At 60.4% G+C, this 111291-nt stretch carries 111 protein-coding genes, 1 tRNA gene and 4 pseudogenes (1 of these 116 only partly in view); 58 read left to right on the top strand and 58 right to left on the bottom strand.

Going from position 1 to position 111291, the window contains the following annotated elements:
* Positions 1-252: 252 nt before the first annotated feature.
* Entirely contained in the window at positions 253-384 is a 132-nt protein-coding gene (locus EGJ09_RS26730; protein WP_256658419.1) for a hypothetical protein, read from the top strand.
* 45 nt (positions 385-429) lie between these two features.
* On the opposite strand, the gene EGJ09_RS07835 is transcribed toward EGJ09_RS26730, so the two are convergent.
* The 3 genes and pseudogenes from EGJ09_RS07835 to EGJ09_RS07845 all read right to left on the bottom strand — a co-directional run.
* Entirely contained in the window at positions 430-1737 is a 1308-nt protein-coding gene (locus EGJ09_RS07835) for an Nramp family divalent metal transporter (protein ID WP_012312181.1), read from the bottom strand.
* Between the two features lie 219 nt (positions 1738-1956).
* Positions 1957-2217 carry a DUF2790 domain-containing protein gene (locus tag EGJ09_RS07840; protein ID WP_012312182.1) on the bottom strand — a complete coding sequence of 87 codons (261 nt, stop codon included), beginning with the start codon at positions 2215-2217 and terminating at the stop codon, positions 1957-1959.
* Positions 2218-2356: 139 nt separating this feature from the next.
* Positions 2357-3490 (bottom strand): annotated as a pseudogene (locus EGJ09_RS07845) (YifB family Mg chelatase-like AAA ATPase); the annotation flags it as partial.
* A gap of 124 nt (positions 3491-3614) precedes the next feature.
* On the opposite strand from EGJ09_RS07845, the gene EGJ09_RS07850 reads away from it, so the two are divergent.
* Genes EGJ09_RS07850 through EGJ09_RS07865 form a run of 4 tightly spaced genes read left to right on the top strand, consistent with a single transcriptional unit; the run spans position 3615 to position 9023 of the window.
* Complete coding sequence (locus tag EGJ09_RS07850; protein WP_125923577.1) at positions 3615-4712, top strand: site-specific integrase; 1098 nt, start codon at positions 3615-3617, stop codon at positions 4710-4712.
* Positions 4713-4714: 2 nt separating this feature from the next.
* A complete protein-coding gene (locus tag EGJ09_RS26550) occupies positions 4715-6736 on the top strand; it encodes a hypothetical protein (RefSeq protein ID WP_172901774.1) in 2022 nt (673 codons plus the stop codon).
* On the top strand, positions 6733-8565 hold the full coding sequence (locus tag EGJ09_RS07860; protein ID WP_096426646.1) for a tyrosine-type recombinase/integrase: 1833 nt from the start codon (positions 6733-6735) through the stop codon (positions 8563-8565). Before EGJ09_RS26550 ends, EGJ09_RS07860 begins: the two co-directional genes overlap by 4 nt.
* Positions 8562-9023 (top strand): hypothetical protein, encoded by a 462-nt coding sequence (locus tag EGJ09_RS07865; protein WP_125923578.1) that lies wholly within the window; start codon positions 8562-8564, stop codon positions 9021-9023. The genes EGJ09_RS07860 and EGJ09_RS07865 overlap by 4 nt, the downstream gene beginning before the upstream one ends.
* Here the strand turns inward: EGJ09_RS07865 and EGJ09_RS07870 are convergent.
* Positions 9012-9281 (bottom strand): annotated as a pseudogene (locus tag EGJ09_RS07870) (Sir2 family NAD-dependent protein deacetylase); the annotation flags it as partial. The gene EGJ09_RS07865 and the pseudogene EGJ09_RS07870 overlap by 12 nt on opposite strands.
* Positions 9282-9459: 178 nt before the next feature.
* Here EGJ09_RS07870 and EGJ09_RS07880 point away from each other — a divergent pair.
* A pseudogene (locus EGJ09_RS07880) lies at positions 9460-9678 on the top strand (IS30 family transposase); the annotation flags it as partial.
* A 168-nt stretch (positions 9679-9846) separates the two neighbouring features.
* Here the strand turns inward: EGJ09_RS07880 and EGJ09_RS07885 are convergent.
* Complete coding sequence (locus tag EGJ09_RS07885) at positions 9847-10509, bottom strand: GntR family transcriptional regulator (protein WP_096426644.1); 663 nt, start codon at positions 10507-10509, stop codon at positions 9847-9849.
* A gap of 315 nt (positions 10510-10824) precedes the next feature.
* Between EGJ09_RS07885 and EGJ09_RS07890 the strand changes: the two genes are divergently transcribed.
* Both EGJ09_RS07890 and EGJ09_RS07895 read left to right on the top strand, forming a co-directional pair.
* Positions 10825-12168, top strand: coding sequence for a nucleobase:cation symporter-2 family protein (locus tag EGJ09_RS07890; RefSeq protein ID WP_096426990.1), 1344 nt, complete (start codon positions 10825-10827; stop codon positions 12166-12168).
* Between the two features lie 417 nt (positions 12169-12585).
* Positions 12586-13335: an outer membrane protein OmpK gene (locus tag EGJ09_RS07895; RefSeq protein ID WP_096426643.1), complete on the top strand. Its 750-nt coding sequence runs from the start codon at positions 12586-12588 to the stop codon at positions 13333-13335.
* Positions 13336-13430: 95 nt separating this feature from the next.
* Here EGJ09_RS07895 and EGJ09_RS07900 read toward each other — a convergent pair whose 3' ends face one another.
* The 5 genes from EGJ09_RS07900 to EGJ09_RS07920 form a co-directional block, all read right to left on the bottom strand.
* Positions 13431-14420: an isopenicillin N synthase family oxygenase gene (locus EGJ09_RS07900; protein WP_096426642.1), complete on the bottom strand. Its 990-nt coding sequence runs from the start codon at positions 14418-14420 to the stop codon at positions 13431-13433.
* A gap of 120 nt (positions 14421-14540) precedes the next feature.
* Positions 14541-15185, bottom strand: coding sequence for a glutathione S-transferase family protein (locus EGJ09_RS07905; RefSeq protein ID WP_096426641.1), 645 nt, complete (start codon positions 15183-15185; stop codon positions 14541-14543).
* A gap of 10 nt (positions 15186-15195) precedes the next feature.
* A complete protein-coding gene (locus tag EGJ09_RS07910; RefSeq protein ID WP_153336851.1) occupies positions 15196-16953 on the bottom strand; it encodes a Rieske 2Fe-2S domain-containing protein in 1758 nt (585 codons plus the stop codon).
* Positions 16954-16976: 23 nt separating this feature from the next.
* Positions 16977-17825, bottom strand: coding sequence for an aromatic ring-hydroxylating dioxygenase subunit alpha (locus EGJ09_RS07915; RefSeq protein ID WP_096426640.1), 849 nt, complete (start codon positions 17823-17825; stop codon positions 16977-16979).
* Between the two features lie 52 nt (positions 17826-17877).
* A complete protein-coding gene (locus tag EGJ09_RS07920) occupies positions 17878-18963 on the bottom strand; it encodes a TIM barrel protein (RefSeq protein ID WP_096426639.1) in 1086 nt (361 codons plus the stop codon).
* A gap of 370 nt (positions 18964-19333) precedes the next feature.
* On the opposite strand from EGJ09_RS07920, the gene EGJ09_RS07925 reads away from it, so the two are divergent.
* The 3 genes from EGJ09_RS07925 (at position 19334) to EGJ09_RS07935 (ending at position 22539) form a co-directional block, all read left to right on the top strand.
* Positions 19334-20281 (top strand): LysR family transcriptional regulator, encoded by a 948-nt coding sequence (locus EGJ09_RS07925; protein WP_096426638.1) that lies wholly within the window; start codon positions 19334-19336, stop codon positions 20279-20281.
* Positions 20282-20376: 95 nt separating this feature from the next.
* Positions 20377-21375: an isopenicillin N synthase family oxygenase gene (locus EGJ09_RS07930; RefSeq protein WP_096426637.1), complete on the top strand. Its 999-nt coding sequence runs from the start codon at positions 20377-20379 to the stop codon at positions 21373-21375.
* A gap of 81 nt (positions 21376-21456) precedes the next feature.
* Positions 21457-22539 (top strand): BMP family ABC transporter substrate-binding protein, encoded by a 1083-nt coding sequence (locus EGJ09_RS07935; RefSeq protein ID WP_096426636.1) that lies wholly within the window; start codon positions 21457-21459, stop codon positions 22537-22539.
* A 140-nt stretch (positions 22540-22679) separates the two neighbouring features.
* On the opposite strand, the gene hpxO is transcribed toward EGJ09_RS07935, so the two are convergent.
* On the bottom strand, positions 22680-23873 hold the full coding sequence (hpxO, locus tag EGJ09_RS07940) for an FAD-dependent urate hydroxylase HpxO (protein WP_096426635.1): 1194 nt from the start codon (positions 23871-23873) through the stop codon (positions 22680-22682).
* Positions 23874-24058: 185 nt separating this feature from the next.
* A complete protein-coding gene (locus EGJ09_RS07945; RefSeq protein WP_125923579.1) occupies positions 24059-25090 on the bottom strand; it encodes an aromatic ring-hydroxylating dioxygenase subunit alpha in 1032 nt (343 codons plus the stop codon).
* A 108-nt stretch (positions 25091-25198) separates the two neighbouring features.
* Between EGJ09_RS07945 and EGJ09_RS07950 the strand changes: the two genes are divergently transcribed.
* A complete protein-coding gene (locus tag EGJ09_RS07950) occupies positions 25199-26131 on the top strand; it encodes a LysR family transcriptional regulator (protein ID WP_231995286.1) in 933 nt (310 codons plus the stop codon).
* A gap of 465 nt (positions 26132-26596) precedes the next feature.
* Entirely contained in the window at positions 26597-26785 is a 189-nt protein-coding gene (locus tag EGJ09_RS07955; RefSeq protein ID WP_125923580.1) for a hypothetical protein, read from the top strand.
* A 410-nt stretch (positions 26786-27195) separates the two neighbouring features.
* Here EGJ09_RS07955 and EGJ09_RS07965 read toward each other — a convergent pair whose 3' ends face one another.
* The 4 genes and pseudogenes from EGJ09_RS07965 to EGJ09_RS07980 all read right to left on the bottom strand — a co-directional run bounded on the left by EGJ09_RS07965 (position 27196) and on the right by EGJ09_RS07980 (position 30345).
* Positions 27196-27963, bottom strand: a complete 768-nt coding sequence (locus EGJ09_RS07965) for a hypothetical protein (protein ID WP_125923581.1) — start codon at positions 27961-27963, stop codon at positions 27196-27198.
* Positions 27964-28163: 200 nt separating this feature from the next.
* Positions 28164-28529: pseudogene (locus EGJ09_RS07970) on the bottom strand (magnesium chelatase domain-containing protein); the annotation flags it as partial.
* A gap of 113 nt (positions 28530-28642) precedes the next feature.
* Positions 28643-29524 carry an OmpA family protein gene (locus EGJ09_RS07975; protein ID WP_046786909.1) on the bottom strand — a complete coding sequence of 294 codons (882 nt, stop codon included), beginning with the start codon at positions 29522-29524 and terminating at the stop codon, positions 28643-28645.
* Positions 29521-30345 (bottom strand): motility protein A, encoded by an 825-nt coding sequence (locus tag EGJ09_RS07980; protein WP_119688061.1) that lies wholly within the window; start codon positions 30343-30345, stop codon positions 29521-29523. Before EGJ09_RS07980 ends, EGJ09_RS07975 begins: the two co-directional genes overlap by 4 nt.
* Positions 30346-30627: 282 nt before the next feature.
* Here EGJ09_RS07980 and EGJ09_RS07985 point away from each other — a divergent pair, with 282 nt between their 5' ends.
* Positions 30628-31680, top strand: coding sequence for a flagellin (locus EGJ09_RS07985; RefSeq protein ID WP_046786911.1), 1053 nt, complete (start codon positions 30628-30630; stop codon positions 31678-31680).
* A 164-nt stretch (positions 31681-31844) separates the two neighbouring features.
* Positions 31845-35252: a tetratricopeptide repeat protein gene (locus EGJ09_RS07990; protein ID WP_125923582.1), complete on the top strand. Its 3408-nt coding sequence runs from the start codon at positions 31845-31847 to the stop codon at positions 35250-35252.
* 18 nt (positions 35253-35270) lie between these two features.
* On the opposite strand, the gene EGJ09_RS07995 is transcribed toward EGJ09_RS07990, so the two are convergent.
* From EGJ09_RS07995 to fliE, 12 genes are all read right to left on the bottom strand, one after another.
* A complete protein-coding gene (locus tag EGJ09_RS07995) occupies positions 35271-36593 on the bottom strand; it encodes a UDP-glucose/GDP-mannose dehydrogenase family protein (protein WP_125923583.1) in 1323 nt (440 codons plus the stop codon).
* Between the two features lie 25 nt (positions 36594-36618).
* Positions 36619-37311, bottom strand: a complete 693-nt coding sequence (locus EGJ09_RS08000; RefSeq protein WP_046786914.1) for an RNA polymerase sigma factor FliA — start codon at positions 37309-37311, stop codon at positions 36619-36621.
* Positions 37312-37472: 161 nt separating this feature from the next.
* A complete protein-coding gene (gene flhA / locus EGJ09_RS08005; RefSeq protein ID WP_046786915.1) occupies positions 37473-39566 on the bottom strand; it encodes a flagellar biosynthesis protein FlhA in 2094 nt (697 codons plus the stop codon).
* Positions 39563-40732, bottom strand: a complete 1170-nt coding sequence (gene flhB, locus EGJ09_RS08010; protein WP_046786916.1) for a flagellar biosynthesis protein FlhB — start codon at positions 40730-40732, stop codon at positions 39563-39565. The genes flhA and flhB overlap by 4 nt, the downstream gene beginning before the upstream one ends.
* 100 nt (positions 40733-40832) lie before the next feature.
* On the bottom strand, positions 40833-41708 hold the full coding sequence (motB, locus tag EGJ09_RS08015) for a flagellar motor protein MotB (protein ID WP_046786917.1): 876 nt from the start codon (positions 41706-41708) through the stop codon (positions 40833-40835).
* On the bottom strand, positions 41705-42583 hold the full coding sequence (gene motA / locus EGJ09_RS08020; protein ID WP_046786918.1) for a flagellar motor stator protein MotA: 879 nt from the start codon (positions 42581-42583) through the stop codon (positions 41705-41707). The genes motB and motA overlap by 4 nt, the downstream gene beginning before the upstream one ends.
* A gap of 95 nt (positions 42584-42678) precedes the next feature.
* Positions 42679-43245, bottom strand: a complete 567-nt coding sequence (flhC, locus tag EGJ09_RS08025; protein ID WP_046786919.1) for a flagellar transcriptional regulator FlhC — start codon at positions 43243-43245, stop codon at positions 42679-42681.
* A gap of 3 nt (positions 43246-43248) precedes the next feature.
* Positions 43249-43584, bottom strand: a complete 336-nt coding sequence (gene flhD / locus EGJ09_RS08030) for a flagellar transcriptional regulator FlhD (RefSeq protein ID WP_046786920.1) — start codon at positions 43582-43584, stop codon at positions 43249-43251.
* A 319-nt stretch (positions 43585-43903) separates the two neighbouring features.
* On the bottom strand, positions 43904-44269 hold the full coding sequence (locus tag EGJ09_RS08035; RefSeq protein WP_046786921.1) for a flagellar protein FliT: 366 nt from the start codon (positions 44267-44269) through the stop codon (positions 43904-43906).
* Positions 44270-44277: 8 nt separating this feature from the next.
* Positions 44278-44673, bottom strand: a complete 396-nt coding sequence (fliS, locus tag EGJ09_RS08040; protein WP_046786922.1) for a flagellar export chaperone FliS — start codon at positions 44671-44673, stop codon at positions 44278-44280.
* 24 nt (positions 44674-44697) lie between these two features.
* A complete protein-coding gene (fliD, locus tag EGJ09_RS08045) occupies positions 44698-46095 on the bottom strand; it encodes a flagellar filament capping protein FliD (protein WP_125923584.1) in 1398 nt (465 codons plus the stop codon).
* A gap of 95 nt (positions 46096-46190) precedes the next feature.
* Positions 46191-46508, bottom strand: coding sequence for a flagellar hook-basal body complex protein FliE (gene fliE, locus EGJ09_RS08050; protein WP_046786924.1), 318 nt, complete (start codon positions 46506-46508; stop codon positions 46191-46193).
* A 250-nt stretch (positions 46509-46758) separates the two neighbouring features.
* Here fliE and fliF point away from each other — a divergent pair, with 250 nt between their 5' ends.
* The 13 genes from fliF (at position 46759) to fliR (ending at position 57727) form a co-directional block, all read left to right on the top strand.
* Positions 46759-48480: a flagellar basal-body MS-ring/collar protein FliF gene (gene fliF, locus EGJ09_RS08055; protein ID WP_046787072.1), complete on the top strand. Its 1722-nt coding sequence runs from the start codon at positions 46759-46761 to the stop codon at positions 48478-48480.
* A complete protein-coding gene (fliG, locus tag EGJ09_RS08060) occupies positions 48473-49471 on the top strand; it encodes a flagellar motor switch protein FliG (RefSeq protein ID WP_046786925.1) in 999 nt (332 codons plus the stop codon). Before fliF ends, fliG begins: the two co-directional genes overlap by 8 nt.
* Positions 49464-50177 (top strand): flagellar assembly protein FliH, encoded by a 714-nt coding sequence (locus EGJ09_RS08065; RefSeq protein WP_046786926.1) that lies wholly within the window; start codon positions 49464-49466, stop codon positions 50175-50177. The genes fliG and EGJ09_RS08065 overlap by 8 nt, the downstream gene beginning before the upstream one ends.
* A complete protein-coding gene (fliI, locus tag EGJ09_RS08070; RefSeq protein WP_119688071.1) occupies positions 50132-51562 on the top strand; it encodes a flagellar protein export ATPase FliI in 1431 nt (476 codons plus the stop codon). Before EGJ09_RS08065 ends, fliI begins: the two co-directional genes overlap by 46 nt.
* Positions 51563-51592: 30 nt before the next feature.
* The gene (fliJ, locus tag EGJ09_RS08075) at positions 51593-52060 is read left to right on the top strand and encodes a flagellar export protein FliJ (protein ID WP_046786928.1); all 468 of its coding nucleotides are present in this window, start codon (positions 51593-51595) and stop codon (positions 52058-52060) included.
* Positions 52061-52067: 7 nt separating this feature from the next.
* The gene (locus EGJ09_RS08080; protein WP_158621130.1) at positions 52068-53378 is read left to right on the top strand and encodes a flagellar hook-length control protein FliK; all 1311 of its coding nucleotides are present in this window, start codon (positions 52068-52070) and stop codon (positions 53376-53378) included.
* Between the two features lie 122 nt (positions 53379-53500).
* Complete coding sequence (locus tag EGJ09_RS08085; protein WP_046786929.1) at positions 53501-53956, top strand: flagellar basal body-associated FliL family protein; 456 nt, start codon at positions 53501-53503, stop codon at positions 53954-53956.
* A 3-nt stretch (positions 53957-53959) separates the two neighbouring features.
* Positions 53960-55039, top strand: coding sequence for a flagellar motor switch protein FliM (fliM, locus tag EGJ09_RS08090; RefSeq protein WP_046786930.1), 1080 nt, complete (start codon positions 53960-53962; stop codon positions 55037-55039).
* Entirely contained in the window at positions 55032-55484 is a 453-nt protein-coding gene (gene fliN / locus EGJ09_RS08095; RefSeq protein ID WP_046786931.1) for a flagellar motor switch protein FliN, read from the top strand. The genes fliM and fliN overlap by 8 nt, the downstream gene beginning before the upstream one ends.
* A complete protein-coding gene (gene fliO / locus EGJ09_RS08100) occupies positions 55481-55897 on the top strand; it encodes a flagellar biosynthetic protein FliO (protein WP_046786932.1) in 417 nt (138 codons plus the stop codon). The genes fliN and fliO overlap by 4 nt, the downstream gene beginning before the upstream one ends.
* Positions 55894-56643, top strand: a complete 750-nt coding sequence (gene fliP / locus EGJ09_RS08105; RefSeq protein ID WP_046786933.1) for a flagellar type III secretion system pore protein FliP — start codon at positions 55894-55896, stop codon at positions 56641-56643. The genes fliO and fliP overlap by 4 nt, the downstream gene beginning before the upstream one ends.
* Positions 56644-56662: 19 nt before the next feature.
* Complete coding sequence (gene fliQ / locus EGJ09_RS08110; protein WP_046786934.1) at positions 56663-56932, top strand: flagellar biosynthesis protein FliQ; 270 nt, start codon at positions 56663-56665, stop codon at positions 56930-56932.
* A gap of 42 nt (positions 56933-56974) precedes the next feature.
* Positions 56975-57727: a flagellar biosynthetic protein FliR gene (gene fliR, locus EGJ09_RS08115; protein WP_223255144.1), complete on the top strand. Its 753-nt coding sequence runs from the start codon at positions 56975-56977 to the stop codon at positions 57725-57727.
* A gap of 53 nt (positions 57728-57780) precedes the next feature.
* Here fliR and flgL read toward each other — a convergent pair whose 3' ends face one another.
* The 11 genes from flgL to flgB all read right to left on the bottom strand — a co-directional run bounded on the left by flgL (position 57781) and on the right by flgB (position 67749).
* Positions 57781-58977, bottom strand: coding sequence for a flagellar hook-associated protein FlgL (flgL, locus tag EGJ09_RS08120; RefSeq protein WP_046786936.1), 1197 nt, complete (start codon positions 58975-58977; stop codon positions 57781-57783).
* A 23-nt stretch (positions 58978-59000) separates the two neighbouring features.
* Positions 59001-60611 carry a flagellar hook-associated protein FlgK gene (gene flgK / locus EGJ09_RS08125; RefSeq protein ID WP_125923586.1) on the bottom strand — a complete coding sequence of 537 codons (1611 nt, stop codon included), beginning with the start codon at positions 60609-60611 and terminating at the stop codon, positions 59001-59003.
* A 108-nt stretch (positions 60612-60719) separates the two neighbouring features.
* Positions 60720-61631, bottom strand: coding sequence for a flagellar assembly peptidoglycan hydrolase FlgJ (gene flgJ / locus EGJ09_RS08130; protein WP_223255140.1), 912 nt, complete (start codon positions 61629-61631; stop codon positions 60720-60722).
* On the bottom strand, positions 61631-62785 hold the full coding sequence (locus EGJ09_RS08135) for a flagellar basal body P-ring protein FlgI (RefSeq protein WP_080952146.1): 1155 nt from the start codon (positions 62783-62785) through the stop codon (positions 61631-61633). Before EGJ09_RS08135 ends, flgJ begins: the two co-directional genes overlap by 1 nt.
* A gap of 10 nt (positions 62786-62795) precedes the next feature.
* Complete coding sequence (locus EGJ09_RS08140; protein ID WP_177010140.1) at positions 62796-63494, bottom strand: flagellar basal body L-ring protein FlgH; 699 nt, start codon at positions 63492-63494, stop codon at positions 62796-62798.
* A gap of 5 nt (positions 63495-63499) precedes the next feature.
* Positions 63500-64282 carry a flagellar basal-body rod protein FlgG gene (gene flgG / locus EGJ09_RS08145; protein ID WP_046786939.1) on the bottom strand — a complete coding sequence of 261 codons (783 nt, stop codon included), beginning with the start codon at positions 64280-64282 and terminating at the stop codon, positions 63500-63502.
* 31 nt (positions 64283-64313) lie between these two features.
* Entirely contained in the window at positions 64314-65069 is a 756-nt protein-coding gene (locus tag EGJ09_RS08150; RefSeq protein WP_046786940.1) for a flagellar basal body rod protein FlgF, read from the bottom strand.
* A 4-nt stretch (positions 65070-65073) separates the two neighbouring features.
* Positions 65074-66222, bottom strand: a complete 1149-nt coding sequence (gene flgE / locus EGJ09_RS08155; RefSeq protein ID WP_119688080.1) for a flagellar hook protein FlgE — start codon at positions 66220-66222, stop codon at positions 65074-65076.
* 22 nt (positions 66223-66244) lie between these two features.
* Positions 66245-66913, bottom strand: a complete 669-nt coding sequence (locus EGJ09_RS08160) for a flagellar hook assembly protein FlgD (RefSeq protein WP_125923587.1) — start codon at positions 66911-66913, stop codon at positions 66245-66247.
* 2 nt (positions 66914-66915) lie between these two features.
* Positions 66916-67323 carry a flagellar basal body rod protein FlgC gene (gene flgC, locus EGJ09_RS08165; RefSeq protein WP_046786943.1) on the bottom strand — a complete coding sequence of 136 codons (408 nt, stop codon included), beginning with the start codon at positions 67321-67323 and terminating at the stop codon, positions 66916-66918.
* Positions 67324-67338: 15 nt separating this feature from the next.
* On the bottom strand, positions 67339-67749 hold the full coding sequence (flgB, locus tag EGJ09_RS08170; protein ID WP_046786944.1) for a flagellar basal body rod protein FlgB: 411 nt from the start codon (positions 67747-67749) through the stop codon (positions 67339-67341).
* 162 nt (positions 67750-67911) lie between these two features.
* Here flgB and flgA point away from each other — a divergent pair, with 162 nt between their 5' ends.
* From flgA to EGJ09_RS08190, 4 genes are all read left to right on the top strand, one after another.
* A complete protein-coding gene (gene flgA, locus EGJ09_RS08175; protein ID WP_223255141.1) occupies positions 67912-68622 on the top strand; it encodes a flagellar basal body P-ring formation chaperone FlgA in 711 nt (236 codons plus the stop codon).
* A gap of 85 nt (positions 68623-68707) precedes the next feature.
* Entirely contained in the window at positions 68708-69004 is a 297-nt protein-coding gene (flgM, locus tag EGJ09_RS08180; RefSeq protein ID WP_196997316.1) for a flagellar biosynthesis anti-sigma factor FlgM, read from the top strand.
* A gap of 39 nt (positions 69005-69043) precedes the next feature.
* On the top strand, positions 69044-69475 hold the full coding sequence (gene flgN, locus EGJ09_RS08185) for a flagellar export chaperone FlgN (RefSeq protein ID WP_046786945.1): 432 nt from the start codon (positions 69044-69046) through the stop codon (positions 69473-69475).
* 187 nt (positions 69476-69662) lie between these two features.
* Positions 69663-71690: a DUF4034 domain-containing protein gene (locus EGJ09_RS08190; protein WP_125923588.1), complete on the top strand. Its 2028-nt coding sequence runs from the start codon at positions 69663-69665 to the stop codon at positions 71688-71690.
* A 16-nt stretch (positions 71691-71706) separates the two neighbouring features.
* Here EGJ09_RS08190 and EGJ09_RS08195 read toward each other — a convergent pair whose 3' ends face one another.
* Positions 71707-71970: an accessory factor UbiK family protein gene (locus tag EGJ09_RS08195; RefSeq protein WP_012312185.1), complete on the bottom strand. Its 264-nt coding sequence runs from the start codon at positions 71968-71970 to the stop codon at positions 71707-71709.
* A 364-nt stretch (positions 71971-72334) separates the two neighbouring features.
* Between EGJ09_RS08195 and glnK the strand changes: the two genes are divergently transcribed.
* The 3 genes from glnK (at position 72335) to sutA (ending at position 74816) form a co-directional block, all read left to right on the top strand.
* Positions 72335-72673, top strand: coding sequence for a P-II family nitrogen regulator (gene glnK / locus EGJ09_RS08200; RefSeq protein WP_002555808.1), 339 nt, complete (start codon positions 72335-72337; stop codon positions 72671-72673).
* Between the two features lie 48 nt (positions 72674-72721).
* Positions 72722-74056 carry an ammonium transporter gene (locus EGJ09_RS08205; protein ID WP_046786947.1) on the top strand — a complete coding sequence of 445 codons (1335 nt, stop codon included), beginning with the start codon at positions 72722-72724 and terminating at the stop codon, positions 74054-74056.
* Positions 74057-74486: 430 nt separating this feature from the next.
* Positions 74487-74816, top strand: a complete 330-nt coding sequence (gene sutA / locus EGJ09_RS08210) for a transcriptional regulator SutA (RefSeq protein WP_046786948.1) — start codon at positions 74487-74489, stop codon at positions 74814-74816.
* A gap of 80 nt (positions 74817-74896) precedes the next feature.
* Here sutA and EGJ09_RS08215 read toward each other — a convergent pair whose 3' ends face one another.
* The 6 genes from EGJ09_RS08215 to EGJ09_RS08240 are packed head-to-tail and all read right to left on the bottom strand — an operon-like array spanning position 74897 to position 79507.
* The gene (locus EGJ09_RS08215; protein WP_125923589.1) at positions 74897-75592 is read right to left on the bottom strand and encodes an HAD family hydrolase; all 696 of its coding nucleotides are present in this window, start codon (positions 75590-75592) and stop codon (positions 74897-74899) included.
* Entirely contained in the window at positions 75589-76488 is a 900-nt protein-coding gene (gene xerC, locus EGJ09_RS08220; protein WP_012312189.1) for a tyrosine recombinase XerC, read from the bottom strand. Before xerC ends, EGJ09_RS08215 begins: the two co-directional genes overlap by 4 nt.
* On the bottom strand, positions 76488-77198 hold the full coding sequence (locus EGJ09_RS08225; protein WP_012312190.1) for a DUF484 family protein: 711 nt from the start codon (positions 77196-77198) through the stop codon (positions 76488-76490). The genes xerC and EGJ09_RS08225 overlap by 1 nt, the downstream gene beginning before the upstream one ends.
* A gap of 13 nt (positions 77199-77211) precedes the next feature.
* Positions 77212-78042 (bottom strand): diaminopimelate epimerase, encoded by an 831-nt coding sequence (gene dapF / locus EGJ09_RS08230; protein WP_125923590.1) that lies wholly within the window; start codon positions 78040-78042, stop codon positions 77212-77214.
* 4 nt (positions 78043-78046) lie between these two features.
* Complete coding sequence (lysA, locus tag EGJ09_RS08235; RefSeq protein WP_125923591.1) at positions 78047-79294, bottom strand: diaminopimelate decarboxylase; 1248 nt, start codon at positions 79292-79294, stop codon at positions 78047-78049.
* Between the two features lie 9 nt (positions 79295-79303).
* On the bottom strand, positions 79304-79507 hold the full coding sequence (locus EGJ09_RS08240; RefSeq protein WP_012312193.1) for a lipoprotein: 204 nt from the start codon (positions 79505-79507) through the stop codon (positions 79304-79306).
* Positions 79508-79759: 252 nt separating this feature from the next.
* Here EGJ09_RS08240 and cyaY point away from each other — a divergent pair, with 252 nt between their 5' ends.
* The 3 genes from cyaY (at position 79760) to rnk (ending at position 80851) form a co-directional block, all read left to right on the top strand.
* A complete protein-coding gene (gene cyaY / locus EGJ09_RS08245) occupies positions 79760-80092 on the top strand; it encodes an iron donor protein CyaY (RefSeq protein WP_012312194.1) in 333 nt (110 codons plus the stop codon).
* A gap of 1 nt (position 80093) precedes the next feature.
* A complete protein-coding gene (locus EGJ09_RS08250) occupies positions 80094-80306 on the top strand; it encodes a DUF1289 domain-containing protein (RefSeq protein ID WP_039601412.1) in 213 nt (70 codons plus the stop codon).
* Between the two features lie 134 nt (positions 80307-80440).
* Positions 80441-80851, top strand: a complete 411-nt coding sequence (gene rnk / locus EGJ09_RS08255) for a nucleoside diphosphate kinase regulator (RefSeq protein ID WP_012312196.1) — start codon at positions 80441-80443, stop codon at positions 80849-80851.
* Positions 80852-80855: 4 nt separating this feature from the next.
* On the opposite strand, the gene EGJ09_RS08260 is transcribed toward rnk, so the two are convergent.
* The 3 genes from EGJ09_RS08260 to EGJ09_RS08270 all read right to left on the bottom strand — a co-directional run bounded on the left by EGJ09_RS08260 (position 80856) and on the right by EGJ09_RS08270 (position 84481).
* Entirely contained in the window at positions 80856-83720 is a 2865-nt protein-coding gene (locus EGJ09_RS08260; protein WP_125923592.1) for a class I adenylate cyclase, read from the bottom strand.
* Between the two features lie 146 nt (positions 83721-83866).
* The gene (locus tag EGJ09_RS08265) at positions 83867-84112 is read right to left on the bottom strand and encodes a TIGR02647 family protein (RefSeq protein ID WP_012312198.1); all 246 of its coding nucleotides are present in this window, start codon (positions 84110-84112) and stop codon (positions 83867-83869) included.
* A gap of 69 nt (positions 84113-84181) precedes the next feature.
* Entirely contained in the window at positions 84182-84481 is a 300-nt protein-coding gene (locus EGJ09_RS08270) for a hypothetical protein (protein WP_125923593.1), read from the bottom strand.
* Positions 84482-84629: 148 nt separating this feature from the next.
* Here EGJ09_RS08270 and EGJ09_RS08275 point away from each other — a divergent pair, with 148 nt between their 5' ends.
* Entirely contained in the window at positions 84630-85292 is a 663-nt protein-coding gene (locus EGJ09_RS08275; RefSeq protein ID WP_046786955.1) for a glutathione S-transferase, read from the top strand.
* Positions 85293-85423: 131 nt separating this feature from the next.
* Here the strand turns inward: EGJ09_RS08275 and argH are convergent, their stop codons facing one another.
* Positions 85424-86818, bottom strand: a complete 1395-nt coding sequence (gene argH / locus EGJ09_RS08280; RefSeq protein ID WP_125923594.1) for an argininosuccinate lyase — start codon at positions 86816-86818, stop codon at positions 85424-85426.
* Between the two features lie 309 nt (positions 86819-87127).
* Between argH and EGJ09_RS08285 the strand changes: the two genes are divergently transcribed.
* From EGJ09_RS08285 to EGJ09_RS08315, 7 genes are all read left to right on the top strand, one after another.
* Positions 87128-87871 (top strand): LytTR family DNA-binding domain-containing protein, encoded by a 744-nt coding sequence (locus EGJ09_RS08285; protein ID WP_115273313.1) that lies wholly within the window; start codon positions 87128-87130, stop codon positions 87869-87871.
* A gap of 133 nt (positions 87872-88004) precedes the next feature.
* Positions 88005-88946 (top strand): hydroxymethylbilane synthase, encoded by a 942-nt coding sequence (hemC, locus tag EGJ09_RS08290; RefSeq protein WP_125923595.1) that lies wholly within the window; start codon positions 88005-88007, stop codon positions 88944-88946.
* Complete coding sequence (locus tag EGJ09_RS08295) at positions 88943-89710, top strand: uroporphyrinogen-III synthase (RefSeq protein ID WP_115273314.1); 768 nt, start codon at positions 88943-88945, stop codon at positions 89708-89710. The genes hemC and EGJ09_RS08295 overlap by 4 nt, the downstream gene beginning before the upstream one ends.
* A 45-nt stretch (positions 89711-89755) precedes the next feature.
* Positions 89756-90856, top strand: coding sequence for a uroporphyrinogen-III C-methyltransferase (locus EGJ09_RS08300; protein WP_046786959.1), 1101 nt, complete (start codon positions 89756-89758; stop codon positions 90854-90856).
* Positions 90853-92091, top strand: coding sequence for a heme biosynthesis protein HemY (locus tag EGJ09_RS08305; protein ID WP_046786960.1), 1239 nt, complete (start codon positions 90853-90855; stop codon positions 92089-92091). Before EGJ09_RS08300 ends, EGJ09_RS08305 begins: the two co-directional genes overlap by 4 nt.
* A 223-nt stretch (positions 92092-92314) precedes the next feature.
* Positions 92315-92821 (top strand): disulfide bond formation protein B, encoded by a 507-nt coding sequence (locus EGJ09_RS08310; RefSeq protein ID WP_046786961.1) that lies wholly within the window; start codon positions 92315-92317, stop codon positions 92819-92821.
* 230 nt (positions 92822-93051) lie between these two features.
* Entirely contained in the window at positions 93052-93522 is a 471-nt protein-coding gene (locus EGJ09_RS08315) for an Rsd/AlgQ family anti-sigma factor (protein WP_046786962.1), read from the top strand.
* 9 nt (positions 93523-93531) lie between these two features.
* Here the strand turns inward: EGJ09_RS08315 and EGJ09_RS08320 are convergent, their stop codons facing one another.
* Entirely contained in the window at positions 93532-94197 is a 666-nt protein-coding gene (locus EGJ09_RS08320; protein WP_119688087.1) for an FKBP-type peptidyl-prolyl cis-trans isomerase, read from the bottom strand.
* A 224-nt stretch (positions 94198-94421) separates the two neighbouring features.
* Between EGJ09_RS08320 and EGJ09_RS08325 the strand changes: the two genes are divergently transcribed.
* Positions 94422-95465 carry an AlgP family protein gene (locus tag EGJ09_RS08325; RefSeq protein ID WP_125923596.1) on the top strand — a complete coding sequence of 348 codons (1044 nt, stop codon included), beginning with the start codon at positions 94422-94424 and terminating at the stop codon, positions 95463-95465.
* Here the strand turns inward: EGJ09_RS08325 and EGJ09_RS08330 are convergent.
* A complete protein-coding gene (locus EGJ09_RS08330) occupies positions 95441-95923 on the bottom strand; it encodes a TIGR02444 family protein (protein WP_125923597.1) in 483 nt (160 codons plus the stop codon). The two genes, EGJ09_RS08325 and EGJ09_RS08330, sit on opposite strands and share 25 nt — an antisense overlap.
* A 50-nt stretch (positions 95924-95973) precedes the next feature.
* Here EGJ09_RS08330 and EGJ09_RS08335 point away from each other — a divergent pair, with 50 nt between their 5' ends.
* Positions 95974-97884 (top strand): ATP-binding cassette domain-containing protein, encoded by a 1911-nt coding sequence (locus EGJ09_RS08335; RefSeq protein ID WP_046786966.1) that lies wholly within the window; start codon positions 95974-95976, stop codon positions 97882-97884.
* 180 nt (positions 97885-98064) lie between these two features.
* Positions 98065-98697 (top strand): LysE family transporter, encoded by a 633-nt coding sequence (locus EGJ09_RS08340; RefSeq protein ID WP_012312213.1) that lies wholly within the window; start codon positions 98065-98067, stop codon positions 98695-98697.
* A gap of 28 nt (positions 98698-98725) precedes the next feature.
* Here EGJ09_RS08340 and EGJ09_RS08345 read toward each other — a convergent pair whose 3' ends face one another.
* Complete coding sequence (locus EGJ09_RS08345; protein WP_125923598.1) at positions 98726-99478, bottom strand: slipin family protein; 753 nt, start codon at positions 99476-99478, stop codon at positions 98726-98728.
* A gap of 2 nt (positions 99479-99480) precedes the next feature.
* Positions 99481-100830: a nodulation protein NfeD gene (locus EGJ09_RS08350; protein WP_125923599.1), complete on the bottom strand. Its 1350-nt coding sequence runs from the start codon at positions 100828-100830 to the stop codon at positions 99481-99483.
* A 96-nt stretch (positions 100831-100926) separates the two neighbouring features.
* Here EGJ09_RS08350 and EGJ09_RS08355 point away from each other — a divergent pair, with 96 nt between their 5' ends.
* The 3 genes from EGJ09_RS08355 (at position 100927) to EGJ09_RS08365 (ending at position 102398) form a co-directional block, all read left to right on the top strand.
* Positions 100927-101385: an aminoacyl-tRNA deacylase gene (locus EGJ09_RS08355; RefSeq protein ID WP_039601719.1), complete on the top strand. Its 459-nt coding sequence runs from the start codon at positions 100927-100929 to the stop codon at positions 101383-101385.
* Between the two features lie 61 nt (positions 101386-101446).
* Positions 101447-101689 carry a DUF2789 domain-containing protein gene (locus tag EGJ09_RS08360; protein WP_012312217.1) on the top strand — a complete coding sequence of 81 codons (243 nt, stop codon included), beginning with the start codon at positions 101447-101449 and terminating at the stop codon, positions 101687-101689.
* A 70-nt stretch (positions 101690-101759) separates the two neighbouring features.
* Positions 101760-102398, top strand: coding sequence for an NADH:ubiquinone oxidoreductase subunit N (locus EGJ09_RS08365; RefSeq protein ID WP_115273320.1), 639 nt, complete (start codon positions 101760-101762; stop codon positions 102396-102398).
* 6 nt (positions 102399-102404) lie between these two features.
* Here EGJ09_RS08365 and EGJ09_RS08370 read toward each other — a convergent pair whose 3' ends face one another.
* Positions 102405-102842 (bottom strand): CBS domain-containing protein, encoded by a 438-nt coding sequence (locus EGJ09_RS08370; RefSeq protein WP_012312219.1) that lies wholly within the window; start codon positions 102840-102842, stop codon positions 102405-102407.
* Between the two features lie 254 nt (positions 102843-103096).
* Here EGJ09_RS08370 and EGJ09_RS08375 point away from each other — a divergent pair, with 254 nt between their 5' ends.
* The 3 genes from EGJ09_RS08375 to EGJ09_RS08385 are packed head-to-tail and all read left to right on the top strand — an operon-like array spanning position 103097 to position 107093.
* On the top strand, positions 103097-104635 hold the full coding sequence (locus EGJ09_RS08375) for an OmpA family protein (RefSeq protein WP_125923600.1): 1539 nt from the start codon (positions 103097-103099) through the stop codon (positions 104633-104635).
* Positions 104636-104655: 20 nt separating this feature from the next.
* A complete protein-coding gene (locus EGJ09_RS08380) occupies positions 104656-106263 on the top strand; it encodes a hypothetical protein (protein WP_115273322.1) in 1608 nt (535 codons plus the stop codon).
* The gene (locus EGJ09_RS08385; RefSeq protein WP_125923601.1) at positions 106260-107093 is read left to right on the top strand and encodes a hypothetical protein; all 834 of its coding nucleotides are present in this window, start codon (positions 106260-106262) and stop codon (positions 107091-107093) included. The genes EGJ09_RS08380 and EGJ09_RS08385 overlap by 4 nt, the downstream gene beginning before the upstream one ends.
* Positions 107094-107167: 74 nt before the next feature.
* Here the strand turns inward: EGJ09_RS08385 and EGJ09_RS08390 are convergent.
* Positions 107168-107244: transfer RNA gene (locus tag EGJ09_RS08390), tRNA-Arg, on the bottom strand.
* Positions 107235-107597, bottom strand: a complete 363-nt coding sequence (locus tag EGJ09_RS08395) for a hypothetical protein (protein ID WP_125923602.1) — start codon at positions 107595-107597, stop codon at positions 107235-107237. Before EGJ09_RS08395 ends, EGJ09_RS08390 begins: the two co-directional genes overlap by 10 nt.
* Positions 107598-107723: 126 nt before the next feature.
* On the opposite strand from EGJ09_RS08395, the gene EGJ09_RS08400 reads away from it, so the two are divergent.
* Positions 107724-108194 (top strand): Lrp/AsnC family transcriptional regulator, encoded by a 471-nt coding sequence (locus EGJ09_RS08400; protein ID WP_119688092.1) that lies wholly within the window; start codon positions 107724-107726, stop codon positions 108192-108194.
* Positions 108195-108294: 100 nt separating this feature from the next.
* Here the strand turns inward: EGJ09_RS08400 and EGJ09_RS08405 are convergent, their stop codons facing one another.
* Complete coding sequence (locus EGJ09_RS08405; RefSeq protein WP_046786974.1) at positions 108295-109671, bottom strand: inorganic triphosphatase; 1377 nt, start codon at positions 109669-109671, stop codon at positions 108295-108297.
* 114 nt (positions 109672-109785) lie between these two features.
* Between EGJ09_RS08405 and argE the strand changes: the two genes are divergently transcribed.
* Together argE and argA are read left to right on the top strand one after the other, a co-directional pair.
* Positions 109786-110928, top strand: coding sequence for an acetylornithine deacetylase (gene argE, locus EGJ09_RS08410; RefSeq protein WP_125923603.1), 1143 nt, complete (start codon positions 109786-109788; stop codon positions 110926-110928).
* Positions 110929-111053: 125 nt separating this feature from the next.
* Positions 111054-111291, top strand: partial view of an amino-acid N-acetyltransferase gene (argA, locus tag EGJ09_RS08415; RefSeq protein WP_012312225.1) — the beginning only. It continues 1061 nt past the right edge of the window; the window shows 238 of its 1299 coding nt (coding positions 1-238); it begins with the start codon at positions 111054-111056; the stop codon falls past the right edge of the window.

Here is a 111291-nt window from a genome sequence, read left to right on the forward strand (position 1 = left end):
GCTGCTGAAGTATCGCTGTTGTCGGGGAAATGCCTCAGGGATAACGTTTTCGGGTCACTTCGGTGACCGGGTGTGAGAACCCGACTGATACAAGGCATCGTCGTTATGGCGGCCGTACGTGGGCGGGCTTTCGCCTGGCCGAGTCTTTGCCAATTTCTCCTCGGTTTTCTCACCCCACGTATGGCTGCCACCCTTAATCTGTGAGAAAGATTCAGGTGGCTGTTTCCTTAAGCCGAACAAAGGTTACAAGCCATGAAGAAGATCGTACCGGATCCACCTAGCCGTAAACCCGTCGCTACTCCATTCTTCACCGTCCAGTCCGACAGCCTGATGGCCAAAGCGCTGATGAACGATATCGAGATCGCCAAGAACAGGCAGCGTTAACCTTCAGTGCACCATCGCCGGCCCGCCGGCGATGGTGCAAGGGGCTCAGCCCAGGCCGAGCAGATCCACACCCAACTGGAAGGCCACCCACAACGCCAGCCCGGTCGCGAATGCCAGCGCGATGTTTTCGAACAGGTTGTTGCGGTATTCCTTGCTGAGCAGCGACTTTTGGTTGGACATGATCAGCAGGCCCAGCGAAATGACGGGCAAGCCGATGATGTTCAACGCACTGACGCCAATGGTCAGGGTCACGAAGTCGGGCATGCCCGGGATCGACCAGATCAGCGGCGTGACCAGAATGAACAGCATGAACCACTTGTGCATCGGGTCTTTGTGGAACTCTTTGCCGTAACGCTCGCGCCGCTGCGGCTGTACATGCTGGAAGGCATCGGTAATCAGCATCGGGAAGGCCGTGGTCTTGCCGGAAATGCTGGCAAACAGCGTGGCGAACACGCCGATGAAGAAGATGTACCAGCCGATCGGGCCGAAGAAGATTTCCAGCGCCTTGCCAAGGTCGCCGAGGGTTTTCACTTCGATGCCGTTTGGCCGCAGGATTTCCGCGCCGACGATCCAGATGGCCAGGTTGATGACGATACCGACGAACACCGCGAACAGCAGGTCGTTGCGCTGGATGCGCTTGTGTTGCGGGCCTACCCAGCCCTTCTGGCGCATCACGTACGGGTGCACGAAGTTGGCCACCGAGCCTGCCACCGCGCCGATCACCGAGACTGCCACCAGCAGCGCACCGTGCACGCCTTCGTCAGCCGGGATGCTGAAGCCGATCGTACCTTTGACGATACCGGCCACATCCGGGCCAGACATCACGGCCAGTGCCAGAAACGCCAGCGTCATCACGGCCAGCAGGACCTTCATCACGCCTTCGATCATTGCGTAGATGTTGCGCCCGACCAGCATCCACACAGCCAGCACCACAGCCATCGAGCACAGCAGCGGATAGTCGATGCGCAACAGCATCGCCAAGGCTTCGCCGGCGCCCTTGATCATGTAGGCGTTCATCAGGTGGCCCATCAGCAGTGCATAGGCCAGCATGAACCAGGCAAATACGGGGTGCAGTTGCGCATACCCCTGAAGGATGGTCATGCCTTGGTTATTGCACAGCTGGAAGCGGGCGATGATGTTGACGATCAGGTATCTGAGCAGCAGCGAAACGGCCAGTACCCACATCATGGCGTAACCGTAGTTGGCGCCGGCTACGGATGAGGTTATCAGATCACCTGCGCCAAGCCAGGACAACACTGCGATGATACCTGGGCCCAGCAGTTTGATCAGCCGTGTTACACGGCCTTGAGAGGGTGTGGCAGCACTGCCCTCGGCCGAATGAATGCTCGACATGGGGATGTCTCCGATTATTGTTCTTGTTAAACGAGCGCAGTCGAACACAATAGATAGGATGTCGTACAACTACATTTTGTTTTCAAATGTTTCTAAGTATTACAGATTTTAGGTGATGCCTTGTTACTACTGGTGTCGCGAGCAGATGCCTCGAAAGTGCCAGTATCCTGCAAATGAAAAAGGCCGTTTGCACGGCCTTCTTCGAACTCGCATGGGCATTTAGTTCTGGTTGCCTTGAGCGTCGTCTGGTTGGTAGTAGCGAATGCTCCGAACCTGGCCAGTGCTGTCCCGGTAGGTCATGGTCGCGGTGCTTGCCTGGCCTTGGCTTGTGGCCGAGGGGGCGAGGCTGATCACTTCGGCGATGTCCAGGTTCATGCCGTAGTGGTAGGGCGTCGCTTCGGTGGACTGGGCAAAGGCGCCGGCGCTGGTGCCCAGTGCAAGGGTAGCGAGGGTGAGTGCGAAAACGGTGCGAAGGGTCATGGTCGTTCTCCAGATTCAGTAAGGGGTGGCGACGATTGCTTGCTGTCTGGAACTAATATTGCGCGCAATTAGTTAGCGCGCAAAATATATTGCTGCTATGGGCAGCATTGAGTGCGCATATGAGGGGCAGGCCGCTGGGCTAATGACTTCCGGGCCGGTACTGCAGGGCTTCGGCCAGATGCGCCCTGGCAATCGTGCTGGCCCCCTCCAGGTCGGCCAGCGTGCGCGCTACCTTCAACAGCCTGTGTGCGGCGCGCAGGGAAAGCGTCAGGCGCTCGCAGGCACTCTCCAGCCAGGCCTGGTCGGCAGCGCACAATTCACAGTGCCGGCGCAGCCCCTCGAGGTCCAGAAACGCATTGGCACAGCCTTGCCGCCGGTGCTGCACCTTGCGCGCCTCGGCCACCCGGGCCGCCACATCGGCACTTGTCTCGCCGCAAGGTTGATTGTTGAGCGTGGTGGTTTCGCGCGCCACGGTCAGGTGCAGGTCGATGCGGTCCAGTAGCGGGCCGGAAAGCTTGTTGCGGTAGCGCTGGATCTGTTCGGTGCTGCAGCGGCAGCGGCCCGTGGGGTCGCCCAGGTAACCGCAAGGGCAGGGGTTCATGGCCGCCACCAATTGGAAGCGCGCCGGAAAGCGTACTTTGTCCCGTGCCCGGGCAATCACGATCTCGCCAGACTCCAGCGGCTCGCGAAGCACCTCAAGTACACGGCGCTCGAACTCCGGCAGCTCATCCAGAAACAGTACCCCATGGTGCGCCAGGGTGATTTCACCGGGTTGTGGCCGGCTGCTTCCGCCTACCAGCGCGGGCCCGGACGCTGAGTGGTGCGGATGGCGAAACGGCCGTTGCGGCCAGCTATCAAGCGGTTTGTGCCCGCTTACCGACTGGATGGCTGCCACTTCCAGCGCTTCATGCTCATCCAGCGGCGGCAGTAGGCCGGGCAGGCGGCTGGCCAGTAGTGTCTTGCCCGTGCCGGGCGGCCCCGTGAACAGCAGGTTATGCGCACCTGAAGCCGCCAGCAGCAAGGCACGCTTGGCGGCCACCTGGCCCTGCACCTCGCTGAGGTCGGGGTAAGGGCGGCTGTGCAGCAATAGACCGTTGGCGGCAAAGGGAGGCAACGGCACCTGGCCGTTGAGGTGCGCGACCAGTTCCAGCAGGTGCCCCACGGCGTACACCACCAGCCCACCCGCCAGGCTCGCCTCTTCGGCGTTTTCCCGCGGTACCACCAGTGCCCGGCCAGCCTCGCGCGCCGCCAGTGCGGCAGGCAGCACGCCTTGTTAGTGTGACTTGAGAAAGCGATCTACCCTATGAGCAGCGTGCTTAGCCATCGAGAGGGACCAGAGTGACTCCTATCGTATCTTTCATCATGATCGGAGAAATCTATCGATTAGGAGCGGGCGCATGGTGACTGTGGTTCGCGTGTCCTTCGAGAGGGCCGCTGATGCTGGACTTGCACGATTGAAGCATAGAGTTCCTCAGTTTTTTACTGAAAATGGATGGCCGTATGTTATTGAAAATCGATTCCTCCGATCTAAATGTAAACGACTTAGTCTTAAAAGTATTGCTACTGTCGCTGAGCAGCTTAAGGAGTATCTAGAATGGCGAGAGTTGAACAATATAGCCGTTGAAGACATTTCCGAGACGAATTTCGAGTATTACATCGATGCTCAGTGTTCGCATTTCACCAAGAATGGGAAGCCGTTAGCATGGAATACCGTAAACAGCAGAATTGGTGGGGCGCATCGATTTGTATATTGGTGTGTGAAGAATAATTATAATGCTCATGTTGAACTAGAATATGTCCCAAGCAGGCAATTTGGTGATCGTAGATATAAAACTAAAGGGCACCCTCGTAAGAAATTCAAAGAGCCGACCAAGTTTTTATTAATTGATGACGCGCTTGAATTTATACGTTGTTTAGGAGAGAGGTCGAGTGTTAGTGGCAGGACTGGCCAGAGGAATAGGTTGATAGCGAAACTAATGCTCCAATGCGGCCTCAGGATCTCTGAGGCGGTCAATTTTCCTCTCGCTGATCTGCCAGAAATAATAACTACCGGCCATTCAACTCCCGCTCGTATCATAGGGAAGGGAGAGAAGCCAAGAGTTATCCTGATTCCAAATCGTCTTCTTGCTGATCTTTGGGCGTATGCAGATATTACGCGTGCTAGGATAATAGAAGTGTCGACGCGCGAGATCTCGGATCAGCACTTATTTTTATCCGAGTATGGGCGGAAAATAACTATAAATTGGATTGAGAAACTATTTGCCAGGGCTGGCGCTTCCATGGGTCTGCACGTCGTTCCTCATGTGCTGAGGCATACCTATGGCTCTTATCATTATATTCATAACAAGGATCTAGTTTTCTTGGCTCGTTTGATGGGGCACGAGGATCCGTCTACGACTGAGAAGTTCTATGTCCATGTCGCAAAACTGATTTCCTACACTGGAAACTATGAACAGCTTCAGGTAGAAGTTGATAATATGTGCGCAGGAATGTGAGCATGGAAAAAGCGAAGCCAACAATTTCATCTTTGGGTGCGGACGAGGTTCGTGTGCTCAAAGAGTTGAAATGTACGATACAATGCAAAAACACTAAACAGACCCATCATTACAATTTTGGAGGTAGGCCCCAGTTTGAGTCGATGCGGCGGATTATTTCTATATTTGCCTGGGCCATTTATAAACGTCGCCATCATGCTGGACACCAAACTCGAGTTTCTGCTCGTGACTACTTTTGGAACTTTCTGAGATTTCTAGATGAACAGGGCATCCGAGAGCCAGAGGAGTTGGTTAAAGGCACCTTGCTTCTGTTTGTCCATTGGTTGAAGCAGCACCCAAGTCTTAGCTATTCCACTGCTAGCGCGCAGTTTAGAGGCCTAAGACCTTTCTTTATTCAGATGAGCAAGCATGAAAAAGTCTCTTGTGAATTTGTTCCACCTAAAAATGCCTTTCCTAAGGCTAGTAGTCTCCAGAGCGCAAGTTTGGGGTACGATAAAAAAGAGTTGAAGGACATTGTTCGAGCGGCGGTGGCAGGGATGCGAGAAACGATGGAGAAGTTTAATTCTGAGTATATACCACAGTGGTTGGGAAAACCACCGCCTATCGATGATGTGGCACCATTCGGACCAAATGGCGGAGGAACATATTGGAGCAGTTTGGAGTATAAAATCTGGTGGTGGGAGAACCATTGCAAGTGCGTCCGACTAAATTCTACGGACTTGTCGCGCATGCCGCAAGGGCAGGTGTTCATGAGTAGTTTCAAAACTGAGAACCAAACAGGGATGGTTGGCGTCGAACGGTTTTATGATGCCATAGGTGCGGGACCTAAATATGTCACTAAATATCTTGGCCAGTCATGCCCTATAACGTATCGAACGCCTTGGAAGAAGATCGACTACTTAGTTTGGTATTGGGAAAATAATCTAGGATGTAAGCCATTATGGGGAGAGGAACTCAAAGAAGTTTCACCCGAATTTTTTGGTGCCTTGAAAGAGTATTTTGGCGGCAGGGTTAATGAGTTTTATGGTGCGCTTGGAATCTATCGCTGGTTGAGTGGTTCTGATTTGGTTTCATTTTACATTCTGCTGTTAATTCGTACCCAGCTTAACCCTTCCGTGGTTCAGAGGTTAACGGTGGACTGCATAATTCCAGATCCACTTAATCCGGATAAAAAGCGATTGAGCTGGATTAAGTATCGTTCTTCTAAAGAGGGCTCGACCATTCCGTCTGATCAAGCATGCGAGGGTTGGCCCGTTATGATCGTTAACAAGATTCTGAAGATTACTGAATCAATTCGTGGTGATGAAACCGAACTTTGGATCACGAACTCAAACAGGTTCAAAACAACGCTACCATTAGGGAACTCTGGATTCAAGGATGCGATGAAAGAGTTTTCTCTGAAACACCACCTCAAGCATTCTTCCGGTGAGCCACTTATACTGCAAGCGAAACTTATCCGGCCTACCATGGCCTGGAGTGAATATTTAAGAACTGAGGATATGCGCTACCTGCAAACCTTGCTAGGTCAGGAGAAGTTAGAAACTACGGCGGACTACTTAAGGAGAATTTCAGATCCCCTCTTTATCATTAGGAGGGGAGTGCATCAAGAGGCTTGGTTCTTAGATCTAATTGCCACGGACGGCAGCGGTATTAGTAGTAGCGCTTCGCTGACGAGCGGTCTTTTGAGCTCATGTAAAGATCCGTTGCGATCACCTATCCCTGGGCAGTCGGACGGAAAGATGTGTGATGCCGGACACGAAGTCTGTTTAGGCTGCTCCAATTTGGTCATAACTCATGAAGATATTAAGAAATACTTTTGTTTTATGCGTTATCACGATGAATTATACGGTTCTGGCCTGATATCGTTTGAAGAGCACTGCAGTGCTACCGCCGAGAAGAAATTCGTATGGGAAAATCAAATACTAACTCGTTATCCAGTTTCTGTTATAAATGAGATAAGGCGCGATGCCGATCTTCGGCCGATCGGGATCTGGTCTCCGACCGTTGAAGGAATGTGGTTGTGAATGAGCATCAGCAAAAATTACTAAAAGATCTTTTGACTAAACCCACTATGTCGCCAGCTTTCGTAAACCTTATTGGTGTCCATGATGATATACGAAAATCAATACAGATTTCACCAAGCTTACTGTACTCGGAAAATATTTGGAATAGGTCTGGCGAGTATCCAGGTCTTCGGCCTGCTGATGTAACACTTAACTTCGCTCGCATTGTATTTGATGATGGGTCAAATGTTACTGATCCAGGCAAATCGATCTACTTCAGGTCTGTTAAAGAATTTATCTACTCAATGATATTTGATCCCCCTGCCTACCCGCCTAAATGGTCCACGGTCTGCGGACAATTTCATAAGGGAGTGTCTAGGTTGGTGCGGTATATGGAGTGCCACGGGTTTGCCCGGTTCTCGGATCTTGGCCCTTCGGATCTATCTGCCTTTCTGGAGGAGTTAGCTGCCACTCCGTCTGCCAGCGGAAAGCCACTTAATAATCGTGCTCTCCGCGCTAGAGCGACTGGGTTGAACTGGCTTTATGAACAGGCAGCTAAGCTTGAAGATGGCCTGCTATTTGATCCTTTCGCTGAGTACGGAAGTATTTCTCAATGGTCTAGCAAATGCTGCGAGGTTAATATGCCTCGCAAAGGTACTGTCACCGTAGAGATCCCAGATTCTGTAGCAAAAGAAATTTTTAATTGTGCGCTTGAAGACTTGGCAATTGCTGATACTCTGGACAAGATAGAGGCTTCTTATTCTGTGTATAAGCCTCAAAAAAGTGTTGTCAATAATCGCACAATCATTACAAATCCTTTTCCGTGGCATAAGTTCGGGCTGGAGTCAGGTCATCAAGTGAGAAGTTTGCAACTACAATTGGTAGCTGCTGCTTACATCGTTATTGCTATGCTCACTGGCATGAGATGGCACGAAATGTGTGATATCAAATGTGGTGAGTCTAGCAATTGGCTTGAGCTAACGATCGATTACGAAGGGGTCGAAAGAAAATTCTTCTTTGTTATCTCGCACACTCGAAAGTTGCAAGGGATACCTACTGCATATAGATGGCAAACCCTGCCAATCGTCAGAAAGGCGCTTGATGCCGTTGAGAGGGGGTTGGTCAGACGACGTAAAGCTGGTGTCTTTTTATTTCCGTCGGTCAAATCAGTGGGAGGTCGATTGTCTGAATCTAGTATCAGTTATGCGCTTAAGCGTTTTGTCGATATCCATGGCATCAAATATAATGGCGTCGAATGGCCATTGGCGACGCACCAATTTCGTAAAAAATTCGCCCGAATTATGACCAAAAAAGGACTCGGTATTAGAGCTCTACAAGATCAGCTAAAGCATTTTGACATTGAAATGACTCGGGGTTACGGTGAAATAAATCTGTACGTAGAGTTGCAGCGGGAAAAATTTATCGTTTCAGCGGAGCAGTACGAAGAACTACTGTCAGGTCAAACAGTTATTATCGGAGGCGGTGCCGATGAGATCAGGCAATACCAGAAGAGTTTTTTAGGGATGACTCGAGGGGAGCAGCAAGTGTTTTTACAAGAGCTTCCCAAGGCTGCCTTGATAGAACAACTGGATGATGGACTTTGTATGTATCGCTCGAGTAAGGCACTTTGTGGGGGCGACAGTGCAGCATGTCGACCAGCTGATTGCACCAATTCAATCATTCCGGCAGCCGGAAAGCGGAGGAGTTATCTCTGGCGCAATCATGAAAATAAGAGGCTTCTCGAGTATTTCAAAGATGATCCATTGAAGGTAGCCCATCTCCAACGTAGGGTTGTGGAGGTGGATAAGCTATTGGCGCAACTGGACAATGTTGAAAAGGTCTCTTCATGAAAGGCAAACCGCGTGGAAGCGTGACTGGACTTCTAAAACATCGTGACAATCAGAAGGACTTAAATACCGCAGCGATGCTGGAGGCACTTCGTCAACTCCAGAAGGAAAAGCCTACCTCCAAATGGAAATACAAAGATGTCTGGTCCCGAGCGGGACTTCAAAGCCCGGTCTCATTAAACAGCCCTTGGAACGCGCACGTCAGGGCGGAAATAGACTCTCATAACCAAAATTTGCACTCTTCCGGGTCGCAACATTCGTCTTTGGCTCTGTCCAAGGAGGAGCGAGACATAGTGATGCGATTGAGGGAGGAGTTGAAAGTTTGTCAGGCACAAAGAAGCGACGCTCTTATGCGAATTGCGCAATTTGCTGCAGATGCTGACTACTATAGAAATAAGTGTAGTGATTTGGAAAGGGCTAATGAACGGTTGAAAAACCGAGACATTGGTTCAGTCGATTAGTTTCGCTAATACCGCTGCTGCTTTCCCTATTAGCATTATTTCGTTGTCCGTCCCCATTGTGACATCGACGAGATTGACGTGTATGACTAGAGCTCCTGCTGCGATAGCAATGCCAGGTATGTCGGCTGCGGGAGTCACGATCCCTGAGGTGCCCACTGAAACAAGCACGTCACAGGCCCGGACTCTAGCCAGAGCAGTTTTCCACGTGCCTTGCTGCAAATTCTCTCTGAACCATATGACGTCAGGTCTCAATCGACCTCTGTAATGTAAGCGATCGTAACCGCTCCATGAACCCCACATTCAAAGCCCCTGCCTGAACCCGGATGCTGTGATCCCGATTTCTTTCTGGAGCCCGCCGCCATGATGCGACCCGACGCCAAAGTCGAAAAAGTCTACCTCTACCCCAAGCCCGTCGACTTTCGAAAATCAATCGATGGCGTACTTCTGCGACCCTCAAAACCCTTGGCAACGAGGGACCAATGAAAATACCAATGGCCTCCTGAGACAGTATTTTCCGAAAGGTATCGACATCTCAATCTACTCGCAGGAGCAGCTCAACGATGTAGCCAGGATGCTGAATCAACGTCCACGAAAGACACTAAACTATGAGACGCCAGCTCAGAGATTCAGCCAATGTGTTGCGTCCACCGGTTGAATCCACAGCCGATAGCGGACGTTCAAAATAGCTGCAGACGCGAGGCGAAGGTGGAGGTGCGGCACCGTTCCAAATCCTTGCGTCCCGCTGAAACCTGTGCTGCTTGAGGGGGGATTCCTTGTCCTATTCTTGCTACAAAAGGCTAGCCTGCTCTGAACCTCAAGGTCACTACAAACCGAGTGCCGCTTTGAGATCGATTTCTGGCGGTATCGCCGTGTTGAACTTGTACCCTTTGATCACCAGATTGTAGTGCGATGCTAAAAGGGCTTTAGCCGACTCTCCATCCTTGCGCTCGAGGCAGTCGACCAGACGGGAATGCTCATCTCGAAGCTGGCAGTAGTCGAACCCTGAACGGTACAAGGCATTGATAAGTGCTTCTTGGCGTCGAAGCTGGGTATGGATCTGGTTCAGGATGTCGTTCTGCATAAACGATATGAGTAGCGAGTGAAACTGCCGGCCGAGCTGATCACCAAGATCATGGTCGTGGGTTTCGAAGGCGACCCGCTCCTTAAGGGTATGAGCCCGTAAAGTTTCTAGGTCTTTTTCACTGATGGAGCGGGTCAACTGATCAATGACCCCGCTTTCCATGACCAGCAGCATTTGATAGAGCTGGTAGGCATCATCGAAGGTGGGGCAGGCAACTGTTGAAGAACGTTTAGGCGAGACCACGACTAGCCGATCTTGTGACAAGCGAATCAACGCTTGCCTTACAACGGTGCGGCTTACGTCGAACAGCTCTGCAATGTCCCGCTCGTTCAGCTTGGTCCCCGGAGGTAGTCGGCGATGATAGATGGCGTCTGAAATAGCGGAAACAATTTTATGAGTGAGCATGGCACCAGCTATCGATGGATATTCGCAGCCGGGTAGCCTAACACACCACGCTTTCCGTCGGCCCCGGCACTGTCTTGGGACCCTCCCGCAGCAAAATGGTCCGAAGAGGGGCACTTAGTTCCAAAAGCCCATCCTGGATCAGCTACGAAACCCTTAAAAATCTGATCAGCCAGACAGCTTTAATAGCTGGCACGAAAGATGCTAAAGCCTTATATGAACTGGTATACCAGATGCTAGATATGGCTTTTTAGAGCGCTCTTTGACTATGAGCTCCGGCTGCTTTCACAAGCTTGGAGCTCCACGGTGCAGGTCTATATGAAGAACTTTCCATCTCGAAATAATGTTCGCTTCATCCCGATGCTCCTGATGGCATGCCAGCACGTGATGGTGATGTACGCCGGTGCCGTGGCGATTCCATTGGTGCTGGGTGCGGCGCTTGGATTGTCGAAGTCCGATATCGCCTTTCTAATCAACGCCGACCTATTCGCGTGCGGGATCGTCACCATCATTCAGGCGCTCGGGGTAGGCCCGATAGGTATCCGCATGCCTGTAATGATGGGTGTGACGTTCACAGCGATTGGCCCCATGATTGCGATCGGTTCCGACCCTACAGTGGGTTTGTCGGGGATCTTTGGGGCTACCATCGCTGCTGGTTTGTTCGGCCTAGCTGTCGCACCATTGGTGGGTAAGCTGCTGCGTTTTTTCCCACCAGTGGTGACGGGAACAGAGATCGTCGCAGTTGGACTTTCGCTGATGTCCGTAGCTGCCGCATGGTCTGGCGGAGGCTTTGGTAATCCAGATTTTGGTAGGCCCCTTTACCTAGGAATCGCTGCAGCGGTGCTGGTCTGCATTCTGTTAATCGTGCGGTATGCCAAAGGCTTCCTGAATAACATCTCTGTACTATTAGGATTGGTATTCGGGTTCGCAGTGGCGGCGATGGCGGGTTTAGTAAGCTTGGAGGGGATCCAGGAAGCACCGGTCTTCGGGCTTATCAAACCGTTTCATTTCGGCATACCGACCTTCCATATCTGGCCAATCGCAGCCATGTGCATTGTGATGCTGGTTACCTTCATCGAGTCCACGGGAATGTTCATCGCCCTAGGCGAGATCGTTGAAAAACCAATGGACGAACGAACGCTGGTCCGGGGCTTTCGTGCTGATGCAGCAGGCACCATGATTGGCGGCATATTCAACACGTTTCCTTACACCTCCTATGCACAGAACATAGGGCTGGTCAGCATCACCGGGGTGCGCAGCCGTTGGGTTTGCGCATGTGCCGGGATGATACTGATCGTGCTTGGATTATTTCCGAAGGTCGCGTATTTCGTCGCCTCCATACCTCCCTTTGTGCTGGGTGGTGCGGGAATTGTAATGTTCGGCATGGTGACTGCCAGCGGGATGAAAGTACTCGCTCGGGTAGACTTCAAGAAGGTGGGTAACCTGTATATCGTTGCGATCAGCCTCGCGGTAGGTCTGCTGCCGGTAGTATCTCCGCACTTTTTCAGCAAGTTACCGTCTGCATTAGGGCCTATTCTTGAAAGTCCTATTTTACTAACCGCGATCGTCGCCACTATCCTCAATTTGTTCTTCAACGGAGTAGGTGCAATCCCATCATGCCAGAGTTCCGAGTCAACTCCGGCTCAATCGCAAACGCCCTAACCCGGAATTTGTACTAATTTCGTACGTTGTAAAAGTATTTAGGGAAATTTCCGAAGATATGAAGTGGTCCCTGTCTTAAATGCTCCCAAGTCAGGATTGCACTTAGCGACCGTTATCGGTCGCTTTTTTTGTCTTTAAAAAGTCGTTTATTATGGGGCGTGGTCGCACCAGCAAGTTGCAAAAGAAATAAAATATCTCGCACTGTAATACTTCGCTATCTAGCTATATGCTCTGGCACAGAGCAAAAAACACTTTTTAGGCATTGCTTTTGCCTTGAGACTCTGCGCAAAAGAGCATTTAGCTGGCCCCATACTTGCAGTGTATAAATGGCTGATCGCTCGGTCAGTTTTATATACTGGAGGTAGAGTGAAAGTTCATAAATTAGTCACTGCGGTAAGTACTGCCAGGCTGCTGGGAATGGCTTGTCTACCATCATCTGCATTTGCAGGTATGAATTGGCATAGCGACAGCTTTACTTACCAGTATGGTAAAGAATTCAAAGTGGATGCCCAGACTGTTCAGACCATAACCTATGAGCATTTCAGTGACTGGTCGTGGGGCGACATATATTTTTTCATGGATAACAACTGGTATCCAGGAGGTGGGACCTACAATGATGGACATCATTCTATTTACAGTGAAGCGGCACCGCGCCTGTCACTTGGAAAAATGCTCAACACCAACTTGGCCTTCGGCCCAATAAAGGATGTATTGATTGCTACGAGCATTGAATGGGATAAGAACGATCGCAATGGCGTTCACGATCAGTTCAATTATCTGCTAGGTCCGGGGTTTGATCTCGCGCTTCCAGGCTTCGACTATTTCCAGATAAATTTCTACTATCGCAAGCCAGATGGTGGCGATGCGCCAAGTGGTCAATGGCAGATTACTCCGAGCTGGGCTTATACCATTCCATTAGGACGATCCGACCTCGTTATTGATGGTTATTTGGACTGGGTAGTCAACAATAAGGGAACCTATCATCGTAACTTGCTCTTTAATCCACAGGTCAAGTATGACATTGGCAAATACCTAGGCTATGAAGCTAAGCACTTCTATGCAGGTATCGAGTACAACAACTGGTCTAACAAGTACGCCATCGAAAGCACCAAGGCATACAATACCAATCAGAATGTGACAAGCCTGATTGTGAAATACTATTTCTAACTATAAAGGGCAAACTAGCAATCCGCCCTTTACCGTTTACGGACACAGAAATAAAAAAGGCCACCCGAAGGTGGCCTTTCTTTTGCGGTGCGTGACTATACCGTGGGTTTGGTGACCCCGAATGTCTTGTCAAACATCGCAGCAATGTGCCCCCCAACCGTGATAGGTGCCGGGTAGGTTGTGTCAGGCTTGCGAAGTGACGGTACTACTTCGACTTCGTAGTAGTAATCCAGGTCGAAGAAAGTAGGAATCGAGTAACGAGCCGCGTCTTGTCGCGCGTTGAAGACCCGATGCATGGTGGAGTGATACAGACCATCCGTCAGCAACGGAACCATGTCGCCCAGATTCACCACGAAAGTACCATCAATGTACGGGGCTTTCAGCCATTCGCCGTCGGCATTACGTACCTCCAGACCACCCACTTCATCCTGTAGCAGCAGAGTGATTAGACCCCAGTCGGTGTGTGCACCGGCACCCAGCTGATTTTCACGAGCATCGGCCGGCTGACTTGGGTAGTGAAGCATCCGACTGATGATCATTGGTTCCTTGAGACCCTCGTCGAAAAAATCTTCAGGCAGTTGCAGTGATAGCGCCAGTAAGCGAACCAGCCTACGGCCGAGGAGATCCATGTACCGCATGTAATCTTCGGTATGCTGGCGAAATCTGGGACTCCCTTCTGGCCATTGGTTGGGCCCATGGTAGGGAGTCTTGCGCTGAACATGGGGATGCGCCTCGGTTAACTCTCGCCCCAAAAGGAACCCTTCCTTCAAATCGGGTGGTGAACCCTCGTCCAGGGTTTGTGCCGCGAGAGGCTCATAGCCACGCAGACAACTCGACTTCTTAGAGTTGATTCGCATCTTATCTTCAAGCGGAGTGCGGAAATAATCTTTGGCTACCGCAAATTGCGCCTGTTGCAGTTCTAACGGAACGCCGTGGTTCTTTATGTAAAAAAAACCAGTCTGTCGAGCAGCTTTATGAATTTCCCAAGCTACTGCCTTGCGTTTTTCGATGTCGTGAGAAAAGCTGTCGAGCAAATCGATAACAGGAATGTTCTTTGCCACTGATGGCGGGGTGTAAATGACCATTTCCAAGCCTCATTCAGCCAAAGGTTTTTAGTAGCAAGGCAGCATTAAAGCTTGATCGGTTCGGCACGAATTTTCGGGCGCCGATGCACGGCTCGGCGCTTCGCCCAGTGCCGATCCTGATTAGTGCGGTGCGTCTCCTGCGGGGAAAATCCCTGACATTACTGTAAATCCAGGAACACGTTTGACTGCATCCAGCCACAAACGTACAGATGGATAATTTTGCAGGCATAATCCCGCTTCATCGGCCATCGCTACATACGGAAAACAGGCAATGTCAGCAACAGTCGCATGTGCCAGCGGGCATAGATAAGTGAAGCCCCGTTGACGTTGCATCCAAAGATGCTTATCCATCACATCTAGCAGATCGTAGGCGCGAGAGCGGCAACTCTCGGCATCAAATTCGTACATGAATAACTCATGCAACCGCGCAGCTGAGATGGACCCTGTCAGACTATCGGCGAATGCTAGCCAGATCTGGATATCTCCAAGTACGTCGGGGCGATTGACCGGATACCATTGATGTGTCGAGTCATACATCGCGGCGAGGTAAACCAGTATCGCTTGGGAATCTCGAAGGGTTTTTTCGCCATCCTGTAAAACTGGCAACTGCCCCAGCGGATTGATTTTCAGAAACTCTGGAGTTTTATGTTCCCGCCCTGGATAAAATTCCACGACCTCGGTCTCATATATGAGACCGAGGATCGACATCATTAATCGGACTTTGAAGCAATTGCCAGACAACTCGAAATCGTAAAGTTTCAACATGGGGCACCGATTAAATATTCAACACCAGCTTCTTGGAATTACAGCCCGACACGCACGGCATGATCAATTTCCCACCTTCCTTCTCTTTGGCGGAAAGGTAGACATCTTCATGATTTAGATCGCCACTGATAACGGGGGTAACACAAACCCCGCAGACGCCTTGCTCGCAGGAATAATCTATTGTTATGCCGTGATCCAGACACGCCTTGAGGAGTGTTTGCCCAGGTTCGACGGTGAACTCTTGGCCTGTGGAATTGATTGCGACCTGGTACCCGGTCGTTGTGGTGGCGGGCACTGAGCCTGTGGAAGGCGTCAGACCAAAGTATTCGAAGTGAATATGCTCTGGGGTAAAACCTGCTTGCTGAGCAACCGCAGCCACCAACTCGATCATCTGTTGCGGGCCGCAAACGTACACATCGTGCTTGTCGCTATCAACCGACTCCAGCAGTTCGGTAATCCTGCGTTGGGTCCCCGGCACATCCAACCCTAGATAAGGTGGATGGCCGCTCGCCAAGGTGGCGATTCGATCTGGGAAGGAGACATGTTGCTCGCCTCGCGCCAGATAATGAAAGCTATAGGGGCGCCCAACGTGCTGCAAATGTAAAGCCATCGCCAAGATCGGTGTGACCCCAATGCCCCCCGCTATCAGCAATGCTGTACGGCCAGGTGGCTGAAGCATGAACTGGTTTCGCGGCAGTGAAACCTGGATTCGAGTACCTACTTGCACGTCGGCGTGCATGCTGCGTGAGCCGCCCCGTGAGTTCACTTCGTGCTTGACTCCGATCACCAATACGTCCCGTTCCTCGGGGGTATTCACTAATGAATACTGGCGCAGGTGTCGGGATGGCGTGAGTACGCTGATATGCATCCCCGGTTCGAGATCGAGCTCTTGCGGTTCGTCAGGCGTAAGCCAGTAAGAGTCAATGTCCGGGGTTTCAGTACGACGCGACGTAACGGTGCACCAGAACTGTTGGCTCGCCGTAGGCTTGCTTGTTTCCGCCTGCGGTGCGGCATCAGAAGCAATCAGTCGGACAGGGAGAGCAGCAACGTTGCTAGTGCTCTCCCTCGCGGGCAAGAACAAATTTCCCAGAATCTCAATGAAAGTCGACTTACGCTCCAAGGACACGGGATGGTTAGAGTAAAGTCGAGCATGTATTACTGCTCGTCCATCTGACTCCGGCTGCACGAACAGCCGCAGGCTGTCCAAAAGGCCTGCGCACTTCAGATCAATAATCAGGCCGGTGGCCAGCACCTGAACCTTATCGGTAGAACCGCCCAATACAGGGGCGAATAACGCCGCGGCTTCTTTGAGCAAGCCAGCGGCCGCGATGGCGCTCAGGGGAACGGTCTGACTGCGTAGGTTGCTCGTTACGCCCGCATCGATCGGCGCGGAGTTGTTCGGTTTGTGTCCAGATCCAGCGGCCTCAAGCCGAGCAAAAACCACACCGTCTACTTCCGCACACTGGAACGTGCGAACGCATGCAGTGCTAGGTTTTGCGCTGGGATGTGCCGGCACAAAGGAGCACTGACCCGAGCCGCTCTCGTATTTCCAGCCGTGGTATTGGCATTTGAGCTGGTCGCCGACATTGACGCCTAGGCTTAACCGCACACCACGGTGGGGGCAGCGATTCTCCCATACGTTCACTTCACCTGCGTCGTCACGCCAGACGGCAAGCTCCTGCCCAAGCAGACGTGTCTGGTACACATGCCTGAACGGCAAATCTTCGGAGCTGGCAATCACGTGCCATTGTTGATTCAACGAAACCATATCTCATCACCTGCTAATACAGCTCACCCACGGGTGGTGCCGAACGTCACGTTTCTGTCATTGAGCCAGCGTCGATAGGCACTGGAGAGTGCGTCCGCTCGCACGGGGGTTTCATGTCTTGGATTAAGGGGCAAGGCCTTGGGGACTTGGTTTATCAGGATCATGATGTCCTGCCCAAAAATGCGTTGCTGGAAGTCGCGCAGCTGTTTGTCCGTATTGATGTCGTCCAGGTAGCACATGATGGTGTGAGCGATGCAGCTCTCCTGATCCACCGGCTGCACGAAAAGTCCGAGCACATCCAAGCGGTTGGCATCGATCACACACGTTTTGTAGAGGATGGCTATGAAAGGGCGAGCTATACGGTAGACGTATTGCATCTCCACAGGCTCGCTTGCGGCGGCAGAGCCCTTGGGCTGCGGGAAGCGGCAATTGACCGCTAGAATTTCATCAGCTGCTTCATCTATTTCGACATCGTAAGCTGCAACCTCGGTCAGGGGCTCCGCGCCAAGAATGTCTGTATGGACAAACGGAAAATGTGCCATGTCGAGAAAGTTCTCGATTACCCTTAGCCCTGAAGTAGCGACTCGAATAGAGCCAGCGCTGACTACTCTGCGGTCCTCCTCCGCGTACTCCGGTATCGCAATCACGTCCCTGGGTTTGTCGCTCAGTGACACCCAAAGCAGACCATAAATACTCTTGGACGCTAGCTCAGCCGTTTGATCGGCCAGCCCGGCAGATACACCGTCATCAGTAAGCTGGTACCAGATTGCCGTACCCAATATTCGAGTGTGGTATTTCCGGCCGCTGACTGTCTCGGCCAGTGCCCCGACGGGATACCAGTCGTCGATTACAAAGCTGTTTTCTACGTGCATGGAAATGCCTTCTGCAGCCCGGCGCACCGCGGAGTGACCGGGCCAGTCACGGTTATTGGGCCCGGTACTGGGCAACGAATTCGGTAGGTGAAACAGCACTGCGGGCTTGATGGACAGCCGCACGCTCGGCATACAGCTCACGAACGAAGTTCGCGTAGGCGCAGCTGTCAGCGAACATGTTGTACTTCCAGCCTAGGCCGTAGGCGTTCAGATTGATGTTGTCGATGGTCATCAGTGACAGCGAGGTGTCGTCACTTTGCAGATACGCATCGATGACTTTGCGGGTCACTTCTTTGGTGCAAGCCAACTTGTGCGCATGCCACATATCGGTGTGCCATTCCCCCTTGGCCGGACGCTCGAATGGGTACTGAATAGATCGACCTGGGCGGTCAATGCCTTTCGCGTCCCAGGGGCCAGTCTCGAAGCCCCACCAATTCAATGGGCCATTGGGTGCCGCTGGCCGCATCTGCGCCCAGTGCACTAGGTTGCGGCTAAGCCATTGATCTGCGTAGCTGTCGGAATTGAACGGGTCAAGCATCGCAATGGACTCGTTGTCTCCGCGCATCTGTGAAACCGCGTGCTCGACCTCGTTTTCAATCTTGAAGATGCAGTGGCTGTAATCCATGGCCATGTTGAATGGCACACCGCGAGCCTCAACCAGATCGGCTACTTCCAGCACTCGCCGGTAGTCTTCTGACCACATGTCAACGTGGTTTTCGAAGGTGATGATGACCCCAGATTTGGCAGCGTATTCATAGGCGTCGAGGTAGCAGGCAACCACTTCCTCATTGGTGACGTAGTGCCCGTCCTTGTGTTTGGCCCAAACCATGAAGTTATGGTACTTGCCGCCGACTTCTACGGTGAGATCCAGGTTTTCCCTAATGACTGCCTCATCGAGCCCCAAGGTGTAGCAGCCACTGCCCGACAGTACCGGCAGATCGTAGAGTTGGCTGCCCTTGATGTACTCGTCCAGCTCCTGACGGTTGTTCGGGATACGGTCAATGAAGTCCCAGGCTTGGGCTTCCTTTACCAGCTTGAACTGTTCGAGGATAGGTAGTTCGACCAAGGAAACTGGCCGCTCCATGGACGACGCTTGAATACCGAGGCCGGCACATCCCAGCTTGAACATCTTTTTCATGTGTTGATCCCCTATCGCGCAAGCCAGAGTCAAAGGCCATTTGATGTCATCATCGGATTTTATGGCTTTCCAGACAGACAATCTGGTATACCAGCTATGCCGATGTCAAAGCACTTCCTGTGCCAATTCACTTGATTGATAGGATTAGCCCTTTATTTGACTGGTCGGAGAGGTTTTTGATGAAAGCGTCCAAAGATGCTTGGCGAGGTTCTTAGCGCCAAAGAGGTGCGCCAATCTCTCTTTGCGATTCATATTGGTGCGCCGGTAAGGGCGTATGTCTGCTTGCGCAAGCGTGCTACCTCCAGTCTTCGCCCTAGCATCGCTTAGGCTGAAGACCTTTTAGCCCGCATAATGATTTCAGGTATTAACAATGGCTCGCCGTTTAAAGTTTCACTCAATTGCGGTCACCTACTTCGACATGGTCCGCCGTTGCGAGTCCATTCGCGAAGCCGCGCGGCGGTTGAATGTCGCCTCATCAGCGGTAAACCGTCAGATACTTAAGCTCGAAGATGACATTGGTGCACCTCTGTTCGATCGACTCAATTCCGGACTTCGATTGACGCCCGCCGGCGAGTTATTCGCGCGTCACATCGGTGTGGTTTTGCATGACGTTGAAAGGCTGCGCGTAGAGTTTGACGCGATGGAGGGGCTACGTGCTGGGCATGTAGAACTGGCAACGGTTGAGACGCTGGCGGTCGACCTCTTGCCAACGGTGATGGAGATAATGCATCAGCGTTATCCGAGGGTGACTATTGGGGTTTCTCTCTGCCGTGCCGATGGTATTCCTGACGCGATCGTTACAGGAGACGCTGACCTTGGTTTGGCGTTTGCGCTGCCCAGGCACGAAGAACTTCAGCAGCTAGCCCTCGGGCATTTTCGACTCGGAGCAATAGTGCCCCCAGGGCATCCATTAAGTGCAAGGGTTCAAGTTAGTTTCGGTGCTTGCGCCGATTACGATCTCATCCTGGGCAAACCTGAGCTATCGACTCGCCATCGATTGGCGGCCCTGCTGAAGGCAGCGAGTATTCCAGGCAAAGCCCGAATTGAGTCTGGCTCACTCGAACTTGCTAAGCAGATGGTGCTCCGGGGCCGTGGCATCGCTTTCCAGACCAGATTTGGTATTGAGGCGCAAATTGAGGCAAAGCTGCTAAAAATGCTGCCGTTGACGGACGGCGGCGGGGTTTTTTGCGATCTTGGGTTGTATAAACGGGCAGGTCGTTATATCCCGACTGCCGTTGATGCCTTTGCCAGAATTCTCGCAGACGAGATCTTGCTCCGCGAGCGCCAAGAGGCCGCTGATTACGGGGCTTCTGGATAGCGCTGCCAAAAAGGCATCAGCTAGAGCGATATTCGATGCTTTTCGTATGCGGCTCAACCGATGACACTACAAGTCTTCAAGCAGGAGTTGCTCCCATGGCAAACGCTCAACTCGTACCAACAACCATTGAAATCTCCGATACGGCTGCATCGCTGCCGATCATCGATATGTCCGGACTGCGCTCATCGAACCTCGCTGTACGCGCCAAGGTTGGCCGGCAAATCGGTGAGGCTTGCCGCGATAAAGGGTTCTTTTATGTGACCGGTCACGAGATATCTTCGGCCCTCCAGCAGCGAGTCATCGACCAGGCAGCGAAGCTGTTTGCAATGGCACCCGAAGAAAAAGCCAAGGTTGATAAGTCGCTCTCTCAAGCAAATCGAGGCTACGAGCCGCTACGCAATCAGGTGCTTGAGGCCGGGGCGCCTGCCGACGTTAAAGAGGGATTTTATATCGGGCAGGATAAGCCACTGGACCACCCTGATGTGTTGGCCGGTAAGTTCAACCAAGGTCCAAACCTCTGGCCAGAAGCCTTGCCTGAGTTTCGTGCAACGATGGAGCAGTACCAATGGGAGCTCGAGGGTGTAGCGCAACTGCTGATGCAAGGTGTCGCGTTGTCCCTAGGTCTTCCTGAGCAGCACTTTGCCGGCTTCTGCCAGGACGCGATGACGACCTTGCGGTTGCTCCATTATCCGCCCCAGTCACCTTCGGCAGCACCTGGTGAAAAAGGTTGCGGAGCACACACCGATTGGGGCGGCCTGACGCTACTACTGCAGGACGATAATTCGGGCTTGCAGGTTTGGGATCAGGAAAGTAACGACTGGATTTGGGCGATGCCTGTGCCTGGTTCCTACGTGGTGAACATAGGCGACCTGATTTCGCGTTGGACCAACGATCTGTATCGCTCGACCTTGCATCGGGTGGTCAATCTGTCAGGGAATGAGCGGTACTCAGTGCCCTATTTTTATTCTGGAAATGTTGATCACAAGATCGAGTGTATTCCGCAATGCCTGATTCCAGGAGAGTCGCCTAAGTACCCGGTGATCACTGTCGAGGACCACTACAAAAACATGTTCCGCAAAACCTACGCCATGTAATGCGCTGTGCACGGCCAGCGCGACCGCGCTGGCCCCGATCCAAACCTTCCGACAATACCCCGCACGGAGCTTTTGGCGACGATGAAAACACTTGCGCTTAAAAAATGGCTACTGGGGATGGTCACTGGTATGGGCTTGACCGCGGCTTTTGCGAGCTACGCCGCGGATCCGCTGAAAGTGGGTTTCGTGTACACCGGCCCCGTGGGGGATCATGGTTGGACCTATCAGCATGAGCAGGCGAGGTTGCTACTCGAACAAACACTGGGAAACAAGATTCAGACAACGTTTGTGGAAAACGTTGCCGATGGAGCCGACTCAGAACGAGTCATCCGCAACATGGCGAAGAGTGGCTACGACCTGATATTCGGTACGTCCTTTGGGTACATGAATCCTATGGCGAGCGTTGCCAAGCAATTTCCAAAGGTTACGTTTGAGCATGCCACGGGATATAAGCGCGGCAAGAATCTCGGTACCTACCTCTCGACTTCGTATGAGGGACGCTACGTCGCAGGCTATCTTGCCGCGAAGATGACCAAGACGAAGACGATTGGTTATGTCGCATCGTTTCCAATCCCCGAAGTCCTACGCGATATAAACGCAGTTCAACTGGCCCTTAACAAGTACAACCCAGGGGCGCAGGTTAAGGTCATCTGGTTGAACGCATGGTTCGATCCTGGCAAGGAAGCAGATGCCACCAATGCACTGATCGATCAAGGCGCCGACGTGATCTTCCAGCACACCGCGAGCCCAGCACCGATTCAGACAGCAGAGCGAAGAGGTGTGTTTGCCGTGGGTTATGCCTCAGACATGGCCAAGTTTGGCCCGCATTCTGTGTTGACGTCGATTGTGTATGACTGGGCGCCATTCTATATACGTACCACCCAGTCGGTACTTGATGGCACCTGGAAGGAAGCGGACTACTGGGGCGGCCTCTCTGACGACGCACTGCATATGCCGGTCAGCGATCTGGTCCCTGCAGCCTACAAGGCTGAAGCTCAGGCGATTATCGCATCCATCAAGACTGGAGCCTTCCACCCCTTCGATGGACCACTGCTGGACCAGACGGGCCAAGTTCGAATTGCTCAAGGGGTCAAAGCCAGCAACGCCGATCTCGCCAGCATGAATTTTTACGTCCAAGGTATCACTTCAGATATGCCCAATTAATCTAGGGCGATTGGCGCTATGCACTTCTAGCCGTTAGCATCGTGAAACCATGAAAAGCCTCGTCCAACGATAGTCCGACGAGGCTTTTCATGGGAGATCCTGACCGCTCCAGATTGCGTAGACAGGTTCGGCCACTTAGATCAGCCGAGTAGCATTTCCCCGCCTCCTAGGGTAGTTTTGACGATTCCTGCAATCACTCGTTGCCCTGTTTCCTGCGCGAGCTCTTGATACCAAGCTTGTGTCTGCGCCGGGCTTCCTCCGTGGGTCACTTCTGACCGGCTACGGGCACGAAGCATGATCTGCGCGGTGCGATCGACACGAGCGTCGTTGTAGAGGTTGAGCGCGGCTGCGACATCAGAGCCTCTTAGCTCTAGGCACTTGGCGAGTACCCAGGCATCCTCCATAGCCTGACAGCCGCCTTGGCCCAGGTCCGGCGCCATGGGATGCGCCGCATCGCCTAGCAAGACTACACTCCCTTTTACGAAGCTGGTGATTGGCACTATGTCGTGGATTTCGACTCGGCTGACGATGGCAGTATCCATACGCTCGATCAGAGCTAGCACCGGAGGGGCCCAGCCTTCGAAATGGCCGTACAGCTCTTCGCGGTAGCTTTCCCGCACATTGGGGGTTCCAGCGGGAAGTGGTACATCGAAGAAGAAGTAGAACTCGCCATTTCCCATAGGCATCAGCGAGACGCGTTTGTGGTCACCGACGAACTGGGTCCACTCGGTACCGGAAGCCAGATCGTTGCTAGCGTCCACGCGACCATTCCAGTTGACATAGCCGCAGTAGTCACGCGCGACTTCGCAGCTTGCCACATAGTTGCGCAGCCGCGAGTGGGTGCCGTCAGCGGCCACCACAAGGTCGGCCTGGATACGCTGGCCATCGGAAAGCGCCACCAGCACACCGCTCTCCTGAGCCTCAACACTCTCGCAGCTCACACCAAGGGTGACGTTATCAGCGCCGCAGGCATTTAGTAGGACTTTCTGCAAGGCTGTACGGGCGATGGGGCAAGCGCGCTGCTCGACGGACTTATATAGCGGCTCGAGGCCAAAGCGGGTTAGCTGGACACCTTTATGCGTGCTGTAACTCATGGTGTCCATGCTACCGCTCACACTTTTGATCTGGTCTCCGAGACCAAGCTTTTCTAGGACATTGACGCCGTTGGGCCAGACGGAGATAGCTGCGCCTGCAGGTGTCAGCTCTGCAACCCGATCGAACAGCCGTACGCGATGCCCGTGACGTTGCAGGGCAATACCTGCTGTTAGCCCACCGATGCCTGCGCCGATGATGACGATATCCAAGGGCTTTGAGTGAGAAGGTGAAAGAGTCATTGCGAGCGTCTCAAAGGTGAAAAGATGAAAAAGATCGCTTGGGCTTGTTGCCCTAAGTCATTTGCCTGTGTGTGAATTGGGAGAGCACTCTCACGAGCACTGGCTAGTGGTGCGGGCCTCGCGACACGTGGGAGCATGCCACGCAAGCTCCCCACGGCTATTAGTTAGGTAAACCAATCGCGTACTTAGCTCAGGAAAAACTGACTTAGTCCTTGGCTTCGCAACCCTTTGCGGTAAGCAATCGAGCTCATGTCCGCCGGGATATGTACTTCTAGGGATGGATCGAGTGGCAGCCGCTCCGGTTTTTGAGCTTCGACAATAAGGCGATCCTCTTCGAATACCTGAAAGTTGAAGCTATGAACGTCCTCTACAGGAATATTTTTGTCAAAATTGCGCGCGATCGGGGCAAACATTCGCGTGTATTTCGCCGATACGGGGGAAGCAGCATTCATGATGACCAGCCGACCGTCGTTCGGAAAATGCACCGTCAAGGTAGCCGTGAACGGCAGGTGTACCTCGAAGTGTCTCAGCCAAGTGAAATCAGCCGGAACGTCAGCCTCCACGCCGATCGGGTAGTTTGCCACTGTGCTTAGATAGCGAACTTCAAAACCCTGAGGTGTTTCTGCGGGACGATAGGCAGGCACCTCAACGTTGTTCGGATTGCCAAAAGTGTCCGTGTGAACGAAGCCAAAGTGAGCCACGTCGAGGAAGCCCTCAAGCTGGCGCCCCGCAAATGCCTTAACGTCGAAAGCCGGGCAAACTATCTGCTGAAACCCCGCATCTTCCCAATGAGGCATGTTCGGAATGTCGGCTTGATCGTTCTGCGGATCAAGGCATGTCCAGATCAGTCCATAACGCTCGACCGCAGGATACGTGTAAAGCTGCATACGACTCGGGATAGATCCATTGGGACTTGCCGGAACCTTGTTGCATTTGCCTGCGTGACCAAAGCGCAAGCCGTGATAGGGGCAAACTACACCTTGGCCGTCGCTCTTCCCCATACTCAGCGGAACGCCACGATGCGGGCATACGTCTCGCGCCACGACCAACTCCTCGCCTATCCGATAAACCACCAGCGGCTCGTCTAGAAGCATCGCTTTGATCGGTTCGACGCCCACTGTGATTGACTCGGTGATTGGGTACCAATGCGAAGCGAGGATGCGCCAGTCACTTTCGACAAAGGTGCAATTGAGTGGAAGAGTACGGTCTTTGATCATGGGCATAAGCCTCGTCAGCTGCCGGAACGGTCTGAAAGTGCGCTCTGAGGCGCTTCGGTATGGACTTTAAGAGCCCGGCGTGATGAACTCAAACATCGATTTCTCATCATGGCGTTGCAAAAAACACAACACATGTTCCCGTTCTCTCGGTTCACCAGGTACTTTCTCGAGGTCACCCAGCACCGCAGCATCCGCCGAGCGGCGGAGGTTCTGCACGTCTCAGCCTCGGCTATTGATCGGCAGATTCTTAAGGTTGAGGAAGAGCTTGGAGTGCCCTTATTTGAGCGGCTCCCGAGCGGTTTGAGGCTTACGTCCGCAGGCGAATTAGTATTGGCCAATGCCCGTCAGTGGCAGAAAGAATATGCTCGCACCCGTGAGCAGATTGACGAGATGCAAGGGCTGCGCCGTGGTCATATTGATATTGGATTGATCGATGCGCTTAGCGAAGGAATGGTAGCTGAAGCCGTCTCGACCCTCATGCAGCAGAACCCGGGCTTCACATTTGGTATAAAGGTTGCAGACAGCCAGAATGTCGCAAAAATGATTGCCTCTGCTGATGTGGACTTCGGCTTCGTTCTGGATGCTGTTGCAGGGGCTGAGCTGTCGGTGACCGCAAGCACAGTGATCAAGATGGGTGTTGCCATGCCCACTTCCCATCCCTTGGCGGGTAGGAAGACCCTACGGCTGAGCGATACTCAGGATGAGACAGTGATCTTCCCTGCTGCTCCCCTGGTTGTACAAAAGCACGTGCATGCGCTTCACGATCATTTGAGGCTAGATGTTCGGCAGCGCGTAACTTGCAACGATTTGCGCATGATGCGTTCGTTAATTCGCGCCGGAGTGGGTGTCGGGATTCTGTCTTGGTTAGATGTCGCAAGCGAAGTGGAAGCGCAAACCATTGCCTTCGTCCCTCTTGACGGCATCCACGTCAGTCATCCAGTTCTTTCCATTTGTGTAGCTCCTCATCGCCAACTGTCCCGTGCGGCATTGATGGCATTATCGGATTTACAGAAACGGATGGCTGACCTGATGCGATCTTAATATCTTCATCCATCAACCAGTTGCTGCGGCTTGCGGGCTCGGTGCGACGGGCCTTTCAAGATATATCGCACATCAGAAATTACACCGTTGATTGGAGGCTACGGCTCTTCATAGCCCTGCCTATAACGAATGACCGCTTCTGGCCGGAAACGGACCTACGTCGATGGATAATCTCGTGATGCTAATTGCGAAATGCCATGACCTTTACGATGGCAGTGGGTCTCTCATGGTCGACCTTCCTTCCGACCTCTTAGAAATCATGAATCTTATTGTTGGTGACGCGCTGAGTACCGAACCGTTTAACAGAGGCGTAGCGCTCAAGCCAAATTATGATGAAGATACTGTGTGCTGAGTCAGCTGCCGTCGCAGAGAACGAAGGCTCGGTATCCAACGACGCCGGAATGAGTTGACATCCTGACAGCAAAGGCTAGCTTGAGTCCAAGCGAACAGATCCGGGATGCCGACATGAAAAACCAAGAAAATGAAGAAGTGAAGGCGGCGGCGTGTGCGAAGCTAAAAAAGATTCAACAATCGGCTGGCTATAAAAGCTTTTTTAATGAATCTGCAATTGAGGCGTTTGGTCGCGTTCAGGCCCTTGAGCGGAAAAGCTTAGGCTGCGCCAGCCCGAATTTCTCATGCGATTGTGTGATCTGAATTCGCGGGGATATGGGACGGCAGCTTTGACCAAAGCGGACATCCATGCACGGAGCGTTGTATTTTGCCTGAGCGCATATAGTGAGGATGGTGCTAGCGATATGGGTGATTCATTTCAAACGATTGTGATTTGTCAGGACCCAGGCGATGGCAGCAGAGACGTGATAATCAACCTTACGCCAGATGTTCTAGCAGCGATGAATGCTCGTCTTGGTGATACTTTCAGCATCGAATTGGTCAACGGATCGATCGTGCTGAAGCCAATACGTGACGCTGGGACTCGATCCTGAGGGTGCTATCGATCACGAGCCGGCCTACGCATAAGCCGCCAGTAGCCACAAGAATGCGGCTCTATGCCATCCGTTAGGTCTCCGGTGTCAAATTCGCAGCGCGCACGAGGCGCGTGCTCTTCAAGGTGGGCCGTCTGAGACGCTGGCATCATTTCTTTTACGAGAGGCTGATCTCTTGGTGGGAGGCTTTGTGAAGGCAGTGAATACGGCAGTAGAAGCCCCAAGAACTTTTTCTAGCCTTTCTTGCAAATCGGGGGAGAGCCAGGAGCCGCGGTTCAAGCATTTCATGACTTCATCAAGTTGGCCTGCGCTGAGCGATGTCAGTACATTTTCTTCAACTGCATGCAACAGCACTAATGTGCCATTTCGGAGACGGCTAGTTCCCTTGACAGCGCCATGAATCCGCCCCAGTTCCTCGCTAACGTCCTGCCCCTTCAAGTCTTGAAGCCATTCTAGGAGAGTCGGGTGTGCGAGCACGTTTGGCGTTTTATTAGGGAGCTTGCTTGGTAAACTACGCTTCACCTCCGCGAGCGTCAGTGCTGGCCAATCGTCTGGGCGCGGTCGGGCGTAGTATGAAAGTGGCCATATGGCGTTGTAGGCGTACCCAAGTGGCACACCCAGCCGCTCGAATTGTAGGTTGGCTTCATGTTGTTCCAGATCGTAAGCTGGAAATTTTCCCGAGCAGCAGTCTAGTTCCTTGATTTCCAAAAGGATTACCTGTGCATCATTCAGCCGGCCGACAAGATCTGCACAGAATTTTCGAAGGGTTGCCCCCTGTTGTACTGCATATGGCGGAAACAATTCTAACAATGGCCCCCCGGGCCGATCGCAATGAACCTCTAAAGCCCCCGTGATGGCGGCTTGCAGGACATTTTCTTTCTTACCCAATTCTAACCGCTCCAGGCTAGTTGATCCGCAGCATCCAGTGAGCTGATGGTTCCTCGTTTTGAGGTTTTGAGCATACAGGAGTCCAGGTTATGCTGAGCAAGCTCTCGGGGATCAACATAGATCAACCAACCAAAAGGAGATCTACGTTGCCAGTGCAGAAATTAAAGTGAGTTAACGTGGATTGCTGTTGACGATCCTCCTAAGCCCTGCACCGGGCGCAGCTTGCCCGAAAGCGCCAGCTCGCCCAGGCATTCGATGTCGGCCAATGTTGCCACCGGCACCTGGCCGTCAGCGGCAAGGATGCCCAGGGCGATGGCCAGGTCGTAACGCCCGCCATCCTTGGGCAGGTCTGCCGGTGCCAGGTTTTGAGTGATGCGCCTTTGCGGGTAGTTCAGCCCGGAGTTGACGATGGCGCTGCGCACCCGGTCTTTGCTTTCCTTGACGGTGGTTTCGGGTAGGCCGACCAGGGTGAGGTGGGGCAGGCCATTGGCCAGGTGGGTTTCGACGCTGACAGCAGGTGCCTGCACGCCAACCTGGGCGCGGCTGTGGACGAGGGCAAGGGACATGGACGCTCCGTTGTCGCGAATAGGGGGCCGCTTCCTGCGGCTGGCTCAAGCATAGTGAGTGGCCTGATGGCCCTGCAGAAAAAAGTGCTTCCATGTCTTTCTGCAGGGCTGCATCACGGTTGTGGTCGTTGCTCCAGTGTCAGCTCGACCCGGCGATTTTCCGCCCGTCCTTGTACCGTGGTGTTGTCGCCCAGCGGTTGGGTATCGGCCAGGCCCACGGCACTGAGCCGGTCACCGGCGATGCCTTGCTGCTGCAGGTAGCGGACCACGCTGCCGGCCCGGGCGCCGGAAAGCTCCCAGTTGGACGGGTAGCGCGCGCTGCGGATGGTGCGCGTGTCGGTATGGCCTGCGACGACAATCCGGTGCGGCACCGTGCTCAGCACCCGCGCCAGGCGTTGCAGGACCTGCATGCCCTTGGGGTCCAGGTCGGTCTGGCCGGAAGGGAACAGGATGCTGCTGTCGATGCGGAAACTGACGCTGCGCTCGTTGCGGATCACTTGCACATCGCTGCCCAGCTGGTCCACGGGCAACGCTGCCAGCGGGTCGGGTTCCGGTTCCGGGGCGGGGCTGGCAGGGGCTGTTTCTTCGGCAGCGACCGGCTCGTCGGCCACGGGTTCGTGTGGCGCGACTTCGCCGACGCTGGAGGGGACCAGTAACAGCGCACCCGGCGCATCGACGTGCGTCAGGCTGGCGATGTCGAACGGCAGGGCCAGCTTCGCAGGCGCTTTTGGCGAAGGGATGCGGTTGATCATCGCCTGGGCTAGCATGGCCAGGACCATGACCAGCAGCAGGGTCATCAGGTCCAGATAAGTCAGCATCCAGCCTTCGCTTTCAGCTTCGTGCGTGGGGTCATCCAGCCAGTGCGGGGCGGTTGCCGCACGCTTGAGATTGCACTGGCGCTGCCGGGCCTTGTTCAGCTCGGTTTCGAGGGCGCGCTGGTGCGCCAGCCAGTGGCGGTTGTCGGCCAGGCTGCTGGGCGAGGCATCGGGCATCATGGGCGTCGGCGCCAGGCGAGTGACAGCGGCTTGCGGGCGGGGCGGGGGCCTTCGTCCTGCAGTTCGTCATGATAATGGGCGACGAAAGCCTTGAGCGTTTCGCGCATCAACCCCGGGCTGCGTTTTCTGGCCATCATCGAAATGCCTTGCAGGATCATGTTCATGATCACCACGCGCCGCTCCGTACGGCGCTCCAGCTTGACCGCCACCGGCTTGAACAACAGGTTGGCCAGCAGCACGCCGTATAGGGTGGTGGTCAGGCTCAACGCCATCTGGCGTCCGACACTGCCCAGGTCGCCGTCGCCCAGCACAAACACCATGTTCACCAGGCCGACCAGCGTGCCCAGCATGCCAAAGGCTGGCGCGTAGCTGGCCATGGCGCGGAAGATCTGGGCTTGGGCGCGCTCCTTGGCGCGCAGCCGGGTAATGCGCCATTGCATGAGTTCAAGAATGTCCTCTTCGCCTACCTGGTCGACCAGCAGTTGCACACCGTGGCAAATGAACGGGTTGCGTACTTGCGCGAGGGCGTTTTCCACGGCGCGGCTGTCACCATCGATCCAGCGGCGGGCGAGGTTGACCAGGTCGTCGATATCGAGCTCGGTGCGCTCACGCTCGGTTCGCACAACGGCTGCGAACAGGCCCGGCACGCGCCGCACCTCTGCCATGGGGTAGCTGATGCAGGTGGCGGCGAAGGTGCCCAGCACCACGATGCCCAGGCCAGGCAGGTCGATGAGCAGCGACGGTTGCTGTGCGCTGAACAGCAGCAGGACGGTCAGCAGGAGCAGGCTGGCGAGCAGGCCGACCAGGGTCGATGGGTTCATGGGCACTCCCGTTGACGGCACCCGGCCGTAGACAATGATGTGCAGCGTTATAGCGCCGCCGGGGTGTGGGCAAAGGGGCTAATACAGGCACTTTTGCTGTTCAGCTTGAGCGACCGGGCAGCCGGTGGCGCGCCGTGGGTGGGGGAAATTTTTTTCAGTGTGGCGCTAAAGGTCGGTTTTCCGTGCGCCGATGTTCGCGCTGACAGCAAGACAACGGCGCTGAGCGCGTGGAGCGCCGCCCCGTGTTTGCCACAAGTGCCCACCCACGAAAGGAACTGCAAGATGTCTGTGATCAATACCAACATCACCTCGCTTATCGCCCAGCAAAACCTCAGTGCTTCGGAAAGCAGCCTGAGCACCTCGATCGAGCGCCTGTCCTCGGGCCTGAAAATCAACAGCGCCTCCGACGATGCCGCTGGCCAGGCCATCGCCAACCGCATGACCTCGCAGATCACCGGCCTTGAGCAGGCAAGCAGCAACGCCAGCGACGGCATCTCCCTGGCGCAGACCACTGAAGGTGCACTGGACCAGGTGAACGACAACCTGCAGCGCATCCGTGAGCTGGCGGTGCAGGCATCCAACGGCACCAACTCGCAGTCCGACCTGCAGTCGATCCAGGACGAAATCACCCAGCGTCTGGACGAGATCGACCGTATCTCCGAACAAACGTCGTTCAACGGCGTCGACGTGCTGGCCAAAGACCAGACCATCAGCATCCAGGTAGGTGCCAACGACGGCGAAACCATCGAGATTTCGCTCAGCGAAATCAATGCCGAGACCCTGGGCCTGGGCGACTTCAACGTCAACGGTTACGACACCACCCTGACCGCCACAACCCTGACCGACGACTCGGGTACCGCGATCACCTCCACCAACACCAGCTATGTCGACAGCTCCGGTACCACCGTCAGCGGTGGCACATTGTCGGAAGACGCCGATGGCAACTACTTCCTGACCGTTGGCGGCAAGACCTACGCGGCTGAAGTGGACACCACCACCAGCGGCTCCACCACCACCGCGACCATCACCATCGATACCGACAACGCGGTCACCAAGAAGTCCACCAACACCCTGACGTCGCTGGACAACGCGCTGAACACCATCGACTCCATGCGTTCGGACCTGGGTGCGATCCAGAACCGCTTCGATTCGGCGATCACCAACATTTCCACCACGGTGACCAACCTGACGTCTGCCCGCTCCGGCATTCAGGACGTGGACTACGCCACTGAGGTATCGGCCATGACCAGCGCGCAGATCCTGCAACAGGCAGGTACCTCGGTGCTGTCCCAGGCCAACTCGATGCCGCAACAGATGCTGTCGCTGCTGCAGTAATAAAGCCAGGAGCGCGGCGCACGCCGCGCTCTTCGCAGGCTTACCGGCGATTGGGGCGCAAAGCGCCCCCGACCCTCCAGATACAGCGCCTTATCCGGGCTTTGACCTGGCCAGCACAGGGATAGCATTCAAGCTAGAGTCCCTCTGCCACAAGGCCGTTCTTCATGCCCAAGCCCCAGCGCGCCCGCACGCCAAACCCCCGTCATACCCAGGCCCCCGTCGATCTCGCCCAAGCGCGACGCCACTGCCAGCGGCGCCCGGATGACGCAAGTGCGTGGCAAACGCTCGGCAACCTGCAATTGGCCATGGAGCCTGAGCAGGCCCTGGCCAGTTTCGAGCAGGCCCTGCAGTTGCTGCCGCACGACCCGCACACACTTGAACTGGTGGCCAAGGCCGCGCAGAAGCTGGGTGACAGCGAGCGCGCCGAAACTTTGGCCACACAAGCACTGGATCACGCGCCACACTTCCCCCCGGCCCATCACCGGCTGGCCACGCTGCATTTCGAGAAAGGCCGTTTCACCCAGGCGCTGCAGCACATCGAGCAAGCGCTGGCGGGGCAGCCTGACGACTGCCGCATGCTGGCCCGAAAGGGGTTGATCCTCGGCCGGCTCGACCGCCACGGTGAAGCCATCACAGTGTTCGAGGCACTGGTCGGGCGGGAGCCGAAGGACTACAGCCATTGGAACAACCTGGCCAACCTGTGCAAGGACATCGGCAAGCTGGCGCTGGCGGACGAGCATTACACCCGCGCCATCGAGTTGGCCGGGCGCCGGGACGTGCTGCCTTACTCCAACCGCCTGACCACGTTGCACTACGACCCGCGCAGAAGTCGCGAGTACATTTTCGAGGTGTGCAAGCAGTGGCAGTCCCGTTTCGGGCCTGCCGTGGTGCCGCCCCGCCCACAAATGATCGACCTTGCACCGGACCGGCTGCTGCGGGTCGGGCTGGTTTCCGATGGCCTGCGCCAGCATCCGGTAGGCAACATGATCGTCGGAGTGCTGGAGCGTTTGCCCAGCCATCAGTTCCACCTGTTCGCCTACAGCAGCAGCCAGGTCAGCGACCACCTCACCCGTCGCATCCGCACACGCATGCATGCCTGGCGATCGATCAAGCACATGGATGATCAGCGCCTGGCGCAGCAAATCCGCGACGATGGCATCGACATTCTTATCGACCTCAGTGGCCACAATGCTGGCAACCGCATGGGCAGCATGGCGTTGCAGCCCGCCCCGCTGTTGGTGAAGTGGGTTGGCGGGCTGATCAACACCACCGGGCTGGATGCCATCGACTACCTCCTCAGCGACGCCATCGAGTCGCCGCCAGGGGAGGATGCGTTCTACACCGAAAAGCTGATCCGCCTGCCCGACGACTACATCTGCTACGACCCACCGCCCTACGCGCCAGATGTCCTACCGCTGCCAGCCCTGGCCAATGGTTTCATCACCTTCGGCTGTTTCAACAACCCGACCAAGATCAACGATGAGCTGCTGGCGCACTGGGCTGCGCTGTTGCACGAGGTGCCCGATTCGCGCCTGTTGCTCAAGGGCAGCGCTTTTTCCAACCCCGAGCTGCGCCAGCATGTGCTCGAGGTGCTGGGCGCGCAGGGCATTGTGCCGGAGCGTTTGCAGGTGGAGGGGCCGGTGGGCCACAAGGCCCTGCTGGAAAGCTACAACCGGGTCGACATTGCGCTGGACCCATGGCCTTACTCCGGCGGCCTGACCACCTGCGAAGCGCTGTTGATGGGCGTGCCGGTGGTCACCCTGCCTGGCCCTACCTTCGCGGGGCGCCATAGCGCCACACACTTGGTCAATGCCGGCCTGCCCGAGCTGGTGGTGAGCAGTTGGGAGCAGTACAGGGCGCGTGCCGCCGGACTGGCCGGTGACCTGAGCAGCCTTGTAACCATTCGCAGCTTGCTGCGCGGGGTGTTGATGAACTCGCCGGTTTGCGACAACCAGCGTTTCGCCAGCCACTTGAGCAGTGCGTTACGGGCCATCTGGCAGCGTCATTGCGCCGGCCAGGCACCCGCCGCGTTGACGTTCGACAAACAGGGCCAAGCCTTCTTCGAAGGTGAGCACGACGCCGTTGCGCTCTGCCACCCTGCGGCGCCAACGGCAGACGGCGGCTTCAGCTTCCGATTTCAGGGGCGTATCGTCACCCTGGACCATGGCGCCACGTTGCTGGCATCGCCACGATTCGTTGGGTTGCAGCGGATGGGCGTGCTGTCGACCATCGCCTTCGACCCGGCCGGCCGCATCGGTAACGCCGAACAGCTGGCCCAGTTGGGGGAGTTGCACTACTACCCCAATACCGCGCTGGGCGACGGGCGTGCGGTGACGTTGCGCGCCTGCCTGGACCCTGCGCTGAGCGCCACGCTGGAGCCATTGCCTGTACCCGGACCGCTGCTGCCCTCGCAGGTTCTGGCTCGTCTGCCGCTGCCGTCGCTGCGGCTGGATGCCATCGAGGGCTTGGGCTCGGTGGATTGGCTGTTGCTCGACAACCTCAACGACAGCGTAGCGCTGCTCGAACATGGCGCGCGAACACTGGCCAACACGTTGCTGGTGCAGGCCCGTATCAACTTCTCTGCGAGCCATGAAGGCCAGCCGGACATCGCCGCTGTCTCGCAGCGCCTGGCATTGCTCGGCTTCAGCCTCTGTCGGCTGCACAACCAGCAGTACCGCAGGTTTGCTGCGCAGGATGAGGGCTGTGCCGACCTGGCCGCGTCACAACTGGTCTGTGCCGATGCATTGTTCTTGCCCAATGCCGAGCGCATGGCGGCGCTCTGCGAGAACCAGCGCCGCAAGCTGGCGTTCCTGCTGCACACGGTCTACGACGCAAAGGACGTGGCAGTGCACCTGTTGCGCGGGCTGGGCGACGAAGTCGCGCAGCAGTACCTGCGCCATTGCCAGCCCGGCCCGGGCAAGCCCCATGCCCCGTGTGATGCACCGCCGGCGGCGGTGCCAAGCGTGGCGCCAGCACCCTTCCAGGCGCCGCAGTTGACCTTCCCGGCCCAGGTTGCGCGCTACGTCGAGAAGCTTTACAGCAAGGCGAATGTGATTCTCGAGTATGGCAGTGGCGGGTCAACCGTCCTTGCCGGCCGAATGCCCGGAAAGACCGTGGTATCGGTCGAGAATGACCTGCACTGGGCGCAACAGATGCAGCGCTGGATCGAAGCTGCCGCACTGCCCTCGGTGCCGCGCATCTATCCGGTCGACGTGGGCGCCACAGGCGCCTGGGCCCGGCCGAAAAACGCCGAAGGCTGGAAGCGGTTCCACAGTTATCCGTTGCGGGTATGGGATGAGCCGTTCTTCCAGGCACCAGATGTGATCCTGATCGACGGGCGCTTTCGCGTGGCGTGCTTCGTCACCGCCTGCCTGCGGGTACGCAAGCCGACCATCGTGCTGTTCGATGACTACCTGGACCGCCCGCACTATCACGTCGTCGAGCGCTTACAGGCGCCAACCGAGTACATCGGCCGTATGGCGCGCTTCGATCTGCAGCCGATGGCAGATATCCCGCGCAATGAGCTGACCTGGCTGGTGGCAAGCTTCAACGAGGTGGCATACGCCAGCTGAATCGGCGGGCCTGGAAGGTCAGCCTCGGCCAACGGCCCGATAGGTCAGGCCGGCGCTGGCGGCGGCCTGGGGGTCGTAGAGGTTGCGCCCGTCGATGACCACGGCGGTGCGCAACTGCTGGCGTAACCAGTGAAAATCGACGCTGCGAAACGCCTTCCACTCGGTACAGATCACCAGCGCGTCGGCGCCTTCGATTGCCTGCTTTCGGTCGCCGGCCAGCAGCAGGTCCTCACGCTTGCCGTAAAGGCGTTGGCATTCGGCCATGGCCTCCGGGTCGTAGGCCTGCACCCGCGCACCGGCGGCCCACAATGCCTCCATCAGTTCGCGGCTGGGGGCTGCCCGCATGTCGTCGGTATCGGGTTTGAAGGCAAGGCCCCACACGGCGATGGTCTTGCCTGCGAGCTCGCCGTTCAAGGCCTGCGCCAGTTTCCTGAACAGTGAAGCCTTCTGCCGCTGGTTGATCGCCTCGACCGCGTTCAGCAACTGGGGTTCGTAGCCGACCTCGCGGGCACTGCGGCTCAACGCCTGGATATCCTTCGGAAAGCACGAACCGCCGTAGCCGCAGCCCGGGTAGATGAAGTCGTAACCGATGCGCGGGTCGCTGCCGATACCGTGACGAACCTCTTCGATATCGACCCGCATGTGCTCTGCCAGGTTGGCCATCTCGTTCATGAAGCTGATCTTGGTCGCCAGCATGGCGTTGGCGGCGTATTTGGTCAGCTCCGCAGCCCGCAGGCTCATGAACATCAGCTTGTCGTGGTGGCGGTTGTAGGGGGCGTAGCACTCACGCATCAGGCGCTTGACCTGCTCGGAGCCCGTCCCCACGACGATGCGGGCGCCACGGGTAAAGTCTTCGATGGCGGCCCCTTCCTTGAGAAACTCCGGGTTGGAGCACACATCGAAGGGTATCGCCAGGCCGCGAGCGGCCAGTTCGGCCTTGATGGTGGCTTGGACCTTCTCGCCTGTACCAACGGGCACGGTGGACTTGCCCACCACCACCTTGTAGCCCTCCATGTGGCGACCAATGTCCCTGGCAACAGCCAGGACATACTGAAGGTCGGCCGCACCGTCTTCATCGGGCGGCGTGCCCACGGCGATGAACAGCACCTGGGCGAAGGCGATGGCCTGGGCGGCATCGGTGCTGAAGTGCAGGCGCTGGGCGCGCAGGTTGGCTTCGATCAGCAGGCCCAGGCCGGGCTCATGGATGGGCACCTCGCCGGCATTGAGACGCGCGATGCGTTGCGGGTCGATGTCCATGCACGTTACGTCGTGGCCCACATCGGCCAGGCAAGCGCTTGCCACCAGCCCCACATACCCTGAACCAAACACACTGATCTTCATGGCGTTCCTACCGTGTGGGGCGGGCTCAGCCCACCAGCGTTGCTTGCAGCCGTGTGATGGCCAGGCTGTGCAGCTGGCAGACCCGCGACTCGCTGATATCCAGCACCAGGCCTATCTCGCGCATGTTCAGCTTCTGCTGGTAATACAGGACCATCAGCAGCCGTTCCCGCTCGGGCAGGTTGTCGATGGCGCGGATCAGGCCGGTGCGGTTGCTCTCTTCGAGCAATGCATTGAGGGGGTTGGAGCCCTGTGGCTCGTGGCTTGCCAGGTAGTCATCGCTGACCTGGTCGATGGGCAGCATGTGGCTGCCGTTGATGTCTGCCAGCAGCTGCTGGTACTCGGCCAAGGCCATGCCCATGGCCGATGCAATCTCGCGTTCAGTGGGGGCGCGGCCGAGGCTGTGCTCCAGCCGGTAGACGGTTTCTTCCATCAGGCGGGCCTGGCGCCTGACCCTGCGCGGTGCCCAGTCACGCGTGCGCAACTCGTCGATCATCGCCCCGCGAATGCGGTGGGCGGCAAAGGTGCCGAAAGGAATGCCCAGTTCCTGGTCGTAGCGGGTCAAGGCATCGAGCAAGCCGATACTGCCTGCCTGAATAAGGTCCTCCAGATCGAAGCCGGGCGGCAGCTTGGTCTTGAGGTTCAGTGCATGCCGTTTGACCAAGGGCAAGTACTGCTGAAGCAGCTCATGCTGGTGCATCTTGCCTTGTGCCGTATACATCGTGCGTGCCTGTGCAGAACAAGTGTGGCGGTCAGGCATCCGCGCCGTTCGCAGACTGCGCGCTGCCCAAGGGGTAGGTTCAGGATTATCGGTGCTGCGTCCGGGCAGCTAAGCCCGGAACAACCCCATGCATGCAGGGCTATTCGCCCCTTAGCGGTGGGTTATGTGGTAGGTGCGCCGATGATGCTGGTGATCCGCAGTGTGCGGTCATCGGGCACTTCGCTCAGGGCGATGACCGTCAGCTGGCGCAGGCGCCGGCGCAGGAAGCGCGACAACACCAGGCGCAAGCGGTTGGGCACCACCAGCACGGCAGGGTCATTGGCCAGCTCCTGGCGTTTGAGCGCCAGGGAGGTTTCTTTCATCAGGGTGTCTGCCAGGCTCGGCTCCAGTGAGCCGCCGTTGCCGACCGCCTGCATCACCACCTGCTCCAGGTTGAAGTCCAGGCCCATGACGCGCAGCTCGGGCTTGTTTGCGTAGTACTGGTTGACGATGGAGCGGCCGAGGGCGACGCGCACCAGCGCGGTCAGCTCCTGGATATCCGCTGGCTGCTGTGCACCTGCGTGCTCGGCGAGTGTGTCGAGGATGGTGCGCAGGTCACGGATGGGGACGTTCTCTTCCAAGAGGTTTTGCAATATCCGCTGCAGTTGGGTCAGGGTCAGCAGCTTGGGTACCACTTCCTCGACCAGCCCTTTGCCGTCGCCGCCCAGCTTGTCCAGCATCTTCTGCACCTCGCTGCGGCCAAGCATGTCCTTGGCGTGCTGATGCAGTAGGTGGTTGAGGTGGGTGGCTGCCACGGTGCTGGCATCGACCACGGTATAGCCGTAGATCTGCCCGTGTTCGCGCAGGTTCTGGTCGATCCAGATCGCCGGCAGGCCAAAGGCCGGGTCCACCCCCTCTTTGCCCTCAAGCTGGCCGGTAACCTTGCCGGGGTTGATCGCCAGCCATTTACCCGGGTAGATCTCGCCACGCCCGACTTCCACACCCTTGAGGCTGATGATGTAGGTGTTGGGCGAAAGCTCGAGGCTGTCGCGCACATGGACCACCGGTGGCAGAAAACCCACATCCTGAGCGAACTTCTTGCGCAGGCTCTTGATACGGGTGCTCAACTCACCCTGCTGGCGCACATCAACCAGCGTAATCAGGCGGTGGCCCACACGCAGGCTCAGGGTATCGACCAGCTTCACGTCATCCCAGCTCGCCTCGCTGTTCTGTGCCGCGGGCTTTGGCAAGGCGGCCTGCGCTGGCGTCTGCTCAGCCTGCTGCTCCTCCCGCGAGAGCCACCAGCCCAGGCCGCCCAGCAGTGCGGTCAGCAGCAGGAATACCAGGTTGGGCATGCCGGGCACCAGGCCCAGCAAGCCCATCACCCCGGCCGTCATCATCAGCATTTTCGGCCGGCTGAACAGCTGGCCGATCATCTGCCGGCTGACGTCTTCTTCGGTGTTCACCCGCGAGACCATTACACCGGCGGCGATGGAGATCACCAGGCCAGGAATCTGCGCTACCAGGCCGTCACCGATGGTGAGCATGGTGTAGGTGTGCGCCGCGTCGGCGAAGCTCATGTCGTGTTGCAGCAGGCCGATGGCCAGGCCACCGACGACGCACACGCCCATGATCACCAGGCCTGCCACGGCGTCGCCACGCACGAACTTGCTGGCACCGTCCATGGAGCCGAAGAAGTCCGCTTCCTGGGCTACTTCCCGGCGGCGCTTGCGGGCCTCCGGCTCGCCGATGAGCCCGGCGTTGAGGTCGGCGTCGATCGCCATCTGCTTGCCGGGCATCGAGTCCAGGGTGAAGCGCGCGCCGACTTCGGCAATACGTCCGGCACCCTTGGTGATCACCATGAAGTTGATGGTGACCAGAATCATGAACAGTGCCAGGCCCACGGCAAAGTTGCCGCCCACCAGAAACTCGCCGAAGGCCTCGATGACCTTGCCAGCGGCATCGGTGCCGGTATGCCCGTGCATCAGGATGATCCGGGTCGAGGCTACGTTCAGCGACAGGCGCAGCAAGGTGGTGAACAGCAGCACCGAGGGGAACGATGAGAAATCCAGTGGTTTCTCGGTGAGCATGCTGACGATGAGCACCATGATGGCCAGTGCGATGTTGAAGGTGAACAGCAGGTCGAGAATGAAGCTGGGCAGCGGCAGGATCATCATCGACAAGATGAGCACGATCAGTATCGGGCCGGTCATGATCTTCAGTTCGGCGCCGACGGGCCAGTTGTCGCGACGGAACAGGGCGGTCAGGCCTTTCATGGGGTCTGTAGGTCCTCGGGTGAGTGGGGGCGTCGTCCTGGCTTGTCCATGCCCTCGGGAACGTCGAGGTTGACCGGAACGGGTGGCGTGAGTCCGCCCTGTTCACTGACGCGTTTGAGGCGGATGGCCCAGGCCACCACCTCAGCGACAACGGTGTACAGTTCGGCAGGGATCTGCTTGTCCAGATCCACGTGGAAGTAAAGGGCGCGTGCCAGCGGCGGTGCCTCGAGGATGGGCAGGTCGTGATCCTGGGCGAGTTCGCGAATGCGCAATGCCACGGCATCTGCGCCTTTGGCGATTACCCGCGGGGCGGCGTCCTTATCCTTGCGGTAGCTCAGGGCCACCGCGAAATGGCTGGGGTTGGTGACGATTACATCGGCCTTGGGCACCTTGCTCATCATGCGCCTGCGCGCGCGGGCCTGTTGCAGGCGGCGTATCCGTGCCTTTACGTGGGGGTCGCCGTCGGCATTGCGGTGCTCCTGGCGCACCTCTTCCTTGGACATGCGCAGGTTCTTCGCGTACGTCCACAACTGATAAGGCGTGTCGATACCCACCACCAGGATCAGTGCGGCCACGCAGGTTGCACAGGCTTTGGCAGTCAATGCCATGAGCGTCACCAGCGCCTGCTGCGGTGGCAGTTTTGGCAGGCCCAGCAACTGGCCGATATGGGCATCGAGAAACAGGTACAGCACGGTCCCGATCAGTGCCGCCTTGGCAATGGCCTTGGCCAGCTCTACCAGCACCTGCACGGAAAACAGCCGTGCCAGGCCGCTCACGGGGTTGAGGCGAGAAAAGCGGGGGCGCGCCGCTGCCAGGGTGATGACCAGCCCGCCGAGCAGGGTAGGTGCCGCCACGGCGGCGATCAGCATCAGGGCGAAGAAGGGCACCAAGGCGAGCAGGGCGGCGCCACCAAGCGCAGTAAAGGTGCTGAGCATGCGCGCGGGGTCGAACAGTTGCGCGCGATCGAACAGCAGTGCCTGTTCGACGATGCCGCCAAGACGGTCGTACAGGTGCCCGCCCATGCTCCACAGCCCACCTATGCCCGCCAGCAGCATGATGAACGTGCTCAGCTCGCGGGAGCGGGCGATCTGCCCTTCTTCCCGGGCTTTTTCGATGCGGCGTGGCGTTGCCGCTTCCGTCCGGTCTTCTCTGCTGGTTTCGGCCATGGTTCTCCAGGCAGCTGCACGCACCCGGGCGGGGAAGGGGGCGCTATTGTGTGCAACTGCCAGGCACGCTCATCCCGCGAAAAGCCGCCTGAATGCCCCGCTATTGTGGCGTTTGTCCAGGCTGCTCGGGGGGCAGCGGCTGGGTGCCGAATTCGTCCTGGTTGAGGATGCGCTTCGCGACCTGGCTGTCGAGCACGATGATCTCGATTCGCCGGTTGGTCGCGTCGAACGGGCCCGCGCCGGGAAAGCGGATACGGTCGGACATGCCGGAAACCCGCAGCAGTTTGTCCGGGTCCAGGCCGCCGGCCACCAGCTCTTGGCGGGAGGCTTTGGCGCGGTCAGCAGACAGGTCCCAGTTGCTGTAGGTGGCCTCGCCCCCCGGATAGGGATGGCTGTCGGTGTGGCCACTGATCTGGATGCGGTTGCGCAACTCATTGAGCACCGGTGCGAACGTGCGCAGCAGCTGGCTCATGTAGGGCGCTACCCTTGCACTGCCCAGCTCGAACATGGGCCTCTTGTCGGTATCGAGCAGTTGCACGCGCAGGCCTTCCGGGCTTAGCTCGATGGCGATCTGCTGTTTCAGGTCGCGCAGCTTGGGGTCACGCTCCACGGCATCTTCCAGCCGCTGTTTGAGGGCCTGAAGGTGGCGCCGCTCCTCGCTCGACAGGCGGGTCGGGCGCCTCGCCTTGCGAGCCATTTCACCCTCGGACAGGCTGGCGTCGGTACCGCCGCCGGGTATGGCGCTGGTGCTGGCGGAATTCTTGTCTCCCTTGCTCAGGGCTACCAGCAAAGGCGTGCTGAAGTATTGGGCGATGGCGTCCTTGTCGCCTTTGCCGGCGTTGGAGAGCACCCAAAGCACCAGGAACAGCGCCATCAATGCGGTCATGAAGTCGGCGAAAGCGATCTTCCAGGCACCGCCATGGTGCCCCCTGGCCGCCTTTTTCCTGCGCCGGACGATGATCGGCTGGTCACTCATGCCGTTGCCGGGCTCGGCTGCCCGATCCCCCCTCGCACATGGTTCTCCAGCTCATCGGCACTGGGCCTTTCCTCGCTGTGCAAGGCCTTGCGCCCGAACTCCACCGACAGTTGCGGGGGAATGCCCTTCACATGGGCCAGCAAGGTCACGCGCAGGCAGTGCAGCATCTTGGTGGACTCGGCCGTTTGCCGTTCGATGCGGCTGGCCAGCGGCGCGACGACGCCGTAGGCCAGGTAGATGCCGAGGAAGGTGCCTACCAGGGCGTGGGCGATCATCTGCCCCATCATGTCGGGGCCCACGTTCACAGCGCTCAGGGCCTTGACCACCCCGAGCACGGCGGCAACGATGCCGAAGGCGGGCAAACCGTCACTGATCTTGTACAACGCATCGGCGGGCAGATGGGCCTCGTTCTCGAATTCCTCGATCTCGTGCTGCATCAGCTCATCGAGTTCGTGGGCCTGTAGTGACAGGCTGATGAGCAGGCGCAGGTAGTCGACGACGAAGTTCAGCAGCAACGGGTCATTCAGCAGTTGTGGATACTGGGAAAACACTGGGCTCTGCTGCGGGTCGTCGATGTCCCGCTCGATGGCCAGCAGGCTCTCTCTGCGCGCCTTGTTGAGCAGGTTGTACAGCATGCCCAGCAGGTCCAGGTAGAACGCCTTGTCGTAGCCGGTGCTGCGCTTGAATGTCGAGATCGCGCCGAAGGTGGCGCGGATGGCCTTGCCGTTGTTGGCGGCGATGAAGGCGCCCAGCGCGGCGCCGACGATCATCAGCAGCTCGGTGGGTTGGTACAGCGGCCCCAGGCTGCCACCGGATAGCACGAAGCCACCCAGTGACGAGGCCAGTGCCACGAATAGACCTAAAAAAATGAGCACGTCGCCGCTCCTCAGCTTCCAGTGAATGTTCGCTGAAGATCGGCAACGACGAGAGGTGACTTGAAAGAACTTGTCTGGGAAGGGGTAAAGCCCGGTCAGCGCTGGCTGGCCGGGCGCAGGTTATCGAGGGTATCGGGCTCGACCTCGCGGCGTTTCAAGGTCTTGCCTGCACGCGAGGGTGGTTGGCAGATGCCACAGACATAGTTCTGCGTTGGTGAATAGGAGTGGGTGATGAACGCCCCTGAGCAGCAGGAGCAACGAATCTGCTCAAGCATGCCGTTCTCGACGAAGCGCACCAGCGTCCAGGCGCGGGTCAGCCCCAGCACCCGCTCGCCGTCGGTATCGCTGGCATGTTCCATGTACAGCCGGTAGGCCTTGATGAAGGCATCGATCCGGTGGCCGCCTATCTCCAGCATGCTGCGGTAGATGTTGTAGAACAGCGAGGAATGGATGTTCGGCAGCCAGGTCACGAACCAGTCTGTTGAAAAAGGCAGCATGCCTTTGGGCGGCGGGGCTCCACGTACTTCCTTGTACAGCCGGATGAGCCGCCCGCGGGTGAGCGACGTTTCCGTCTCTACCACCTGCAGGCGAGCCCCCAGTTGGATCAGCTCGATGGCCAGCTGTACCTGCTGCATCTCGGTGACCAGACTTTTCTCCGACATGGCTCAGACGCCGCTGCTGTGCATGCCATCTGAACGGTCGGCAGCCGCCATCAGCAGGGAAGTGTGGATTTCAACCATGCCCAGTTCGCGTGAGTTTTCCAGTGCCTTCGAAATACGATCGGCTTCTTCGAAGATGGGCCGGCAGATCAGTTGGTTGATCCTTGACAGTTGGGTCATCTGTTTGCTGCTCAGCCCGGTCAGCAAGTCCGCCATGTTCTCGCTGAGTTTCAGGCGAAAGATCGCGACTTCACGATCTTTGCGCAACATGTTCTGCGCCAGCAGCAGATAGGAAAGGTTGAGTTCCTGAATGTCTGCAAGGTAGCTATTGGTGTGCGGCACCGTTCTCCCCTCCTTCAAAAGTTGCTACGCCCCGATACCCCGTAAAACCTTTTTGCCAACCACGCCTGGTGCGGGCCCGAACACGTTCGAAGCCGTTGGTGCGAGCGTTTGGGTGGCCTGGTTTTTTCGGCTTATCAATGTGTTGAGCAGTGGTGTGCTCCGTTTGGAGCATCGAGAAATATTTCCTAAACTATCAAGCGTGTCGACCGATAACAGAAAGGGGCAGACTTTTTCCCGGTTATTTTTCGTGCTCTTGAAGGCACTGATTTTTACACCAGAATGTTGCATTAGTTAGCTTGCTTATGATGGCGGAATGTACCTACTGGCACAAGCGATGGCTCAACGATAGCACCTTGCCGCCTGTGACGCGGTACGCATTATCAAGATCGTTCTTTTGCCGGCCCACTTGCATGAGTTCGCCAAGGTGGTTCTGCCGGGCTTGTAGAAAGCGGCTTACTTGGCTGTCCAGCGCCACTATTTCAGTGATTAGTTCAAGTTTGCGCAGTTGCCCGGCCTCATCGAGTTCGGCCTGACTTTCGGCGCGGCGCAGGCTGGCGGCATCGATAAGGCCCTGCGACTTTAGTGCGAAAATACCGTCCCAATCGGCATTTTCCGCGCACGTCAGCATGCGTCGCGATTGCTCAAGCAGCCCTTCGTAGGCAGCGATAACTTGTGCTTGCAGCATAACTACCGTTAATCCTCGGTTTGCGGGCCGATCGCGGTCCAGGCCGAGGCGATAGTGCCCAGCAAATTGGCGGCGGCATTGAGCGATTCTTCGTTGTTTTCAAGGTTGGCGCGTAACAGCAGGCGCACAACGAAGTCATAGAGTTCGTCCAGTTGCCGGGCGATGCTGCCGCCTTGCTCCAGGTCCAGCGAAGCGCGCAGGCCGCGGGTGACGATGTTGATCGCCCGGGTGATCGCCTTGCCCTTTTCGGGTGTGTTGCCCGCCTGCATGTGCAGTTTCGCCAGGCGCAGCGCCGCCTGGTACTGGTCGAACAGCAGGCTGATGCGCTGATGCGGCGAAGCGGCCAGGATGGCGCTTTCCAGGCCGACCCTGGCATAGGCGCTGGCATCGTGTGATGACATCATCCTGCATGCTCCGTCGTTGACACATTAATCACTGTTGAGAGCCTCGAATTGTTCGGTGAGGTAATCGGCGGTGGAGTTCAGCGTGGAGATCAGCGTATCCAGCTCGGTGAACTGTTCGCGCCAGCGCTCCATTTCGGAATCGATCAGCGCCTGCTTTTCGTCGTAGCGTTCTTCGAGTTGATCGAGCTTGTTGTCCAGGCTGTCTGTCTTGGCCGGGATCAGGCCGGTGTCTTCATCCAGGTAGTTGTCCAGGTCTTCGGTCATGCGGGTGATGAAGCCTGAGCTGCCATCGCTGCCGATGAAAAATTCGGACACCGCGTCGATGTTGTCCTCCAGGGCGCTTGCCAGCGTGTCTTCATCGATCGACAGCGTGCCGTCCGATTCCAGGGCAATACCCAGCTGCGAGAGGTAGCTGAACGTGCCGCTGCCAATCTGCGTGTAGATGTCGCTGGCCAGCTCCGTGCTGATGCGACGTGTGGTGGAGTCGCCCAGCAGCTCGCCACTGGTGCCGGCGTCGGCGTCATAGGCGGTAAGTTCGTCCACCGTGGTGACGAAGTCGTTGTAGGCATCGACGAATGCGGTGATGGCGCTTTCGATCGAGTCGGTATCGCGGGTGATGGTCAGTGTCTGTGAGCTGCCGGTGTCGCTCAGGGTCAGTGTGACGCCCTGCAGGGCTTCTTCCACCGTGTTGCTCTGGCTGGTGATGGCGATGCCGTTGATGGTGAGTTCGGCATCCTGTGCCGCCACCGTCTCGGTCATGTTGCCCGCGCCGTCGGCATAGCCGAAGAGGGAGGCGGCCAGGTCGCTGCTGTCGCTGCTGCTGTAGCTGACCGTCATGGCCGCTTCGGTGCCGGTGCTGTCGGACGTCAGCACCAGGCGGTAGGGGCTGTCGCTGCCGTCGCTGACGATGGTCGCGGTGATGCCGGCGTCGGCATCATTGATGGCATCGCGCAGGCCTTCCAGGGTGTTGTTGCTGCTGTCCAGGGTGATGGACACTGCATCATTGCTGCCCGCCTGCAATGTCAGCGTGCCAGTGCCCAGGGTCGTGGTCGTATCGCTGATGCCATCGGTTGCCAGGCTTTGGGCTTGGGCAAGCTGGGTCACCTCGATGCTGTAGGTGCCGGCCACAGCCTCGCTGCTGGTGGTCACCGCCACGCCGCTGCCCGAAATGCTGGTGCTCAGAGACTCGTACAGGCTGGCGTCGGCCAGTGCTTCGGCGGCTGACTGCAGCGTGTCGAGTGCGCTGGTCAAGGTGCCATAGGCCGAGATTTCGGCTTCGACAGACTCTTCCTGAGCGGTGATCGGGTCCAGCAGGCTTGTGGTCTTCGATTCCTCCAGGCTCTCCAGGATGCTTTCCAGATCAAGCCCCGACCCTACGCCGAGGCTGGTAATGCTTGCTGTGGAGCTGGTGGTGGTGGTCATGTGCTGGTCCGTCCTGATGTGCGCGTCTGGGCGCAACATCGGCAAGCGATGACTGCGTCTTTAAGGCATTACCCTAAAAATGTGTGACGCATGTCTCAAACCTGCATGGCCATCACATCCTTATAGGCAGTGAGCAGGCGATTGCGCACCTGGACGCCCATCTGGAAGGCGACGCTGGCCTTCTGCGAGTCGGCCATTACATCGACCAGTGACACTTCGCTGCTGCCCGCCTGAAACGCATTGGTCCGGCTGCTCGCGGTTTGTTGCAGCTGGTTGATGCGCTGCAGTGAGGCCTGCAGCTCGCCAGCAAAGCTCCCGGCGGCCTGGCTCAGCCTGTTGGCGCTACCGCCCTGCGCCTGTTCGGCGAGGCTGCTCAACTGTTGCAAGGCATCGGCAAGGGCTTGAGTGGTCATGGCGCAGTGGCTCGTGGCTGGCGAATACGCGGCAGGTTAGCAAGCCTGAGTCTGTAGGAATCGGCCCAATTGACCGTAAAACTACGGGCTTTTCTGCCCTTTGCCGGCGAGCAGCCTGGCGACAATGACGCTGAGCCAATCCCGCCTGGACCCCTTTGCCAACCGGCCGACGGACCGCGGGTCGATTACCACTGCCAGCGGACTCTGTAATGCCCCTCTTTCCGGCCAGAACCCCAGCTTCGAGGTGTTCGTGACAACTGCTGCCCAGGCCAAGGGCACGAAAAAAAACCTGCCGATCGCCACGCCGGTCCGTTCCCTGGATGCGTTGACCGCGGTGCTGCGTGGCCGGCCACTGCTGCCGCTGATGCTGGCCGGCGCCGCAGCTGTGACGCTACTGGTCGGGCTGCTGCTGTGGGCGCAGGAGCCGGAGTACCGGGTGCTGTTCTCCAACCTGGGTGAGGCTGATGGTGGCCAGGTCATTGGTGAGCTGGACAAGCGCGGCGTGCCTTACCGGCTGGGCGAGGGTGGGCATACCATCATGGTGCCCGCCGAGCGGATGAATGCACTGCGCCTGCAACTGGCCGAGCAAGGCCTGCCAAAAGCGGGCAGTGTTGGCTTCGAGCTGCTGGACAAGCAAGCTTTTGGCATCAGCCAGTTTGCCGAACACCTCAATTACCAGCGTGGGCTGGAAGGTGAGCTGGCGCGTACCATCGAATCCCTCGGGCCGGTGGCCCATGCTCGAGTACATTTGGTGATGGCCAAGGACTCGGTGTTCGCCCGTGACCGCGAAGCCGCCCGCGCATCGGTCGCACTGGCCCTGCAGCCTGGCCGTGAACTGGGCCAGGGGCAGGTCAGCGCAATCATTCACCTGGTGACTTCCAGCGTGCCCGAGCTGGCAGTGGATGGCGTGACGGTGGTCGACCAGAACGGCCGTTTGCTGTCGCGCAGCCATTCCAGTGACGGGCTTGACGATGCCAAACTGGACTATGTGGGCGAAGTAGAGCGCACCTACCAGCGCCGAATAGAGGAAATCCTTACACCTTTGCTCGGCAGCCGTAATGTCCATGCGCGGGTCGTCGCGCAAATGGACTTCTCGACCCGCGAGAGCACGGCCGAACGCTACGCGCCCAACCAGGAATCGAAAGCGGCTTCGGTACGCAGTCAGCAGACCTCCGAGCGCATGCTGCAAGGCAGCGACGCCGGCCGTGGCGTGCCTGGCGCACTGACCAATTCACCGCCCAATACACCCGCACCGACCCGCGCCACTGCACCGGCACCAGCGCAGCCGAATGCGACAGCCGGCAGCAGTACCGCCGCTACTGGTGGGGAGCCCGGCAAGTCGCTGCAAACCGAGCGCATGGTCAACTACGAGGTCGATCGTGATGTCGAGCACGTCAAGTCGAGCCTGGGCAACATCCAGCGCCTGGCGGCGGCGGTCGTGGTCAATTACCGCACCGTACTCAAAGATGGCGCCCCCACCAGTGAGCCGTTGAGCAAGGAGGAGCTGGCCGGCATCAACGACCTGGTGCGCCAGGCCATGGGCTTTACCGAAAGCCGTGGTGATACCGTGCAGGTGATCAACAGCCCCTTCGTCGACGAGGATGTACAAGCAGGGGAGCTGCCGTGGTGGCGTACCCCCGAGGCCTACAACCTGGCAATGAGCGCTCTGCGCTACTTGCTGGTGGCCGTCGTTGCCTTTGTGCTGTGGCAACGGGTGATCAAACCGATGCAGCAGCGCGCGCAAGCACAGCGCAAGCACCTGATGGACTTGTCCGAGGATGACTTGGACCTGATGCCGGCAAAATCCCCAGCTGACGCCTTGATCACCGGCAATGACGGCCTCGCGCGCCCGGCGCTGCCTCGCAAGTCGGCGCTTTATGAACAGAACATGGAGAGCCTGAAGCGGCTTGCCAGCGAAGATCCGCGCCTGGTCGCCATGATCGTGCGCGGTTGGATGAAGAACAATGACTAACAAGATCAGTGGGGCACGGCGCAGCGCCATCTTGCTGCTATCGCTGGATGCCGACAGTGCGGCCGAGGTGTTCAAGTTTCTTCCAGGGCTGGAGGTAGAGAACATCAGCCGCGAAATGGCGGGGCTGAGCCAGGTATCCCATGAGGAAATGCGCCAGGTGCTGGCGGATTTCATGGACGAGACCGAGCAGTACGCGGCCATCAATATCCAGAGCAGCGACCATATCCGCGCAGTGCTCACCAAGGCCTTGGGCAGCGAGCGTGCCGCCAGCCTGATCGACGATATCCTGGAAACCTCCAATACCGTCTCGGGTATCGACAAGCTCAACCTGATGGAGGCGCAGATGGTGGCGGAGATGATCCGCGACGAGCATCCGCAGATCGTCGCCACCATCCTTGTGCATCTGGAGCGCCACCAGGCCTCTGCGATTCTTCAACTGCTGACCGAGCGGCTGCGCAATGACATCATCCTGCGCATCGCCACCTTCAGTGGCGTACAGCCGGTGGCGCTGCACGAACTGACCGAGGTACTGGGTGGCATGCTCGATGGTCAGAGCCTCAAGCGCAGCAAGATGGGCGGGGTGAAGGCGGCGGCCGAGATCCTCAACCTGATGGCCTCCAGCCAGGAGTCCTCGGCCATCGACAACCTGCGCAACTACAGTGCCGACCTGGCGCAGAAGACCCTCGACGAGATGTTCCTGTTCGAGAACCTCGCCGATGTCGACGACCGCAGCATCCAGACATTGCTGCAGAACATCGACAGCAACTCGCTGGCCGTTGCGCTCAAAGGAGCGTCGGCGCCGCTGCTCGACCGTTTCATGCGCAACATGTCGCAACGTGCGTCAACATTGTTCCTTGAGGACATGGAGGCCCGTGGCCCGATTCGCATGTCGCAGATCGAAACAGAGCAGAAGTCGATCTTGCAGGTCGTACGGCGCCTTTCCGAAACCGGCGACATGGTGACCGCACGGGGTGACGACGCTTATGTCTGAGCCGATGCCACAAGGGCACTGGCAGCCATGGCAGATGGCGCCGCTGGGCAATGACGAGCCGCCCAGTGGCGAGCCCGCCGCCGCCCGCCGTGAGCAGGCGCGCAGGCGGGCTGTCGAGCAGCGGCTGGCGTTGCAGCAGTTGCGTGAGCGGACACTGGCCGACGCACAGCAGGCGGGCCATGCCGAGGGCAAGGAACTGGGTTATGCCCAGGGGCTGGCCGAGGGCAGGGCAGCGGCCGCCGAGGAGCTGCGCCAGCAGGCCAAAGACGTGCTCGAGCCTCTGCGGGCCTTGTGCCTGAGCTTCGACGAAGCGATGCGCGAAGTGGATGGCATGGTCGCCGCGCGCCTGGGGCAGGTGGCAATCGACCTTGCCGGGCGTCTGGCCGGCAAAGCGCTCGCGGTACAGCCCGAACAGGTGCAGGTGCTGGTGCGTGAAATGCTGGTCTGTGAACCCGCGCTTACCGGCAAGCCGGCACTCAGCCTCAGCCCCGATGACCTGCCCTGGGTGCAGCGCTGCCTGAGTGATGAGCTCGATGCCGCTGGCTGGAGTGTGCAGGAGGATCGTTCGGTGCTGCCGGGTGGTTGCCGTGTATCGAGCGCGACAGGAGAGCTGGATGCCACCTGCCAGACCCGCAGGGACCTGTTCGAGCGCAACGGCCAATGGCTGCTCGATTCGATCAGCGTGGCGCCGGGCGCATCATCGTGAAAACCGACAACCCCCACTTGCAGCGTTGGGGCCGAGGGCTCGAGGCCTTGGCCGGTGACGCGCTGCGGGTGCCAGATTACCGCCGCAGCGGTCGCATCGTTCGTGCCACCGGCATCGTCCTGGAAGCAGTTGGCTTGCGCCTGCCGCTGGGGGCTGGCTGTCGTATCGAACTGAGCCCGGCCAGGGGTGGGGTGGCTGCCGACTATGCCGAGGCCGAGGTGATCGGCTTTGCCGGGGAAGTGCTGTACTTGATGCCGCTTGAAGAAATTCACGGGTTGCAGTCGGGCGCCCGGTTCTTCGCCCTGGCCGACGAGCCGGGGGCCAGCGATGGCGTGCGCCCGGTGCCGTTGGGCATGGCGTTGCTCGGGCGAGTGCTCGATAGCAGCGGTAACCCACTGGACGGCAAAGGGGCGCTGCAAAGCACGCAGCGCGCCAGCCTGCATGGCCAGCCGATCAACCCACTGCAACGCGCGCCGATCGATCGGCAGATCGATGTCGGTATTCGCGCCATCAATGCCCTGCTAAGCGTCGGCAGGGGGCAGCGCCTGGGGCTGTTCGCCGGGTCCGGGGTAGGTAAATCGGTGTTGCTGGGCATGATGGCGCGCTACACCCAGGCCGATGTGGTGGTGGTCGGGCTGATCGGTGAGCGTGGCCGTGAAGTGCAGGATTTCATCGACAACATTCTCGGCGAAGACGGGCTGCGCCGCTCGGTGGTGGTGGCGGCGCCGGCCGATGCTTCGCCGCTGCAACGCTTGCAGGGGGCACTGTATGCGACCCGCCTGGCGGAAGATTTCCGCGACCAGGGCAAGGATGTACTGTTGATCATGGATTCGCTGACCCGCTACGCCATGGCCCAGCGCGAAATCGCCCTGGCGCTCGGTGAACCGCCGGCGACCAAAGGTTACCCGCCTTCGGTGTTCGCCAAACTGCCCAAACTGGTCGAGCGTGCCGGTAACGGGCCACGCGGTGGTGGCTCGATTACCGCGTTCTACACGGTGCTCAGCGAGGGCGACGACCAGCAGGACCCGATTGCCGATTCGGCGCGGGCGATTCTGGATGGTCACCTGGTGCTGTCGCGCCAGTTGGCCGAGAGCGGCCATTACCCTGCGATCGATATCGAAGCGTCGATCAGCCGTGCGATGAGCGCGATCGTCAGTGAATCTCAGCAGCGCAAGGCACAGAAGCTCAAGCAGGCCGTGTCGCGTTACCAGCGCAATCGCGACCTGATCAGCGTGGGCGCCTATGCGCCGGGCCACGATGCCCAGCTCGACCGCGCCGTGGCGTTGTATCCGCACATCGAACGCTTCCTGCAGCAGCAGACCCACGAGCGTACATCGATGCAAGACACGCTTGCCGGGCTCAACTTGCTGTTCCCCGGCAAATGACCGCAACCACGCTAAGGCAGGCATGCACCCATGGCCCATGAGTCACTCCAGCTGCTCATCGAACTCACCGAGCGCAGCCGCGAGACCGCGGCCAATGCGCTGGCCCAGAGCCGCCGCGCAGAGCAGCAGATGACCGAACAGCTGCGCCTGTTGGACCAGTATCAGCGCGAGTATCGCCAAGGCCTGCAGCAGGAGTTGGCCGGTGCCGGCATGAGCCCCTCTACGCTGGCCAACTACCGCGGCTTCCTCAAGTCGCTGGAAGGGGCCATCGAGCGGGCAGAAGGCAACTTGAACCGCCACCGCGCCCAACTGGCCCAACACCAGGACACCTGGCGGCAGGCCTGGCGCAAGGTCAATGCCCTGGAAACGCTGCTGGCCCGCCGTGTGGAGCATGGCCGGCTGCTTGCCGGGCGCGCCGAACAGAGGCGTACCGATGAACTGGCTGGCCGCTCGCGCCAGGCCGGGCAATTTGCCTCACCCCTCGACAGTGGATTCTGAAAACACCATGGACATCATCACCGCCATATCCCCTGCGCCTGCGGTATCACTGCAGGCCGCAGGCGGCGACAGTGTCGGCGACAGCGAACCTGGAGCTTTCGCTGTTGCTCTGCAGCAGGCCGAAATCAGCGAGGCCGGCACCGGAGCCGCTGCCCCAGGGCCTTTGGTGCCGGCACCGGGTGCCGCCCCTGCCCAGCCCCTGACTGCCGCCGGCAATGACGGCCTGACGTCGACGGTTGAGGGGGCGGCGCTTGAGCTGCAAGCGAGCGCTGCGCCCGCTAACGAGCAGGTCATCAGAGCGGCGGTGCAGGCTGAACCTGAGGCCACGCCGGCAGTAGCCGCGGTCGACGAAAGCGGGGCTGAGAGCGTCGCCGATGGCGAGGTGCAGCCTTTGGATATCAAGGCCCCGGCTGCAGCCCCGGGGGGCAGCAAGGAGCAGGGCGATGTCGCCGATGATGACACGCCACAATCGGCGGATTCGCTGGACGCGATCCGTCAGCGCCTGGACCTGATCGACAGCGCCGGCCAAATGGCCTCTGGCATGCTCGCCCTCACGCCTGCGGTGGCGTGGGTGCAGGCGCCTGCCGCAAGCGCAGAAGCGGCATCTGGCTTCGGTGTTGCGGATGACCCGGGGCAGGCCACCGAACTGCAATGGCTGCAGAGCGCTACGCAGCCCTTAGAGGCGCAGGCAAGTGAGGGTGTAGACAACCCGGCCGAGCTCGCGCCGGCGGCTGAAGCACCAAGCGAAGGTGTTGGCCGCGTCCAGGGTGACGGCTCCGTCTCTGCACCAGCCAATTGGGAGCAGCCTTCGCTATCAGGCATCCAGGCATCGAATTCCAGCGTGGTGGGAAGCATCGTCAGCCCAGCCAGCGATGGCGCTGCATCATCCATTACCACGACGCTGGGCACCGACGCCTGGCAGGACGACTTGGGCCAGCAGGTGATCGGCATGGTCCGGCGTGGGGAGCAGCAGGTTGACATGCAGTTGCATCCAGCCGATCTCGGGCCGCTGTCGATCAGCCTCAGTGTCAGCGAGGGTGGCATCCAGGCGCAGTTCCAGTCGGCCCACGCGTCGGTGCGCGCGGCTGTTGAGCAAGCGCTGCCGCAGTTGCAGGGTGCTTTGGCAGCCCAGGGCCTGAGCCTTGGCGAAACATCGGTCAACGATGGTGCGTCCCGTCAGGCTGCGGGTGAACAGCCGCGGCGGGAGCCGCCAGGCAGCGGTGGCGAGGCGCGCGCCCCGCGGGTAGCCCAGGCCAGCGCAACGGTACAGGCGCCTCAGACAACCCATTCCGGCGCAGGGGTCGACCTGTACCTGTGAAGCCCCCTGCAAAGCCGCAAGTTAACGCCCTAAACCCTCGCTAATCAGCCCATGGCACGGGGCGCCTGGTGGGCATACTTGCGCCCTTTCGAAACGCTTTCCCATTCCCAAGGCAGCTGTCCATGCCCACTACCACCAAGAAAATCTGGCTCTGGTTCATTCCATTGGCCCTGGTTGCCGCCGCTGCCAGTTCTGCGGGTGTGTACACCTACGTGATGCGTGAGCGGGCCCATACCCAAGCGACCCGCACGGCTCCTGCGGTACTGCTGCTGGTGAACGTCGCCCCCATGACCGTCAACCTGCACAGCGCCAATGATGAGCCGGCCATGCTCTACGTGGGCTTCAACCTGGAAGTGGGCAATGAAGCGACCCGCAAGTTGCTGGAGCTGTATATGCCGAAAATCCGCAGCCAGCTGCTGACCGTATTGAGTGGGCAGGACAGCACAGCGCTGTCTACGCCAGAGGGTAAAAAAGCGTTGGCGGCACGCATACTCGAGCTGCTGCGCCGTGCCCTGAGTACCGAGCAGCCAGATGCTGCATTGCTCGGCGTGCTCTACACCGACTTCATCGTGCAGTAAGCCATGTCTACCAACGACATGCTCTCTCAAGAAGAGATCGACATGCTGCTGCGCGGTGGTGACGATCTGGACACCTCCGGTATCGGCGATGACGACGGCCTGGATTTCCCGGACGGCTACCCGCACCCCGAGGAGCAGGTGCGCCGCTACGACCCGGCGACTCAGCACCGAGTGATCCAGGAACGCTTGCACACCCTGGACATCATCAACGGCCGTTTCGCCCGTTATTTCCGCATGAGCCTGTTCAACCTGATCCGGCGCAACGTGGATATCACCTTCAAAGGCATTGGCTACCAGAGCTTCAGCGAGTTCTCCCTGCACTTGCCAATGCCTTCCAACATCAATTTGCTGTCGATGAAGCCGCTGCGCGGTACCGCGCTGGTGGTATTCCCGCCAAGCGTAGTGTTCATGGTGGTGGACAACCTGTTCGGTGGCGATGGTCGCTTCGTGACCAAGTCTGAGGGGCGCGAGTTCACCAACACTGAGCTGCGCATCATTCGACGCTTGCTCGGGCTGACGGTGGATGCCTACAGCGATGCCTGGAAGTCGGTTTACCCCTTGGAGATCGACTACCTGCGTTCGGAAATGCAGGCCAAGTTCGCCAACATCACCGGCTCGCCCAACGAGATCGTGGTCAACGCCACGTTCCACCTGGAGGTCGGCAATCTTTCAAGCGATTTCAACATCGTCATCCCCTACCTGATGATCGAGCCGATGCGCCAACTGCTCAGTGGCCCGCTGACCGATGCCGACCCGGAGGAGGAGCGCCAATGGAACCGGCGCATGGCGGACGAGATAACCCATTCGCAGGTTGACCTGATAGCCGACTTCGTCGAGGTGCAGGCACGCCTGGGGCAGGTCATGGAACTGAAAGTGGGGGACGTGCTGCCCATCGACCTGCCCGAAAGCGTCAAGGTGCGCGTCGACGGCGTGCCGGTCATGACCTGTGAGTTCGGCAGTTACAACGGCTCCCGCGCCTTGCTGGTGAAGGAGTTGATCGATCACTCCATCGGCAAGTCGCCCAATTCCAGCCGATTCATCAAGGGCCACCTGCCCAAAGCCAAGGAACCCGATCATGAGTGACCCGAACAAGCCTGAAGCGCACGAAGACGACGAGTGGGCCAGTGCCCTGGCCGAGCAAGGCGCGGGTGATGATGCTCAAGACCCTTGGGCCACGGCATTGGCCGAGCAGCATGAGGCGAAGCCAGCCCCGGCGGACAACGTCATCTTCAAGCCGTTGGGCACAGCCCCTGGGCTGGCATCGCCGCGCGAGCTGGAAATGATCATGGACATCCCGGTGAAGCTGAGCGTCGAGTTGGGGCGCACGCGCATCACCATCAAGCAATTGCTGGAGCTGGCTCAGGGCTCGGTGTTGGCCCTCGATGGCCTGGCGGGTGAGCCCATGGACATTCTGATCAACAGTTACCTGGTCGCTCAGGGCGAAGTGGTGGTCGTGGATGACCGCTACGGCATTCGCATCACCGAAATCATCACGCCCTCCGAGCGCGTGCAGAAGCTCAATCGATGAGCACCGCGACCGCGCTTGCAGTGCCCGCCAGCCTTGGGGTGCCGGCTGACAACCTGGTCGGGCTGAGCCTGCTTGGCAAAACAGCCTTCGCGTTGGGGCTGGTGATGGCCTGTGTGCTGCTGTGTGGCTGGTTGGTATCGCGGCTTGGCACCCGTGTGTCGTCGCCGGAAAAGGTCGTGCACATCGTTGCCAGCACCCGCCTGGGGCAGCGCGAGAAAGTGGTGGTGGTCCAGGTGCGTGGGCGCTGGTTGGTGCTGGGTGTGACGGCTCAGCACGTCGCCTGCCTGTCAGAGCTGGAGGCGCCGGTGGCTGGCACCGAAGCGGCGGTGGAGCCCGCTGCACGTGGTTTTGCCCTGCGTCTGATGGACGCCTTGAAGCAGGGTGGGTTGCGCGACCCGCAGAACCGACCATGAGGACGGCGCGCCTGGTCTTGTTGCCGCTACTGTTGCTGGTGCTGCTGCCGGTCGCCGAGGCGGCACCGGCAATGCAGGGGTTGTCCGGATTCACCGGGCAGGCCGGTGGCGAGAAATGGTCGCTGAGCCTGCAAACCTTGATGCTGCTCAGTGCCATGGCCTTTTTGCCGGCGGTGCTGCTGATGATGACCGGCTTCACCCGTATCATCATTGTGCTTGGCTTGCTGCGCACCGCCATCGGCACCACCAGTGCTCCGCCCAATCAGGTGTTGCTGGGCCTGGCACTGTTCCTGACCTTTTTCGTCATGTCGCCCACGCTGGAGCAGGCTTATCAGAAAGCCTGGGTGCCTTTTTCCCAGGACCAGATGGGGGTTGAGCAGTTTCTCGATGAGGCCAGCCAGCCTTTCCGTACCTTCATGTTGGCGCAGACCCGCCAGGCTGACCTTGCGCTCTATGTCCGCCTGGCGCGCATCGATGATCTCAAGGGCCCGGAAGATGTGCCCATGCGGGTGCTGCTACCAGCGTTCGTCACCAGCGAACTGAAGACCGCCTTCCAGGCAGGCTTCACCATCTTCATCCCGTTTCTGATCATCGACCTGCTGGTGGCCAGTGTGCTGATGGCGCTGGGGATGATGATGGTGCCACCGTCGACCATTTCCTTGCCCTTCAAGTTGATGTTGTTCGTGCTGGTGGATGGCTGGCAATTGCTGCTGGGTTCCCTGGCCCAGAGTTTCTACCCGGTATGAGCCTGCGAGGAGTGCCTTGATGACCCCGGAAATGGTGATGGACCTTGCCTACAAGGGCATGCGCCTGAGCATGACGATAGCGGCGCCGCTGTTATTGGTTACCTTGTGCATCGGCCTGTTGGTGAGCCTGTTCCAGGCAGCGACACAGATCAACGAGTCCACCCTGTCTTTCATTCCCAAGATCGCTGGGGTATGCCTGGTGCTGATTCTCGCAGGGCCCATGCTGATGGAGCTGCTGGTCGATTACACGCGGGCGCTGTTCACCAGCCTGCCGACGCTGGTGGGTTGAGCGCAGTTGATCGAGGTCGGCTGGGATCAGTTGCAGCTTTGGGTGAGCGCGTTTTTCTGGCCGTTCTGCAGGCTGCTGGCGTTTTTCATGAGTGACCCTATCCTGGGCCACAAGAATGTCCCCAGCCAGGTGAAGGTCGGGTTGGCGTTGCTGCTGGCCTTCCTGCTGGCACCCAACCTGCCGCCGATGCCCGATATCGCCCTGTTTTCCTGGGCAGGGCTGGGGGTGATCGTCGAGCAGCTGCTGATCGGCATGTCGCTGGGCATGGTCATGCGCATCGCCTTGGCGGCGGTGGAAATGGCGGGCGACATTTGTGGCATGCAGATGGGGTTGGCCTTCGCGTCGTTCTTTTCCGCCGACACTGGCACCAACAGCCAGGTGCTGTCGCGCTTTCTCAGCCTGGTGACCATCCTGATGTTCCTCGCCCTGGGCGGCCACCTGATGGTGCTGGAACTGCTGGCCAATACGTTCAGCCAATTGCCGATCGGCCACTTCGGTTTCAACCCCCAGGGCTGGAACATGCTGGCACGCCATGGCGGCAGCATCTTCCTGACTGGCCTGCTGCTGGCGTTGCCCATGGTCGGGGCCTTGCTGATCATCAACCTGGCGATGGGTATCCTCAACCGCGTCGCCCCGCAGCTCACAGTGTTTTCAGTCGGCTTTCCGGCAACCTTGTTCGTCGGCATGCTGCTGCTGACGGTACTGGTCGGCGACCTGGGGCAGTTCCTTGCGGGCTTGTTGCAGCAGGCCCTGCAGTTCATGCAGGCCTTGATCGGCCAGCTCGGGCATGCCTGATACGCCGGGTTTTTCGTGCGAAGCAGGCCGCCACTGTGGTTTTACGCAAGCGCTCAGATGTACTCGAAGAGTGACAGCTGCTGCACGCTGGCGAATGTCTGCTGAGCCGCTTGCATCGATACCTGCAGCGTCACGTAGCGGGAGATGGACTCGGTGTAGTCGGCGTCCACCAGCCCGGAGAGCCGCTCGGTGTAACTGAGGGCCAGGTCGTCGCCAATGGTATCGAGCACTTCCACCTGGCCCAGGCGCGTGCCGACCGAGGTGAGGACGGTGAGCACATTGTCCTGGGCATTGCTCAGCTCTCGGCTGGCGGTGGACAGGGTGTTGCTCAGGGCCGCCTGGTCCGCCTCGTCCTCCACCGGCGTCTGCAAGGCGCTGATCAGGTTCTGCAGCGTGGCGAACACGTCGGGGTCGGCATCGGCAGCAGCACTGACCGTCAAGCTGTCACCTTCGGCGGGTGTGCCACTGAGTGTCAGGCTCAGGCCATTGACCTCCAGGGTTTCACCGTCGGTGTAGCTGATCGGGTCCTGGCCGTCGATGCTGTACTGGGTGCTGCCATCGTCGGCGACGCTGAAGGTCAGGGTGAATGCATCGCCATAGTTGGCCGCGCTGGTGTCGGCGACATCCGGGCCGTCGAAGGTCAATGTGCCGGTGTTGTCGCCTGCTTCGGCAATGAAACCGGCGGAGCTGCTAACCGAAAGGAAGATCGCCGCGCCATTGTCGCCGCTGGCCATGCTCTGGGTAGCACTGACCTGCTGCGAGACCACATTGTCATCACCCTGGTAAACCAGCTCGCCATCGGCGTTCTCGGCAAACGCCGGGCTTTGGCTCTGGTAGCCGGAAAACAGGTAGTTGCCATTACTGTCGGTGCTGTTGGCCAAGGTGACAAGTGTGTCGTAGACCCCTTGCAGGGAGGTGGCCAGCGATTCTCGGTCAGCGTCGCTGAGGGTCCCGTTGCCGGCCTCAACCACCAGGCTCATGGCGCTGGTGATGGCGTCATTGATGCTGTCCAGGGTGCTTTCTTCCTGGGACAGCGCCGTGGTGATGGCCGCCCGCGAATCGGCGTACTGCTCGTTTGCCGCAATCGACTGGCGCACGGTGACCGCTTGTGCCGCTGCCAGGGAGTCATCCGAGGGGTTTACCACGCGGGTACCGCTGGATACCTCCAGGGCCGCCTCCTGGTACTGGCTCTGCTGGGCGAGCATGGAGTTGAGGTTCTGGTTGTAGATGGTCGCACTGCTCAGGCGCATGCCGGGCTCTCCTTTGGGGGCAATCAGCTGATGTCGAGGATGGTGTTGAGGACTGTGGTGCCCACTTCGACGATCTTCGCGCAGGCCTGGTAGTACTGCTGGTAGACGATGAGGTTGGCCGCTTCCTCATCAAGGTTCACGCCCGACTCAGACTGCTGCAGGGTGGTCAGCTGTTCGGTCAGCGCCGATTGGGTTTCCAGCTGCGCGGCGACGCGCGTTGCGGTGCTGCCCACGTCGCTCACCAGCGATGCGTAGGTTTCGCTGAGCGTTGCACTGCCGCCGACGATATCGCTGGTTTGCAGGTCGAGCATCGCCAGTGCATTGGTGTTGTCACTGCTGCCGCTGGAGGTACCGGCGGCAATCTGCTCGCCCTCACTAACCAGCGTGGTGAAGCTGCTGGCTGCGTTGCGGGTAGGTTGCACCAGGAAGCTGTCGCCGTCCTCGGCGGTGCCGCTGACGGTAAGGTCCATGCCGGCGAAACTCAGGGTCGCGCTGCTGCTGTCGTAGCTTGCCTCGACGCTGGCGCCGGTGTCATTGCGGGTGACGGTGAAGCCGTCGCTGTCGGACCAGGTCACCGTGTAATCACTGGCCGTGAGGGCGCTGACATCATCGCCGAAGCTGGCGCTGAGGGTGGCGTCGCCGGTATTGCCGGTGTCGCCGTATACCAGCGGGTCGGCCACCGAGAAGAATGCCGTGCCGGTATCGCCGTTGAGGTCAACGCCCTGCGCCTGCAGGGTATTGAAGGCCTGGGTCAGCGACACGGCCATCAGGCCCAACTGGTTCTGGGTGTCGGCCAGGGTGGTATCGCGAAATGACAGCAGGCCGCCGAGCGAGCCACTGTCGAGCACGCTGTCGTCCAGCGTCACGCTGTTGCCGGCGGCATCGACATAGCTGATGGACGCTTCGCTCGGGTCGCTGGCGGAGGCACCGGTGGTCAGTTCGAAGCTGTCGCCCGCAGAGACCAGCGCCAGGCCATTGCTGAGCGATACCGTGTAGCTGCCGTTGTCCTGCACGGTGACGTCTACCGCCACCAGTTCGCTGAGCTGGCTGACCAGCAGGTCGCGCTGGTCGAGCAGGTCGTTCGAGGTGCTGCCGAGCGACCCGGACAGGCTGATCTGTTCGTTGAGGGTCGCGATCTGCGCGCTCAGGTCGTTGATCTGAGTGACCTGATCGTCGATCTGCTCGTTCACGTCGTCCGACATCGCTGAAAGGTAGCTACCCAGCTGGTTGAACTGGCTGGCCAGTGTTTCTGCCGCACCCACCACTTCTTCCCGTGCGGCCGTGTCACTGGCATCTGAGGTCAAGGTCTGGATGGCCGAGAAGAAACTTTGCAGCAGGCTATCCAGACTTGCATCGCTGTCGGCCAGCAGGCTGTCGATCTGATCGACCTCGGTCTGGTAGGTGGACAGCGCGCTTTCTGCACTGGTGGAGCTGTTGAGCTGGGTGGTGACAAACTGGTTGTACTGGCGGTCGACGCTCGATACCTGCACGCCGCTGCCGGAGGCAGACTCGGTGAAACTGGCGACCTGGCGGGTATAGCCGTCGGTATAGGCGTTGGTCGTGTTGTTGCTGCTGGTGGCAAGGGCGATCTGGGCCGCCGAGAGGCCGCTGACGCCAATGGAGATGATGCTCATCGAAAAGCTCCTGGGCTACATGCTGCGCAACATCGGCCTCGGGTCAGGGCATCTTGAGCCTTTATCCATTGCTGGTTGCACAAAAGCGTTGGCAAATGCGTGCGGGCCTTATTGGTCGTTGGCCAGTGCTACCTGCCCGGCAGATGGCAGCGGCCCGATGGTCGCCATGACCGCGATCAGCTTGTCGGCATAGTGTGGGTCAGTGGCGTACCCGCCTTGCTGCAGCGCTAGCGCTGCCTCTGAGCTGCTTGTGGCGTTGCGCGCCGCTGCATAACCGGGGCGGCTGCGGATCAAGCGCGCGTAATCGTCGAAAGCGGCCTGAGCGTGGGGATAGACGCGGAAGCTCTCCACCTGTTTGTGTGCCTCGCCGGCGACGTATTCGGTGGTCTGTATCTGCGTGGTTTCACCTTGCCAGCGCCCGCCGGCCTTGATACCGAACAGGTTGTGGCTGTCCGCGCCGTCGGCGGAGGTGATGCGCCGTCGCCCCCAATCGGTCTCCAGAGCGGCCTGGGCAAGAATCAGCTGTGCCGGCACGCCGCTGCTGCGTGCGGCCATGCGCGCCGGTTCGGCCAGCCGGGCCACGAAGTCCTCGACATGCTCGGCACGGCCAGCTGCTTCGTCGCGCACTTCATAGCGCTTCCAGGCATTGAAAGCCGGCGTTTGTCGGGCCAGGCTGACGAAGGGCGATTCCTGTGCAGCAGTCGGGGGCTCGGCCACCAGCCCGCTTGTCGAAAGGCTACGCGTCAGTTGCTCGGCCAGGCCCATGCCGTGCCCGGCCAGGCTCTGAGCCCATTGCTGGTCGAGCATCTCGGTATAGAGTTGGGTTTGCGAGTTGTTGGACAGCTCCGACTTGGGTATCGCCGCACGCATGCTCTTGAGCATCGTCTGCAGGAACAGCGCTTCGAACTGCCGGGCCGCTTCCTTCAGGCCTGCCTCACCACTGCGCCCGGCCTGGCTGCGCAAACGTTGCAGGCCCTGAACGTCGAGCGCGAACCCCGCCGCGCCATCAGCCATGCTCATCAGATGATCTCCAGTTCTGCACGCAGGGAACCGGCGGCCTTGAGCGCCTGGAGAATGACCATCAGGTCCTGTGGCGTGGCACCCAGGGCGTTGAGGCCTTTGACCACATCCATCAAGTCGGCGCTGCCTTCCAGTACGTGCAGGGCGCGGGCCTGGGTTTCGATTGATATGTCGCTGTTGGCGGTGGCCGCAGTTTGTCCGCCGCTCAAGGCGCCTGGCTGGCTGACGCTGTTGGTGGTGTCGATGGTGACCGATAGATCGCCGTGGGCCACGGCGGCACGGAACAGCTTCACCGAGCCATTGAGCACCACCGAGCCGGTGCGCGAATCGAGTATGACTTTGGGCCGTGCCTGCATTGGCATTACATCGATGCTGTCGATCCGGGCCATGAAATTGACCCGCTCGTTGGCCGAGAGCGGCCCTTGTACCTGCACCAGGCCGCCGTCCACCGCCGAGGCGACGGTGCTGCGCATCACGCTGTTTATGGCGAACACTACCCGCTGCGCGGTGGCCGGGTCGGGCTCGCGTAGTTGCAGTTCGAGGATGCCGTGCTGGGCGCCGAGGTCGAGCGGCACGCTGTGCTCCACCACTGCCCCGCGGCTGATGCGGCCACCGGCCAGCTGGTTGATCTGCACGCTGCTGCCATTGGCTGCCGCACCAGCACCACCCACCAGCAGGTTGCCTTGGGCCATGGCATACACATCGCCGTCGGCACCTTTGAGCGGGGTCATCAACAGCGTTCCACCCCTGAGGCTGCGGGCGTTGCCGATGGAAGAAACGACCACATCGATCTGCTGGCCGGGGCGGGTCAGGGGCGGCAGGTTGGCGGTGACGATCACCGCCGCGATGTTACGCATCTGCATGTTGGCGCCGGCCGGCAAGGTAACGCCGAGCTGGGAAAGCATGTTGGTCAGACCCTGCTCGGTAAAGGGGCTTTGGGTGGTCTGGTCGCCTGTACCGTCCAGCCCGACCACCAGGCCATAGCCCACAAGGTTGTTGCTGCGGATGCCGGCGAAATCGGCGATGTCGCGGATCTGCTCCGCGTGCGCCGTGCCGCCCAGTACCAGCGCGAAGGCGCCAAACAGCGGGCGCAGGGCGCGGGCCGCGCAGTGCAGTCGGCATCGCAGCCCGGAAGTGAACGGGGAGTCGGCCATGATGCGCTCGTTAGAAAGGTGACAGGTTGAGGATGACGCGTTGCAACCAGCCCATGCGTTGCGCCTCATTGATGTAGCCTTCGCCGACGTACTCGATGCGTGCCAGGGACACCTGGCTTGAAAGCACGGTGTTCTCCCCGGTGATCGAGCGTGGGTTGACCACGCCGGAGAAACGGATGAACTCGGTGCCCTGATTGATGGCGATCTGCTTGTCGCCACGCACCCTCAAGTTACCGTTGGCCAGCACCTGCATGACCGTGACCGAAATGGTGCCGGTGAACGAGTTGTTGGCCTTGGAGCCACCACTGCCGGCGAACTCATGGTCGGTCGAGGCATTCACGCCGTAGTTGCCAACCTTGGAGTCACGGTCGGAGCTGGTGGAAAACGCCAGGCCCAGGCTGCCGCTGCGGTCGGCATTGGACGATGAGGTCTTGCTGGCGCTGACCTGCTCGTTGAGTTCTACGGTCAGCGTATCGCCGACCATCCGCGGGCGGCGGTCCTCGAACAGCGGTTGCGAACCGCGCTGCCCTTGGTAGATCGAGCCATTGGCCAGGCGTTCGGGCAAGTCGGGCACCTGCATGGACTCGTCGGGCACCACTGGCTTTGGTACCAGTTGCGCACAACCGGCAGCCGATAGCACAGCGCCGAGCAGCACGGCCAGGCAAACGAAGGGCAGGAGCTTGAGCGATGCGTTGCGGGGTTGGGACATGGCCATCAGAGCTGGGTCAGGCGCTGCAGCATTTCGTCGGAGGTTTCGACGGCCTTGCTGTTGATTTCATAGGCGCGCTGGGTCTGGATCATGCCCACCATTTCCTCCACCACATTGACGTTGGAGGTCTCGACATAGCCCTGGCTGACAGTGCCGCCACCGTTCAGGCCGGGTGTCGTCTCGGTGGGGCTGCCGGAAGCATCGGTTTCCTGGTACAGGTTCTGGCCGATGCTCTGCAGGCCCGCATTGTTGACGAACAGTGCCAGGTTCAGTTGGCCCACTTGGGTGGAGGCGGTGCTGTCGGGCTGGGTCACCGAGACGATGCCGTCGGTGCTGATGGAAATCGACGTGGCATTGGCCGGAATGGTGATCCCTGCCGTCAATTTATAGCCATTGGAGCTGACCATCTCGCCGTTGGCGTCGAGCTGAAAGCTGCCGTCGCGAGTGTAGGCGGTCGAGCCGTCGGGCATGTCGACCTCGAAGAAACCCAGGCCATTGATGGCCAGGTCCTTGGAGCTGCTGGTCTCTTCCAGGTTGCCCTGGGTGTGCAGGCGTTCGGTGGCCACCTGGCGCACGCCGGTGCCGACCTGCAAACCTGAAGGCAGCCGGGTGTCGGTGCTGCTCTGAGCCCCCGGCTGGCGCACGTTCTGGTAGACGAGGTCCTCGAACACGGCGCGTGAGCGTTTGAAGCCGTTGGTGCTGACGTTGGCCAGGTTGTTGGCAATGACGTCGAGCTGCCCTTGCTGGGCCTCAAGCCCGGTCTTGGCCGTCCACAGTGATCTGATCATCGGTCGGTTACCTGTTCATTCGGCGCCCGGCTCAGCCCTGCAAGGCGAGCAACTGATTGGCGCTCTTGGCGTTGTCGTCGGCGGCGCTGATGGCCTTCATCTGCATTTCATAGCGGCGGGCGTTGTCGATCATGGCCACCATGGCGCCGGTCGGGCTGACGTTGCTGCCCTCCAGTGCGCCCGGGGTGACGCGCAGGCTTTCATCGGCCGCCAGCTGCTGATGGATGCCATTGGCGTCGGCCGGCTGGCGCAGCAGCCCGTCATTGCCCGCTTCCAGGGTGCCTGGCAGGGCTGACACCAGCTTGAGTTTGCCGACCGGGCTCAGCCCACGCGGCTCCATGCCCTGTTCGCGAACACTGATGGTGCCGTCGCTACCCAAGCTGACTTCGCTGCCCAATGGCACGCTGATGGGGCCGCCATCGCCCATCACCGGCAGCCCTGCCACGGTCATGGCACCGCTGCCGTCCACTTGCAGGTCACCACGGCGGGTGTAGGCTTCCTGGCCATCGGCGGTCTGCACCGCGAGCAGCGTGTTTTCGCCCAGCGCCACGTCGAGGTTGCGGTCGGTGTGGGTGATGGGGCCTTCGGACCAGTCCACGCCCACGCCAGTGGCGCTGACTGAAACCCGCGTCGGCAGGCCTTCGCCTGCCACCGGTGAAGACTGCATCTGCACCAGTTGCGCACGAAAACCGGGCGTGACGATGTTGGCCAGGTTGTTGGCGACTACCGCCTGTTGCTCGAGTGCCTGGTTCGCCCCGCTCATGGCGGTGAAGAGCATCCGGTCCATGGTGTCAGGAACCGATGTTCACGGCTTGCTGCAGCACTTCGCTCTGGGCGGTCACCGACTTGGCGTTGGCCTGGAAGGTACGCTGGGCGATGATCAGGTTTACCAGCTCGGCGGTAAGGTCGACGTTGGAGTCCTCGGTGGTGCCACTGAGGATCGAGCCTAGCGACCCGCTGCTGGCAACGCCCAGCAGCGCTTGGCCCGAGGCGGTGGTGGCAATCCAGGTGTTGTCGCCATTGGCCTGCAGACCATTTTCGTTGGAGAAGCTGGCCAACTGGATCTGGTCGATTTCCTGGGTTTGATCGTTGGAGTAGGTAGCGATCACAGTGCCGGTGTCATCGATGGTGAAACTGATCAGGCTGCCCGAGGTATAGCCGTCCTGGGAGATGCTCGATACTTCGGAGTCGTTGCCGAACTGCGTGGTACCGGTCAGGTCCAGCGCGATGGACATCGTCGCCGCACCGTTGGCCGGGTCGTAGGTATAGGTGCCTGTTTCGCCGCTGGTGATCAGGCCGCTAGAGCTGAAGGTAACTGTCTGGCTCTCGCTCAGCAGGTTGCCATCGATGGCACTGTGGATGTCCCAGGTGTTTTCGGCGGTTTTGCTGAAGTACAGCGTCGAGGTGTGGCTGTTGCCGAGCGAGTCGTAGACCGTGGCCGTGGTCGAATAGGAATAGGTCGATGCATCGGTGGCATCGAAGGTATCGGTAATGATGTCTTCGCTGGCATCAAGGTTCAGCTCTGCATCCAGTTCCGTACTGGCGCTGGCCTGCATACCGCTGGTGGGGATCTGGATCACGCCATTGGCACCAAGCAACTGGTCGCCGGCCGAGTTCACCAGGTAGCCGTCGGCTGTCAGCGTCAGCTGGCCGTTACGCGAGTAGACGGTCTGCGTGCCATCGGTGAAGGTGAAGAAACCGTCGCCATTGATGGCCAGGTCCAGGCTGTTGTCCGTGGTGGTCAGGCTGCCTGACTCGAAATTCTGCACGACACCGGACACCGTTGTACCCAGGCCCACATCGGCCCCTGAGTAGACGTCGGCGAACTGCACCGTAGAGCTCTTGAACCCCACGGTCTGCGAGTTGGAGATGTTGTTGCTGACGACCTCCAGGTCGGTGGATGCGGCGGTCAGGCCGCTGAGCGCTTGGGAAAAGCCCATGGTTGTTCTCCGTGATTAGGGTTCAAAGCACCAGCTTGATGTCGCCGAGGCCGACGTTGTCGTTGACGCCGCCCAGATCGAGCGCAACCTCGTCGCTGCTGTCGGTGGTCACACCGGTCACCAGGGCGTATTTCAGTGCGGTTGCGGTCACGCTGGCGTCATCGCTGGTCGCACTCACGGTGAAGGTGTAACTGCCATCGGCGGCAGTCGTGCCGTCGTCCTGCACACCGTCCCAGTACAGGGCCTGAGTACCGGCGCTCATGTCGCCTGCGTCCAGCGTGGCGACCACGTTGCCGCTGCTGTCCGAGATGTTGATGGTGACGCTGTCCGCATCGCTGCCCAGGCTGACGCCGAAGGCGGTGGCGACGCCGCTGGCCACCTGGATGCTGTCGCCTTCGATCAGCACGCCGTTACCGACCAGAGCAGAGGCCTGCAGGGTCTCCGATGCGCTGATCTGGCTGGAAATACCCTCCAAGGTGCTGGTCACTTCTTCGATGCTGCTGATGGTGCTGATCTGCGCCAGCTGCGTGACCATCTCGCTGTTGTCCAGCGGGTCGGTGGGGTCCTGGTTCTGCAGCTGGGTGGTCAGCAGGGTGAGGAACTGGTCTTGCAGCTCGTCAGCGCTGGAGGCTGTGCTGTCGCTGGTGCTGTTCATGGTCGAGAGGACCGAACTTGCGATGGTGCTGGTCATGGTCAGGCCTCGCCAAGGGTCAGGGTCTTGAGCATCAATTCTTTGCTGGCGGCCATGACTTCGACGTTGGCCTGGTAGGAGCGCGAAGCGGAGATCATGTTGACCATCTCGCCTACGGGCTCGACGTTGGGCATGGTCACGTAGCCCGATTCGTCGGCCAGCGGGTCGCCGGGGCGGTACTCCTGGCGCATGGGCGAGCCGTCCTCGATCACCTGGCTCACCCGCACGCCGCCCACTTCGCTGCCGTCCTGGTACTGGGTCTCGAATACCACCTGGCGGGCGCGATAGGCTTCGTTGTCCGGGCCGCTGGTGGTGTCGGCGTTGGCCAGGTTGCTGGCGGTCACGTTCATGCGCTCGGACTGTGCGCTGAGCGCCGAGCCGGCGATGTCGAAAATACTGAACATGGACATGCGGTTTACCCCGGGTTATTCGGATTGCATCGCGTTCTTGAGCGACTGCAGGCGGTTGTTCAGGAAGGTCAGGCTGGCTTGGTAGCGGACGCTGTTGTCGGCGAACTGTGCGCGCTCCCGGTCCATATCCACGGTGTTGCCGTCAAGGCTTGGCTGGTCTGGCACGCGGTACAGCAGTTCATGCACCGAACTGCTGCCGCTGGAGGCATGCAGATGACGGTCAGAGGTGGTGGCCAGGGACATGCTGCTGCGCGAGCGGCCCTGGTTCAGGGAGCTGGCCAGTTCGGTGGCGAAATCGAAGTCCCGGGCGCGGTAGTTGGGCGTGTCGGCGTTCGCGATATTGTTGGCCAGCACTTGCTGGCGCTCAGCGCGCAAGCTCATCGCGTCTTGCGCAAAGCGCAGCTCGTTGTCGAGTTTGTCGATCATGCCTGCGGCCCGTGCCATCTGTTGAACGGCGTGCAGAGTAGAGGGGATGAGCATGGGGCAAAGGCCGGAACAGACCGCTATTTGGCGAGCAATTCGACCTTTGCGTTGTTGCAGAGCTGCCTAGAATGCTGCGCCTGAAACTCTACAAGAGGCATCGGCTCGATGACCGGACCACTTACCGTAGGTGCTGGCCTGGCGCGTATCTGCCGGTCGCTGGGGATGCTGTTGTGCCTGGCCCAGGCCAGTGCCGCGTTCGCTCAGGACGATGCGCTGCAGGCTCGGGTTAGGCAACTGATCGAACCGCGACTGCCGGCGGGTAGCCGCCTGACGCTGCTGGACATCGGCCAGCCGGTCTCGCGAATCAGTGCCTGTGCCGTACCCCGACCCTACCTGGTGCACCCGCGCCGCCTGCCCGTCGGGCGTGTAGCGATGGGCGTGCGTTGCGCAGGTCAGGATGGCGTGCTCGGCTACCTGCAGGTGACGGTCAGCGCCGTAGGCAGCTATGTCGTGAGCGCACGCAGGATCAAGGCAGGCGAGGTCATCCAGGCCAATATGCTGATCAGCCGGCGCGGGCCGCTGCAAGATCTGCCCCAAGGCAGTGCATTGCGCGCCGAGCAGGTGGTCGGCCGGCAAGCTGCTCGTGGCGTGGAGCGCGGCGCCGTGCTTGCGCTCAAGGGGGTTCGCGAGCGCTGGCTGGTTGAGCGCAACCGCCCCGTGGTGTTGCGCGCGCAGGGGGCGGGGTTCACCCTCAGCCGCAATGGCAAGGCCTTGGACAATGGTGGCCTGGGTAACAGGGTGCGTGTACTGGGCGGCGACGGCCGAATGCTCGATGCTCAGGTCGTTGGCAAGAACGAACTGCTGCTGCGCTACTGATTTTTTGTCAAAAACCTATCGCCGGCCAAAGGTGGCGCGTACGGATGCCGATAGTGTTCAAACCACAGCCAACGAAGCCTCTATCGTGAAAATCATAAGTTCCCCGCTCACCAACCTCCTTCCCTCGACTGATGCCAACCTGGCGGGCGCCGCTACAGCCCGCGTTGCCTCGCAGGAAATGGATACGCTGCCCGAAGACGCTGTAGAGCTCTCGCAGGTCAGCGACCTCAACCCAACCGACCCTGCGGCGGATGTTGACCTGGAAAAGGTCGCCGCCCTGCGTCAGTCCATCGCCGATGGCAGCCTGCAGGTCGACTCGCAGGCCATCTATGACAGCCTGGTGGCCGACTTCAGGGAAATGCTCGACAGTGAGCCGACATGAACGGCCCTTCGGCGCAGCAGCTCTGAAAGTGGGTGGCCTATGAGTTTGGGCAGGCACTTGGATGTGCAGCAACGGGTTGTCGAGCAACTGCTGCAGTTACTGGAGCAGGAACGTCTTGCCCTGGCACAGGGGCGGGTGGATGCCGAGCGCTTGCGCGAACTGGTCGCTGGCAAGCAGGCGGCTCTGCTGCGATTGGAGCAGTTGGAGGCCATGCGTGCGACGGCGCAGTTGAAGCTTGGCTATGGCCCTGGACGGGAAGGGGCGTTGCGGGCTGCCCGGGACGCAGATTGCCTGAGTGCCTGGCGGCGTTTGCGTCAGTCGGCGTTACGCGCCCGGGCGCTAAACAGGGTGAACGGTGAAGCCTTGGGCCTTCGCCTCAAAGGCAATCAGCAGATCCTAGATTTCCTTGACCGCATTACCGCAGACCGGCTGTATGGCCCCAATGGGCTGCCGGTATCCAGCTTGTTGTGATGCGCGGCGGGCGCAATAAGCCAGCGTTGTTGTTTTTAGGTCCAGGTTTCCCTGCTTTTTCACGCAACCTGACAGAAATGGATCCAATAACTTTGCGCCCGGCAAAGCTATGGCTTAGTGTTCAACCGTTACTGCCTTGCCAAGGGATGGCAATGCATCTCCTCCAAATGGACTTGAGGTACTGCCCGTGCAAACGCTCATTCGCACCCGCCAGCAGATCCTGAAGCGGGTAAAGGCCAAGGAGTTCGCTGAACTCAACCATTTCTTCGATAACCTTCAGGCGCAGTGGCGGCAAGCGCGCCCAGGGGAGTGCCCGGCCTACCTTGAGGCTGTTCAGGGGCACATGCTGGTCGACTGGGATGTAGACGGCAGCAAGGCCCTCACACAACGCCTCAAAGCCTGGATCGATGCCTGCCCCAAGGCTTATCACCCCCAGGTAGCCATGGGCTTTCACTGCTTCAATCGCGCTTGCCGTATTCGCGGTACGGTTGCCGCCAATGAGGTGTCCGCAGCGCGCTGGCTGGCCGCCGAGCAGGCCTGCGAAATGGCCGCTGGGCACTTCCTGCGGGCCATTGAGCGTTGCGCGCAGCCTGTAGCGGCGGCGATCGGTATGTTGCAGATCAGTGCGCACTTTCGTGAACCGGGCTGGCTGGTGGAGCTGTTTCATGGCCGGCCGGCGCGCTTTCGGCCCAGCGCCCATGCCGATGTCGAAGTGCAGGAGGCTGCGGCACCGCTACTGGTCAAATATGGGCTGGCACCGCTGGTTGAGCTGCCGCAAGTGCTGCCGTCGTGCCTGAGTGCCCGCCTGCCCGCTGAGCAGGAACCTGCGCGGGACTACTGGCTGCGCCATGCCTTGAACTGGTTCCCTGGCTGCTTCGAGGTGGTCGAGGCCTATGCCAGCTACCTCACACCCCGTTGGGGCGGTAGTTATGAGGCCATTGATGCCGTGGCCAGCGGCCCTTTGTGCCGGGGCTGGCCTGAAACCCTGCGTAATGCAATCCGCTGGCTGGCACTTGAGGATCAGTTCCGGCTGCCTCCTGCCGATCAGGTGCAGCAAGTCGCGGCTTGGCAGCGAGTCTTCGAGCGGTGGATGCAACGCGAGCTCAGGCCAAAGGAACGCGCCACGCTCATGGCCCGGCGAGGGGCTTTTCGCCGCTTTTCGCTAAAGGATTACCCCGGTGCGATGCACGACTTCGTCGCTTCTGTGGCGCTATACCCCGATCAGGGCTTCGTACCGGCCATTGGTGAGCCGTTCTACAGCTTTGTTTGCCTGGTAGTGGCCCATGGCGTGCAAGACGATGCGCACAGCTTGCGTATCGCCATCGAGCGGTTAAGCGAAAACCGCAGGCAAGCGGCGGCCTGTGCGTTGCGGTCCGTGGGGCACCAGTTCGGGTTGTGGGGTTTCAGGCAATGCGCCGAGCAGGCGCGTATCTGGCTGCACGCTGCGGTGAAACGGCAGTGCGGCCGCGAGGGGCTGGGCTTTGATGTACTCGAGGTAGCGCGCCTGCTTTGGGCCGCCAAGTATTACGAGGCCGCTTATTTTCTGTACAGGCAGTGTGCCGAGTGCAAGTTGCCCGATGCCGCAGCCGCGCTTTACGCGCTGCATTGCGGTCGGCTCGAGGGAACGCCGGAACACTACATAGACTCTGGGGCAGCAGCGCATTGGCTGCTGTGTGCCGCGCAGGCAGGCAGCCAGATGGCCAAGTACGACCTGGCCTGCCAACGCATGCGTAATGACCAGAACTTGAGCGAGCGTAGCGCGATGCTGGCGGTAAGGCGCTTGCTGCTCGATTGCCTAGGCAACGAGGCGCTCGATGCCCAGGCCCGCTTGCAGTTGGCCATTCTGCAGCGCCAGTTCGGCGACCCCCGGGAGCGCGCAGAGGCGGTCGCCTACCTGCTGGATCTGGTGCACTACCCTGATTGCGCGATAGCCGGGCGTGCCAGCGCGGAGCTAGGCCTGGCCTGGATGCACGGGCATGGTACGCGCAAGCCGAGCCGCTTCGCGGCCATCGAGTGGGCCAACCGTGCGGTCGCGCTGCAGCCAGGGGATTCGGCCATCGAGGGCATTCAGGCTCGGATTCGCAACTCGCACAACCTGTTCAGGACGCTGTTCACGGTGTGCGGCGCAACGCTGTTTCGAGGGGACCTGCATGCCAGTGAGCTGCCGCCCAAGCCAAGCAGCCAGGCGCCCGGCCGGCTACGGGCTCCCGCGTGAGGGCGGGGCGCGGAGCTTAATCCTGTGCCGCGGGTGCCATGCGGGCTTCCAGCTCGGCGACCTGCTTCTCCAGGGCCTCCAGGCGCGCACGGGTGCGGGCCAATACGACCATCTGGCTGTCGAATTCTTCACGGCTGACCAGGTCCAGCTTGCTGAAGGCACCTTGCATCAGCACCTTGAACTGGCTTTCCAGTTCGGCGCGGGGCTGGGCGGTATCGCCACTGAACAGGCGCGAGGCCTGGTCGCTCAGGGCATCGAGAAGGGCTTTGGGCGCGAGCATGATCGGCTGTCCACTGCTGACGGGAAATGGCCGGCAGTGTAACACGGGCCCGTTTTGCGTTCCGTTGCACATTTTTCGAGCAGTCCTGTGCAATGCCGCGCACCAAGACTGTGCATCTTTTCAATGCTGGCGACTGGCCAAGCCTGACTCTTCCACGCAACTGCCTGTTTTTCGGCGCTTTAACGGAACTGGCAAGGTTTCTGCAAAGACCTGTACGAGCCATGCACTGATGCAGTTCCTTGTGACCAGGCAGTGCGCACGCGGAGCCGGATGCCGACGACGCGTTACAAAGCCAACCGCTGCGCTTAGACTTGAGACGGGTTTGTTTTCCTGGGGCAAGTCCACCAAATCGGGAGAGAGTTTCATGAAGCTAGTCACAGCCATCATCAAGCCGTTCAAGCTGGACGACGTGCGAGAGTCACTGTCGGAAATCGGCGTGCAGGGCATCACCGTCACCGAAGTAAAAGGCTTCGGTCGGCAGAAGGGTCACACCGAGCTGTATCGCGGTGCGGAATACGTGGTCGACTTCCTGCCCAAGGTGAAGATCGACGTCGCCATCGACGACAAGGACCTCGATCGAGTGATCGAAGCCATCACCAAGGCTGCCAACACCGGCAAGATCGGTGACGGCAAGATCTTCGTGGTGAATCTGGAGCAGGCAATCCGCATCCGTACCGGCGAAACCGATACCGACGCGATCTAAGCGCCCAAAAAAAGCCTCACCAAACCCAACGCCCCAGGAGAAAACAACATGACTCTGCGTAAGATCGCAGGGCTAGGAGCCCTATTGTCCCTCGTAATGCCGGGCCTCGCCCTGGCAGAGGAGGCTGCCGCCCCAGTACTGAACTCCGGTGACACCGCCTGGATGCTGACTGCCACGGCGCTGGTGCTGTTCATGACCATCCCGGGCCTGGCCCTGTTCTACGGCGGTATGGTGCGTTCGAAGAACGTACTTTCGGTGATGATGCAGTGCTTTGCCATCACCGGCCTGATGAGCATTCTCTGGGTCGTTTACGGCTACAGCATGGCCTTCGATACCACTGGTATGGAAAAGGGCGTGCTCAACTTCAATTCCTTCGTCGGCGGCTTCTCCAAGGCGTTCCTCAGCGGCGTAACGCCGGACGGCCTGACGTCGGCTGCCGCACTGTTCCCTGAAGCGGTCTTCATTACCTTCCAGATGACCTTCGCCATCATCACCCCGGCGCTGATCGTGGGTGCCTTCGCCGAACGCATGAAGTTCTCGGCGATGCTGGTGTTCATGGGCATCTGGTTCACCCTGGTCTACGCACCGATCGCGCACATGGTCTGGAGCGGTGATGGCGCGCTGATGTGGGACTGGGGCGTGCTCGACTTCGCTGGCGGCACCGTGGTGCACATCAACGCCGGTATCGCCGGCCTGGTCTGCTGCCTGGTACTGGGCAAGCGCAAAGGCTACCCGACCACCCCGATGGCCCCGCACAACCTGGGCTACACCCTGATGGGCGCAGCCATGCTGTGGATCGGTTGGTTCGGCTTCAACGCCGGCTCCGCTGCAGCCGCCAACGGTACTGCCGGCATGGCCATGCTGGTGACCCAGATCGCCACCGCTGCTGCAGCGTTGGGCTGGATGTTCGCCGAGTGGATCGGCCACGGCAAACCTAGCGCCCTGGGCATCGCCTCGGGTGTGGTCGCCGGCCTGGTTGCCATCACCCCGGCTGCCGGCACCGTGGGCCCGATGGGCGCCCTGGTGATTGGCCTGGTGTCTGGCGTGCTCTGCTACTTCTGCGCTACCACCCTCAAGCGCAAGCTGGGTTATGACGACTCCCTGGATGCCTTCGGCGTGCATGGCATCGGCGGCATCATCGGCGCGATCCTCACCGGTGTGTTCGCGGCACCGGCCCTGGGCGGCTTCGGCGCGGTCACCGATATCGGTGCGCAGGTCTGGATCCAGGCCAAGGGCGTGATTTTCACCGTGGTCTACACCGCCATCGTCACCTACGTGATCCTCAAGGTGCTGGACGTGGTGATGGGCCTGCGGGTCAACGAAGAAGAAGAGTCGGTCGGCCTCGACCTGGCTCAACACAACGAACGCGGTTACAACCTGTAACTGCGACGCTGGAAAAACTTGCCCGGCTTGCCGGGCATTTTTTTTGCCTGTTTTTTGCCATTTCCCGCAGAGCAAACGGTTTATCAGTCACGTTCGCGACGTAAGCCAAAAACTTACAACAAGCAGGGCGTTTATGGAGCTTTGCTTTTTCCACGGGCGCGCTAGAATGCGCGCCGAGAGGTGTTGCACGAGTTGTCCGCACGCTTCGTCAGCCTTTGCTAGGCTTGCCAATAGCGTGTGGCCAGCAAGGGCTGCAAGGTTTTGTCAGGTCCTGCCAGGAGCAGGGCCTGCCGGGCGGGGCGTCCCATCAGGAGTGCCGTCCCAAGGGCAGTGGCCAACCCACGGCCAGTTGAATTTTCACTGGTGGCTGCCGGTCTACGGCTGCACTGGTCTATAACTAACCTGCTTTTCGCAAGTCATGAGGTAGAACATGAGCGACGACGATCTGGAAAATGATGACCTCGAAGTAGGCGACGAAGACGAGGCTGATGATAGCCTCGACGCTGCGGCTGGCGATGGCGCCGAAGACGCTGGCGATGACGACAGCAGCCCGGCACCGGTTGCCAAGGGCAAATCCAAGGCGGCTGTCTCGGTAGACGAGATGCCGAGCATGGAAGCCAAGCAAAAGGAGCGTGATGCCCTGGCCAAAGCGATGGAAGAATTCCTTTCGCGCGGTGGCAAGGTGCAGGAAGTCGAGGCCAATGTAGTCGCCGACCCGCCCAAGAAGCCGGACAACAAGTACGGCAGCCGCCCTATCTGAGTGGCTGAACACCAAAAAGCCCGCCGTCGCTGCGGGCTTTTTTGTGGCTACTGGTTTTCACTGCCGCAAAGCGGCCCCTGTCAGCGCCAGCGCGCAAGTATGTCGGGCAGCTGCGACAGGCGCTGGACTTCGGCATCCGGCGCCGCTTCCCCCAACCAGGCCTTGCCCTGGGGGTTGAACCATACCGCACGCAAGCCTGCGCGCTGGGCGCCGCCAATGTCATCACCGGGGTGATCGCCAACATGCACGGCGGCACTGGCCTCTACTTCGCCACGCTTCAGCGCTTCGATGAAGGGCGCCGGGTCTGGTTTGCCTATCCCCAGGTCCTCGGCGCACAGGGCGAAGCGGAAGTAATCGGCCAGGCCCAGGCGGCGTACGTCGGCATTGCCATTGGTGACCACGCCCAGGGTGTAGTGGTGGCGCAGAATTTCCAGCACCGGCTGCACTTCGGGGAACACCTCGACCTGATGCCGGGCATGCAAGAACACCTCAAACCCTTCGTTGGCCAGCTCCTGAGCGTGCTTTTCGCTGTATCCCACCTCTTCCAGCGCATGGAACAGCACACGCCGGCGCAGGGCGCTGATACGGTGCTTGAGGCCCGGATCGGCCTGCACCAGACGTTCGCGGATGGCGAACAGGTGTTCCACCGGCACGCCGCCAAGTATGGGAGCGTTGGCCTGCAGCCAGTCGCGCAGCACGACTTCCGCGCTGGCAATCACTGGCGCGGTGTCCCACAGGGTGTCGTCAAGGTCGAACGTGATCAGCTTGATGCTCATGAGTCTGTGCCTTTGCTGCGTTTGGCCCGTGGGTGGGCGCTGTCGTACACCGCGGCCAGGTGCTGGAAGTCCAGGTGGGTGTAGATCTGCGTGGTGCTGATGTCGGCATGGCCGAGCATTTCCTGCACCGCCCGCAGGTCCTGGGACGATTCCAGCACATGGCTGGCGAATGAATGGCGAAGCATGTGCGGGTGCAGGTGCTGGCCCAGTTCGCGTTCGCCGGCTGCCTTGACCCGCATCTGGATAGCCCGTGGCCCCAGGCGATTGCCTTGGCGGCTGATGAAGACGGCGCCGTCACGCGGGCCGCCGATGCCGCGCAGCCGCAACCATTGCTGCATGGCTTCGCGCGCCTTGCGGCCGACGGGCAGCACGCGCGCCTTGCCACCTTTGCCGAGCACCTGTACCAGGCCGGCAGCAAGGTCCAGGTGCTCAAGGTCGAGGTTGGTCAGCTCGGACAGGCGCAGGCCAGAGGAATAGAACAGTTCGAGGATGGCCTGGTCGCGGCGGGCGATGAAGTCGTCGTCCACGCCGCCGTCGAGCAGTTGCAGGGCGCGGTCGGTGTCCAGCACCTTGGGCAGCCGGCGCTCGCCCTTGGGCGCGCTCAGGCCGCTGGCGGGATCGTGCTGGCAAAGGCCTTCACGGTTCAGGTAGCGATACAGCCCGCGTACCGCCGACAGTAGCCGCGCCAGGCTGCGCGAGGACTGCCCCTGATGATGCTGGCGGGCGATCAGTTGGCGCAGTTGCTGGATCTGCAAGGCGCCCCAGCCCGCGATGCCTTGGGTGTTGCAGTATTCGATGACCTTTTCGAGGTCGCGGCGGTAGGCCAGCAGTGTGTGTTCGGACACCTGGCGCTCGTTGCGCAGGTGGGCGCAATAAGCCTCCAGCTGGCGTTCCATCAGCGCACCGGGCGCAGGGGCTGGGTAACGCGCGGGACCACGCGGCCGAGCACTTCGGCGATGTAGCCAAGGAACAGGGTGCCGACGCTGCTCTTGTAGTGTTGCGGGTCGCGGCTGCCTATTGCCAGCACGCCGTGCAACCCTTGGTACTCCAGGGCAGCGACGGCGCTGGAGCCCACTTCATGGTGCTGCTCCTCACCGAACAGGAAGGCCAGTTCGTGCTCACGCAGGTTGCCACTGACTGTCTTGCCGCCGCCCAGCAGCCCGCCGATGGCCTGCTGGGCCTCGGCATTACTGACCCAACGGCCGACCGGCGCTGCATGGTCACCGAACAGGATCAGGCTGACGAACGGGACCTGGAACTCCTGGCGCAGGCTGTCTTCGACCGCCATGACCACTTCTTCCAGGCTGCCGGCATCGAGCAGGTCGAGGATCAGCCGGCGAGTCTTTTCGAACAGCCGGTCGTTGTCCCGGGCCACGTCCATCAGTTGCGACAGGCGATGGCGCATCTCGATGTTGCGATCGCGTAGCAGTTTGAGCTGGCGTTCCACCAGCGACACGCTGTCGCCACGCTGGTGAGGGATACGTTGCTCGACCAGCAGTTCGTCGTGTTCGGCGAAAAAGGTCGGGTGGGCGCGCAGGTAGGCGACCACCGCTTCGGCATCGAGCTCACTGGACTGTTGGGGTACAACCTTGGGCTGATCGGTCATGGCGGTTACTCGCTTAGAGACGAACCTGTCCTTCGTAGACGCGTACGGCTGGGCCAGTCATCAACACGGACGTGCCGGGGCCGGCCCACTCGATGTGCAGGCGCCCACCAGGCAGGTCCAGGGACACCGGAGAGTCCATCCAGCCCTGGCTGATGGCTGCCACGGCTGCTGCACAGGCACCGGTGCCGCAGGCCTGGGTCTCGCCGGCGCCACGTTCCCATACCCGCAGGTTGGCGCGGTGGCGGTCAACGACCTGGAGGAAACCGGCGTTCACCCGCTGCGGGAAGCGTGGGTGGTTCTCGATTTTCGGGCCCAGGCCATGAACCGGCGCAGTACGTATGTCATCGACACGCAGCACGGCATGCGGGTTACCCATGGACACGGCAGCAATAGAGTGCAGATCGCCGTCGACTTCCAGCGGGTAATTGAGCGCCTGCTCATCAGCGACGAATGGGATTTCGGCGGGAATGAAGCGCGGCGGGCCCATGTCGACACACACCTGGCCGTCGTTCTGCACGTCCAGCTCGATGATGCCGCCCTTGGTTTCAACGCGGATGCGCTTTTTCGCGGTCAAGCGTTTGTCCAGCACGAACCGTGCGAAGCAGCGCGCACCGTTGCCGCATTGCTCCACTTCCGAACCGTCGGCATTGAAGATCCGGTAGCGGAAATCCACTTCCGGATTGTTCGGTGCCTCGACGATCAGCAGCTGGTCGAAGCCGATGCCGGTGTGGCGGTCGCCCCATTGCTTGGCGTGCTTGGGCTGGATGTGTGCGTGCTGGCTGACCAGGTCCAGGACCATGAAGTCATTGCCCAGCCCATGCATCTTGGTAAAACGCAGAAGCATGGGGTCACTCCGGCAGCAGGCTTTCGCCAGCGTACAGTTCGGCGATGGTCTCGCGACGGCGGACTTCGAAAGCCTGATCGCCGTCGACCAGGATTTCCGCACAACGGCCACGGGTGTTGTAGTTCGAGCTCATGACGAAACCATAGGCGCCCGCGGACTGCACGGCCAGCAGGTCACCTTCGGCCAGGTTCAACTGGCGGTCCTTGGCGAGGAAGTCGCCGGTCTCGCAGATTGGCCCGACCAGGTCGTAGGCACGGCCTTCGCCCTCACGTGGGGTGACCGCGCTGACGCCCATCCAGGCCTGGTACAGGGCTGGGCGGATCAGGTCGTTCATCGCCGCATCGATGATGGCGAAGTCTTTGTGTTCGGTGTGCTTGAGGTATTCCACGCGGGTCAGCAGGGCACCGGCGTTGGCTACGATGTAGCGGCCTGGCTCGAACACCAGGGCCAGGTCACGACCGCCGACGCGCTCGCGGATGGCCTTGATGTAATCGGCTACCAGTGGCGGCTCTTCGTCGCGATAGCGCACGCCAACACCGCCGCCCAAGTCCAGGTGGCGCAGGTGGATGCCGCAATCGGCCAAGCGGTCGACCAGGTCCAGCAGGCGGTCGAGGGCGTCGAGGAAGGGCTCTACGGTGGTCAGCTGCGAGCCGATGTGGCAGTCGACACCGACCACTTCCAGGTTGGGCAACTGCGCGGCACGCACGTAGATGGCTTCGGCGTCGGCGATGGCGATGCCGAACTTGTTCTCTTTGAGGCCGGTGGAAATGTACGGGTGGGTGCCGGCATCGACGTCCGGGTTGACCCGCAGCGAGACCGGGGCAACCTTGCCCATCTCGGCGGCAACCACCTGCAGGCGCTCCAGTTCGTCGGTGGATTCGACGTTGAAGCAATGAACGCCGACTTCCAGCGCCCGGCGCATGTCTTCGCGGGTCTTGCCGACGCCGGAGAACACCACACGGTCAGCCCGCCCACCGGCGGCCAGTACCCGCTCCAGCTCACCGCCGGAAACGATGTCGAAGCCTGCGCCCATGCGAGCCAGAACGTTCAGCACGCCAAGGTTGGAGTTGGCCTTGACCGCGAAGCACACCAGGTGCTCGACACCTTGCAGGGCATCGGTATAGCTGCGGTACTGGGCCTCGATGTGGGCGCGCGAGTACACGTAGGTGGGGGTGCCGAAACGTTCGGCGATGGCCGACAGGGCCACGCCCTCCGCGAACAGTTCACCGTCGCGGTAATTGAAAGCGTTCATCTGATTTCCTTACTGCTCTGGCGTTTGCTCGGGCTCGATTGGCTGCTCATCCTGTGGCTGGACAGGCTGAGCGTGCTGGTGCTGATGCGACTTCTGGCTGCCCTTGCCGTCCTTGCCGTCTTCTGGCAGGTACAGGGGGCCTTTCTGACCGCAGGCCGAAACGAGGCAGGCAACCGCGACCAGCGCCGCGAGCGAGGAAATCAGGCGCTTCATGGGTGAAATCCTTTGAAATATGCAGTATTGCGCCCGAGTATACCGAGCGACTGCCGGATTGCCTATGCAAGAGCCGGTCCGCCGGGCGGGCAGAAATTAGCCACAAGCGGCGAGCGGCAAGCGGCAAGAAAAAGCCCTCAGGTGTACGCTGTGCTTTTTCTTGCAGCTTGGGGCTCGCAGCTTGCGGCTGGCGCCAAGCGCCCGTATCGTGCCCGGCCTGCCTGTAACGCAGCCAATTTCGAGGTTCCTGCAATGAGTTTGAGCGAAGCGCGTTTCCATGATCTGGTCGACGCCACCCAACAGGCCCTGGAAGACCTGTTCGACGAGAGCGGCCTGGACCTGGACATGGAGAATTCCGCCGGCGTCCTTACCATCAAGTTCGACAACGGCAGCCAGCTGATCTTCAGCCGCCAAGAGCCACTGCGTCAGCTTTGGCTGGCCGACCGCTCCGGTGGCTTCCACTTCGACTACGACGAAGAGAGCGGCAAGTGGGTCTGCGAGAAGAGCGAAGAGCTGCTGGGCGAGATGCTCGAGCGGATTGTCTGGGAGCGGGCCGGCGAAAAGCTGGACTTCGACGAGATCTGAGATGAGTGCCCAGGCGCGGCCCGCCAAGCCGCTTTACAGCAACGTCAGCCCAGCGGTGCCGTCGCCGTGCATCAGCGTGTGCCGGCTGGATGAACAACGCGTTTGCACCGGTTGCCATCGCCATGTCGAGCACATTCGTGAGTGGCGCTCGGCCGACGACGAACGGCGCCGGCAGATTTGCCGCGAAGCCGAGGCCTTGCGCGCGCAGGCTTGAGTATTTGCCCGGCTGTGGTAGTGTCGGGTTATGCGTCGGTGACGCCAAAGCACTCATCAAACCCCGCCCTCTGGGCGGGGTTTTGCTTTATCTGCCCCTAGAAAACCAACTGTTCAATGGAGTCTGACTGGATCATGAGCACCAAGCCTTCCCTCATCCTTACCCGATTGGACGTGCAGCGTCTGGAGCGCCTGATCGACAGCCTCGACGAAAGTACCCCGGGTGTGCTCGCCCTGCAGGACGAGCTGGACCGCGCCGAGCAGGTGGTCGGTCACGAGGAGGTGCCGGCTGGTGTTGTGACCATGAATTCGCGCGTGCACTGCCGCGAAGAAGCCAGTGGCAAGGACTACCACCTGACCCTGGTGTATCCGAAGGATGCCGGCGGCGAAGGCAAGGTATCGATCCTGGCGCCGATCGGTTGCGCACTGCTGGGCTTGTCGGTGGGCGAGCAGATCGACTGGCCTGCGCCGGGGGGCAAGACCCTCAAGCTCAAGTTGCTGGCCGTCGAGTACCAGCCTGAAGCTGCGGGCGATTTCGACCTCTGAGGGTTCAAGGCTCCAGGGTTGCCTGCAACTGCGCCAGGCCATCGTTCAGAGCCTGCTCCAGCTCGCGCTTGTAGCGCAGGTAGAGGAGGGTCGAGCCCCGTTCGTCATCGAGCAGTTCGGACAGGTCAAGATCTGTGATGTAACAGCGGTAGTGCCCGGCGCTGCGGCGCTGGCTGAGAATCTGTCGGGCGACCACGGTATAGAGCTCGCCGCCATGGTCAAGCTCGGAAAACTCCTGCTGATTGCAATAGAGCGTGACATGCATGTCATCGCCCGTGCCGGCCTGGAGGATGGCCTGCACCTCGTAATACGGCTGATCATTGAGGTCGTCTGGCGTTGGCCGCGGCTCTATGCTGCGTGCCTTGCCCGGCCCCGAGGGCAGCAGTTGCGCATAGTGGGTCTGCAATGGTGCTTGCTGCAGGTTGTCCAGCGGCACGCGTGCGTCGTGGCGCATTACCATCGAGCGCAGAAAGCGCTGCAGCGGCAGCAGCAGGTGGTTTTCGTCGTGCAAGGGCAGGCGTTGCTGCCACAGGGCATTGTACTCATCCAGCACATACAGGTCGGCCCAGCCCTCGAGCAGGCGATAGAACACCTGGATGCAGCCGGGGCGTGCGTTTTCCAGTACCAGTGGCAGGTCGTGGTCCTGCAGGGCATTGGCATCCAGGTACAGCGGGCTGTAGGTGCTGCGTTCTTCGCCCAGGCATTCGAGTACGGCCTCATGCTCTGCGAGGGTGGTCAGGCTGACCTGGCCGGGCAGCAGTTCCAGCACGTGTGTGTGCTGCGCCACCTGGAGCAGGTAGCGGTGGTTGCGCCCCTGATCTAGCAACAGCTGCACCGTGTCGAAAATCTCCTCGACCCGCTGGCTGATGGCCTGGGCGCGGTTGTGGCAGAAACAGCGCACCCGCACGCGCGGCCGGTGGCTGCGCTGGCCGAGGCTGTTGAGGAAATCGCGCAGGCAACGTGCCAGGGCGTGCTCGCCGTCGTAGCGCTGGACCAACACTTCGTTCCAGCTGTTGAGGGTAATCTGGTCGAGGGTCAGCACCAGGTTTTCGCGAACGCCCGCGTAGCTCAGCGAGTCGGTTCGCTCGGTGGTCATCAGGATGTTCAAGTCGCGATGGTGTCGCAACGGATCGACACCGACGTTGACCAGCAGCAGAATCTCGTTGGCCACGCTCGGTTGCAACAGGCGCACTTCACTGACGGTTTCCAATGGCAGAGGGATGCTCTGCTGCAGGCTGCCGAGCAGGTTGAACAGCTCGAACTCGTTCAGGTCACTGGCGCCGGGGTGCAGCGCCAGGCGCGTGGTGCTGTCGATGACGCCGTTGCGGTGCGCCCAGGTCAGCAGCTCGATCAGCTCTCGGCAGCGTTTGATCGGGCTGAAGTGCTCCCATTCGTGAACGCTCAGGTTACCGTTGTACAGGCCCCAGTGATGGCTGCCCGGTTCCTTGCGGTTCGGCGACTGGACCAGGGTCAGGGTGTCCTCGGCGAGGTCCGGGGCAATGCCGGGGTTGATCACTTCTATCTTGCCGGCACGGCGCTCGAACGCGGCATAAAGGCGCCGGCCCAGCACATTCAGGTCGCGCTGGTCGGCGCGGCTGCTGGCATTGTTGTTTTGCGCGAACTGGCTGAGGAAGCGGTAGCTATGGTTCAGCTCAGCAACTAGCTCGCGGCGCTCCACGGCGACCTGACGCACTTTCCATTGGCTGCGGCTGTCGAGCAACGCCAGTTGGCGCTCGTCCCAACCCCACTCATCGACCAGGCGTTTGAGCAACCGGCGCTGCCAGCCGTTGCTTCGTGCGCGGTCCAGGCCGCTGAGTTTCTTGTTGACCTTCAGGTAAAGGCTGCGCCTTGCCAGCTCCAGCCGCCTGGTTTCACCGCGCGCCTGCAGGTAGCGTTCGATGCGCCGGTAAACCATTACATAGGGATCGAGCGCGTCGAGGTCGAGGTGGTTGGCAAATACCGCCTGCTTGTAGTCCAGGCTCAGGCAGCGCACGGCTGGATGTTCGCTGGCGTAGGCCTCGGTCAGCAACAGCTTGAGCAGTGACTTGTAAGGTGAGTCGATACCTTTGAACAGCTGCCACAGGCCAGCGCCGACGAATTCGCCGGCCGGGATGTGGGCCAGGTTGCCGAGATCGAGGGCATCGGTGCTGCGGATGAAACGCTTGGACAGCAAGGTTTCGGTATAGCTGCTGTAGTTGTGCTCTTCATACGCCGGCACCAGCCACCAAAGCGGTGTGCGCCCGGCCAACCAGATGGCCGTGCGGTAGAACTCGTCGAGCAGCAGGTAGTGCTGGGTGGTGCCACAATCGTCAGAGCTCAGCTGGCTGTCGCGCAGGCCTTGGGCGAAGCTTTGCGGGTCGATCAGGAAGCAGTGTGCTTCGGCGCCCAGGCTGGCGGCCCAGGTTTCGAGCAACTGGCATTTGCGTCGCAGTTCATCGAGCTGGCTGTCACCCAGGCCGGGGGCATGACAGACCCACAGGTCGATGTCGCTTTGCTCAGCCTGGGCCAGCGTGCCAAGGCTGCCCATCAGGAACAGGCCGTGGATCGGGCGGTTGGGGTTGCCCAGGCGTGTCTTGTACGTGAACGATCGCGCCAGGCGCTGGCCTTCGGCGACCAGATTGGCATCGGGCTCGAAGCCCGACACGCCGGCCGGAGTGCTACCTGAAACATAGCCAGGCAGCAGCGGGTGGTTGACGTGAAACAGCAGTGGTAGCAGGGTCAACACCTGTTGCTGGCGGGTCGAAAGCCCATCCATGGCGCGCTGTAGCCGGCCTGTGTTCAATTGCAGAAACCGCGCACGCAATTTCGCCAGCACCTTGCGGTCGATGCCTTCGTCGATATCGGGGCGGATTTCGTGGGGGTGGGTCATTGCACACTCAGGGCAGGCCGGGGGAGCTTTGGCGAGTTTAGCCTGAGTAATGCACTCGGATAAGCGGCAATTGGAGTTTTGACGCCATTTTTCTTGCGCCTTGGCGGGCCCCATCGCCGGCTTGCCAGCGATGGGGCGGGGCAGGTTTATGCCGGCTGGGGTGACTTGAGAATGTTCAGCAACAGTTGCACGCTTTCGACTGCGTCATGCCCAAGGCTGGTGAGGTAACCGCCATCGGGCTGATCGGTCAATTGCTTTTCATGCAGGCGTCGAGCTGCTGCGACCAGCGCGGGGGAGGCATTGGCGTGAATCTTGATGCCTTCCTGGCTGCTGTCCAGGTTGAACAGGGCAAGGACTTCCAGTTCAGCAATCAGTTCGGGGGTGAAGGACATGGCGACTCCTGACTTCCAGACGAGGATGGCGGCACCGCCAGCGGTGCCTGACCCTGGAGTGTAGCCGGGTTATTCTTCCTCGCCTTGATCTGCCTCAGGTGGCAGCTCGGGCAGAGCGCGCAGGGCGGTTTCGTACCACTCGGTGTTGAACGGACGGTCCTCGTCGAGCATGTTGTCGATCTCGATGGCCAGCACGTGGGCCATGAGGTTGAGGATGTCTTCGCGCTCGTAGCCGACCAGGCTCAGCTTGTTGAACGTAGCCTTGGCTGCCGGCGGTTCGCCGCTTTCGATCTGGTTTTCGATGGCCTGGGTCAGCGTCGCCTCGGCGAAGGCTTCGTCGTCATTGTCGATGTCGGTGGGCTCGCTCATGGCGCTACTCCTGTGATTGGGCGCACAGTGTGCCATGCCCGCGTCGGCAATGCCCGGTCATCGACCGGGTGCATGACGCTGGTCAGGCACTGGCGTAACGAGCTATAAAAGCCCGGCCAACCCCCTACGGCCTGGAGGCTGTTACCCCATGCTCAAGCTTCACGGATTCTCGGTCAGCAACTACTACAACATGGTCAAGCTGGCCCTGCTGGAAAAGGGCCTGCCGTTCGAAGAGGTCACCTTCTATGGTGGTCAGACGGCTCAGGCGCTGGACGTCAGCCCGCGCGGCAAAGTGCCGGTGCTGCAGACCGAACACGGCTTGCTCAGCGAAACCGGTGTGATTCTCGACTATATCGAGCAGACCCAGCCGGGTAAGGCGCTGCTGCCAGCCGATCCGTTCGAGCAGGCCAAGGTGCGCGAGCTGCTCAAGGAGATCGAGCTGTACATCGAGCTGCCGGCCCGTACCTGCTATGCCGAGTCGTTCTTTGGCGCGGCGGTAGAGCCCTTGATCAAGGAGCGCGCGCGTGCGGATCTGCTGGCGGGGTTCGCCACGTTGAAGCGCAATGGCCGTTTTGCACCCTATGTAGCCGGTGAACAACTGACGATTGCCGACCTGATGTTCTGCTTCTCGGTCGACCTGGCTTGTGCAGTAGGCAAGAAGGTGCTTAACGTCGACTTCCTCGCCGACTTCCCTGAGGCCAAGGCGCTGCTGCAGAAAATGCACGAAAACCCGCACATGGCGCGGATCGTGGCAGACAAGGAGGCGGCGATGCCGGCCTTCATGGAGATGATTCGCAGCGGTAAGCGCTGAAGACCAGGGCTGCCTTGCAGCCCAATCGCCGGCAAGCCGGCTCCTACTGGTACTGCACAGGGCTTGAAGCCGATGCGGTCGAGTGGGAGCCGGCTTGCCGGCGATCGAGGGCCAAGCCCTCGCAATGGCGCTTAGCGCGAAGCCAGCAGCGCCTTGCCACGTACAACGGCAGCGCGCACCTGCGCCGGCGCAGTGCCGCCAATGTGGTCGCGGGCATTCACCGAGCCTTCCAGGGTCAGCACGGCGAACACATCCTGCTCGATCTGGTCGCTGAACTGGCGCAGTTCGTCCAGGCTCATCTCGGCCAGATCCTTGCCGGTGTCGACGCCATACTTCACGGCATGGCCGACGATTTCGTGGCAATCACGGAACGGCAGGCCGCGGCGCACCAGGTAGTCGGCCAGGTCGGTGGCGGTAGAGAAGCCGCGCAGGGCCGCTTCGCGCATGATCGCGTGGCGTGGCTTGATGGCTGGGATCATGTCGGCAAAGGCACGCAGCGAATCGCGCAGGGTATCGGCGGCGTCGAACAGCGGCTCCTTGTCTTCCTGGTTGTCCTTGTTGTAGGCCAGCGGCTGGCCTTTCATCAAGGTCAGCAGGCCGGTCAGGGCGCCGAACACACGGCCGCTCTTGCCACGCACCAGCTCCGGCACGTCCGGGTTCTTCTTCTGCGGCATGATCGAGCTGCCAGTGCAGAAACGGTCGGGCAGATCGACGAACTGGAACTGGGCGCTGGTCCACAGCACCAGCTCTTCGGAGAAGCGCGACAGGTGCATCATCGCCACGCTGGCGGCAGCGCAGAATTCGATGGCGAAATCACGGTCCGAAACGCCATCCAGCGAGTTGCCGGCAATGGCTTCGAAACCCAATAGCTTGCAGGTCAGCTCGCGGTCGATCGGGTAGGTGGTGCCAGCCAGCGCAGCGCTGCCCAGAGGCATGCGGTTGGCGCGCTTGCGGCAGTCGACCAGGCGCTCGTAGTCACGGCTGAGCATTTCGAACCAGGCCAGCAGGTGGTGGCCGAAGGTGACTGGCTGAGCGGTCTGCAGGTGGGTGAAGCCCGGCATGATGGTTTCGGCTTCACGCTCGGCCTGTTCCAGCAGGCCCTGCTGCAGGCGGGTGATCTCGGCCAGAATCAGGTCGATCTCGTCGCGCAGCCACAGGCGGATGTCGGTGGCGACCTGGTCGTTGCGGCTACGGCCGGTGTGCAGCTTCTTGCCGGTGATGCCGATGCGGTCGGTCAGGCGTGCTTCGATGTTCATGTGCACGTCTTCGAGGTCGACGCGCCAGTCGAAATTGCCGGCCTCGATTTCACCCTGGATGGTGTTCAGGCCATCGATGATGGTGTCGCGCTCGGCATCGCTGAGTACACCGACCTGCGCCAGCATGGTGGCGTGGGCGATCGAACCCATGATGTCGTGGCGGTACAGGCGCTTGTCGAAATCGACCGAGGCGGTGAAGCGGGCGACGAAGGCGTCGACGGGTTCACTGAAGCGGCCGCCCCAGGACTGATTGGTCTTGTCGGTGCTCATGGATTCACTCGTTGAAGGCGTGAACGAAAAAGTGGCGCCGATAATAGCAGGGTTGGGCTTGTGGCCGAAGGACGCCGGTCGACAGAAATCTGCAGAAAACAGCGCTCAATGCAGGCGAAGACGATATTCAACGATTGAACGGCAGTGTTCCACGGACCGTCTACAGTTGGACAAAGGACTGGCAGCGAATCTGCCGGCGCAGTGAATCTTTGGCCATCGTATTGGTCTAGAGCGTGACCGCAGTGTCGCTCGACCTGCAACTGTCTACGCTATACCTGTGCGAGACTCACTCAGGAATCCAGAGCAATTATGAATGTCCTGATCGTTGATGACGAACCCCAAGCCCGTGAACGCTTGACGCGGTTATTCGGGGAACTGGAGGGGTACACCGTGCTGGAGCCCAGCGCCACCAACGGCGAGGAGGCCCTGGCCCTGATCGAAAGCCTCAAGCCCGATGTGGTCCTGCTGGACATCGGCATGCCGGGCCTCGATGGCCTGCAGGTCGCGGCCCGCCTGTGCGAGCGCGAAGCGCCACCGTCGGTGGTGTTCTGCACCGGTGACGATGAATACGGCGCAGAGGCTTTCACGGACAGCACCCTCAGCCATGTAACCAAACCGATCCATCCCCATGCCCTGCGCGATGCCTTGCGCAAGGCTGAGAAACCCAGCCGTACGCAGTTGGCGGCGCTGACCCGGCCGGGCAGTGAAGGGGGTGGCCCGCGCAGCCATATCAGCGCGCGTACGCGCAAGGGCATCGAGCTGATCCCTTTGCCGCAGGTGATCTATTTCATCGCCGACCACAAATATGTGACGTTGCGCCATGAAGCAGGTGAAGTGCTGCTTGATGAGCCGCTCAAGGCCCTGGAAGATGAGTTCGGCGAACGCTTCGTGCGTATCCACCGCAACGCCCTGGTAGCCCGCGAGCGCATCGAACGCCTGCAGCGCACGCCGCTTGGGCATTTTCAACTGTTCCTCAAAGGCCTGGATGGTGATGCCTTGACTGTCAGCCGCCGGCATGTGGCTGGCGTACGCAAGATGATGCAGACGCTCTGAGCCCTGCAGGGCCCTCATCTCCGGCAAACGGCGATGAGGGCGCACAAGGCAAAACTGGATCGTGACCCACATCTGCTAGCGATACCGACGGAGCTGTTATCATCGGCGGCATTCCTAAGTATTGGGGCGTTCCATGTCCACTCGCGAAATCCGCATTGCCACCCGTAAAAGTGCCTTGGCCCTGTGGCAGGCCGAATACGTCAAAGCCCGCCTCGAACAGGCGCACCCTGGCCTTCGGGTGACTCTGGTGCCCATGGTCAGCCGCGGCGACAAACTGCTCGACGCGCCGCTGGCGAAGATCGGCGGCAAAGGCCTGTTCGTCAAGGAGCTGGAAACCGCCCTGCTGGACAATGAGGCCGACATCGCCGTGCATTCGATGAAGGACGTACCCATGGACTTCCCCGAAGGCCTGGGCCTGTACTGCATCTGTGAACGTGAAGACCCGCGCGATGCCTTCGTTTCCAACCATTTTCCCAGCCTTGAGGCTCTGCCTGCCGGTAGCATCGTCGGCACCTCCAGCCTGCGCCGTCAGGCCCAGTTGCTGGCGCGCCGCCCTGACCTGCAAATCCGCTTTCTGCGCGGCAACGTCAACACTCGCCTGGCCAAGCTCGATGCCGGTGAGTATGACGCCATCATCCTTGCCGCGGCGGGCCTGATCCGCCTGGGCTTCGAAGAGCGCATCACCGCCAGCATCAGCGTCGACGACAGCCTGCCGGCCGGTGGCCAGGGCGCAGTGGGCATCGAATGCCGTAGCGCAGACAGCGAGATCCATGCGCTGTTGGCGCCTTTGCACCACGCCGATACCGCTGACCGTGTGGTGGCCGAACGAGCGTTGAATAAGCACTTGAACGGCGGCTGCCAGGTACCGATTGCCTGCTATGCCGTGCTCGAAGGCGAGCAACTATGGCTGCGCGGGCTGGTTGGCCAGCCCAGCGGTGGGACCCTGCTGGTGGCTGACGCCCGTGCACCGCGGGCATCCGCCGAAACGTTGGGGGTGCAGGTGGCCGAAGACCTGCTGGGCCAAGGTGCCGCGGCCATTCTCAAGGAAGTCTACGGTGAGGCCGGGCACCCGTGAGCCCCTGGCGCCTGTTGCTGACCCGTCCTGAAGAGGACTGCGCGGCGCTGGCGCAGACGCTGGCAGCTGCCGGCATTGCCAGCGCCTGCCTGCCCTTGCTGGCGATCGAGCCAGTGCAACCGGACGCTCGGCAGCGCCAGCAGCTTGCCGGGCTAGGGCAGTGCCAGGCCATGATCGTGGTCAGTAAACCTGCAGCCAGGTTGCTGCTTGCGCAGCTCGCACAAGCAGGGCTGCAGCCCCCTTCAGCCGGATGGTTCACTGTAGGTGAAGCCACGGCGGCGGTGTTGCAGTCTGCGGGGCTGACGGTGACTTACCCTGCACAGGGTGACGACAGCGAAGCCTTGCTCACGCTCCCGGCCTTGCACGAGGCTATGGCGGGGCCTGCGCCACGTGTCCTGATCGTGCGTGGTGTAGGGGGGCGCGAACTGCTGGCCGAGCGTCTTGCAGAGCAAGGTGCTAGTGTCGATTATCTGGAACTGTATCGTCGTTGCCTGCCGGTGTATCCGGCGGGCACGCTGGTGGGTCGCATCGAAGCGGAACGCCTGAACGGCGTGGTGGTCAGCAGTGGGCAGGGTCTTGAACACCTGCAACGGATGGCCGCTGCCGATTGGCCGCGTGTGGCGCGCTTGCCATTGTTCGTGCCGAGCCCCAGGGTGGCCGAGCAGGCCAGGGCCGCAGGGGCACAACAGATTGTGGATTGCCGTGGCGCGAGTGCCACGGCCTTGCTGGCAGCCGTGCAGCGCAGCGCTGCACCTGCCTCTTAAGGCGCTAAGCTCAGAGCGACGCGCCCCCATGCAAAGGATGGATACGTGAGCGAAACTGTCTTGTCCCACAATGATCAGCCGTCGGCGCAGGAGCCGACGCAACCCGTTACCCCCCCACCTGCCAAACGTTCCGGCACAGGCCTGGCCTTGCTGGCATTGTTGGTGGGTGCCGCTGGGGTCGCAGTGGGCGGGTGGGGTGTCTGGCAGGTGCGGCATCTGCAAGGCAGTGAGCTGAGCCAGGGTGAGCACCTCGAGGCGCTTAGCCAGCGTGCCGCTGCACTGCAGCAGCGCGAGCAACAGATCAGTGCCCAGTTGGCCAGCCTGCCGGCAGCCAGCGAACTGGAAGACCGCCGCCGCCTGGTGGCGCAGTTGCAGGGTGACCAGCAGCGCTTGAGCCAGCGGCTTGAAACCGTGCTTGGCGAAAGCCGCAAGGAATGGCGCCTGGCCGAGGCCGAGCACCTGTTGCGCCTGGCCACCCTGCGGCTTTCGGCCCTGCAGGACATCACCAGCGCCAAGGCCCTGGTCGAAGGCGCCGACGAAATCCTGCGCGAGCAGAGCGACCCTGGCTCGTTTGCCGCGCGCGAGCAGTTGGCGCGTAGCCTGGCAACGCTCAACAGCACCCAGCAGCCGGACCGTACCGGTTTGTATCTGAAGCTGGCTGCCCAGCGGGAGTTGGTGCAGCAGCTCAACGCCCAGTCGCCGGAATTCGACAGCGATGCCGATGCCCTCGGTGCTTTGACCGCCGATGGCGATGGCGCCAGCCGCCTGGCGCAGTGGTGGGCGGAGATTTCCAAGTACTTCCAGATCGATTTCAACGCCGACGACAACGTCCGTCCGTTGCTGGCCGGGCAGTCGCTCAACCAGTTGCGCCTGGCCCTGAGCCTGACCATCGAGCAAGCCCAGTGGGCTGCGCTCAATGGCGACGCCAAGGTCTACACCCAGGCGCTGGATGATGCGCGCAGTGTGCTGGTGGCCAATTTCAACGCTGACAACCCGCAGAGCAAGGCCATGCTCGAAAGCCTCAATGCGCTGGCCGAGCAACCGGTGTCGGTGGTTACCCCGGACCTGAGCGAAAGCCTGGCTGCGGTGCAGGCGTATATCCAGCGCCGCCATCTGCCTGCCGAGGGTGAGGGGAGCAAGCCATGAAACGTGTGTACCTGCTGGCCGTGCTGGCGATCGTGATCGCTGCGGCACTGGGCATCGCGGTGGCCAAGCACAGCGGCTACGTATTGATTTCCTACGGTGGCTTCCGTTACCAGTCCGGGCTGTGGGCGGCGCTCGCGGCGCTGGTTGCCGTGCTCGCACTGTTGTGGCTGCTGCGCTATCTGGTTGGGCTGGTGCTGACGTCCAGTGGTGTGGTCAACCCCTGGTCGCGACGCAACCGCAGCCGCCGCATTCGCATCGCAATCGAGCAGGGCCAGCTGGACCTCGCCGAGGGTCGTTGGGCCAGCGCCCAACGTCACTTGCACCGCGCTGCCGAGGCCGAACGCCAGCCATTGCTGTATTACCTCGGTGCCGCGCGTGCGGCCAATGAACAGGGGCGAACGGAAGACAGGGACAACCTGCTCGAGCGTGCACTGGAGCGTCAGCCCCAGGCGGAACTGGCGGTCGCCCTGGCCCATGCGCAATTGCAGATGGACCGTGGCGAAAGCGATGGCGCCCTGGAAGCCCTGCTGGCCATGCAGGAGCGGCACCCTCACAACAATCAGGTCTTGCGCTTGTTGCAGCGCCTGTATCTGGAGCGCGGCGACTGGTCGGCGTTGATTCGCCTGTTGCCCGACTTGCGCAAGGGCAAAGTGCTGCCGGCCGAGGAACTCGCTGCACTGGAACAGCGTGCCTGGGGTCAGAACCTGGGGCTTGCGGCGACCCGTGGCGACGATGAGCAAAGCGCCCGTCAGTCGTTGGAGCGCGCCTGGCAACAGCTGACTGCGGCCCAGCGTCAGGAGCCCCGGTTGGTGCTGGCTTATGCCGAACAACTGCGCCAGGTGGGCGCTCAAGGCGAAGCCGAACAGGTACTACGCGCTGCCCTCAAACGTGACTACGAAAGCCACCTGGCGCGCCTGTATGGCCTGGTGCGCGGCGATGATCCGGCGCGTCAACTGCAAACAGCCGAGGGCTGGCTCAAGGCGCATCCCCAGGACCCGAGCCTGTTGCTGACGCTTGGACGCCTTTGCTTGCAGAACCGCCTTTGGGGCAAGGCGCGCGATTACCTGGAAAGCAGCTTGCGCATGGAGCGCAACCCGGAAACCTGCGCCGAACTGGCCCGGCTGCTGGCTGGCCTTGGTGAGACCGAACGCAGTAACCAGCTGTTCCAGGAAGGCCTGGGCCTGCTTGATGAGCGGTTGTTGGCCCTGCCATTGCCCGAGGCCGTGCGCGCCTGAGAGGCCCCATGAGCCCGCACTGAGGGCGGGCTCATGGGGTGGCTGGTGAGTCTCGCGATACCTGTTTTCTTCTGTAATACGCTTCGCAAGAAATTTCCCACAATGCGAGTGGAAATTTCTTCTACCCCTCAGTGACTTATCTCCCCTGTAGTGCCTTGAAACAAAGCACATCTTTCCTCTACCGTTCCAAGCCACTCAATTTGCCCCGGGACCACCACCTTTCATGTTGCCGGCCCGCTTGCGCACGTTTTTTCTACCGGCCTGCCTTGCCTCGTTGGCGGTGCTGGTCGCGTCCTTTTACCTGGAGCGCACCCTCGGTCTGGTGCCTTGCCCGCTGTGCTTCAGCCAGCGGTTTCTGTTGGGTGTGTATGCCATGATCTGCCTGTGTGCGGCCGTGCATGCGTCGGGCGTTGCCGCTGTGTGCCAGTATGCGCGAGCAGCCCTGGGCTGTTCGGCAGCCGGGGCCCTGCTGGCGGCCAGGCATGTCTGGATACAAGGGGAAATTGGTACAAGCCACGAGTGCCCGGCGCCTTTCTGGCATGTAGTGGAAAGCTCCTGGCGTGAAGCGGCCCGTCAACTCTTGCTCGGCGGCCCCGATTGCAGCTCGTTGACCTGGAGCTTTCTTGACCTGACCTTGCCCGAATGGAGCCTGCTGGCCTTCTTGCTGCTGGCAGTGCTGCCCTTGACCTGCCTGCTGGCGTATCGTTTCCGCACACTGGGCAAAGCTTGAGTTGGCGCGGCTGCGGTAGCTGGCACGACCAGTGGTGATACCCCAGGGTATTAAACACTTGTATGAACTTTGTCTGCTGCGTACCTTGAAGGGCAGCACGCGCGGGAATAATCTCCCAGCACGCATACCAAAAACACAACTGCTCGATGCCGTCCTGCTGATGTCACCTTTGTACCGCACGATCGGGGTGCGAGGTGCAGCGGCATCTACCCAGAAGGGAAGAGATCGCCATGCTCGATAGTTGTCAGAACGCCCAGGAACGCTGGGGTGGGGTTCACAAGCTGATCGACACCTGGCTCAAGGAGCGGGAGGAGTTGGTTCAGGCCTTCGGTGCCTTGCGCGATGCCAAGCCGGCATTTGCGGACAAGGACAAGAGCCGCGACTTTTGTGCGGTGCTTGTCGATTACGTGTCAGCCTGGCATTTCGAGGTCAGTGAACAACTGGTCACCGAGGCCAAGGCGTTTGGTGACCAGAAAGCGCTGAAGCTGGCTGAAGAGATCAACCCGCGGATCAATGACATTACCCAGATTGCGCTGGCTTTCAATGACCATTGCGAGAAAGGTGATTGCAAGGACACTGAGCGCTTCGCCGATAAACTCGGCAAGCTCGGCAGCCTGCTGCACGAACGCTTCGAGCTCGAAGACTGCCTGATCGAGGTGTTGCACAACGCGCACAAGGAAGAAGACGCGGTCCAGGCCTGAGGGTCGACGTCAGCCGCCGACCGCCAGCAGCTCGATTTCGAACACCAGAGGTGTATAGGGCGCGATCAGATCACCCGCGCCCTCGGCACCGTAGGCTTGTGCCGAGGGGATCACCAGGCGCCATTTCGCTCCTGCTTTCATGTGTGGCAACGCCACCTGCCACCCTTCGATGACCGAGTCCAGGCTGAACCACTGTGGCTGCAGGTTCTGATCGAACACCGTGCCGTCAGGCAACTTGCCTACATAGCGTACTTGCACCTTGCCCTTGGGGTTGGGCTGCGCGCCGATACCACTTTTCAGTTCACTGTAGAGCACGCCCTCAGGCAGCTCATGCACACCGGCGCGTGCGCGTTCATTGGCCATGAAACGCGCCTCGATAGCTTGCAGTTTTTCCACTTCGGCTTGCACGGCGGCGTTGTTCGCCTGTTCTTCATGCTGCTGAAGAATGGCTTGCATGCGAGCCTTGTCGAGTTTGAGGGGCTGGTTCTGATAGGACTGGCGAAGGCCTTCAACCAACGCCTCCAGCTGCAATCCAGGCACTTCCTGGCGCAGTCGCTCTCCAAGGCTGGCGCCCAGGCTGTAGGCCACGTCGTGATCGCTGGCAGGAGCCGTTTCGGGGGCGGCGAGTGCGATAGGAGCCGCCAGGCACAGGCCGATAAAAAGATAACGAGGCATGGTCAACTCCGAGCTCAAGAGCTGCGAAGTATGCCAGCCTTGTTGCTTCGATTTGCGTAAATGTCGGCAACGATTTGCTAAGCAACTACACTTTCACGCAGCTGCAAGACAACAACTTTGCCCAGGCATGCAACGCGGCGCCAACGATACTGTCAACATGCCCTAGCGGCGGTAGCAGCACAAGCATAGTATTAGCCGCAAACTCGTCAGCCAGGAGGTAAACCATGTCGGCCAAGAAGAAGCCTGTAAGTACGCCGTTACACCTGCTCCAGCAACTTTCGGGCAGCTTGCTCGAACACTTGGAAGATGCCTGCTCGCAAGCGCTGGCTGATGCGGAAAAACTGCTGGCAAAGTTGGAAAAGCAGCGCGGCAAGGCCCAGGAAAAACTGCACAACGGTCGCCTGAAGTTGCAGGACGCGGCCAAGGCAGGTAAAGCCAAGGCCCAGGGCAAAGCCCAGAAAGCCATTGGTGAACTTGAGTCGTTGCTCGACTCGCTCAAAGAGCGTCAGACGCAAACCCGTACTTATATTCAGCAACTCAAACGCGATGCCCAGGAAAGCCTGAAGCTGGCCCAGGGTGTAGGCAAGGTGCGTGAGGCTGCTGGCAAGGCACTGGACCAGCGGGCTGTGGCAGCCAAATCGGCTAAGCCAGCCACTGCAAAAGCGCCTGCCAGAGCAGCGGCCAAACCTGCAGCAAGGCCGGCCGCCAAAGCTGCCGCAAAAGCGCCTGCCAAGGCCGCCGCTGCCAAGGCGCCGTCGCGCGCTGCTGCCAAGCCTGCTGCCGTAAAAGCCCCGGCCAAGGCTGCGGCTAAACCTGCAGCCAAACCGGCCGCTGCCAAAGTGGCTGCAGCCAAGGCGCCATCGCGCGCTGCTGCGGCCAAGCCAGCTACCACCAAGGCCCCGGCCAAAACCGCTGCTGCCAAGCCTGCCGCCAAACCAGCCGTTTCCAAAGGGGCTGCGGCTAAACCGGCCGCGGCCAAAGCGCCGGCTAAAACCACTGCAGCCAAGCCCGCTGCGAAAGCTGCCGCCAAGCCTGCAGCCAAGCCTGCAGCCAAGCCAGCCGCCAAAGCTCCGGCCAAGGCTGCGGCCAAACCTGCCGCTGCCAAGCCGGTCGCCAGCAAACCTGCCGCTGCCAAGCCGGTCGCCAGCAAACCGGCTGAAGCCAAGCCGGCTACGCCTGCGGTGACCAACTCGGCAGGCCCCGCTACCCCGGCGCCGTCCTCGGCACCGGCAAGCACCTCGCCTCAGACGCCGTCTTCGGCCTCCTGAAGCCCTGTGGCGGCGACTCGCAGCTGAGCCAGCGAGTCGTGGCCACGGACCTGGTCGGGCGCCAGCCTGGCCAGCCAATCGTCTGCGGGCTCAAGCGAGCCCGTGGGCCATTGCCTTGCGCATTCCTCAAGGCGTTGCAGCAAGCGCTTCTCCGCCTGCAGTTCCAAGCCCTTTACGTGCTCACGCAACGCCTCCAGGTGCAGGTCATGCTGTGCGGCCGTCCGCCATTGCTGGCGCAAACTGCGTAGCGGCGTTACCACTTCAGTTTGCCAAGGCTCGGCAATGGCGCGCAAAGCGTCGATTCGCCCGGCTTCTACGGCGACACCTCGGGTTTGCAGCCAGCTCGCGCACAGCAGCAGGCACACATCGCCCCCCTGGGCCTGAACGCTCAGGCAAGCCGCTTCGACTCCCGGCCGGGCATACAGGGCCAGGGCGTAATTCCACAGGTCGGTGTACATGATTCCACTTACGCTCCGGGTCGAGGAAGCTGGTAGACTCCGCGACCATCATGATCAGACTATCCAACCTCACTTTACAGCGTGGTCCGCAGCGCTTGCTAGAAGGCGCCGAGATGACACTGCACGCCGGTCACAAGGCCGGCCTGATCGGCGCTAACGGCGCCGGAAAATCCAGCCTGTTCGCCTTGCTGCGCGGTGAGCTGTCGCCTGATGGTGGCGACTGCCAGCTGCCGGGTGACTGGCGCATCGCCCACATGCGTCAGGAGGTCGATACGCTCGATCGCCTGGCCGTGGACTATGTGCTAGATGGCGACGCGCGCCTGCGCAAGGTCCAGGCCGAGCTCGCCGTGGCCGAGACGGCCCACGACGGCACGGCCCTGGCACGCCTGCACAGTGAGCTGGAAAGCGCTGACGGCTATACCGCCGATGCCCGTGCGCGCAAATTGCTGGCCGGTCTTGGTTTTACCAACGAGCAGATGGACCGCCGCGTCGGCGACTTCTCCGGTGGCTGGCGGATGCGCCTGAACCTGGCCCAGGCCCTGATGTGCCCATCCGACCTGCTGCTGCTCGACGAACCGACCAACCACCTGGACCTCGATGCGATCCTGTGGCTCGAAGACTGGCTCAAGGGCTACCCGGGCACGCTGTTGCTGATTTCCCACGACCGCGATTTCCTCGACGCTGTTGTCGACCATGTATTGCACGTCGAGCAGCGCAAGCTGAACCTGTACAAGGGTGGCTATACCGCCTTCGAACGCACCCGTGCCGAGCGCCTGGCGCAGCAGCAGCAAGCCTACGAGAAGCAACAGGCCCAGCGTGCGCACATGGAAAAGTACATTGCCCGCTTCAAGGCCCAAGCCACCAAGGCCCGTCAGGCGCAGAGCCGGATCAAGGCCCTGGAGCGCATGGAAGAGCTGTCGGCGGCGCACGTCGATTCGCCGTTCGACTTCGTTTTCCGTGAATCGCAGAAGATTTCCAGCCCGTTGCTGAGCCTTTCCGAAGGCTGTCTGGGCTATGGCGACAAAGCGATCCTCGACAAGGTCAAGCTGCAGCTGGTGCCCGGTGCGCGCATCGGCCTGCTGGGCCCTAACGGCGCCGGCAAGTCGACCCTGATCAAGAACCTTGCCGGCGAACTAGCGCCGCTGTCGGGCCGCCTGGTGCTGGGTGAGAACCTGGCAGTCGGTTACTTCGCCCAGCATCAGCTGGACTCGCTGGACGACAAGGCCAGCCCGCTGTTGCACTTGCAGCGCATTGCGCCGGCCGAGCGCGAGCAGACCCTGCGTGACTTCCTCGGCGGGTTCGACTTCCATGGCGACCGCGTGGACGAGCCGGTGGTGAATTTCTCCGGGGGCGAAAAAGCCCGCCTGGCGCTGGCCCTGATCGCCTGGGAGCGGCCAAACCTGCTGCTGCTCGACGAACCGACCAACCACCTGGACCTGGAAATGCGCCTGGCGCTGACCATGGCGTTGCAGGAGTTTGCCGGTGCCGTGGTAGTCGTGTCCCACGACCGCCACTTGCTCAAGAGCACCACCGACGATTTCCTGCTGGTGGCCGATGGCAAGGTCGATACCTTCGATGGCGACCTGGACGACTACAGCCGTTGGCTGGTCGAGTACCGGCAGCGCAGCGCACCGGCTAGCAACGCGCCGGCCAACCCGGACAAGACCGACAAGAAGGCCCAGCGCCAGGCCGCCGCTGCCTTGCGCCAGCAACTGGCACCGCACAAGAAGGCTGCCGACAAGCTGGAGGCCGAGCTCAACCAGGTGCATGCGCAACTGGCCGAGATCGAAACCGCCTTGGGCGACAGCGGCCTCTACGAGGTGGCGCGCAAAGATGAACTGCGCGACCTGCTGGCCCGCCAGAGCAAGCTCAAGCAGCGTGAAGGCGAACTCGAGGAAGGCTGGATGCAAGCCCTGGAAACGTTGGAGAGCATGCAGGCCGAGCTTGAGGCGCTGTCCTGAAGCCTGGGTTGGCGCAGGCTTGAGGGCCAGATCGCTATAGGATTTGCGGATGTCAGGCCGGGCATTTACAGCACACCCGAAATACCCGGCTTGCCTTTGAGCTCTGCAAAATTCGCTGGTTATTTTTTCGCCAAAACCTTAGCTTAACGTTTTGCAACATATGTTCGAGCGAGGTGTGTGATGTCGATGGAAGTGTGGTTGGGCTTCTTTGCCGCGTGTTGGGTGATCAGCCTTTCACCCGGGGCCGGGGCGATCGCCTCGATGTCCAGCGGCCTGCAATATGGTTTCTGGCGCGGCTACTGGAACGCGCTGGGCCTGCAGATTGGCCTGGTCGTGCAGATCGCCATCATCGCAGCGGGTGTCGGCGCCATCCTTGCCGCTTCCGCTACAGCGTTCACCATCATCAAATGGTTCGGCGTCGCCTACCTGGTCTACCTGGCCTACAAGCAATGGCGCGCTTTGCCGATGGACATGACCGATGAGTCCGCCGTGCGTCCGATCGGCAAGCCGTTGAGCCTGGTGTTCCGTGGTTTCCTGGTCAACGTCAGCAACCCCAAGGCGCTGGTGTTCATGCTCGCTGTACTGCCGCAGTTCATCAACCCGCATGCTCCGCTGTTGCCACAATACGTGGCGATCACGGTCACCATGGTCACCGTCGACATGCTGGTGATGGCGGGTTATACCGGCTTGGCTTCGCGGGTGCTGCGCCTGTTGCGCACCCCCAAGCAACAGAAGCGTTTGAACCGGACGTTCGCGGGCTTGTTCATTGGTGCTGCCACGTTCCTGGCGACCTTGCGCCGCGCACCTGTCTGACCGATTTGCGGGCCCTTGCGCAGGCCCCTCATTTCTCTCGGTCCATCATCCCCTTGAGCAAGTCCAACGGCATCGGAAACACGATGGTCGATGTCTTGTCGCCGGCAATCGACCCCAGCGTTTGCATATAGCGCAACTGCATGGCCCCCGGCTCCTTGCTGAGCATCTGCGCGGCCTGCATCAACTTCTCCGACGCCTGCAGTTCCCCTTCGGCGTGGATGACCTTGGCCCGGCGTTCACGCTCGGCTTCGGCCTGACGGGCAATGGCGCGGACCATCGATTCGTTGAGGTCGACGTGCTTGATCTCGACGTTGGCCACCTTGATGCCCCAGGCATCGGTTTGCGCGTCCAGCACTTGACGAATATCCAGGTTCAACTGCTCGCGCTCGGCCAGCAGCTCGTCCAGCTCATGTTTGCCCAGCACCGCACGTAGCGTTGTCTGCGCCAGCTGGCTGGTGGCGACCAGGAAGTCTTCGACCTGGATGATCGCCTTCTGAGGGTCGAGCACGCGGAAATACAGCACCGCATTGACCTTCACTGACACGTTGTCGCGGGTGATCACATCCTGCGGCGGCACATCCAGCACCACGGTGCGCAGGTCCACCCGAACCATCTGCTGGATCACGGGGATGAGCAGGATCAGCCCCGGGCCTTTGACCTGCCAGAAGCGCCCCAGCTGGAACACCACGCTGCGCTCGTATTCGCGCAAGATGCGAAACGCCGACAGCAGCAGGACGCCCAGCAGCATCAGCAGGGCGCCGAAACCCAATTGCATGAACATCGTCATTCTCCTTGCGCTGTAGGGGCAGCGGCGCTCACTTCGAGCATCACGCCATGACGCGCGGTGACCCGCACCTGCTGGCCGAGCTGCAAGGGCGTAGTGCACTGGACCTGCCATTGTTCGCCCTGGGCCATTACCGCGCCACAGAACGGATTGCCTGCCACCACCTGAGAGACACTCACCAGGCTGCCGACCAGGCCGGCATCACCGCTGACCAAGGCCCGCTTGCGAGCTTTGAGGGCCATGCCCAACACGCCACCGATCAACAATGCCGAGAGCACCGCCAGGCTCGCGATCAACGCCAGCGGAATGCCAAAGCCGGGGGCGTCGGTGTCTATCAGGATGACCGCGCCCACCACGAACGCCACGATGCCGCCAAAGCCGACCACACCAAAACTGGGCAGGAACGCCTCGGCGATCATGAAGGCGATACCGAGCATGACCAGCGCGACACCGGCAAAGCTCACCGGTAGCAATTGCAGGGCATACAGCGCCAGCAACAGGCAGATGCCACCGACCACGCCGCCCACGCCGGAGCCAGGGTTCATGAACTCGAACAGCAGGCCATAGACGCCGATCATGATCAGGATCAGTGCCACGCTGGGGTTGGTGATCACGGCCAAGAGGCGCGTGCGCCAGTCCGGCAGATGCTCGGCCAGGTTGGCGTCGCGGGTCTGCAACTGGCGCGGCTGGTCAGCGGCGATCAGGGTCTTGCCGTCGAGCTGGCGCAGCAGGTCAGGCAGGTCGTTGGCCATGTGGTCGATCACCTTCTGCTTGAGCGCTTCGCTGGCCGACAGGCTTACCGCTTCGCGTACAGCCTTTTCCGCCCAGTCGGCGTTGCGCCCGCGCAGCTGCGCCAGGCCGCGGATATAAGCGGCTGCATCGTTCACCTGCTTGCGCGCAAGGGCTTGTTCATTGGCGTCGGGCTTGGCCTTGTCATCCTTTGGTGTACCTGCAGGGCCGCCAATCTGCACGGGGGTGGCGGCGCCGAGGTTGGTCCCCGGCGCCATGGCCGCCACGTGGCTGGCATACAGGATGTAGGTGCCAGCGCTGGCAGCACGGGCACCGCCTGGGGCAACGAAGGTCGCAACCGGCACGGGGCTGGCGAGGATGACCTTGATGATCTGGCGCATGGCGCTGTCCAGGCCGCCGGGTGTATCCATGCGGATCACCACCAGTTGCGCGCCTTGTTCCTTGGCCTGATCCAGGCCGCGCACCACATAGTCGGCGCTGGCCGGCCCTATGGCATCATCGATGCTCAGCACCCAGATCGCCCCAGGCGCGGCCTGGCTGCCCGGGGCGAGGCCAAGCATCAGCACCAATAACCACCAGCGCCAGCAGCGAGCGATCACCTGTCGTCACCTTGTTCGCTTCTATACCCCAAGTTTAGCCATGCCTGCCCAGGCAGGGCCTAAAATTGGAGATGGGGGCGAAACCGGAGGTGCATCATGCGAATGGCCAAGACCCTGCAGCAGCGCCTGGACCAGGCCAACTGCGACTACGACATCATTCCCCATCCCCACTCGGCGACCAGCCTGGAATCGGCGCGTACGGCTGGTGTGCCGGCCGAGCGGGTTGCCAAGTCGGTCATGCTCGACGACCGCCATGGCAACTACATCATGGCGGTGCTGCCTGCCAATCGGCACCTGGACATGAGCAAGGTACGCATGTCTGGCGCCTGGCAACTGACCCGCGAAAGCGGCCTGCCGAGCTTGTTCGGTGACTGCGAGCGTGGCGCCATCCCGGCAATGGGTGACGCTTATCAGATAAAGATGCTGCTCGATTCGAGTCTTACCCGCCAGGGCGATGTCTACCTGGAGGCAGGTGACCACGATCACCTGATCCACATGAGCATGGAGCAGTACCTGAAACTGGTGCCGCAAGCCGAAGTACGCGAGCTGTGCTGATGTTCTCAAACCAATGCCGGGCTGGCGTCGTGGACGGCCCGCCCGGTACCCAGGAGGAAACATGGAAGCGCCTACCCACCACTTTTCCGAGCTGTTCAAGCAGTTGGGCTTGCCCGACGATCCTCAGAGCATCGATCAGTTCATCACCAGCCATTCACCGCTGAAAAACGAGATCAAGCTGGTGGATGCGCCGTTCTGGAGCGACTCCCAGCGCGCTTTTCTCAAGGAGAGCATCATTGAAGATTCCGATTGGGCAGTGCCCTTCGATCAACTCAACGAAGCGTTGCGCCGCCCCCGCAAATAAAGCGCCGAGCGGCACCTGACGAGTGATCGGCCGTTGCTATGCTCAGGAAAACAATAAGGGGATATGCGCGATGAAAGATCCCTACGCACCAGGTTTCTGGTGCACCGTGACCATCCTGGGCACCCTGACGGCCGGTTACTTCTACGGTATCCGCCATACACACCAGATGAGCCAGGCTGTGCAGTTTCTGTACGCTGCGGCGGCAGTCGCGGCGGCGGTCGCGCTGCTGGGTCTGACGTGGATCGCCTGGCAGCAACTGCACCTGAACAAGCGCGAGGTGATCCAGGGGCGAACATTGCTCACCATCTGGAACACCAAGGTAGCGCTACGCCGGGTAGAGACGGTTTTCGACCGGTATTTCTGGGGCAGCTATTGGCACTCGGGGCGCACCTTCGAGGAAGTGATGGGCGAGCTCAAGGGCACCCCCCTGGAGCAAAGCCTGGATGCGCTCAAGCGCCAGTGCCGGGTGCTGGACCGCGAGATCCACGACCATCAGCATCACTGGCTGGCCAACGCCCGCGATCTCTCCAGTGTGGCCACGGCCATGGCACGCGAACGTTACCAGCTCGACCTGTGCGAGCCCTCGAGCAGTGGCCAGGGCAACACCGCAGTGCTCAATCGTGACCTTGAAGTGCTGGTTTACACCTGGTCGGCGCGCCTGCGCAGCTTCGACCATCAGTTGGACGAACTGGAGCGCGCCTACCACTGAGCCTGGTCATTCGCCGCGGATGTACTGCTCCAGCTGCAGGATCAGGCTGGCCTGTTCGGCGATGGTTTCCTTGACCAGGTCGCCGATCGACAGCAGCCCGAGCAGCTCGCCATTGCTGACCACTGGCAGGTGGCGCAGGTGGCGGTTGGTCATCAGGTTCATGCAGTACTCAAGATTCTGCTTGGGCTCCACCGTGACCACAGGAGCACTCATGATTTCCCGCACTGGCGTGGCCGCCGAAGAGCGCCCCTTGAGCACGAGCTTACGGGCATAGTCACGCTCGCTGACGATTCCCACTACCTGGTTGTTCTCCACCACCGGCAGCGCACCGACGTTTTTCTCCGCCAGCATTTTCAGGGCGTCGAGCACCGAGTCATCAGGGCCGATGGTGTAGACGGTCTGGTGCTGGGACTTGGTCTTGAGGATTTGTTCGACGTTCTTCATACAGGCCTCTGCGGGTGGAAAAAACGAGCTCTTGGAGTAACTAAAGCATCCGGCACGGTGGCCTGCACGGCAATGCAGGAAACGGCATCGAGTCGATTGAAAAACGTCATGGCTGAAGTCGGTGCGTGGTGAGGCAGTGGTCAGGCTTGAGGCCGCAGGTGGGATGTCGAATCGGATGGGGCAATATTCACGATAATCTGTGACAATGCATGTCAAGTTGCCATCACTCAGTCCTCTTTCGGCAAGGAGCCGCAATGCACCGTGTGTTTCGCCTTACAGCGCTAAGCTGTGCCTTCATCACCGCTGCCGGGTGCAGCACTCAGCAGATGGACACTATTTCCAAGAAAGTCAAAGACATTGGCAGGGACTACGGCATGCCGGTGCTCTGTGGTGTCGGTGTGGTGGCCGGTGGAGCTGCCGGTTACGCCCTCAAAGGCAAGGACGGCATCTTGCCGGGTGCTGCCGTAGGCGGCGCGGTGGGTTGCGTCGTGGGTTATGTCTGGCAGTCCCGACTGCAGGAGCTGGATCGCATCGCCAAGGAAGAAAACCTGAAGATCACCACCGAGAAGCTGACCGTGGCCTCGGCCGCCGTGGTAACCGCTATGCCCGAGCAGGCAGGGTTGGTGACCCAGATCGAAGACAGCGGCATGTTCGCCACCGGCTCTGACCAGTTGACCCCAAGCGGCCAGCGCGCCGTGGCCAAGCTGGCGCAGATGTATGCCAAGCCTGCCGCCACCGATAAGCAGGCCGCCGCCAAGGAGTCGCAGGATCGTCGCCTGCTGATCGTCGGCCACAGTGATGCTGTGGGTAACGCCGAGTTCAACCAGAAGCTGTCTGAGCGCCGCGCCAAGACCGTGGGCAAGGTCATGCTGCAGGCGGGCATTCCCGCCAATGCGATCTACTACCAGGGGGCCGGAGCCTCGCGACCGATTGCCGACAACAGTGACCCGCTGTTGCGTGGCCAGAACCGCCGAGTGGAAATCGTCGAGCTGGCCAACGAACAGGCCCTGGTGATGCGGGCCCAGGCAGAGGCGAGCAACACGCGCTACCTGCACTATGGCACCTCGACCGCAGCCAAACCCAAGGCTGCCGGCAGCGCTCGGGCCAGTAGCACGCCGGCACAGGCCAAGCCGACCGAGCGGGAGACCGCAATGCCCGGTACGGGCGTCGCCAGCACCCCTGGCCGCACCAACCCCACGAAATCCGCTGCCCGGCCGCAAGTCGATTTCGCTGGCACGCCGGTGGCCAGCTACAACTGGACCATGGCCCAGAGCATCAAGCCCAAACAGAGCGGTTTCACTTTGATCAGCAGCGCTTATGCCGCGCAGATGCCGATGTCGAGCTGTGAGGCCGACAGGCCGCGCAACGCAGGCGAGGTCCTGAGCATGGTCAACGACCAGCCGCTGCAGCGGCGCGCTACCAAAGACTACCTGCCCGGTTATAACAACCGTGTCTGGGCCAATCTGGTCAATGGGCACCTGGTGACGGTGTCGCCGGTATCGATCCTGCGCGAGAACGCCAAGGTCGATCGCCAGCCGATCCTTCAGCTGGTCGAAGATTACAAGCTGCCCACGCAGCACAAGCCACGCACGATGAAAGCCGTGGCCAACACCTATGAAGGCGAAAGCGAAGTGCTGTACCGGGTCTTCGCCAGTGATGCCCAGGCATCGATTTCCTGCATGGATATCGTGTTCAGCAAGGGCAATGCCCAGGCCAGTCAAGGTGCCTTGTTCTATGCCGCCGGCGGTGATGCTTTCGTCGCTGCTTACAAGCCGATCCCGGCCACCAAATAACCCAGTCAAGGACGTCCTGAATGGAAGACTTTTCGCTAGCTGCACTCAAATCATTGATTCTCGCCAATCAGTTGTTCACCGCCGGCCTCCTTTCGCTGCTGGTTACTGCGCTGATCGTGCGTAAATACTGGGAGGAGGTGTCCTACTTTCTCATCCGTGTCTGGCACAGCCTCCCCCTGATCGGTACGGTGGCCCGGCTGTCGCGCAAGCGTTCCTCGGTCGACAGCGATGGCTGGATCAACCACGAAGTGACCTTGTCCAAGCCGTACTACGGCCAGTACAAGAAGTACATGAAGGGCGTCAACGCCTACAATGCCTCCCTTGACTACCTCGCCAAGGCCGGTGAGGCCGGGCGCTCGCCGCGCCCGGGTTGGGTGCTGGTGCTGGTGCTGATGCTGGTGCTGATTGAGGCCATGGGTTTTGCCTACGTCCTGGCGGGCTGGATGAACATGGATGCTTCTACCAATGACCGCCATTGGCTGACCGCCGGCACTGCGATCCTGCTCGCCGTCGCCTCGGCGTTCTTCGCCGAAGCCGCCGGCCATACGTTGCACCACAACAGCCTGATCGCCCGTGCACGCCACTGGTGGCAAGGTGAAGAGCCTACCAAGCGCTCGCGTTCGCTGAAGGCTGGCAAGGCGATCAACCTGGAAGACTCTTTCTCCGACGCGGACAAGCCGGACTACGAGCAACTGCTGGTACGGGTGAAGGACGTCAATTCCAACGTCTCGCGCAAGTTCGTCTGGCTGGTGGTCTGTGGTGTGTTCGTGGCGGCCATGGCCGTGGGGGCATTCGTCGTGCGCTCGGCGACCCTGGACAGCATCGAGACCGAGATGGTCAACGGTATGCGCGCAGAGTCCGCTGCGCAAAGCTCCAGTGCAGGTTCCCCGTTTGACCTGCCAGCAGAATCCCAGGCCATCAACGATGAGGCCGACAACGCCACCATCGATGACAAGATGCAAGCGATACGCCAGGCCAGCCTGACCACCTACATCATGCTGTCACTGATCTACATCGCTATTCAGGGCATCAGTATCTGGCTGGCCAGCCGTTACTACTTTGCCGGCACCCACTCGCCAACCGCCTGGCGCCTGACCCACGAGTACGCCACCGCCGAGGAAATGCTCGACGCGATGGATCAGAAGCGTCATGCCATTGCCAGCCACGCCGACGACAAGCTGCGCCGCCTGCAGACCTCGCTGTCTGGCCGCGACCACACCGACGCCGCTGTGCTGCACGCGCTGGAAGGTGAGAACACCGCACATCGCAACTTCCTCGCCTACGTCGAGTACAAGGCCGGCAAGGTCGCGCCCCAGGCAGTCAAGCCAAAACCTAGCGTTGAAGCCGCTGCGCCAGCGCCTGCCGCGCAACCTGTAGCCCCCGCCCCGGTTGCGCAGCAGGCTGCTGTATTCGAGCCTGTCGCAGTGCCCTTGGCCGAGCCTGCCGCTCCTGCCGAAATCAAGGCTTCGGACTTCCACGACATGACTGGCCTGCCTGAAGAGAACCTGGCTGCCGCCAGCCGTGCGCTGAATGTCAGCGAGGCACAACTGCGTGACATCCGCGAGCAACAGCAGGCGCTCAAGGCGCTTGGCCTGTTCCCTGCGAAAAAGGAGGGCATGCTGTCATGAGGCTTGCCAAGGCCCTGATCCTTGCGCTGGCGTTGCCTTGCGCAGCACTGGCTGCTGAGCGCAATGACCTGCAGAGCTGCTACACGCGCAATGGTCTGGCTGACATCAAGCCTGCAGCGTCCGGGCGCGAGCTGGTGGTGATCATCGATCAGACCATCCCGATGCCTGAAGACCTGCAGCGCAGCAGCTGGGGCCAGATCGACCGGTTCGTTCAGCCGGGCGATCGCGTCAGGCTCTATACATTCTCAGCGTTCTTGCCGGGGGAGTATCAGCGCCTGGTGTACGCCGGTGAGCTGGACATGCCGTTGCAGGGCGAGGTTCGCGACGACGTCAACATGCGCAAGCTGAGGGGCCTGGATCAGTGCCTGGCGACCCAGAAGAAAGCGTTCCAGGCCGGCTTCGGCGGGCTGTTCGTCAAAGGGCTGCGTGACGCTCGCCAGGATATCCCCAAGAGCGAAATCATGAACACCTTGCGCCGGGTTGGTGAGGACATGAGCAAAGAGCAGGGTGTCCAGGAGCGGGTGGTGTATCTGATTTCGGACATGCTCGAGCATTCGGACTACACCAGCTTCTATGCGGCAAACCAGATCAAGCAGCTCAATGTCAGTAAAGAACTCAAGCTGGCACAGAGCAAAGGGCTGTATGCGGACCTGCAGGGTGCCAGGGTGTATGTTTCCGGTGCAGGCCTGGTTACCGATGCGGTGAAGCATGCCTACCGATCGGGCAAGACCATGGATGCGTTGAACGATTTCTGGGCGCAATACCTGAATGCGTCCAACGCGACCCTGGAAGGTTTCGGCACGCCGAGCCTGAGTACTGATCTTCGCTAAGCAGGGAGGGGCTGCAAACCAGCCCCGGTCCGCCAACGAAAAAGCCCCGGGCGCAGGCCCAGGGCTTTTTGATATGGCGCACTCGGCGGGATTCGAACCCACGACCCCTGCCTTCGGAGGGCAGTACTCTATCCAGCTGAGCTACGAGTGCAACGCGCACGCATGATACCCATCTGATTCGATTGCGTCCATCGCCTTGATCTTTGTCCATTTTTCCTGATCCAGGCGCACTTGCGCGACGCACACCAGATTGCGCAATTTTTGCGCAATCACCTCGGCCCGATGCCTGCTCAGCCCGCCGATACCTATTTCGATGTCCAGCAAGTCATCTTGCTGGCTGACTTGCACGCTGTGCGGCGTCAGAAACTGCAGGGCGAACAGGTTGAGTACCCGGCACAGGGTATCCGGCTCGGCTTCGGCTTGCAGGCGATAGCACACGTTGCTGTGGCTACTGCTGGCGGCCCAGACATCGGTTCGGGGCAGGGGGCGTTCGAATGGGTTCATGCTGGTCTCCGCAAAGGTGGGAGAAATTCTGGCAGGTTGATGCCGGCTTTTTTTCGCTATTATTTGATGAATTAGCCGTTCAGGCGAATTGGTTGATTCGAAAAATATAAGCTTGGGGAATTTTTAATGCAAAGCGATCTGGATGCGTATGACCGGCGGATTCTCGAGCTTCTTCAGGAGGATGCGTCACTGTCCAGCGCGCAGATTGCCGAGCGCGTAGGGCTGTCGCAGTCGCCGTGCTGGCGCCGTATTCAGCGGCTCAAGGACGAGGGGGTCATCCGGGGGCAGGTCACCCTGCTCGATCGCAAGAAGGTCGGCCTGAACACGCAGATCTTTGCCGAGGTGAAACTGAACGCCCATGGTCGCTCCAACTTCACCGAGTTCACCGAGGCGATCCGGGGCTTTCCAGAGGTGCTGGAGTGTTATGTGCTGATGGGGTCAGTAGACTTCCTGTTGCGTATCGTCACGCAGGATATCGAGGCTTACGAGCGGTTCTTCTTCGAAAAGCTGTCGAACGTACCGGGGATTCAGGAGGTGAATTCCATTGTGGCGCTGTCGGAGATCAAGTCCACCACCAGCCTTCCGCTGATGCGCTGACGCTGTCGCCGGCAAGCCGGCCCCCACTGGGTTTTGCGCTGAGCTTGAGAGCAGCGGGGTAACCTGTGGGGGCTTGCCGGCGATGATGCACAAGCGAATGTCAGGCCTTGAGCAGATGTTTCCAGCCACGGCTCTGATCAATCGCACGGGCCTGTTCCACGCGGGCCTCCAGCAGCTCGCCAGGCTCTTCGGCCAGTGGCAGTTCAGCCAGCTCATGCAGCTTTTTCAGGTCGCCATACAAGCGGTCCATCTGCGGCGCCTCGAGTACCTGGCGCGCATGGTGCAGCCAGGCCAGCAACTGTTCGATGCGCGGCAGTTGTTCTGCCAGGTCTTCCGGGCGTTGGGTGTAAAGCGGTAGCTTCAGCGCACGGCCTTCTTCGCCCAGCAGGTGTGCCACCCAGCTGGCCAGTTGCGCCTTGCCTTGGCGTTCGCCACGGCCCTTGCGCTCTGCGGTCCAGGCACGGGCCAGCAGCCAGCGTGATGTTTCCAGGGAGAATTGGCCCCAGCGCACGTCCTCGAGCTCTTCGAGGAACTGCTCTGGCGCGGCGCGCCGGATGTCTTCGTCGTCATTGCCGGCCTGTACCAGCGGGCGCCAGTCTTCCAGCAGCGCGTCCAGGCTGGCGCGCAGGTCACGGGTGCTGGCACGCGGCGCGGCCTGGCCAAGGCTTGCGACCAGTGCACGCAGTTCTGCCAGGCACTGCACCCAGTCCTGCAGCAGGCGCCAGTGGCCATTGTGGCGGTATTGCTCGGCCAGGCGCTGGCTGCTGCCCAGCAGTTGCCAGGCGAGGGCAGCGAAGGCATCGTCGACCGGCATTTCGGCGTCCAGTTCGGTGCTTGGCAGGCCCAGCTCATAGCTGTCCGGCTCCAGCAGGCGGTAGCCGCGCTCGGCCTTGCTGATGTCGCACGGCATCAGGGGCAGGCTGGCGGCCAGTTCGGCGGCCAGCTCCAGCAACGCCTCGGGGGCACCTTCGCGCAGTTCCAGCTCCAGCTCGCAGATCTCTTCCTTGCGCTTGCCGGCAATCACGAAGCCCTGGTCCAGCGCCGCCTCGATCACTACTTTGCTCTTGCCGCGGCCCCAGGCGATCTCAGCGAATTCGCGGGTGAAGTCGGTGGTGAACAGCGGTTTGATGGATTTTTTGTCAAGTTCGGCCAGTTGCTCAGGCCAGCAGGTGGCGTCGAGCTTTTTCAGGTCGAGTTTGACTTTGTCCAGGTGCCACTCGTATTCGTTGCGTTCGGACAGGCCGGCGACGCTTTGGCCACGGCACTTCAAGGTCTGGATGATCACCTCGCCGTCGCGGCGCAGGCGCAGCGCCACTCGGGCAGCAGAAAGGTCGCGCTCAGGGGTGTCGAAGTACTGGTTGAGCAGCTCGCGGGTCTGCCAGCCGGACTTGTTGCGCTTTTTCAGCAGAGGGTGCTCGCGCAGTGCGGCCAGGGTGTCGCGGCTGGCGCGAAGCTTGAGTTCGGTTTCTTTGTGCATCGCAGGCTCGAAGAGGGGCGTGATTGCCGTGCAGTCTACAGCAGTGTGCCGGCAACGGTTTATTCCTTACGGCGGATGGCCCTATGATGGGCAATGCTTCCGAGGAGTTCGCGCATGCCGTTGCCCACGCTGAAAGACCAGTTTGCCGCTTTGATCGCCGCGCCCTCGGTCAGCTGCACCCAACCTGCCCTGGACCAGTCCAACCGCCAGGTCATCGACCTGCTGGCAGGCTGGTTGGGCGACCTGGGGTTCAGTTGCGACATCCAGCAGGTCAGCCCAGGCAAGTTCAACCTGTTGGCCAGCCGTGGCACTGGCCCGGGCGGGCTTGTGCTGGCTGGCCACAGCGACACCGTGCCGTATGACGAGCAGTTGTGGACGAGCGACCCGCTCAAGCTGACCGAGGTCGATGGCCGCTGGGTGGGCCTGGGCAGCTGCGACATGAAGGGTTTTTTCGCCTTGATCATCGAAGCGGTGATTCCGTTGCTGGAGCATGACTTCAAGCAGCCGCTGCTGATCCTCGCCACCTGCGACGAAGAAAGCTCGATGTCCGGTGCCCGCGCCCTGGCCGAAGCGGGTCAGCCGCTTGGCCGTGCGGCGGTCATCGGTGAGCCGACCGGCTTGCGCCCGGTCCGCATGCACAAGGGTATCCTCATGGACCGCATCGACATTCTCGGGCGCAGCGGCCATTCCTCTGACCCAAGCCTTGGCCGCAGCGCGCTGGAAGCCATGCACGCGGTGATGGGTGAGCTGATGGGCCTGCGCCGGCAATGGCAGGACACCTACCGCAACCCGCAATTCACCGTGCCCACGCCGACCATGAACTTTGGCTGCATCCACGGTGGCGACAACCCCAACCGTATCTGCGGCCAGTGTGCCCTGGAGTTCGACCTGCGCCCACTGCCAGGCATGGATGTAGAGCAGTTGCGTGCGGCCATCCGTGAGAAGCTTCGGCCGGTGGCCGAGCGCCATGAGGTGCGTATCGACTACGCGCCGCTGTTCCCCGAGGTGCCACCGTTCGAACAGGCGGCCGATGCCGAACTGGTGCAGGTGGCCGAGCGCTTGACCGGCCATCGCGCCGAAGCGGTGGCGTTCGGTACCGAAGCGCCTTATCTTCAGCAACTGGGTTGCCAGACCATTGTTCTTGGCCCTGGCGACATTGCCTGCGCCCACCAGCCGGGCGAATACCTGGAAATGTCACGAATCGAGCCTACCGTGCGTCTATTGCGTGACCTGATCCGGCACTATTGCCTGAATTAAACGTCCACCCTGCTGATTCGTCTTTGCCTAGAGGAGACCGCGCGTGACCGCAAGCCTGTTCCGACGATGATCCTGAACGCCGTGTGATCCAACGTTCTCCGTCCACTTTATCCACAGGCCCTGTCATGCCCGATTACGTCAACTGGCTGCGTCATGCCTCCCCGTACATCAATGCCCATCGCGACTGCACCTTTGTGGTCATGCTCCCCGGCGATGGGGTGGAACACCCGAATTTCGGCAATATCGTCCATGACCTGGTGTTGCTGCACAGCCTGGGCGTGCGCCTGGTGCTGGTGCATGGTTCGCGCCCGCAGATCGAGAGCCGGCTGGCCGCCCGTGGCCTGACCCCGCACTATCACCACG

Origin of the sequence: Pseudomonas sp. p106, assembly GCF_003936645.1 — a bacterium.
GTDB lineage: Bacteria > Pseudomonadota > Gammaproteobacteria > Pseudomonadales > Pseudomonadaceae > Aquipseudomonas > Aquipseudomonas putida_E.

Bases quoted from the DNA above. Each gene is read 5' to 3' on its own strand.
- EGJ09_RS26730 (WP_256658419.1), top strand. From the start codon at position 253: ATGAAGAAGATCGTACCGGATCCACCTAGCCGTAAACCCGTCGCTACT.
- EGJ09_RS07835 (WP_012312181.1), bottom strand. From the start codon at position 1,737: ATGTCGAGCATTCATTCGGCCGAGGGCAGTGCTGCCACACCCTCTCAA.
- EGJ09_RS07840 (WP_012312182.1), bottom strand. From the start codon at position 2,217: ATGACCCTTCGCACCGTTTTCGCACTCACCCTCGCTACCCTTGCACTG.
- EGJ09_RS07850 (WP_125923577.1), top strand. From the start codon at position 3,615: ATGGTGACTGTGGTTCGCGTGTCCTTCGAGAGGGCCGCTGATGCTGGA.
- EGJ09_RS26550 (WP_172901774.1), top strand. From the start codon at position 4,715: ATGGAAAAAGCGAAGCCAACAATTTCATCTTTGGGTGCGGACGAGGTT.
- EGJ09_RS07865 (WP_125923578.1), top strand. From the start codon at position 8,562: ATGAAAGGCAAACCGCGTGGAAGCGTGACTGGACTTCTAAAACATCGT.
- EGJ09_RS07885 (WP_096426644.1), bottom strand. From the start codon at position 10,509: ATGCTCACTCATAAAATTGTTTCCGCTATTTCAGACGCCATCTATCAT.
- EGJ09_RS07890 (WP_096426990.1), top strand. From the start codon at position 10,825: ATGAAGAACTTTCCATCTCGAAATAATGTTCGCTTCATCCCGATGCTC.
- EGJ09_RS07895 (WP_096426643.1), top strand. From the start codon at position 12,586: ATGGCTTGTCTACCATCATCTGCATTTGCAGGTATGAATTGGCATAGC.
- EGJ09_RS07900 (WP_096426642.1), bottom strand. From the start codon at position 14,420: ATGGTCATTTACACCCCGCCATCAGTGGCAAAGAACATTCCTGTTATC.
- EGJ09_RS07905 (WP_096426641.1), bottom strand. From the start codon at position 15,185: ATGTTGAAACTTTACGATTTCGAGTTGTCTGGCAATTGCTTCAAAGTC.
- EGJ09_RS07910 (WP_153336851.1), bottom strand. From the start codon at position 16,953: ATGGTTTCGTTGAATCAACAATGGCACGTGATTGCCAGCTCCGAAGAT.
- EGJ09_RS07915 (WP_096426640.1), bottom strand. From the start codon at position 17,825: ATGCACGTAGAAAACAGCTTTGTAATCGACGACTGGTATCCCGTCGGG.
- EGJ09_RS07920 (WP_096426639.1), bottom strand. From the start codon at position 18,963: ATGAAAAAGATGTTCAAGCTGGGATGTGCCGGCCTCGGTATTCAAGCG.
- EGJ09_RS07925 (WP_096426638.1), top strand. From the start codon at position 19,334: ATGGCTCGCCGTTTAAAGTTTCACTCAATTGCGGTCACCTACTTCGAC.
- EGJ09_RS07930 (WP_096426637.1), top strand. From the start codon at position 20,377: ATGGCAAACGCTCAACTCGTACCAACAACCATTGAAATCTCCGATACG.
- EGJ09_RS07935 (WP_096426636.1), top strand. From the start codon at position 21,457: ATGAAAACACTTGCGCTTAAAAAATGGCTACTGGGGATGGTCACTGGT.
- hpxO (WP_096426635.1), bottom strand. From the start codon at position 23,873: ATGACTCTTTCACCTTCTCACTCAAAGCCCTTGGATATCGTCATCATC.
- EGJ09_RS07945 (WP_125923579.1), bottom strand. From the start codon at position 25,090: ATGATCAAAGACCGTACTCTTCCACTCAATTGCACCTTTGTCGAAAGT.
- EGJ09_RS07950 (WP_231995286.1), top strand. From the start codon at position 25,199: ATGGCGTTGCAAAAAACACAACACATGTTCCCGTTCTCTCGGTTCACC.
- EGJ09_RS07955 (WP_125923580.1), top strand. From the start codon at position 26,597: ATGAAAAACCAAGAAAATGAAGAAGTGAAGGCGGCGGCGTGTGCGAAG.
- EGJ09_RS07975 (WP_046786909.1), bottom strand. From the start codon at position 29,524: ATGATGCCCGATGCCTCGCCCAGCAGCCTGGCCGACAACCGCCACTGG.
- EGJ09_RS07980 (WP_119688061.1), bottom strand. From the start codon at position 30,345: ATGAACCCATCGACCCTGGTCGGCCTGCTCGCCAGCCTGCTCCTGCTG.
- EGJ09_RS07985 (WP_046786911.1), top strand. From the start codon at position 30,628: ATGTCTGTGATCAATACCAACATCACCTCGCTTATCGCCCAGCAAAAC.
- EGJ09_RS07990 (WP_125923582.1), top strand. From the start codon at position 31,845: ATGCCCAAGCCCCAGCGCGCCCGCACGCCAAACCCCCGTCATACCCAG.
- EGJ09_RS07995 (WP_125923583.1), bottom strand. From the start codon at position 36,593: ATGAAGATCAGTGTGTTTGGTTCAGGGTATGTGGGGCTGGTGGCAAGC.
- EGJ09_RS08000 (WP_046786914.1), bottom strand. From the start codon at position 37,311: ATGTATACGGCACAAGGCAAGATGCACCAGCATGAGCTGCTTCAGCAG.
- flhA (WP_046786915.1), bottom strand. From the start codon at position 39,566: ATGAAAGGCCTGACCGCCCTGTTCCGTCGCGACAACTGGCCCGTCGGC.
- flhB (WP_046786916.1), bottom strand. From the start codon at position 40,732: ATGGCCGAAACCAGCAGAGAAGACCGGACGGAAGCGGCAACGCCACGC.
- motB (WP_046786917.1), bottom strand. From the start codon at position 41,708: ATGAGTGACCAGCCGATCATCGTCCGGCGCAGGAAAAAGGCGGCCAGG.
- flhC (WP_046786919.1), bottom strand. From the start codon at position 43,245: ATGTCGGAGAAAAGTCTGGTCACCGAGATGCAGCAGGTACAGCTGGCC.
- EGJ09_RS08035 (WP_046786921.1), bottom strand. From the start codon at position 44,269: ATGCTGCAAGCACAAGTTATCGCTGCCTACGAAGGGCTGCTTGAGCAA.
- fliS (WP_046786922.1), bottom strand. From the start codon at position 44,673: ATGATGTCATCACACGATGCCAGCGCCTATGCCAGGGTCGGCCTGGAA.
- fliD (WP_125923584.1), bottom strand. From the start codon at position 46,095: ATGACCACCACCACCAGCTCCACAGCAAGCATTACCAGCCTCGGCGTA.
- fliE (WP_046786924.1), bottom strand. From the start codon at position 46,508: ATGACCACTCAAGCCCTTGCCGATGCCTTGCAACAGTTGAGCAGCCTC.
- fliG (WP_046786925.1), top strand. From the start codon at position 48,473: ATGACTAACAAGATCAGTGGGGCACGGCGCAGCGCCATCTTGCTGCTA.
- EGJ09_RS08065 (WP_046786926.1), top strand. From the start codon at position 49,464: ATGTCTGAGCCGATGCCACAAGGGCACTGGCAGCCATGGCAGATGGCG.
- fliI (WP_119688071.1), top strand. From the start codon at position 50,132: ATGGCTGCTCGATTCGATCAGCGTGGCGCCGGGCGCATCATCGTGAAA.
- fliJ (WP_046786928.1), top strand. From the start codon at position 51,593: ATGGCCCATGAGTCACTCCAGCTGCTCATCGAACTCACCGAGCGCAGC.
- EGJ09_RS08080 (WP_158621130.1), top strand. From the start codon at position 52,068: ATGGACATCATCACCGCCATATCCCCTGCGCCTGCGGTATCACTGCAG.
- EGJ09_RS08085 (WP_046786929.1), top strand. From the start codon at position 53,501: ATGCCCACTACCACCAAGAAAATCTGGCTCTGGTTCATTCCATTGGCC.
- fliM (WP_046786930.1), top strand. From the start codon at position 53,960: ATGTCTACCAACGACATGCTCTCTCAAGAAGAGATCGACATGCTGCTG.
- fliN (WP_046786931.1), top strand. From the start codon at position 55,032: ATGAGTGACCCGAACAAGCCTGAAGCGCACGAAGACGACGAGTGGGCC.
- fliO (WP_046786932.1), top strand. From the start codon at position 55,481: ATGAGCACCGCGACCGCGCTTGCAGTGCCCGCCAGCCTTGGGGTGCCG.
- fliP (WP_046786933.1), top strand. From the start codon at position 55,894: ATGAGGACGGCGCGCCTGGTCTTGTTGCCGCTACTGTTGCTGGTGCTG.
- fliQ (WP_046786934.1), top strand. From the start codon at position 56,663: ATGACCCCGGAAATGGTGATGGACCTTGCCTACAAGGGCATGCGCCTG.
- flgL (WP_046786936.1), bottom strand. From the start codon at position 58,977: ATGCGCCTGAGCAGTGCGACCATCTACAACCAGAACCTCAACTCCATG.
- flgK (WP_125923586.1), bottom strand. From the start codon at position 60,611: ATGAGCATCATCTCCATTGGCGTCAGCGGCCTCTCGGCGGCCCAGATC.
- flgJ (WP_223255140.1), bottom strand. From the start codon at position 61,631: ATGAGCATGGCTGATGGCGCGGCGGGGTTCGCGCTCGACGTTCAGGGC.
- EGJ09_RS08135 (WP_080952146.1), bottom strand. From the start codon at position 62,785: ATGGCCGACTCCCCGTTCACTTCCGGGCTGCGATGCCGACTGCACTGC.
- EGJ09_RS08140 (WP_177010140.1), bottom strand. From the start codon at position 63,494: ATGTCCCAACCCCGCAACGCATCGCTCAAGCTCCTGCCCTTCGTTTGC.
- flgG (WP_046786939.1), bottom strand. From the start codon at position 64,282: ATGATCAGATCACTGTGGACGGCCAAGACCGGGCTTGAGGCCCAGCAA.
- EGJ09_RS08150 (WP_046786940.1), bottom strand. From the start codon at position 65,069: ATGGACCGGATGCTCTTCACCGCCATGAGCGGGGCGAACCAGGCACTC.
- flgE (WP_119688080.1), bottom strand. From the start codon at position 66,222: ATGGGCTTTTCCCAAGCGCTCAGCGGCCTGACCGCCGCATCCACCGAC.
- EGJ09_RS08160 (WP_125923587.1), bottom strand. From the start codon at position 66,913: ATGACCAGCACCATCGCAAGTTCGGTCCTCTCGACCATGAACAGCACC.
- flgC (WP_046786943.1), bottom strand. From the start codon at position 67,323: ATGTCCATGTTCAGTATTTTCGACATCGCCGGCTCGGCGCTCAGCGCA.
- flgB (WP_046786944.1), bottom strand. From the start codon at position 67,749: ATGATCGACAAACTCGACAACGAGCTGCGCTTTGCGCAAGACGCGATG.
- flgA (WP_223255141.1), top strand. From the start codon at position 67,912: ATGACCGGACCACTTACCGTAGGTGCTGGCCTGGCGCGTATCTGCCGG.
- flgN (WP_046786945.1), top strand. From the start codon at position 69,044: ATGAGTTTGGGCAGGCACTTGGATGTGCAGCAACGGGTTGTCGAGCAA.
- EGJ09_RS08195 (WP_012312185.1), bottom strand. From the start codon at position 71,970: ATGCTCGCGCCCAAAGCCCTTCTCGATGCCCTGAGCGACCAGGCCTCG.
- glnK (WP_002555808.1), top strand. From the start codon at position 72,335: ATGAAGCTAGTCACAGCCATCATCAAGCCGTTCAAGCTGGACGACGTG.
- EGJ09_RS08205 (WP_046786947.1), top strand. From the start codon at position 72,722: ATGACTCTGCGTAAGATCGCAGGGCTAGGAGCCCTATTGTCCCTCGTA.
- sutA (WP_046786948.1), top strand. From the start codon at position 74,487: ATGAGCGACGACGATCTGGAAAATGATGACCTCGAAGTAGGCGACGAA.
- EGJ09_RS08215 (WP_125923589.1), bottom strand. From the start codon at position 75,592: ATGAGCATCAAGCTGATCACGTTCGACCTTGACGACACCCTGTGGGAC.
- xerC (WP_012312189.1), bottom strand. From the start codon at position 76,488: ATGGAACGCCAGCTGGAGGCTTATTGCGCCCACCTGCGCAACGAGCGC.
- EGJ09_RS08225 (WP_012312190.1), bottom strand. From the start codon at position 77,198: ATGACCGATCAGCCCAAGGTTGTACCCCAACAGTCCAGTGAGCTCGAT.
- dapF (WP_125923590.1), bottom strand. From the start codon at position 78,042: ATGCTTCTGCGTTTTACCAAGATGCATGGGCTGGGCAATGACTTCATG.
- lysA (WP_125923591.1), bottom strand. From the start codon at position 79,294: ATGAACGCTTTCAATTACCGCGACGGTGAACTGTTCGCGGAGGGCGTG.
- EGJ09_RS08240 (WP_012312193.1), bottom strand. From the start codon at position 79,507: ATGAAGCGCCTGATTTCCTCGCTCGCGGCGCTGGTCGCGGTTGCCTGC.
- cyaY (WP_012312194.1), top strand. From the start codon at position 79,760: ATGAGTTTGAGCGAAGCGCGTTTCCATGATCTGGTCGACGCCACCCAA.
- EGJ09_RS08250 (WP_039601412.1), top strand. From the start codon at position 80,094: ATGAGTGCCCAGGCGCGGCCCGCCAAGCCGCTTTACAGCAACGTCAGC.
- rnk (WP_012312196.1), top strand. From the start codon at position 80,441: ATGAGCACCAAGCCTTCCCTCATCCTTACCCGATTGGACGTGCAGCGT.
- EGJ09_RS08260 (WP_125923592.1), bottom strand. From the start codon at position 83,720: ATGACCCACCCCCACGAAATCCGCCCCGATATCGACGAAGGCATCGAC.
- EGJ09_RS08265 (WP_012312198.1), bottom strand. From the start codon at position 84,112: ATGTCCTTCACCCCCGAACTGATTGCTGAACTGGAAGTCCTTGCCCTG.
- EGJ09_RS08270 (WP_125923593.1), bottom strand. From the start codon at position 84,481: ATGAGCGAGCCCACCGACATCGACAATGACGACGAAGCCTTCGCCGAG.
- EGJ09_RS08275 (WP_046786955.1), top strand. From the start codon at position 84,630: ATGCTCAAGCTTCACGGATTCTCGGTCAGCAACTACTACAACATGGTC.
- argH (WP_125923594.1), bottom strand. From the start codon at position 86,818: ATGAGCACCGACAAGACCAATCAGTCCTGGGGCGGCCGCTTCAGTGAA.
- EGJ09_RS08285 (WP_115273313.1), top strand. From the start codon at position 87,128: ATGAATGTCCTGATCGTTGATGACGAACCCCAAGCCCGTGAACGCTTG.
- hemC (WP_125923595.1), top strand. From the start codon at position 88,005: ATGTCCACTCGCGAAATCCGCATTGCCACCCGTAAAAGTGCCTTGGCC.
- EGJ09_RS08305 (WP_046786960.1), top strand. From the start codon at position 90,853: ATGAAACGTGTGTACCTGCTGGCCGTGCTGGCGATCGTGATCGCTGCG.
- EGJ09_RS08310 (WP_046786961.1), top strand. From the start codon at position 92,315: ATGTTGCCGGCCCGCTTGCGCACGTTTTTTCTACCGGCCTGCCTTGCC.
- EGJ09_RS08315 (WP_046786962.1), top strand. From the start codon at position 93,052: ATGCTCGATAGTTGTCAGAACGCCCAGGAACGCTGGGGTGGGGTTCAC.
- EGJ09_RS08320 (WP_119688087.1), bottom strand. From the start codon at position 94,197: ATGCCTCGTTATCTTTTTATCGGCCTGTGCCTGGCGGCTCCTATCGCA.
- EGJ09_RS08325 (WP_125923596.1), top strand. From the start codon at position 94,422: ATGTCGGCCAAGAAGAAGCCTGTAAGTACGCCGTTACACCTGCTCCAG.
- EGJ09_RS08330 (WP_125923597.1), bottom strand. From the start codon at position 95,923: ATGTACACCGACCTGTGGAATTACGCCCTGGCCCTGTATGCCCGGCCG.
- EGJ09_RS08335 (WP_046786966.1), top strand. From the start codon at position 95,974: ATGATCAGACTATCCAACCTCACTTTACAGCGTGGTCCGCAGCGCTTG.
- EGJ09_RS08340 (WP_012312213.1), top strand. From the start codon at position 98,065: ATGTCGATGGAAGTGTGGTTGGGCTTCTTTGCCGCGTGTTGGGTGATC.
- EGJ09_RS08345 (WP_125923598.1), bottom strand. From the start codon at position 99,478: ATGTTCATGCAATTGGGTTTCGGCGCCCTGCTGATGCTGCTGGGCGTC.
- EGJ09_RS08355 (WP_039601719.1), top strand. From the start codon at position 100,927: ATGCGAATGGCCAAGACCCTGCAGCAGCGCCTGGACCAGGCCAACTGC.
- EGJ09_RS08360 (WP_012312217.1), top strand. From the start codon at position 101,447: ATGGAAGCGCCTACCCACCACTTTTCCGAGCTGTTCAAGCAGTTGGGC.
- EGJ09_RS08365 (WP_115273320.1), top strand. From the start codon at position 101,760: ATGAAAGATCCCTACGCACCAGGTTTCTGGTGCACCGTGACCATCCTG.
- EGJ09_RS08370 (WP_012312219.1), bottom strand. From the start codon at position 102,842: ATGAAGAACGTCGAACAAATCCTCAAGACCAAGTCCCAGCACCAGACC.
- EGJ09_RS08375 (WP_125923600.1), top strand. From the start codon at position 103,097: ATGCACCGTGTGTTTCGCCTTACAGCGCTAAGCTGTGCCTTCATCACC.
- EGJ09_RS08380 (WP_115273322.1), top strand. From the start codon at position 104,656: ATGGAAGACTTTTCGCTAGCTGCACTCAAATCATTGATTCTCGCCAAT.
- EGJ09_RS08385 (WP_125923601.1), top strand. From the start codon at position 106,260: ATGAGGCTTGCCAAGGCCCTGATCCTTGCGCTGGCGTTGCCTTGCGCA.
- EGJ09_RS08395 (WP_125923602.1), bottom strand. From the start codon at position 107,597: ATGAACCCATTCGAACGCCCCCTGCCCCGAACCGATGTCTGGGCCGCC.
- EGJ09_RS08400 (WP_119688092.1), top strand. From the start codon at position 107,724: ATGCAAAGCGATCTGGATGCGTATGACCGGCGGATTCTCGAGCTTCTT.
- EGJ09_RS08405 (WP_046786974.1), bottom strand. From the start codon at position 109,671: ATGCACAAAGAAACCGAACTCAAGCTTCGCGCCAGCCGCGACACCCTG.
- argE (WP_125923603.1), top strand. From the start codon at position 109,786: ATGCCGTTGCCCACGCTGAAAGACCAGTTTGCCGCTTTGATCGCCGCG.